The organism is Haladaptatus litoreus, assembly GCF_900156425.1.
In the GTDB taxonomy this organism is placed as follows: domain Archaea; phylum Halobacteriota; class Halobacteria; order Halobacteriales; family Haladaptataceae; genus Haladaptatus; species Haladaptatus litoreus.
In genome coordinates, this window is record NZ_FTNO01000004.1 from 57,672 (window position 1) to 173,014 (window position 115,343).

The following is a 115,343-nucleotide window of genomic DNA, read 5'->3' on the forward strand; positions in this document are numbered from 1 at the left end:
TTCAAGTTGATACTCAAAGCTCTCATCTGTGACTTCACGAACCCGCATATGACATGGTTGGCCGCCATTTGTTGATGGTGGTCCCATGAGTGCAACTGGGTTTGTGAATGAGCCCTCCGATGTAATTGATTCCCATGTGGTGCGATTAGGTTGATTTGTTGAGACACTGCCGCGCTGTCCGACTGCGATGGCTGCTTCGGCATCGACGAGCCCGTATCCCTGTTGATTTGTGGTGAGACCAATATCCTCAGCTGTTGCACGAAGTTTGCCGCGGACACCACCTGGGTTGTTGTAGCTCTCTTGCGTGAGCGATCCGCTGGCGTCGTATGCGGTGTTGGTTGCGTTGAGGTATCCATTCGCCATGAGCAAAGCTGCTGTGGCACTGACATGTGGTGCAGCTGCTGAGGTTCCTGTTACAACAGCAGGGTATCTAGATGAAACCGATCGAATATATCTACCTGGAGCAGTCAGTTCAACTTCAGGGCCCGTTGATGAGATATCTGCAAGTGTATCGGTACTGGTGCTTGCTGTAACCGCAATTACTTCTGGATATGCTGCAGGATAGCTCACACAGCCTTCACATCCCCGATTCCCAGTGGCACCAACGAGGAGAACGCCTTTTTCATAGGCATACTTACATGCATCACGCATCACGTATGCCTCCGCTCCAGCGAGGCTCATATTCGCAATGTCCCATCCTTGATCTGCGGTATATTTGATTCCCTCAGCAATCCCTAGATAATCGCCGATTCCTCGGCAATCGAGAACTTTGAGCGCGTGTAGTGTCGCCTCTGGGGCGACTCCAACAACATCAATATCATTATTTATTGCGCCAGCTATCGCAGCAACGATTGTTCCATGGTCATCATCATCATCCCAGGGATGATGGCATGTGTTATCGTTTGTTTCCGTTTCCGAACACGGTCTCCCATCAAAGAGCGTGTTACATGAATAATAGAATGCCTTCCCATCGCCAAGATTTGCTTGGAGGTCGGGATGGTCGCTATCAATGCCTGTATCAAGAATTGCGATATGTGCACCTTTTCCAGTGTATCCCTTATGATTTGCCTGTTCAGAGTTGATCCGATCCGCCCCCCACGAGAGTACCTGACGACCAGTTGTCCCGTGATTCACTGCTCTCACTAGCCCATTTTTCTCGACATATCGAACATCGTTGCGCCGGCGAAGTGCGTCCCGCGCTGGCGCTGGAAAGCGCCCTGCAACTGCCTGCCCAATGTTTCCAAAGTCTAATACACGTTTGACTGCTGTTGCGTGTGATTGAGCTGCATTGACTGCGGCTGGCGATGTAGTACCAACGATATACTCTGTCGTTGGTTGAACAGTACTTTGCCCCCGGCTCGTCATCGTCAGTGCTCCAAGGCTTCCAACGGTACTACTCAGAATTTGTCGTCGAGTCAGACTTTGCTGCACAGTGTATGTACATTGTTTGTAGCAATATATATTATCTAGCTTGGTAGAAACAAATTAAGATTAAAATAAGATTTAGAGTTCAAGAAGCTGCGACCGTTATGTTTTAGGCAACACGTCCTGCCCAAGTGTGAACGTTACCGTGCGATCCTTATTCAGGTTAACTTGTTGGTGCTGGTTCTGGACATAGACATCGTATTTGCCCTGTGAAAGCTGAACATCGATCTGACCAGCACTATCGGTGTATCCAGTAAAGACTGTCTCTCCGAGGCTGTTTTTGACTGTGACGGTTTCATTATCCAATGGATCGCCAGCATCGTTCTGCACAACGGCAGTCAACGTGTGTATACCCACACAACGGTCAGCAGGGTTGAACTCGGTTATATTGGAGAGAGCTATGCGCGTGTCTACGTCAGCGCGAAGAGCACCAATATTCGGTGCTGTATCAGTATCATGGGGAGCAATATCGATCGCGGTTGCTCCACTGACGCCTATTGTAGCGAGAATCACGCTCACTAAGACGATGGATAGTATTCGTCCTACTTTTCTACTTAACTTCATCTATATAGTTTTACTTGCCCCATCATATTTATAAGTTCGTTATCACTGTATATATTTAAAATTAAATAAGTAATTAATGGGTTCTTACTATAATTATTTACTATTTAAGACGCCATATTTACCTAGTAATAATATGCGAATCAAAACCAAATATCACGTTCAGCACAATATACTCACACCAGTCTAGCGATGGTATGGTTCCTTTGGTTCGTCTTTATTGCCTTCGTCAACCACTCCCTGAGTAAGGTCCTTAAAATGAGAATCACTCCCCTCGCTCCATTTTCTCTCGCAAATGTACAATCCGAGTGATTGCACTTTCTGCGTCGTTCCCAAAGCCAAATTCGACTTCATGATACTGCTCACAAGCGCGAAGGACTTTGCGAACAGTATGCCGTGAGAGGCGAGTCTGTTGACAAACATCATAGAGGGTTGTTGCATCTTTTGCAATGCTGATGAGTTCTTCAACTGTAATATCACATGCTGGCGGAAGATACTCGTGTGGAGATTTGGGCACGTTCTGCCTTGATCGGCTCATAGGCTGTTCTCCCATTCCAATTATTAAAATATTTCTCGCCTAACTAGATCATTTCAGAGAAAAACAAAAGACTAAAGCATTCAGTCATCACAATCTTTTTTGAGCAGTCTTCCTATTTTTCCATGGAAGGTGATACTGTCGCATGCCCAATATGCGACCATCTTACCAGCGATTGGGGCCTAACAATCTATTTCGAGAATGTTGTCGGTGTCCTATTCAATTCCAAGCAGGGATACACAGTGAAATTGTCACTGGGACATAAATTGAGTAATTTTTTGAGTACGAGTTTAGCTAATTTCGAAGGTAGGTACTGTATCTCCCGCATTCTTAAACACGCCTATTTACTCAATTTATACAAATATAATTAAATATACAATTCAAGGATAAAACCACCGTGATCAAAATACGCGCGGCTATTGGAAGGGCACTATTTATGAACACGAATCAGAGCCGTCACAGCCAGAAGCATGTATTGATAGCATAGCACAACAGGATTTGTCTGAGCTTCCTGCCGAGGAGACTATTTGGCTTAATGGCTACTGTTCAACGGGCCGTGAGTTGCAATATGAGTGGGACACAGATGGCGATGGACAATATGATGCATCTGGTCCCACAGTGGCAGTTTCTACACCCACTTGTGGATCAATAACAGTCCGTCTTAGGGTGACAAACGTGCACGGAAATACCGATAGCACAACAGTCACACTTTCTGTAACCTAAACCCAAGTTCTATACCGTAGTCAGTTCTGTTTATTGTGAGGAAAATTTCACGACTATCTTCTCCATTGGCATTTGATTTCGATAAATGGTTCTGGGGTACTTAATTTGTCACATCATCGGCAACATCTCCTCCGAAGAGCGTCGCTAATACCAGTAGAAAGGTAACGCCGATGCTCGTCATTTTTATCATAGAAACTATTTTTTGAGAAATACTCTGAACTATGGAGCCCTGCTGTTGCCGCCCTTTCTTTTCCCCTAGTCTTATTGACAAGCGGTTACTGACACTCATGTTTATTCTCCATTCATTGTTCTTTCCGCAAAACCTGCAGCTAACTTGCTGGTCTTTCCAAGGTGCTGTGCGATAACTGTCTTCTTTTCTTTCTCGGAAATGCTGTTCAACAGCGTCTCCGATGACTGAACGCTTCGTTGAGGTTTTTGATTGCTCTTGTTCTGCCCTATTTGCCGAACAACTTTGCGTGCAACCATAGACATGGCAGCGCGTTCAACGATTGCTGCAACATCAGGTGCGAAAACGGGTATTTGCCGTTGTGTTTTTGTATTTATCATTGGGGACTCACTCATTTCGTACACTTTGTATCGAGTTTCCCTGCCTCGATTTGAAGCTAACTAAGCTAACATGGGGTTAATATAAAGGTATGATCTCATTAATACCAAACATAGATAGAAATGTCCCATTAATTTAAAAATAAGCTTATACCCATTGAATTCAATGATTCATGGTTTTCATGGAAAACCACTACGAGACTGACATTCGTCTTCTAAGTCACCTATCGACATCTATTTGTTTTAAGCTAACAGTTAGATAGAAGTACTAGGGGCGTAGCACTCCTTTCGGCACATCGGGTTCGCAAACGTAAGTTCCAAACTAGTGTAATCGGACGTGGGAAACCCCGTGCTTTAGGGCGGGGTGGATGTCTCCCCGTGTTGAAGTATATTGAAGGGTATCTCACGCTTGTTAGGGGAGCTACAGACGGTAAGTTGAGTCTGGCGGTGTAGCGCATGAGTCGAGGACAAAGAAGTTTGAATAGTAAATATATCGATACGCAAGTACCGACCCGGATGGATACGTAGCAGTGTACAGCTTTCCGTCTGCCACGATAGGAGTTCCAGCAGCAGGTGGATTTTCGGGCGACGTTTCGAGATCACTACTATCAAGCAAGTACGCCCATTTTTGCTCGCCCGTTAGCAGGTCGACCGCATAAATAACGGCGCGACCATCCCAGCGGTTCGAATCTGGCACCGATCGACCACCAATATAGACTGTCTCATTTGCTATTGTTGGATCGCTGAAGTAAGTTCCATTTACCTGTGTTGTCCATACCTGCGCACCTGTCTGTGCATTGAGTGCCTTTATGATTGCTTCCTCGTCATTTGAACTGAGTAACAATACACGCCCATTTGCAATTGCGAGTCGGCCATCCCATTCATTACTAGTGTTGGACTCATAACTCCACTGAGTCGTCCCATCCTCTACTGACCGGGCTTTCACATATACACGGTCATCGTCCCCAACAATGCGTTCAGTTCGGATGTAGTAGACTATGCCATCATCGACCACATGATTTCCAAGTGTCACTTGGCCAGTAGCTACACGCCACTTTATCGACCCATCTTCGGCATTCAGCGCTGTTCCGTCGCTGAAAAAGATAGTATCTGTATTGTAGCTCAAGGCACCACCAACGCCATCTACAATCCCACCGACATCGTCTGCTTTCCAAATGGTTTCTCCTGTTGTGCGGTCAAGTGCATATGCACCGGTTTCATTCGAGCTGTACACTCGATGTTGTGTAACGATCGGAGTGGCCCATTCCTGAATAGCGGTTCGAGTCCATTCTGTTTTGCCAGTTTTGATGTCCAAGGCATACAAACCACCTACGTCAGTATCTGGTGTCGATGGGACTTTCGTGGCAAAATAGATCATTTCGCCATTGACGACAGGTGTCCGCGGTGCAGGAAGGTCGGTTCGTTTCCATTGTTGATCACCGGTTTCGATATCGTATGCCCCGACAAAGCCACTGCTTTTAGAAGGATCGTTGGCTGTTGAGACGGCAAGAAAGACTGTTTGACCAACGACGATTGGTTCCGTTTTGTACATGCTGCCGCCCAAATCCATCTTCCAATCTGTTGTAGCATACGGAGTTGGGCCATCACTGTTGATTGCGGCTGTTCGGCCGGGAGTTGCTCGAAAACCTGCCCAATTGCAGGTTGGTTCCCAGTCATGATTGCTTGTCTGGGCTTGGTGAGCACTACTAGCATTGTCAAAGCTTGCCACAGTCATTCCCATGCCGATAGTTTTCAGAAATGTTCGACGGGTATTTCGAATACTCGGTCTGCGTGATTTCTCACTCATTTCTCATGCTTAAAATCACTTCTAGTAACCATAGTTATTCTCTCGTTACGAATAAAATACTAACTTCAGGAACTGTATAACAATGTTTATTCAGTAGTTACCATATGGTATGGATCAAAGAGAAACAACTGAAATCGCGGCGAAGACTGCTGACACAGTAGCAATTTCACAGAATATCCGTCGTTTGGTTCGCCATAACGGAAGATCACTATCGAACCTCTCTCGAAACACGGTTAATCAAAAAGCGGTGGTCACAGATATTGGTAGAGGGAAAATAAATATAATAAATTTACTAAACGGAGGGGTTTGAATGCCGACATTCAATATCGTTGATCAAGGGGCGAGCAACACTGGAGGCTCTGCCATTGATCCTATTCTTACTCCTCTCATTGGAGCCGAGACGACGATCGTGTTTCCACCGGGTACATACAAACTGAACGAACTTGTCGTTCCATCGGGAGTTGGTGATTTTGAACTCATAGCACCAGATGGTGCACGTCTTGTTCCTGGGCAATCTGGAGACAATGTTCGGTGGATCGACGTATATTCGAACGGATTCACGTTAGACGGATTCGAACTCGATATGCGAGGAATAACGCTTCCGCCATTCATACGAATGAATAGCGATGCTGGAAATTGGGAACTTCGACGTCTCATTACTCGTGGGAGAGTTCGGGCAGCAACAGACACTAATGTCGGATCGAATAACTCGGGTGAGGCACGAACCTACTTCCGGTTGTCAGCAGCCGCAGGCACACGAGGTCTCCTCCAAGACTGCTACTTTCATGCAGGTTCCTGTGCGCCAACTGAAGCAAGCAATCGCCGAGCGATACTAATTGAATCGGCGAAGGGTGCACTCACATTCAATCGGTGTTGGTTCCATCAGTGGGGTGAAAACACGATTTACGCAAAGAAGCCGGAAGGGAAATTCAAAATATTGAATTGTTACTTCCGTAACTCGCAAAACGGTCTGCGACTTGGTGGCAACACAGAAGTTCGTAACTGCGTCTCAATTAAAGATAACCAACATCCAGTGTCGGCGTGGTCAGGTGGCTCACTCCAACGGGGAGTAAGCGTTGAAGCTGTCAATCCATCGAATTCATCAGCGGGTATTAACAGCTATGATGGAACACTCACCATTGCTGATTGTGACTTCTACCATCGCTATTTAGATAGCAGCTGTGGCGGAGCCATTACAGCATCCGTCCCATGCCAGCGCATCGAAGTTCAACGAGTCCGGATCAGTTACGAATCTAGAAAGAATCACGATGCAATCTATACGTATGATGGATGGATGGGCGACGGTACGCCGGCTAATCTTGAGTATCTCCAGCTTGAGGATGTTCACGTCACCAACGATCATAATTCGGAGTATGCGATTTTCATTGGTCAGGAGCCGGACACTTGGGGAAGTGTTTCTGGTGTCTTAGGTGGCAGTGGTGCGCAAACCAATTCATCCTACATTAGCGAACGAATGACTCTTAACGGTAGTCCAAAATCACCGAGAAGAGCTCCACCACTTCGAAGTCCTCCACCAGTCGGTGAAATCCCGATGCAACCGTCACAACTTGTCCGTATCGATAACACGGGCTATAGCTCACCCACGTCATATCAGATTACAGCTGGTGAGGCTGTTCTTCCTGCAGGGAATGATGGCGCATCGATAACGATGGACTGGGGGCCAAACGGACAGCCAAGCCGGCTATCGGATTCAACACAAGCCACTGGAACTGTGCCTGCTGGGAAAGTATATGCATTCTATGTCACTGGTGGTATTGAAGCGACTGAAGCAGACGGGCCAGCAACCTGGATCGTCGATGGAGACGTTTACGACCCGGACGCTAGCAGTATTTTCTCGACGAATACTATCTCGACCAATCAGGCAACCCGTGGGCAGTGGCAACAAGCTGAATCAGATGACCAAACGGGCGTTACCATTGCAAAACCACTTTCGCATAATGGTGGCCAGCCTGTGCACGTTCGTTTACGAAACGATGCCAACGCTGGCTTTGAATATATGCTTGAAGAATGGGCGTATCTTGACGGCTCTCATACTACAGAGACGTTCCACATTCTTCATTCACTCAGTATGGAGCCAAGTGAGCGTGAATTCAATCTTAGTGATGGAACACGCTATCGGGTAAAAGCTGGTGAAGCATCTGTAACTGATGAATTCAGTACTGTTTCAATGGGGAACTTTTTCGAGACAGAAAGACCGGTGATCCTAGCGCAATCTCAGACGTACAACGGACCTGATCCAATCGTTACCCGAGTAACGAACGTCTCAAATACTTCATTCCGAGTGCGAGTTCAAGAAGAGGAAGCAAATGGTTCACACACTACCGAGACCGTTGGCTATATCGGACTCCAACAAGCGACAGGGCAGATCAATACCCAATCATTCGAGGTACGGCGAACCGATCAAACAGTGACCGATCAGTGGACTCAAATTGATTTCCAGCAAGAATACGAAACACCTCGCTTTGTAGCTGGTTTACAAACCTTCAACGGCCTTGATCCGGCAAACTTGCGCTACCGAAATCTGTCTGGAACCGGTGTTGAAGTTAGAGTTGAAGAAGAACAAAGTGCTGACACTGAAACAGCACATACTACAGAAGCGGTTGGCTATGTTGTTTTCGAGGGAGCAACAACTTGACATCCTCCCCGCGCTGAAGCGCGAGGATTCCTCACGTTGGGGGTTCGGCTACCGACCCACGGAGGCAACTTTCGGGTTTGTGCGCACTTCTTTGGGACTTTCGTGAGGGTGTGGTTTCCCCGACCAGTCGTGATCGTCCCACTCGAATCGCACGGGCCGTGCCATCGGCCTGATTTCGCAATCGCTGTTTTCTTGAAGGAACGTCTCTGACGCCGTGAGGTCGGCGTGCCCCTCGAAACCGCACGGACACGTCAGCGTATCCTCATGGCGAACCGTCGCGTCGTGGTCGCCACACTCGGGACACGTTGGACCTATGAGTGCAACTGAGTTTGTGAATGATCCTTCGGTCGTAGCGCTCCACCGGTTACAGACTTACAAGGAAACACCGACCGGACAACTGTTACGCTCTCGGTGGTCTAACCGTTAGTTTCTCACGTATTCAACGATTCGATAATACTGAGGTCATCTGATATATTTTGGCCACTGTAATTTTATATATTGAAACTATTTAGTACAGTATGGCATTGCTAGAATTGGCAGTTGCGTTCTTCGTCCTTGCAATCATCGCCGGATTATTCGGCCAACGGGGAGTCGCTGGATTGTCAATGCGTGCAGCGAAATGGCTGGTGATTGCATTCCTTGTGCTCGCGGTTCTTTCGCTAGTACTGTGAACTACCCCACCCTACGCGCTTCGCGCGTTGAGGATGGGGCTTCCTGCTTCAATGACGTAAAAGAGTTCACTATCTAACTGAACTATCCTCTCTGTTGTCAGCGACGCACTTGATGAGTCGGGTACAGCAAAGTAGTCGCATTTGAATACTCCACATTGTTGTGTGTTGAATACTCTTATGACTACGCGTGTGTGAGGGTTAGTGAACAGAAGCTGACCACCCAAGGGAACAAATACAACATCCTCTTCATGGGTCTTCTATACTGGAAGCCACGGATTGTGTCATTAGGGAGCGCTACTCTTGGTGAAAAAGGTCGTGTAATCCAAGCTATTACCGATGATCCAATTTATTTGTCACCTGAATTTCAGGCACTAATGCCCCGTCCTCAAGGAGCAACACAGGTCGGAGGCCGAGTAGCGCAGTAGGGTGGGGTAGTTCACTGATACTGTTTGCAAACGGATTTCAATCCTTCACGGAGTGCTATTTTCGGCTCCCAACCAGTCTCTGCATGTATTTTGGAGTAATTCGCCATCGTATCATGGACATACACCGAATCCGGAATTGGGTTTTCGATGTATTCGGGCTCGATACTAAATATTGAAATTATATGATTTCTTGATATTTCCTTATGTGTGTGTTAGCTACCGTTGGAATATCAAATTCTGAAACACGTGCCTCAGCATTTTTAGCATATTTTTCTCTTGTATCAATATTACTAATTTGATTGATAGCCGAACTCAATTCTTGAGAAGATCGAGGGTCGTCAATTAGAATACCGCTATCCCCAATGGCTTCTGGTATTCCTCCATTATTTGATCCAATAACAGGAGTGCCACTTGCTTGAGCTTCGATATAGACAATACCAAATCCTTCAACATCATATCCATTTTTCAGAGGAGTAAGGATAAAAACGTCAGATTCACTTAGACTTCTTTTTTTCTCCTCTTCACTGACCCACCCTAAAACGTCAATATATGGGAGGTCTTTGGTCATCTTCTCTATTGTTGTGCGATTAGGGCCGTCTCCAATAATCGTTAATGTACAATCCAATCCTCGTTCGCGCTCAGTTTGTACCGACCTCACTACTGTTTCCAAGTTTTTACGGTCGACCATACGAGCAATTGAGATTAACGATAGTGAGTCGTCAGGTGTTGATTCGATTTTGTTCGCATAAGAACTAACATCGATAGAGGGTGGTGCTTTATATACATCTTGTTGAGAGGAGAGCTCTGAAAGATCTATGGTGAACTCACTTACAGAATGCACTAAAGAAGTATATTCATAGGCTTTGTTTGCAAGTGGCCTATTTTCCAATTCTAATGCGTGGATCGATGTTACCGTCGGTATATCCAATTCTGCTGCAGCAACTAATGTTGGGAGATTTTTTATATGAAGGCAATGAACGATATCTGGTTCAAACTCCTCTATTTTTATCATACTTCTTTTATATTCCTTTGTGAAAAATAAACTATCTCGACTGAGCAAGCTATAGATCAATTCGGGTTTTGGGATCCGTACATCTGCCCAACTCCGATTACTCGGATCCAATTGTAGTATATCAACTTCATGGCCTTGCTCTCGAAGGCCTGTTTCAATATTAGTTACGACTGTTTGGATGCCACCCGGTGGTGGTGGATAATCCGGTGTTGCTAATAAGATGCGCATAAAAGATATGCGAATCTCATCTCTAAAGTAGATTGTGGATTGAAGAGATGACCCAATGTATTGAACACTTGACCAATTATGATCTTCATATTCTGACCACTATGCATTTTGGGTCTACAAATTTCTTACATGGCAGTACCAAGCGGCTATCTTTATTATGAAGACAATCCTGGCATAAAGCGTCATTAATTCATGGACAAGCTTAAAAATAAGCCGTGACTATTCCAAGTTAGGAGTTTAGATATTGGATGTATACTATCAGTCAGATACTCTCCGGAATAGAAAGCCCTAAGAAAATCGCTAAAGAGCTTAGGAAGCAATCCGGCACGTTACAGAATAGGGTCCTTGGATGTGAGGTAATGTCTGAAGACTGGGACAATTTGATAATTCTAGATGCTTGTCGGTACGATCTCTTTAAAAGCGTTTCAAATTTAGAAGGAGATCTACAATCAAAACGCTCGAAAGGATCTGCTACACAGGAATTCGTTCGTAACAATTTCACAGGGAATGAGTTCTATGATACCTGTTATATAAATTCAAATCCCTATGTCAGCATTCATGCCTCGAAATCATTTTACAAGTTAGTTAATGTGTGGAAGAATGGATGGAATGATGATATTGGTACAGTTCTTCCTCAAACAATGGTTGACTTTGCCCTTGAAGAATACCAGAAAAATAAGGATAAAAGACTAGTAGTTCACTTTATGCAACCTCATCATCCATTTTTAGGCCCGACCGCAGAGGACAAATTCTCTGCGTTTAATGGGAATGTGGGATCCAGAAAGAGTGCGCTGGGTGAATCAGCCAACTCAACTGAATCTCTGCACGTTTGGGAAGCTCTTCAAAACAATAGTATTTCTATTGAAACAGTTTCTAAAGCATATAGAGAAAGCTTAGAAGAGGTATTACCACACGTAAGGAAATTAGCAGACGAAATTGAGGGGAAAACGGTAGTCACCTCAGATCATGGAAACCTATTAGGAGAAAAACCTCACCGGATAAATTTCCCAGAAAAGCCACGATACGGACATCCAGACTTTTCAACTGCTCAGCCATTGGTAAAGGTTCCCTGGTTAGAAATGCCATTTAAGACAAGAAGAAAAATCAAAAGGGATCGACCAGAACACGCCTCTGTCTCAAATCAGGGTGGATCGGATGATAATAATAGTGTTAACCAAAGGCTTGAAGCATTAGGATATAAAGAGTGATGTACTGATGAAAAATCTTTAGATATTATGCATTATGTTTTTAGAATCTTGTTCTCTTTAATTCTAAAATCCCCAAAGCGGTTGTTGTTACTAGAAACTCTATTCCAGCAGCAATTTTTCCAGTAGTTTCGATGTCTTGGTGTTTAATGTCGACAAGTGATTGTTGTACTCCCTCTTGGAAAAGTTTCACAGACATCTTTACATATTCTTGTAATACTTGCTCATTTTCAATTATATTATCGTAGGCAATTGATAAATCATCGTAGTTTAGCCCAGCATCAGTGGTGAGATACATATTGTGTTTATAACCAAGACGCTTCAATACAGATTCCACCTTTGGTTTATACGATATCCCAAGAACGGATTTATTCGCAGTAGCTGCCATAATCACACTATGCAAGCGCATTCCAATTACAAAATCCATACTATCGATCATACCCATGATTACCTTCGGATCATGTATTTTATCTATTGTGTGTGCATCAGATTCCATCATTGAATTGACTTGTTCCGATACTTCACGATCTGTTACTTCCTCACTACCACCTTCCCCAAACGGAATAAAAATGATCTCATAATCGGATGAGAGAGCGTCTAAAAATGAAGCAAGTTCTTCTTTGTCACCATCTTCTAATTCGTAATCTCGCAATGAGACTCCAAGACGCTTAGTCTGATTAGAATCAACTAAATCATCTATGATTTGATGGCCTCTCTTGTCTTTCGATAAGGAAAATACTGGATCTGCAGAGATCTTAATGGTAGATTCAATACCTGCATCTTGTAAAACTTCTTTTGAATACTCATCCCTGGTAGTTATATTATTAGAACGCCCCACTACCGATTTAATTTGTCTTTTCACTACGCGGCTTTTAATAGGGCCCGCGCCGATCGAAAATATTACCGTTGGAGTATTCAACATCTGAGCCAAAAAAGCAGTTTGTAGATATCGAGGGACGGTCAAAAAGGAGTGGTTATCTTGGAACAACCCTCCTCCTCCAATAATGACAGCATCTGCCTCTTTAACCGCGAATATCATTGATTTCCAGTTGATATTGAAAATTTCTCTTCCAATATTTGGCCGCCAGATCGTAGTCACACCATATTTTTCAGCGGTTTCTTCAGGACTATATGTGAGAGTAGTAATCTCACAATCATCGTAGTTCTTTTTTAAAATATTAATTATAGATTGAAGAATTGCTTCGTCTCCTGTGTTTCCAGCTCCATAGAACCCAGTTATTACAAATTTTTTGCCCATTCGTATGTGCTATGAAAACGCAGAAGTTAATAAGACTCCCGGTAGATGAGTGATTAGATGACTAAGTCTAAGCGAAACACTCTTATTGAGTCTGCTGGTTTCGTAATTATCTCAAAGCTTGTATTGTTGGGATCTGGTTTTATTGTTACTCCACTACTTACCCGAACCTTGGGTCAGTCTGCTTTTGGCGTCTTCACTTTTGTTGTCGCAGTATTTGGGATAATTCGTTTAATGAGCATGGTGGGTTTTTTTGATTCATTGCGAAAGCATATAGCAGAAACCGATGATATAGACACAATAAGTGACTATTTCTCAATCGGCCTTATTTTCACAACAATTAGCGGCGTAGTTGTGTCAGCAATTGGAATAATTGTTATGTTGTACACAGGCGCGGATATTGGGGCACCTGCTACCAGTATAGCGTTTATTATCATATTTGGTGTCATATCCGGGAATGCATATCAAATATCGAGATCACTATTTCATGGGATTCAGCAAGAACAGATATCGACTAAAATTGAGATCGTGCGGAATACATTGTATCTTATTTTTACGGTCATAGGAGCTATTGTTGGGGGCAGTACAGGGGCATTAGTGGGATTTACTTTTTCATTCTTTATTGCTTCTTTGTATGGAATGTCACTTTCTCATAAACGCGGGGGGATCTCTTCGGTTAACATTAAATTCAACAAACAGCACATTGACAAGCTTTTAAGATATGGTTCTCTCCAAGCTGTGGGTGGTATCGCAGCTATGCTTCTATACAAAACTGACATTATATTAATGGGTACTTTTACAAATTCCGAGTCAGTTGCTATTTATAAATCTGCCCTTCTTTCTGCCGAGTTAGTATGGGTAATCCCGTCTGCAATACAAATGGTTTTGTTACAAAATGTTTCATTTAACTATTCGTCTAATAATATAAGAAAAATAAATAATTCTTTAACAAAATCTATTAGATATGTTTCAATTTTTGTCTTCCTTACTGGAATGGGGATATTTTATCTTAGTAGTGATTTCCTACACCTCTATTTTGGTCCAAACTACGTGTCTGCTTCAATGCCAATGAGAATACTATTATTGGGAACAATTTTGTTGGGAATAACAAGAGTAATCTCACCTGCACTCCAGGCTACAGGATGGATTAAACACTCTCAGATTGGTTCCGTGCTTGCACTGACTGTTAATATAGTCCTTAATGTTCTTCTGATACCAGAGTATGGTGCAACAGGAGCTGCAATCGGGACTTCAATCTCTTACTTAGTTATATTCGCATCGAATACAACAATATTTTACTTTACAGACATGAAGCTCACTGATCGTAAATTAGTACCCAAACTTATTATAGCATTCTCATTGTTCTCGCTGTTACTTGGTGGGCTCAACTCGGTTATTCAGCTTTCCCCTTTCTACAAGATATTAGTTATTTCATCAAGCGGATTTCTTCTGTTCATATCGATTTTAATACCATTAGGGTTAATAGAGCAATCCGAACTTGAATCCGCATATAATACTGCTACGACATATATAACTAATGCCGTTGAGTCATCTGATCTTGTTACTAGATAATAGGAACTATCTTTTGTAAACTCTTAGAAAGCTAAGTGAATCGATGTTACGTAGAATATTTCTGCAAGACGAATAATACACTCTAGATCAGAGAGTAGTCAGAAACTTCGATACTGGATGTAGCATGTTAGGCTACTCAACCAAACTATCGGACAAAGTGCAGCAGACTGATCAAAGATAAAGTAAAAAAATTAATGGTTGTATCAACTGGTCTGTTTTGAAAGTCGATAAACTGTAGAATCCATGAGTACTTCAGTAATGTTAAAGCATCGTGAATAGCTATGCTCTGTTCAAATTTCCCTAAATCACGTATAGCCAAGTGCTTCTAATTGGTCTTTTACCATCTCACTCGCATTTGTACCTTTTTTTGAATCCCATGAATCGGGAATGCTTTTTTCTAATTCCCTTATCTCCTCTGGATTTATTGGCACAAAGGTATCTCCTGGTAAATCGGGGTCAATAGTTGCGGTTAGAGTTGTATCATTTTCAGCAGATCGGATCAATTTTTGCCTGTCCGAATAAACAGCTTTTCTTTCAGCCCCATAACGTACTCCTTCGCAAAGAACAGCCCTATTTTGTGGGATTTTTTCACTCCAATTTCGCCCCGGTATGTCCTTTGGATACGACGACAAAACATCTGCTAAAATAGTATGTGGGATATCCCGAAGACTTGGCCATCCACCATGTGGAAGCAATCGAGAGGTATTCGTTCCAAGTGGAACTCGTGCAACCATATCAAATGGTGTTCCACCATGTCCAACTCCATAATTCGGTTGTGAACCCGCAAAATCAAGATCAATTTCACAGTGTTCCCAAAATGCTTCTCCATGGTCACCGGTGAGAACAACAGTGGTATTCGGGAACGTAGAGAGAATTTCTCGAATTTGATCACTCACGTAATCGAGTGCGGCTTGTGAGAGACGAAGTCTCTGAGTACGGAATTCCTGGAAGTCTTCCTCACGTTCACCTGTACCATCATACCCCCCAAAGCCTTGGATATCCTCTATATCCATGTTTATGTCCCTCTCATCAATATATCTCGTCGGTGGTTGGACAGGAATATGAAGATCACCCAGATGTAAATATGAAAATGTTTCCCTTCGCCCTGTTCTCCATTTCTTGTAATCCGATAGTACTTGTTCTGCACTGGCATCCCCATAGACTCGATGAGATTGATACCATCCTTGTAGTGCAAGGAATGGCATCATGAAGGCACATCCAGCATATGTTTCATAACCTGCAGCTTCTAAATATTGAGGGAGAATAGGTGTAGTTTCAGTTTGTTCTGGAACTGCTAAGTGCCTTTTCTCTTCATTCATAGTGTGAGCTACTGATCCATGTTCATGTGGATAGAGACCCGTTTGCAAGCTTGTTACAGAAGGGAAGGTCCATGTAGCCGGAGAAATAGCGCTGGTAAATTCAAGAGGGAGGTCAGGGATATGATCTGGTCGCAGTGCGTCAATAACAATACACAGAATATGATCTGGAGCGGTAGAAGAGCGTCCGAATGTTTTGTCTGGATGCTGATGAGATTTGGTGGCTTGATAGCCTTGATATCGATAATAAAAGGGTTCAGCGAGACTCCGTAGTCGAGATGAACGCTTAAGCCTTTGTTTTACTGCCCCACGACCCGAATCAATTTGGTTTCTAAGCATTGTATAATCGTTCTGTGTAACCCAGGAATATAATTGTTTAGCGATGAATATCCAATATTCAAGTAATATTATAGATATTGTACATGGTTCTTCATATCAGTCGTTATTAAAATCTTTTATTATTGCATTCAATTAAGAATTTTATTAAAAGTATATATATACTTCAAGATTGGTTATATTATGATCGGGCTCAATCAGGAAGATAATAAGGAATAAGTTTCTACCCTCTGTATGGATCTGCTCGTAATAACACGTGAATTCCCTCCACACGTATTAGGTGGTATATCATATCATCTTTCATACCTTTATGAAGAAGTGAATGAATTGGGCCACGACATTACGGTGATCACCGGGAAATGTCCAGAGAGTGAGAAAGTCTCCTTTGATTTGGTTCCAGATAATACTAATATTCACACGGTGCCTTTCGGAAGCCGCCAAGGATATCATATTCGGTTCTCAGTGGCTCTATGGCGTTTTTTAACTGAATTTGACACCTCTGCTTACGACGCCGCTTTGCTACATACTCCAATCCCATTCTCGCTACAAATACCGACCATTACTAAATACCACGATAGTGAACGCGAGGAAAGGAAATATCGTCCTCCTCGAGATCTTAGCAATAAGATACTTGATGAATTAGTTGATCCAACTCGGCGATGGAATGATCAACGATCACTTACTGTATCAGATCAAGCAATTTTCGTAAGTCATCTTTGCCGTAGATCGTGGGAGAATCACTACAATGTACCTTGTGAAACTAATGTTATACATAACGGAGTAGATCTAAGTATTTTCTATCCACGAGAAGAGAGAAATCACCAGCATGAATATATCCTCTTTGTCGGAAGTGAAGAACGAAAAGGTATCTCGAGAGTACTTGAATATGCTAAAAATGCCCCACATGAAGTTTGGATTGTTGGGCCATCGCAAATCAACCAACCAAATGTAAAGGCATTGGGACGAGTCTCCCCGGAGGAGTTAGCGCAATTGTATAATGACGCAGTCATTACTATCCATCCTGCTCATTTTGAGGCATTTGGAAATATAATTCTAGAATCACTAGCATGTGGAACCCCAGTCGTAGCTACTGATGACTGTGGTGCATCCGAGATTATTGATCAAAACTGTGGTGTCGTAACCGACAACCTTCATCAGGGAGTGTGTGAAGCAGAAAATTTAGATTCTAAAGCGTGTCTCGAAACAGCAAGAAAATATACGTGGGAAAATGTGGCTAAAAGAACTACGGAAGTCATTTCACAAGTAGTAGAATAAGTAATAAACGTGATGCAGACTGGATTTCTGGCTGTTTAATACGTTATCGATAACCGAGATCTTCGAGGAGTTCCTCAGTATCTGCACTTAATTCTCCATTCAATTGGGGTAATTCCTTTTGGAGATTTATTTGTTCAATAGCCTCCGCAAGCTGTGGTGATGGTTCCTCCTCAAGTGGATGTTGCTCTCGCCGGTCGAATTCCGGAGCATACACCCTTGCCGCATCAATATTGATAGCTCCGTTTTCTATTCGATGTGTTATTATCTTTTGTTCGTTATTTCGGACTGCGATTGTTTGACTTTCTCCAGAGATCACGTCTGACCGTATGATTTCTCCTGATTCTTCATTGAAATGAGACTCTCGATCTGACGATAGCGGCATCTCTACCTGTTCTATACCAAGTAATTCTGCAATCAGCTCATGAAGCCAACCAAGTGAGAACAGATGGTTCAGACGCTGTGGATCATCTTGTGGTGACTTTGCTAGAAGTGGAACATGTAATAGTTCGTCATACATATAATGGCGATCACTCTCAAATTCGAACTTGTCTCTTCCTGCGGCATGCCCGTAAATACCGCGGTCATAGAGAGCTTCGCCGTGATCACTTGTCAAAATAATAACTGTATTCTCCCACTTGTTGTTCGCTTTCAAAAATTCAATTAGTTGACCAATTTGGTGGTCGATATATCTTAAAGTGCTATCATACATATCCCGATAGTGAGGTTCATACTCATTTACGAGTCGATTCGCATCCCATACAAATTGGCGGATTGTGGAATCTGAAGAGAGGAGACCCCCCTCGCGAGCTCGCTCAGGATGAATAGGGGCATGAAGGTCCATTAAGTGAGTCCAAGCAAAAAAAGGTTGATCTGTTGAGTCTATGGTAGCTATGAGTTCTCCAATAACATCTTCTGCTGCAATAGTTGGCCACTGTCCCGAAAGTTGATTTAATCGATACGCTACGACGGGTGCAGTATGAGATAAGGGGATATCATAGTCTTTGAGACGACGCATTGTTGATCTAATCGATGAGATAATCTTGGCTTTCGAACTGGGTGAATCTCCTGCTGCTCTATCAGCGGTAAATTTTTCGCCTAATCTGTTAATACGAAGATTTTCGAATGAATTGAATCCGCGATCAAAATTTCGATACTGTGATAGATGGGGATTGGATATTCGAGCCAGTGTATCGTATTCGTGAGATTGGAGCCATGTCGCGAGCGTAGGTGCGTCGTTCGGAATGGCTTTCCATGAGGTCTGTTCGTAGTAGGCAGTGTCTCTCGATAGTCGACCAGATAGGATTCCGGGGAACGATTCAGCTGTCCATGGACCCGTGGCATAGGCATTATCGAAGATTGTCGCGGTATTCGCAAGCCGGTCAATATTTGGTGTTGTTGGCCGGTCGTATCCATTAAATCCGCAACTGTCGTAACGTAGACAATCTATAGTGAGTAAGAGCAGGTTTGGTCGTTTCATTGTTAGCAGTGGCTTTCAAGCCTACTAAAAATTATCTATGGCATTTCGAAAGTACATTACTGCTGGAATGAATTTGGAAGTTGTCTATTAGTGATTAATTTCTCATTATTTTATACATTTTACAACTTTGGGTTAAATAAGAATGTTAGGAAAAATTGGAATATTAAAACTTGTGCGTTGTATGTTCTCTAAAACACACTTTCCACCTAAATATTATTTATACTGATCGCAAACTAATTTAAGGCCATCGGATAATTCTGTATTTGGTTCCCAACCGGTTTCTGCGTGTATTTGTGAATAGTCTGCCATCGTATCGTGGACATATACCGAATCCGGAATCGGATTCTCAATATATTCCGGTTCGATGTCGGTCCCGAGCTCATCGTTTAGCAGTTCGACGAGTTCGTTGAAAGATATCTGCTCCCCGGTACCGAGGTTATAGACGCCTGTTAACTGGTTTTCTGCTGCGAGGACGAGCCCGCGAACGATGTCGTCAACGTGGGTGAAATCACGTGTTTGTGTGCCGTCTCCGAACAGAACGGGTGCTTCACCCTTCGCCATATCATCGGCAAATTGGGCGATGACATTAGCGTACTCTTTTTTGTGTTCTTCTGCCCCACCATAGCCTTGATAGACCGAGAAGAACCGCATCCCAGCCATGCTCATATCATAGTGGTTGGCGAAATACTCTGCGTACTTTTCTCGCGCGAGTTTCGACGCTTCATACCCCGTGTTAACCGTCACGTCCATCGAAACTGGAGATGGCTCCGTTCGGTCCCCATAGATGGAGGAAGTGGATGCGTACACGACTGTATCACAACCATCGTTGCGTGCCTGTTCAACGGCATTAACGAAGCCTTCGACGTTTACTCGGGCACCTTTCGTCGGATTCTCCTCGTGCATTTTGTATGATGAGAGTGCAGCGAGGTGGAAGACGACATCAACGTCGGTTGGAAGATCCTTATCGAGCACGCTTTTTTTGTGGAATTCGACGGCATTGTCAAGATTCTCGGGCGTGCCGAGATACCCATCATCGACGACAATGACGTCATTTTCCGCAGCAAGGTGGTTTGCAAGATTTGAACCAATGAAACCTGCGCCGCCGGTTACGAGGATTCGTTTGTTGGTTAGCTGCATTTGGATTACTCTATTTTCACCTACTGCTAGAGGAGGTTTATATTCATCGCTTGAAATCCGAATTATCGTTGGTTGTCACCAATAATTAAAACGTCTGCGGGATATATAATATAATAGATAATCGAGCGTTCGGGATCCGTGATTCAAATATATTAAAATATGTATTCAGATAGCTCTCAAATAGTGTGATGTAGCGATAGGACAATGAGAACGTTGGAACAAGGATTTCGATGAAATTATTAGGCTGATTCAGCGAGTGATTGAGGATGGAAGAGAATGAACTCACAGTAGATATACGCTCAGGGATTCAACATAACGAGTGGATCGTTGGGACAAACCTTTGTAAACATTTTATCAATCACATATAAACGTATAACCACAAACAACAAAACCAATGACCAAGATCGGAATCAATGCGAGAGTGTTGACAAAACCAAATCCAACTGGCGTTAGTCGTTATACACAGAAACTACTTGAAGCTCTTGCTGAGCGAGAGGATGATTTCGAGTACATTCTTTTTGGCACTCAATCTGTTCCTGAGCCATTTAAAGGATTTCAGACAATTACTAATGCAGGTGTTGTAAGTCCCGTTCACAGCGGTTATCGTGCCCATATTTGGGAACAAACGACACTTCCGCGAGCTATCAACCGCTACGATCTTGACGTGTTCCATACACCGGCGGGCCAGCCACCAATAGCTGCACGAACATCACTCGTCACGACGATTCACGACATCTCACCAGTTAGCCATCCGGAATGGTTTTCACGAGGATACGCTGCCCTCTACCGGTTTCTTACACCGCTTGCCGTGCGAGTGTCGGAGCGGCTACTCACCGTTTCTGAATTCGCCCGTGATGAGATCGTTGAGTGTTTTCCCCATGCTGCAGGCAAGACGCTCGTGACATACAACGGTGTCACGCCTCCAATTAAGCCAGGAGAAACAATAGATGGCCTTACAGAGGATCAATTTGTCCTCTCTGTCGGGGCGACGAATCCTCGCAAAAACTTGAAGACGCTGATACAAGCTTATCAATGCTATCGAGAGAATGTAAGCAACCCCGCCGACCTCGTCCTTGCCGGACCAGATCGGGATGTGTTTGCATCGAATGACCTTCCCGACATTTCTGGCGTCCGCGCGCTTGGGTTCGTCTCAGACGAGAAATTGGCGTGGCTATATCGCAATGCTGCAGCGTTAGCATATCCATCGCTTTACGAGGGATTCGGGTTGCCGATTATCGAAGCAATGCACGTTGAAACACCAGTCATTACGTCGAATCAGGGCGCGATGGCGGAAGTGGCCGGGAACGCTGCACTGTTAACTGATCCGAATGATCCTGATAGGATTGCAGAGTGCATTGAGCGAGCCATCAATGACGAATCGGTCTCCCAAAAACTCGCTCGACAAGGGAGTTCTCGGGCCGCCGAATTCACATGGGACCGCACAGCACGTGAGACGGTTGAAGCATATCGGGAGGTGATCGATAATGTCTGACGGTTCACCGAAGGTGTTACAGGTAAGCAAATTTTACTATCCGGACGTTGGTGGTGTTGAACGCGTCGTCCAGCAACTTGCAGAAGGATTAAACTCATTGTACGACATGCGCGTACTGGCATCGGCAACGGAGGGAATCGGAGAACAGACAATAGTCAATGGTGTTCCTGTAAGCCGAACTAGCAGCTTTGGAACAGTGTTATCCGTGTCGGCGTCGCCGACGTTCCCCGCTCAGCTCGCTTGGCTGCAGAGGGATGCTGATATTATACACTATCATCTGCCAAATCCCCTCTGTGTAGGATCACATTTTATCACTCCGAAAACGGACGCAAAAATAGTCGTAACGTATCACAGTGACATCATTCGTCAGAAGTCTGCGTTAAAGTTCTATCGTCCGTTCTTACGTCGATTCCTCGATAAGGCGGATCGAATCATGGTAACCTCACCGAACCTCCTCCAGTCTTCCGAACATCTCGCGCCGTACGAACATAAATGCACCGTGGTACCGCTATCGATTAATCTCGATGACTATTCAGACCCAACTGGAGAGCCGCCCGAATTGCCAGTTGATCCGGATCGTCCTACTCTGTTGTTCGTTGGACGTCTGATCTACTACAAAGGAGTTGAATATTTAGTCGATGCGATGACCCAGATCGACGCCACCCTCCTGATCGCTGGAGATGGTGAACTACGAGAATCGCTTCAAGAGAGAGCTGCTGCGTGTGGCGTCGATAATAAGGTTCACTTCCTGGGATACGTTCCGGACAAACATCTCCCACATTGTTATGAAGCAGCAGATCTGTTTGTTCTTCCGTCTGTAGAGCCAAGCGAAGCATTCGGCATCGTCCAGTTGGAGGCGATGGCGTATGGCACTCCCATTATAAATACGAACCTCAGGACGGGGGTTCCCTGGGTAAGCAAAGACAGGGAGACAGGACGAACAACGGTACCACGTGATTCGGACGCACTGGCTAATGAAATCAACGAAGTATTAGATAATAAGGAACTGTTACATGAATACGGCGAGAATGCGTATCAGCGTGTTCAACAACGATTCAACGAAGAGACGATGCTCGATCAGGTGAATCAACTTTATCGAGAGGTTTTAGCCGAACGGTAGCACCAGCGACTATCGGTTTTGACAATCATTGGGCTGATAAAATAGTTGATTATTCGAGGACATAGATGCTTTGCCGCTCAGTGTTGGATTAGAAGCTTGGAACTCGATGAGAATACTGATGGATTTGTTATACAGTTTTTTTGCCGCGCTTATGCAGTCGAGTCTACTACTTCTTTTTCTTCTTGAAGTCTCTGTTCAGCTTCGTCACGATCTTCTGGATACCCAACGTCAACGCGCCACCCATCCATCCGAATTGCGTCAATAGTACGACCGCTTCGAATGAGCAGGTCGATAGCTTCACTAATTTCGTACTCACCACGGTTCGACGGCTGGACAAGATGACAGGCGTGGAATATCGCCGGAGTGAATGTATAAAATCCGGTCATGACGAGGTTCGATGGCGGATCTTCGGGTTTCTCCACGACGTCGGTAATCTCGCCGTAGCTGTTGGTATCACAGACTCCAAATCGGCTGGCATCTTCGTATGGTACTTCTTCGGTGAGGAAGGCAGCGTCCGCGCGATCCTCTTGCTGACGACGAACTACGTCCTCGAGATTCGCTCGGAATATGTTATCCCCTAATATCAGCATGAAGTCGTCGTCGATGTGTTCTTCGACAGTTAGAAGGGCGTGTGCAAGTCCCTTCTGTTCACGCTGGTGAGCGTAGGTAATGGGTATCCCATTGAATTCGTCGTCATAGTATCTGATAATGTCTTCTTTGCGATAACCAACAACTATGATAAATTCTTCTGCACCGAGTTTCGCGAGTTGTTCTAAGCAATGCGTGATAATGGGTTTATCATTTATTTCGACCAATCCTTTTGGTTTGTCTTTAGTCAGCGGTCGCAGACGGGTACCCTTTCCAGCTGCTAGGACTACAGCTTTCATACTTTTCCCACATGAAGGCCTGTCCTAAATACTTTTAGTCCTCGCTACATCCGAACGCTCAAGGAATATGCCCCAAGTTAATCGGATAATGGAACTTAGCATCATTGGAAGTGGATACGTCGGAACAACTGTCGCCGCTTGCTTCGCTAAACTGGGTCACTCGGTCACCAATATCGATATTGACGAAGAAGTCGTCGAACGAATCAACAGCGGTGACTCACCTATCCACGAACCCGGACTGGGCGATCTCGTCGCGGAGTACGGCGGAAACCGACTTCGGGCGACGACTGATTACAGTGCCATCCGTGACACCGATGCGACGTTCCTCGCATTGCCGACTCCGTCTCATGAGGATGGAAGTATCGATACGTCGATCATCAAGGCAGGTGCTCGCTCACTCGGTGAAACATTGGGAACGAAAGACGACTACCATCTCGTCATCGTCAAAAGTACGGTTGTCCCTGGAACGACCGAGGATATGTTAGGGTCTATCATCGAAGAGACATCTGGACAAACTAGAGGGGAGCAATTCGACGTGGCGATGAATCCTGAATTCCTGCGTGAAGGAAGTGCGGTCGAAGATTTCCTGAATCCAGATAAAATCGTCTTCGGTACCGAAAACAAGCGTGCAAACGAACGACTCGCCAACATATTCGAACCACTCATTATAAAATCCAATCCAGAAGTCGTAGAAACCGGTATTCGAGAAGCAGAGATGATTAAGTACGCGAACAACGCCTTCCTCGCTACGAAAGTAAGCCTCGTCAACGAACTTGGAAACATTTGTAAAGAGTACGAAGTGGACGCCTACGAAGTCACGGACGCTATCGGTCTTGACGAGCGTATCGGCGAGCGATTCCTCCGTAGCGGTGTCGGCTGGGGCGGCAGTTGTTTCCCTAAGGACACTGCCGCACTGGTTGCTGCCGCGCGTGACAGAGGATACGAACCGTCAATTGTCGAAGCTGCTATCGAAGTGAACAACAAACAACCTAAGCGCCTGCTTAATCTGCTCGAAAATCACACTGATCTTCCAGGCAAGCGAATTGCGGTACTCGGTCTCGCGTTCAAACCTGGTACTGATGATGTTCGAAACTCACGTTCGATTCCAATTATTGAAGAACTACAAAATATCGGTGCAGAAGTCGTCGCCTATGATCCCGTTGCAGTCGAGAACATGCGCGAGCATTTCCCTAATATCGAGTATGTTGATTCGGTGTCGTTGGCTCTTAAGGGTGCGGATGGAGCCCTCGTCGTTACTGACTGGGACGAATTCAGTGTGCTTAACGATGAATTCGAACAGATGAAAAATCCCATTGTCGTAGACGGCCGTCGTATTGTAAACAACCAAGATAACATCACTTATGAAGGTTTGACTTGGTAATTAAAATAGGTGCCTGCTGGTTGCAGCTGAGAATACGATTAACATACTAGTAAATAATTTATATACAATTAACTACATAATAAAATAATCCAAAAATAAAACCATCGATCTCGTACTCTACGATCGGTTCCTCTCCGGTTTGATCGGCACCCTCTTCGATGATGTTTATTCTTTCCATTGTTGTAACTATGTTCCGAAATAATCGTCGCGAGATACCACTCGCCCCACGCGCAATGCTGGGGGCACTGTTGGCTTGATTTTGTGACTACACGAGAAAACTCATGTACAGATAGTGCCGACGGTGCCAGCATGGCGCAAGAGAACCGAATGCGGCCATCTGTATCGGCAGAAGTGTACCGCTGACTCGATATCTACCGGGCAAAAAACGAGCTTAGTAGCATTAGTGACGCAATTGACCAGCTCCTCAATGAGGTCGCCGACTAATTCAATACGCCACGGTTCGACGACCCATCTGTTTTGAGTCGGTAATACTCACCAGCGAGTGCCGCGAGTACCGCCCAAAATGGGAATACTCGCGGCACTTTATCGAGGAACGGTCCCCACGCTGCAGCACCCAGGACGCCGACGAGACTACAACAGACTGCGATTATTAATACACGGTCTGCTTTTTGAGAGAACAGCAACTTTCCGCCAGAGAACAATGCGACGAGAACCGCACCGAGATACAAGGCAAATCCGATGATCCCGGTCTCGGTGAGAAGGGCAACATACAGCGAGTGCATTCGGAATGGTTTCGAGAGGCCGTAGGCTTCGGCGTGATACCGAAAGTTGCCGCCACCGATACCGAAGATCGGGTTTTTAGCAAATAAATCCATCCCTGCCGCATACTGCCGAATACGAACACCAAGCGTTTTTAGGCTAAAGAACGGCACAGACATGTCGTTAACCAACGATTCCGCACTCGGCGGGCCCTGACTTCCGTTCGCTGTCGTGGTCGTCTCCGTGGTTGTCGTTGGTGTCTCTGTGGTCGTCGTGACGTTCTGTGTCGTTGTCTCTGTTGTTGTGGTCACTGCATCCATCGCGGTCGTGGTCTCTGGTGTGGTTGCGGTCGTGGTCTCCGTCGTGGTCGCGGTTGTGGTCTCCGTTGTGGTCGCGGTCGTTGTAGGGTCACTAGTTGTTGTCAACGTTGTCGAATTCGGAGCTGGCTTCGAACCTGCGCTAACGTCACCACCAAACGGCGTTTGTCCTAACGTTGACGAACTTTGCTTGCCAGACCCGTAGTCCGGATAGAGTAGAATCGTAAGGCCGACAATCACCCCGCCGACGACAGGAATGTTTTGAAGTGTCGCTAACTTCGGTAGCGAGCCACGCTTATACCACAACATAGAGAGCCCCAGAAGTATGCCCACAACGAAGATTGCACCACGACCACTGTCGCTTGCCGTCCCGCGTTGCACTAATAGCATCGCAAAGACAATCACGAATCCGAATAGTCGTGCGCGGCTCTCGCTTCGCCACGCAAAGACAAGCATAGCAGGGAATGTGAGTAAGATCAGACTGTTGAGGCCGCCACCAGTGAATCCAGTCACCCACGCACCTGTCCAAATGACGTATGGGCCAAACCCAAGTTTACCGATGAATTTGCTCGTCTCACCAAGCACCGAGAGGCCGAGTGGCCCCTCATTCATGAACTGGACGAGCGCGATCATCACGTGGCCAATTGCAGTGACGCAAAACACACCGATGACGTCACGGAGCGGGAGTATGTTTTGCCGCACAGACCGAAAAACGAGGCCGAACACAATGGCCACTTGCAGGAAAAACAACGTGAAAAAGATCGCGACGTCAGGACGGAGGACATTCGAGAAGACAGCACTAATGCCCGACCAAACGACGAATCCAACCAGCAGTATCTCCGGGAGTGTTGGTTTGAGGCGATGTAATCCTTTGTGGACGCCTAATGCGGTTGCTGCAAGAAGTGGAATCTGATAAATCCAGATGGCAGGAGACAACGCCATTGGGTAATTCCCCATATCCGCAAGTGGGACATTTGCGCCATATGTGACGAGCATCAATAGGGCAACAAGCGACCCGATAAACCAATACCCAGATGCCGCAGTGAGTACGCCGTACACTCCCAGTGTGATCGCGAGAGCGGCGAGTGGCCCAAAGAAACCCGGGACACCGAGTGCCCGAAGACCAAGGCCAACGACTGGAGTGAAGACAAAAAGTCCGAGAGCAAGAATCGCCGCGAATGTGATCGGCACAGAGTTTGGTTTCGATCGTCTAGAGTGGTCTAACGTAATGTCGTTAAGCACATTTGGGAACACCAGTAGCAGCAGTAATAATATTTGCGTCTCATAGAAGATCTGCACCTTTTTCGGTTGAATTGTTTATAGTATGGCCACAAATGACCAATATTTTAATGATAGTATATCCAGCTATAGCTATGAATAGCTTTCTATCAAATGAAAAGCACACGCTCCTCGCGTGCTTTCAATACTCCCCACTCTGGGCACTTGCCGCATTCAGTGCGTTGCACTTCTTGATGATATCAGAAACAACTCAATTCATGACCGCAGTGAATATTTAGCTCGTGTAGGTTTTCGTCACGTCGACGATGGCTTCGGAATTCTAACCCAGTGGTCAACGTAGTATACTGTGTTATATGTCTATTTTTTTAACCGCTAGAGAATGAGACCAACGACTGCAGTCCTGGCCTTATCGATATCGAGGGCAATACCTGGGTGCTTCCGTCCACATCAAGCAAGTAGAGAAAAGCACACCAACTCGAATAACGAAGTCCTGTATGACGTTGGCCTCGAGCGGATGTAGCTCGAATCTGTCTAAATTCGCCGAAGTACAAATTTCCCAGTAAAACTGCTATATAATATTACTTTCTGACAGAATCAAATCTAGCAAGATCGAATCAGTGCGTATTATTATTTGTTACGGCAAGGCAATATCACTATTAATCTCTACTAGTTTGGGTAGTAGAGCGAAAACACGACTTACACGAAGAATCTTTTTGTCTGGGTGAATATTTATAATTCGGATCGATCAAATACCCAAAATGAGGAATAATAGCCTAGTGTCTGAAATTACTCTTTGATCTGTTAGTTGTCAATCTTTTTTCTCAACGAACATGTATATGGTATCCTTGATTACATTCCAAATCTGTCGAATAACGATCTTCACGTCGAACCAGAACGACTGTCTTCTAATATACTCTAAATCGAATCGAAGTTTCGTTTTCGGATCTGTGCTATTGACCTCGTGAACCTGAGCTAATCCCGTCAACCCCGGTTTGACGAACCATCGTTTGCGCCAAGTATCAACCTCTGCTTCCAGTTGTTGTTCTTCTTCTGTCCATGTTGCACGTGGACCAACAACGCTCATTCCACCAGTAAGAATCGTCCAGAGTTGGGGGATTTCATCCAAATGTGTTTTTCGAAGCACTCGGCCAACACGTGTTATCCGATTGTTTGTTTCGTCTTCTTCTGGCTCTGCCGACTCGCTGTCTGGTAGCATCGTTCGGAATTTGTACACCTGAAACGTTCCCCCAAGTTCTGCAGTTCGAACTTGATTGTAGAATACTGGCCCAGGGCTATCGAGCTTTATCGCTAATGTGATGATACCAAGGAGGGGTGCAAGTACCAAGAGGCTAGCAGAGGCGAACAGAATGTCAAATATTCGTTTAATTAGATAGTCCTGCCAATCCCATGGTTCAAGGGCTATTTCGACAAGTTCGTCGTCTTCTGTCGCTTCTGCCTTGGTGAGGACACTATCAATATGACGGTTTGGAGCTTTTGCAGTTATTCCATGTTTATAACACGTATCTAATGCACCAAAGAACTCCGCTCGGTCTGTGGTTGAAAAGGCCAAGATAGCGACATCAACGCTATTTTGGAGTAATATATTTTCCAGCCGGGAGAGTCCGCCAAGACGCTTGATACCCGACAACGGTTGTTCAGTGCCACCGTCGGTGACGACCTGTTCTCGTTCCCAGTTTCTAATTTCGTTTCCACTTGGGGGTGAGATATATCCCAATACGGGAGTATTGATCACTTCAAGAACGTCTGTTATGTGTCGGATATCATCTCCGACAATGATTGCTCGTTCATTCTTCGTAGTTGGTCGTCTACGAATAGCGACGAATAGTACTGGCAGAGAAACTCCAAGTAGTACTGTGATAATGATGAGTGTTGAGCGAGGGTGCCGATACGAATAATCGAAATACCCTATCGTCGCAAGTCCAAGGATTGCGACAAGAAGCCGTTTCTCGGTGATGAACAGTATGTCTAGTATCCGCCGTGGACGAGGTTTGAACATCGGAATGAGACTCCCCGTCACGAAAAGTACGGTGATAACTCCAGTTACGGCGATTTTCTCTGGGGAAAGAACCGTGTTATAAAGCTGATTGATTACTGGAATTTCGGTCGTGACGAACGTCTGCACAGTAGCGGAGTTCGCGATCACAACTGCAAGTATAACAAGGAATATCGTTCCAGCAATACTTGCAAAGCGATACCGGAATTCAGCAGACATTGATTATTTTAAAATCAGTATAGGGCTATAAAGGCTACGTCTTATTAAGAAATCTTGATCAGAAGGAATATAATAACATAAATTAGTTAGAAACAAAATAATTGATTATTTTTAAGAATATGGGGTGAATTTCGTTGAGTATAGAGTGTATAATACTGGCGTAATAAATTAATTGGCTACTGGTAGACTTTGGTTACTAACTTATAGACACATCATTACAAAACTGATAGAGAAGTACGGTTTAGTATGGTGGCGGAACCGATAATTTCAGCACTATCTATGTTTCCAAGTAGGTTACTCAGCAGATGAGCACAGATTTCTCGGAATATTCAACAAATACGAGATCATTTTGGAAGGGGTATATAGTCGGTAGTCTTCTTTCTGCTCTCCTGTGGGCTATAACCGTATCTCTACTATTATTTCTTTAAATTCATTCTGCTCCGAGAATCAGAGATTTCGAAAGGAAAGCAACAAATTAGGACAGCTAATATAATGTCAGACTACCAACTATTTTTATTTAATGAACCATTGATAAAGCATACTGAAAGTAGAAGACATATAATATATAATAAATAATACGATGATCGTAACTGGTATCCTCCTTGCAAGGCCTAACATCGGGTATGGTTTCATCGATTTCTGAGCCCTATCAGGCTTGAGCGTACCTACATCTTATTCTACCTAATGAAAATATCACATCATATTCTCAACTTAGTTCTAAATTATAAGGATAAAAATTCCACCAAGGAGCGCCATTATACCGATACCGATACACACTGCCCAAAAGGATACACGTTCGACAATGCGTAACAATATGTCGATAGTGAGATACCCAACAATAGCACTAGTTGCGAGTGCGACGACTGCAGACGTTGGTTCAACAGTGGGAAGACCACCGGTATCGAGGAAGACTAGTACTCCTGCACCTGCTGCTGCAGGGATACTAAGTAAGAACGAGAGACGAAACGCGTTCGCACCGCTGTAGCCTCGAAACAAAAGTGTCCCTGCAGTGGTTCCTGATCGCGAAATGCCGGGAAGAATAGCCAAACCTTGCATTACGCCAACAAGGAGTGCATCAAACAATGTGGGCGTTTCACGATTCCCTAGTTCAAATCGGTTTGCGGTTCGAAGAAGGACTCCTGTTCCAATCAACAGCACGCCAATAAGTGCAACGAATCCACCTCCTGCTAATTCGGAAACGACGGCATCAAGAGTCTTGTACGCGAGAAGTCCAACAACTCCAGATGCAACAGTGGCGACGGCTAAAAATGATAGTTCGGCCTGTCGGCTTTGAAACGCTGAATTGGGACGCCACTCCGGTAGCGATTCAAGAACGCGCTTAAGTTCATCTCGATAATAAACTCCGGCGGCGATGGCTGTTCCAGTATGTAAAAAGAGAGAAAACTGGAGTGCCGCTTCTGGATGACTCCCCATCGCACGAAGAAAGAGCGTGATATTGCCTTCACTGGAGATTGGTAGCCATTCGAAAATTCCCTGTAAAATTCCAGCGATAATCGCAATGAGAAGGGACTTATCAACCATGATAAAAGCGTGCTTCCCAAGGAAGAAAGGTAATTCGATTTCTGATTCACATAGCTCAGATATATAATCTTATATCTCAGGGTCAAATTTAATATATATATATGAGTATATTTAAGACAAAAAGGTAAAATAACGTCTTCGTTTCTATTTTCGATATCCGCAGATAAGGTAGCCGAAAACCAGCGCAGAGAGTATTGATGCGACTGCGGTATTGAAGAGTGTGTAAACTGCAAACATTTGGTGCACTGCAAACGCAAGAGCAAATCCGAGCATCGGAACATCGACAGTGTTCTTCCGAACGATCCCTTCGAAGATACTTCCAAGCACTATCATTATGTACGCCAATCCGCCAACGATACCGGTATTGAGGAATATCTGGACATATGAGTTATGAGGAGAAAACCCACGAAAGTTGGGGTCTGGTACGTACGGGGCAATCGCTTCATGTGTATTGATCATTCCATAGCCAAGAGGAGATGGGGCGTCTAAAAACGCGCGGAGTCCCCCTGTCCAAAGAGCAAACCGACCGTGTGTGTTAATCGGAATCACCGACAAAAACATCCCCATAAAGAACAGGAGCGTTAATATCCCGAGAGAAATAACGATATATGGAACGCTCTTACGACCTATGACGATATATCCAAGGTACACGGTAGAAGCTAAACAGAATGCAAGCCAGGATGCTCGTGCGTACGTTAAGTACATGCCAAGGCCGTTCACTAGTAGGAGGGTCGCCGCAATTGGTATTGGCAGAAATTGTCTCCGCTGAGCACTTTCTACTGCTATTACAAGCGCGCCAAAGGCGCCTGAGAAGGCAAGAGCTCCAAGAATATTTGGATTTGAGAGAATCGATTGCAGGAATTGCACTTCGGTTCCAATCAACGGCAGTTGGAATCGAGCATTAAAAAGCTGGATTTGCAGCCAGGAAAGTTCATAGTTTCCAATTACGTAGGCCGGAAGCCCAATCAGGACAGTAAACGCCGACATAATGGAAACACCTAGAAGAAAAATATTACGAGAGACGTATCTCGGGATGAAAAAGAGATTTAGTCCAAAAATTAATGCCACATATACGACAAACGATGCCCTCGTTGATCCAGCGCTCATTTCGTTGACATGGTAGAAGTACACTCCAAGTAATGTCACATAGGAACCAATGTATACTGCTCTGCTGCGGAGAAACTGCAAAAAGTCGTGACTAATGAATGGGTACAGAGCATATAAGAGGAAAATAAGGGTAACATGTACAAACCGTCCTTCATCTGGGACTGGAATATATTTGTTACGCTGTCGAAATAGTATAAATGTTAATAATATCAAAACAGAAATTTGTGCGACATGAAGCCACAGATCCCGGTTATCATCGTAATAACTGCGCATGAGGAGTAATAGCGGGGCAAAGTAGAGGTAGAGTAAAGCGAGGTGAAATGACCCATACTGTTCAGGTGAGTTAGTTGAACGGATGAGGAGATCTACAAAGAGAAGGGGTATTAGAAGAATCTGAATGAGGGCAATCGGGTGAAATTGTCCCGCAAAGGGGTTCAGTGAGAGCGAAGTAGATGTTTTTTGTTGATCTTGTAAACTCATTCTTGTTCCTCGGTAACTAGAATGGACATTGCACCAGGGGATAAAAAGAGTATTTCTTTCTAGCGTCAATAATATAACAATCTTTCCTAATGATAGAGGGAACGTCTGTATAGGCCCATGGTTATTTGAATATAATATATAGAAATTGATATAAATAAATGGCCTCTTTATCAATGAAAAGAACTATGTCCTTATGTCATTATGGTGAGTACGATGAAAGCGGTCATTCTCGCTGCTGGTGAGGGATCCAGACTTAGACCCCTCACTAATCGTCGTCCAAAACCGATGCTTCCGGTCGGCAATAAACCACTGCTCGAATCGGTCGTCGAAGCAGTTTCCGCAGCCGGTGTTACTGAGATCGTCCTCGTTGTCGGCTATCAGCGCGAACGAATTCAAAGCTATTTCGGTGATGGCGACCATTGGAACGTAGACATTACATACGCAGTCCAGGAAAAACAATTGGGAACTGGACACGCACTCCTCCAAGCTGAGCCGTACATCGATTCAGATTTCATCACGCTAAACGGGGATCGCTATATCGAATCACGGATCGTTGAGGATGTAATCGACGAACATCTCGAAACCGGTGAATCATGTCTTGGGGTGACACGCGTTGAGGCACCAAATCGATTTGGTGTTGTCGAACTCGATGGCCAGATCATCACCGAGCTCATTGAGAAGCCAATGCCGAAGACGACTCCTTCGAAGCAGATTAACGCTGGCGTATATGCATTCACTCCGGAGATATTTTCGGCAGTTCGACAGACTGAGAGCTACGGCGAGCAGGAACTAACAACAACACTTCAGACGCAATCTACGATTCGGCCCCTGCGGGCAGTCCAGTGCAATTGCTTCTGGGGTGATGTCTCCTATCCGTGGGATCTTCTCTGGCTCAATAACTATGTGTTAGATCAACAAATTGCCCACGACCCAGAGATTCCCCGGTCAGTCGACATTGCATCGAATACTGTTGTCCATGACAATGTTGTGGTAGATGAGGATGTAACAATTCAACCGGGTGCGACTGTAAGTCGGGGTACATCACTCGGTGAAAACGTTTCTGTCGGTTCGAATGCCGTCGTCGAGGATGCTGTGGTCTTCCCGGATGCCACTATCGACCCTGGTGCTGTCATCCGAAATTGTATCGTTGGGGCAAATGCCACCATCGGCGTAAATACTACTATCGAAGGCGGTAGCGCCGATATCGTACTTGACGACGAAGTTCATACCAATGTAATGTTCGGTGGCCTTATCGGGGATAACGCCCATCTTGGAGGGAATGTTACGGTCAAACCTGGTACCATTCTCGGCGAGAGTGTGAGTGTAGATAGTGGCACAGTTGTCAGTGGACAGGTTGCAGATGGCACGGTTATACAACGAGGTTAATTCATGTGTGGAATAACAGGCTATATCGGAGACGGTGATTGTTCGGCGATTGTTGCACAGAGTCTGAAGAATCTAGAGTATCGTGGCTATGACTCAGCTGGCGTTGCACTCCTCGATGATTCTCTTCATATTCATAAACAAAGCGGGCAGATTGATGATCTGACGGTTCCATCAATGCCGAATGCGACCTGTGGGATCGGCCATACACGCTGGAGTACACACGGTGCCCCAACGGACGCGAACGCTCACCCGCACTCTGACTGTACTGGCCAAGTCGCAGTCGTCCATAACGGCATCATCGATAACTACGAAACCTTCAAACGGGAACTCATTGATGACCACAGGTTTACGAGCGAGACCGATACTGAGGTGATTGCACATCTTATTGAGGACGCTCTTGGTGAGGGACTTACCCTCCGCCAAGCCGTTGAGAACGTTGTTTCGACGCTTGAGGGAAGTTTTGCAATTGCCGTGACCGCTGTAGGCTTTGATGGTATTGTCGCCGCCCGTCAAGATAGCCCACTTGTTATCGGCCATGGTGAGAATGAAACCTTTTTGGGAAGCGATGTCACGGCGTTCGTAGAACACACCCAAACAGTCACATTCCTTGAAGATGGTGATCTCGCGCATATCACGGCAGACGGTGTGATAATCAAAAATGGCGATATGGCGGTTGACCGCGAGCGTCAAACCGTTGAGTGGGATGCAGATGCGGCTGAAAAGGGTGGTTATGAACACTATATGCGCAAAGAAATTCACGAACAACCACACGCGGTTCGGCAGGCACTCTCTGGCCGTGTTGACGAATTCGCTGGGACGGTCGACCTCGATTTATCGATATCAAAAGAGTATTATCACTCTCTTGACGAAATTCAAATCATCGCGTGCGGGACGTCATACTATGCTGGTCTATATGCTGCTGAACTGCTCGAGCAGTACGCAGACGTCCGTGTCTCGGTTCATATTGCAAGTGAATATGAATTCCGTGCAAACCGTGACCCATGGCGAACACTTGTCGTTGCTGTTACCCAGAGCGGTGAGACAGCCGATACATTACGTGCACTCAGGAAAGCTGACGGTGCGGGTGCCCGAACACTTGCGGTGACGAATACAGTCGGATCAACAATGGCTCGTGAAGCCGATGATACGGTTTATATCCGATCTGGCCCAGAAATCGGCGTTGCTGCAACCAAAACGTTTGCTTCGCAAGTGACGACACTGACCCTCTTAACCGTCTACTTTGGCCGACAGCGAAATACCCTTTCTTCGAATGAGGCCTCAACGATCCTGAAAGAATTGTCCGATCTTCCCGGAGCTATCCAACAAGTGTTGGACGCTGAATCCATCGTCCGTGAAACAGCCGAAGAGTTCGCTGACAGCGATGCCTTCTTCTTTATTGGTCGTCGCTTCGGGTATCCAGTCGCGCTTGAAGGCGCATTGAAACTCAAAGAAATCTCCTACGACCACGCAGAGGGATTTGCTAGTGGAGAACTCAAGCACGGACCACTTGCACTTGTTACGGAGAATACACCTGTACTTGCCATCTTGACCGAGGGAACAAGTGCTCATGAAACGCTGCACAACGTAAAGGAAGTCGAATCACGTGGGGCACCAGCTATCGGTGTCTCCTCAGAAACTGATCTGAACCCTGTGTTCGATACTGTCTTGGAGGTTCCAAACGTGGGTCTGATGGAACCAGTCGTCGCGAACGTCTATCTTCAATTGTTCGCATATCACGTTGCAAGCCAAAAAGACCGATCCATCGACAAACCTCGGAATCTCGCGAAAAGTGTTACCGTCGAATAAGTTGGAGTAGCGGTGTCTCTAGGATAAAATAGATTAATTGGGGGCATGTGGATAGTAGTAATACCACTACGAGTATCGGAAGAAAGCAATATTTGGAACTTCAGTGCCTTGGATCTATTATTATCAAATCAATTCCTCATCAAAAACAATAATATGAAAACCACCGTCTTAAAGTGGTTCACGCCAATCAGATATAAGCCAGTTCTTTGCGTCTGCAAAACGACCTTTGGAGATAAGGTAGATAGTAACTAACACGATAATTAAAAGGGTTATCGTGAACGAAACTGCCTTTAGAATTATCATTTCAAATAAACTATGGTAGTTAGACATATTCTCCATATGTATTTAACATACAACTCGACAGTTGACACACCTAAGCAAATATTTTCCGCTTTGCACCGAGAGTTATGACATGAGGTAACATTATAATAAAATATTATATTCGGTATATTTACCGGCCATTATTTATTTAGACTGAATTATATATGACTAATAGTCTGAAAAGCCGAGTTCGGTCAGTCGTGATTTGACCCGCTCGACACCAATTTGAGTCTCACTTTCCGTTTTGGCACCAGTGATAATCAGCTTACCATTATTAAATACTAGAATCACAATTGATATCCCATCAGGTCGGTAGACAAGTCCCGGGAATTGCTCTGGTTCGTATTCAATCTCCTCAATACCTAGTCCGATGGCAAGCGCATTAAGGTCAAGCGATATTCTAAGATCTGCACTCGACACAAGATTCTGAATTGTGATCGATGGTTGTGCTGTTACTGCGATTCCAAGTGTACGGAGGTGACTGAACAAAATACGATATCCTTCTTCAACATCCTCAATACAGTTTGCACCGGTGCTGATGATTTTCCCCGAGCGATACAGTAACATCGTAGCTTGTGTAGTCGGTGACCGAAAGATCACACCAGGAAATTGTTCGTGATCATATATTCCTCCCTCTAGATCCGCACCTAACTGTTTGACATCAAGTTCTTGCTTGATTTGAGTGGAAGCAACTATATTCTCAATTGTAGTCGATGTTGATGCAGATTGCGCCGTCATTAAATAGCAATTATATTTATGGGCAAAAGTTCAATCGGTACCTGCCATTTAGAGATTCATTACTGCTTAAGATTACAATTAATGTTGTTATATAATTTGTTATTAAATTCACAGAATATTCACTGCTGCGAATAAATATAACGTCTCCAGAAATGCAGTATGATATATAATTTATTGTTGAATTATGGCCGATAAAGTATAATAGCTCCCATGGCTATGTGATAGCAGATGGCTATGGCACAGAACAAAAATCGATTAGTTGATCGGACAGTGCTTCCTAGCGCACAGAGCCATCTTGCTGAAGAAGAATCTAAACTCCAGCTCGAAATCAGTGCCCTCGAGGACTTTCTCAATCGACTCAACGAGATACCAGAGCAGCCATATAGAGCTGACGGTGGAACACTAACCGATACATTCCGAACCCAGGAATCACCCACCCATTCCCCACATGAAGCCGTCAAAACTGCGTATCAAGAAACGGTTTTGGCTGTTGATCATTGGGAAGACGCGTACAATGAGGAAACTGCCCTCGAAAGTATAGAGAATGAGTTTGGCCCCGACGTAGCAACCGGACTCGAGGGAGGTCCAACAACGTGGTCGCCACTACTTTGGAACCAGCTTCATACTGCGAGTGAAGAGGCCATAGAAACCCGCCAACAAACACTCGAAGTGCTTATGGCAGAACAACAACAATTCAAGGAGTTACAGTGTTCACTCGACGAGATCGGCGACGAGCTAGCTTTGATTGAACGAGGTCACTATACATTTGATGACCGGAGTAATCGACTTCAGATAATTCGGGACCAACTTGAGCAGGTGACTCTTAACCAGCAGTCGTATTTGCGACAGCGTGAGACGATGGATGGAAGAAAATTTTTGTCTATGATCTATGCGAAGCTTGAAACAGACTATCCCGGTTTGTTAGCCCTCACAACAGCACGTCAGATATTCGATCGTATCGAACTCCGCCATTGGGCTGGACTGAATTGATAGTTTATCGAGAGTTACTACTTATATCTACCAGCGGAGCAGGCCAAGTGCATCGGGGTATAACCTCGAAGGGTTGACGCCAATTCTTAATTAGTTGAATAGTTAAATTCAGATAAATCATTTTCTTATAATAAGGCGGTTCAAGTTTTGCGATCACACGATATAGAACAGCTTTTCGCTCATGATTTATTTGGGACTTGTTGCTTCACGATTATCTGTATGAGGTAAACGACGAATTGCGTATCACAGAATAACTTATCTACTATACAAATTCAGTTTACTATAATTAATTTAGGTTTATTAGCAATTCTAACCTATACTGGACAGTAGTTGACCGTCGTAACTCCCTGCATTAAGATAGCAAGCAAAACAAGTGATCAATAAACTTATCCCTACTACAATTCAATCAGAACCTAATTATAAATTCTATCTTCAACCATCGAAAATAGTATATTTTCGCAGGTTGTCCTATTTTCTCCGATGCTGGACAACAGAACTAAAGATAGTAGAGATAATATTAAAAACGAATCAACTAGCTCTCGCCGGCAATTCCTATCAAAGTCAGTAGGAGCACTCACAACCCTCTCAGCAGTTAAAACTGGGATCGGAGTGACCGCTGCGGAGTCACGTTGGACATATCCTATTCGCGAGGGAACCAAAGACGAAACTGACGTGCATGTAATCGAATCAGGAAAAACAGGACCGACTGCATACGTCACTGGCGGGTTCCATGGAAATGAGGTGAGCGGCTATTATGCAGCGGATAGTATCACAAACTGGTCAATAGACCAAGGAAAACTCGTTGTATTGCCGCGAGCAAATCCGGTAGCCATTGAGCGTAAAACATATGTGAATAACAACGGGAACCTCAATCGGCAATTCCCATCTGGCAAAAAACCGACAACTCCGCTCGCACGCGCGATCTGGAACAGTATTGATCGCCACAATCCGGATACGGTGTTAGCGCTTCATGCGTCTAAGGGTATCTTGTGGGAAAATGAAGGACCAAAGGGCGTTGGACAGGCTATCTATCCAACTCTTTCAGAAGGATCGAGTGAGGATGCTGCCCAAACTGCAGCCTATCTTAATCACTACCACATGCCAGATTCATTTCCTGATTATTATGAGTTCAAACGAGGTAACATCCTTGATGGTAGCCGACCACTTCTTCTCCACAAAGTATCGGCAGATCTGCGAATTCCAGGATCACTCATCGAGCCCACAAAGTATGGCACTGACGTAAAACAGCGCGTCAACTGGCACCTAAACATTGTACGACATCTACTTCGTCGGCAAGGTATTGATCGAACATATAGCTGAATTATCAATTCTGCGGGCTGCTTTCATTCGCAAATTTCAAATTGAAATGCAAAGCGGATACAAAAATATTCGAGAAAACGGGGACCAATGATGGTAGGACTAGTTTTTCGTCTCTGTGAGACGACCCACGGTCGTCTCGTCGTATTGTTTGCATCAACTAACTTTATTGTCTTGATTTATCTATCACTAATTATTAATTGAGAATATTTGGTACTCTTCATTCTGTATGATTTATACTCATGAACAAGGGTAACAAATCAGAGTCTAAACAAGACATCAGTGGCGTATTCCAACATCCAATGCGAGGTAAGCAGTGAAAAGGAGTTATTTCAAGAACATTCGGCAGAACTCACCGATAGAGATCGATTGACTCCCTGAGTTATCAGCCGACTGTTCAGAGTCGCTGTCTGTCTCGCTATTGGACGAAGTGTTATCGGAAGCACTCGTGTCTTCAGATGGCGAAGAACTTGATGACTGATCTTCACTACTCCTGTCGTCGCTGCTGGACGACGAGCCACTACTGGAATTCGAGTCAGCGGACTCCGACCCTTCCGAAGACGAAGAATCCGAAGACGAAGAATCCGAAGACGAAGAATCCGAAGATGAAGAATCTGATGACGAGGCATCTTCGCTCGCATCACTGTCGGACGAGTCCACCGAGCTGTTATCGTTATTGGATTCGTCGCTGGATGAGTCGTTATTGTTCTCATCACTAGACGACTCACTATTGCTTTCGTCATCAGATGAGTCGGTGTCTTCCTCGGTATCAGACGAGGTAGACGAACTCGAGATTCGACTACCGATCCACTCGAGGAGTTCGTTAGTATCGTGATGTGGCGGGATTGTTTCGCCGTCGAGAACGAGTGTTGGAGTGAAGGTAACACCATAGTCGCCCGCCGAATAGCGGTTTTGCTCAACCTCGTTATCGTATGTACCAGACGAAGCGCGGTCGATGATCGTACTGCGATCAGACACACTCGTCGACTGCATTCTGCTTTCCATCTCACTGAACGAGACGTTCCCAGAGATGAGATCTGAGAACATGTAATTGAAGAACTGCCAGTAATCGCCTGGCGAAACGTCCCAGACACCCATGGCAGCTTCCGAAATCAGGGGGTCACTGTCGGAAATGTAGTGGGTCGAGGTTCCATGGGAGGATGTTCCTGGTGGCTGGTATGCAAGCGCCCGGAACTGAATGTTGAGATCACCAGAGGCGACATACTCGTTCAATACCGCTTCGAGATTGCCCCCGCGAACAAATTCCTGTGTATAGGGGCATTTGAAGTTGCCGTAAAGTTTTGCGGTCGGATTATCCTTGTCCGTCCCCATTGTCGCATACGTGAGTGCGTCTGTATCGTCTGGAACTGGCGCATTAGAGATCTCTGCCGCACTAGCGGGAATCGTACTGCCAAGGCCGACTGCTGCTACAACACCGGTTGTTTTCAAAAACGTTCTCCGCGAAGTGTTTCGCTCTGACATCGCTATTAGCCTATTCACCCCGCAATATAGACCCGGTTAATCGTTTGCTGAATTGCGGGATTTTGAACCTTTGCACAACAGTTTTGCTTTTCTCAACTATAAGCGAGGCAGATCAGTTGAGATTAATTGGTAGTTAAGATTGGGTGACATGGCAAAAATGAAGTTATATACTAGAACTTCTACTAATTTTCTACTCCACACTAATAGCATAACCTATTGAATGTATTTGCATTATATGCAGAACTTCGGTCAACAGTCATAAATAGTCCGACTGTGAAAATAAGAAAGGTAGAAAACATGAATCGACGAACCCTCCTCACAAAAACCGTCCCGATAGGTCTCTTACTCGCTGGCTGTACTTCGCAATCGGATGAGTCTAACAATACGAGCACCACACGCAACTCGTCGACAACGACAGCACAAATAACAACATCAGATAGAACATCAGTAACAGAGACGACACGCACACAGACAACAAACTCTGAAACGGAAGAACCTACATCGACGCCAGAAACTACTACACCAACCCAATCCACGACAACCGAGACTACAACTCCACGCTCCACTCCCGATCATCCCTCTACAAGTGGTATTTTTGATGAACCAACGCGTGGACCAACTCCGTTCAGTGCAGACGCAACGTTGATCATCTTTGACGATCCTTCCTGTCCAAATTGTTTGCATTTTGAGCAAAAGACGTATCCAAAACTTAAGCGCAATTACGTTGACGCCGGAAAACTCTCACTTGTGTATCGATCGTACCCAGTCCTCGAAGAATGGGGAGTACGAGCAACCTATGCCCTTGAAGCCACATATGGCCGGGACGAGAAGTCATTCTGGGATTTAAAAGAATTTTATTTCGATAACCAAGACTCATTCACTACCAACAATGTGTTTTCAAAAACAGAACAATATATTAATAAAAATACATCAATAAGTGGACAAGCGGTTGTTCGTGATGCACAATCAAAAGCACAAAAAGCACAAATTCAAGAAGATTTGAGTATTGGAGGGAAGGCAGATGTGCGTGGAACCCCGACATTTTTTGCATTCCGCTCGGATGAATATGTTACAGATATTGTAGGGAGACAGAGCTATAGTATATTCAAGAACGTACTCGGGTTGTGAACTACTCCCATCTATGCGCGTTGCACATTGAGGACAAAGATTCCTGTTTTGATGATACACCTCGTAAAGACGATCGTGTGCTCAGAGAGCACAGTCTCCACAGATATTGGCTTGAGATAGTTTGTCTCACGTGACCTACCCCGCCCTACGCGCTTCGCGCGGTGAGGACGGGGCTTCCTGCTTCCAAGACGCGCTTTGCAGGAACCGAAGTGGTTCCCGTAGGAAGTGCAGTCTCCACAGGCGTTGATTCGGAGCATCCCGCTCCTATATCCGTTTTCTTCAACCCGCGAACGAGAATATTATACGCCGCGTTCCAGTCCCTATCCGCCGTGAATCCACACGACGGGCATGAGTGTTCGCGCACCCATAGCGGTTTGTCAGACGACACACCACACGCCGCGCATTCTTTCGTGGTTCCTCGTGGGTTGACCGGAATGTAGTGCGTTCCTTCGCGTTCACATTTGTATTCGAGCATCCGGAGAAACGTTCGCCATGCAGCGGACGCTCGGTTGCGTGAATTTGAATCGAACTGCATCATTCCCGCGACGTTCAGGTCTTCAACAGCTACGAAGTCGTACTCTTTCGCGTAGTAGTTCGAGAGCTTGTGCAAGAAGTCACGGCGCTTCCGGCGGAGGTCGGCGTGACACTCTGCGACTCGCCGTCGTTGCTTCTCGTAGTTGTTCGAGCCGTGTTGTTTCCGCGAGAGTTTTCGTTGCTCGCGTTCCAACCGCTCTCGTTCGTCCGAGAGGTCGAGTGATTCGACGGCAGTTCCGTCGGTGTCGTGAGCGTACTTGAGAATTCCGACATCAATGCCGACAACGGTCTCGAGCGTCTCGGGTTTCTTTGGGAGCTCTCGATCTACGTTAACACTGAAACTGGCGAACCACTCGCCGGTTGGCTCTTTCTTCAAATGAACCTGTTTTATCGTTGCTTCGTCGGGGATCTCTCGGTGCATCTGGATGGGCACATCGCCGATTTTCGAAAGGTGGAGCACAGTCTGACCGCTCTTCTTGTCGAGCTTGAAGCCAGACTGTGTGTAAGTGAATGATCGAAAATCGCGTGGGCGCTTCCAATTCAGCGAACCGACTTTGAATCCCTCTTCTTTGAGCCGTCCGAGTGCTTTAATGCTGTCTGTGATCCGCATGACGGCTGTCTGAAGCACCGTCGAATAGACGTCGGTGAGTGCGGTCCACCACTTCTTGAGATCTGGAATCTCGTCACGAACCGATCGTACACGTTGCTTGAGAGTCCCACTTGATTCGGGGATTTGTTCAAAGCGATAGAGTCCGTGGTTGTACAGTTGCCTACAGATATCGCGGTGAGAATCCATGACCGAACGCTGTTTGTCGGTTGGGCTGAGTGGATATCTGTAGGTGGTGCGCATTGACTATTCGCGCTCCTCAATGAGTTCGTCGATCTTCTCGCGAATGAACGATGAGAGGTTGAGGTGTTGCTCCTCAATCCACTCGTCTTGGTCTTCCCGGATGGTGATAGTCTTCCGCTTCACTTTATGCACACATTGCACTCTATGCACTATAAACACACCGATTGCACGGGCCTGTGGGCCTGCAATAGAACAGTAAACGAACAGATGATAACGGCGCTGTATCCCCTCCCTGCTCGCGCCTTGGGCGCTCGCTGAGGAAGGGGGCTTAGCGCCTGCATTTAGCTAAGGTCTCTTCCTCACCGAGGCCGTTGGGCCGAGCAGGCGAGGTAGTTCACTATCCAAGCGGGGTAGAAAGTCGTCGCGTTTCAGCGTGAGGAGGAAATCACCGCTTGGTGTCCATTCCGTTCTGTTTGAGAAGATTAGCTACGATCGCTTTCTCCCATCGGACTCGCGTTTCAAGTTCCGTTCCGTATCGAGTTGTTTCAATAAGGAATCCAGGAATCTGAAGATCAGCCGCGACTTTGTGAGACAGAAGCGGGCGGACTCCATACAGTGTGTTTCCAACCTTAAAGTCATACAATGATCGATATTCATCGAATCGCTGATTCATGTTTTTAACCGTGCGACGAGCATCCTCTCGTGCTCCATCAACATACGTTGGATAAATTGCTTGTCCAAAACCTGATGGACCTTCACGTTCCCATAGAATCCCTTGAGAACTGTGAAGACTGATGAAGACATCTGGATCAATATCCTCGATAGTTTGCCACAATGCTCGTGCGAGTTTTGTTGTTGGTGTTTTCCCAGGTGGGAACTGGTCATTTAGATCGCCATTTTCATTCACATATGTGTTATTTCGAATCGCAACCGGGTTTACTTCTGGAAGTACAACCAATTTCCCAGAATCAATTGACCAGTCATGAACTGCGTTTGCCGTTTTCCAGGTCGCTGGTTCGATTCCCTGGATTCCACCAACTACAACAGCAGTCGGTCCCGGAATACGAGACTCTGTTGTATGTACTTTGACTTCTTCTTTTGTTCCTTTAAGAATTGTATCCTTTGAATGAGACTGTCTTATTGGGCAAAACTCACCGTCATCTCCCAATACTTTGCCAACTTGTGAAACACCAAGGGTAGAGAATGCAGCAATGCCAGCGGACTTTGTCAAAAAGGATCGACGGGATTGATCCGAAATAGAGCCCGTCTGGCTATCGTTTTCTGTACTGTACGATTCCCTAGAGCTACTCTTGTCTGATTTCATGACTTTAATATTAATACGAAATTATCCATCCCGTATTATGTAGTGGAATAAAGGGTATCTTTATTAAGTTTACGATTGGAAGAGGTAAGAATGAAGATGATAGTGACAAATTGGCAGATTTTTGGCTTAATATTCCAATGCAACCTATATTTATAGATACTATTATATAATGAATATTTTTATCAGATGTCTACTGGACAACCATTGATTGTGCTGTTACGCATTCCATCTGCCAGCCAATAGATGGAGAAGAAGAAAACAACAAGGGCAAGTGCGGAAAACGAGAGTCCATCAAACGGAAGAACGGTAAGTAGGCTTGTTGCGCCAACAAAAGAAAGGAGCCCAGTAAGAACGACAGATCCACAAGCTGCACATCCAGCACCAAGAGTTCCAAAAATCACGCCAATCGCACTACCGGTTCCGCCCTGAATGTTCACCTGATTTTCGCGGAAGTGATACACAACCATCGCAAAGTTAACACCAAATAGACCAGAGCTTGCGATGAGAAAAGCCTCCTTTACTGGGGAAAAGGCCGTGCCAATAATCGGATACAAGTGAATTAGCACTGAAAATTGTTGCTCTAACGTCATATAGCCGCCAAAGACAGTAGTCTGAACGAGTTCAATATTTTGTGAGAGGACAAAAACCGACAGTCCAACGAAAAATGAAGCTAAGAAAAGAACGGCATATTGAGGAATCGAAAGAACAAGTCTAATTGTCCGTCCGGTTGCTCTGACATCACTTATATTCGTTGGGAAACGACCTTGAATGCGTGAAAATGGCATGATTATCTCTCCAATGACTGTGTTACCGTAGTTGTGACTGAACTATTAACCATCCTTGTCACGGATACTCGGAGTGGGAAATAAAGACTTTTTTGGTTTGTTCAAGACAATGAACCTCAGCAAACAGATTCAGATTGGATTGGTGTTTGGAGTAAGGTTCGCATTGAATCCCAAGAATAACTCATAGGATTAAAATTTTCTGTTAGATATTCATCCGATCTATTAGATTTTGAGAGACCGTATTCAACATATAGAACTCAGTATCATATGTATGTAGTTAAACTAAGTAGGCGTATTTCCGGTTTTCCTAAAGTATGTTATAGCATCATTTCCATCGTTCACAATTTCCACATGGCTGGAGACCCCGTCCTTTTGCTTCGCCTCGAGATATTGTCGAGACTGTGCGATTTGTCTCGCTACTATGACAGATGATTGCCCCATCAATAATTTCATGATATGCATACGAATCATTACTTCGGAGAACTGCAACTAACTCATCATCACAGCGGTCGTCCTCGGCTGCACGTTGTTTGCGTTCTTCTCTGGAGGGATACGTATTCTTTGCCGTATTGACATCTCGGCATCTATGTCCACCAAGGTTTACGACGAATTTTCCACACTTTTCACATTCATTAAAAGGAGTCGATGTTTTCGATTCAGAGGGCATTATATCGATCAATGGTTTATCGTTATTTAACGACACTGATTCAGTGTCTGGCTATCGTACTTGACCTCCTCCCGCGCCTCAAGTCGCGGGAATCCCACCATGGGATTTCAGGCCGTCGGGATATGCCTATCGCTCGACCTCCGCCTGAAGACGGAGGTATGCGTTATCGGTCTCTATCATGGTAAATCAGGCTTCGGTGTGTTAACAACCTTACTGAACATCCGGTTCGATTCTAGAATTTTCTTCAAAATGAAAGTATAAAACCAATTTTAAGGTACGCAATTACATTGCTGGAAGCAGAAGTCATATAAGCAGGCAGCATCACGTAATTAACGCCGAGCCGTCAAATAGTCATGTATGCTCGGTCATGTGGGGATTAGTTAGTGGACAGCTACTGTCCCCATGTGTATGCTCCGTGATCTACAATTAATACAGCAAGAGTGCCTCGAGGCTTGACTTCGGAGAGCGAATCGCATATGCTTTCTCGTTCAACTGGTTATTTCTTTGAGTATGATGAGCCGCGTGCCCCAATTGGACGCAAGTATGAATGTTACACAAACACCCATCGAACCAGATCGGTAGGGAATGGGCCGAATCGTCCCAGCGCGGGAGAACGCCTATAGAGTTTGGAACCCTCCTGTCTTTTGAGATGGAAGTTCTGACGCCGAAGCAGGAAGCTTCGGGGCTTGCCCCCAAGGTTTCACATACGCTCGCTCCTAAGCAGCTAACTATTAGTGTGAATAGTGTCTCCGAACTTTTGTCATTTATATCGCAGAATTACAAATTGTAATGTTTCCAATTTATATTCTCCGTTTAGGTTTTTCGTCACAAAGCTTATTAATACATGATATAGACAATAAGTATGAATAAAACAAATCGTCGAGGATTTTTAAAGTCAACTGGAATTCTTGGTGCGACTCTTGCGGTAGGAACTCAATTTGCACCCTCTGTGAACGGTGCGAATGGAACTAGCAACTCATGGACGACCTCTCGTGGGAATGCTGGTCGAACTGGGGCGACCACCGATAATGGTCCGAGTTCGAATGTGACTACAGAATGGTCATTCGACATGGACGGTGGAATGCACACTACTGAACCGATTATCGACAATGGGATTGTATACCTGGCTGTGTCGACGGTTCAGTCTCCCTCTTCTAGCAATGGCTATGTTGCTGCCTATGACATCAAAAAGAAGGCTACAGTGTGGAAACACGATAATATCTCCCGTCCAGGGACGCCAACGCTCGGCAATGACACGATTTACTTCGGTACCTATGGTTCTGAGGACGCTAACTCAACTGGATTCTTTGCCCTCGATAGTACGAGCGGGGAAGTAAAATGGCGCAAATCGACACCGGCTAATATCTCTGATCCATTGTTTGCAGACGGTCAACTGTTTGTTAGTACCTCCGGCGGCGTCTCACAACTTAACCCTAATACGGGCGAAGTTATTTGGACGACCAATGGGATCAACAGCAGTGCGTGTTACGCCGATGGAAAACTCTTCTGTGGGGAAGGTGTTGCGTTGAACGCTAACGATGGGTCTGTCTTATGGGACGTCTCTGGAGCCAAAGACAAACTTCAAACGATAATGAACGGCACCGTATATAGTGTTCACAATGGAAATGGTGGCAAACCTGCTATTAAGGCACGGGCAGTGACTGATGGAAGCGTTCAGTGGTCGTACTCACCGAATTTACAAAATTCATGGTGGAATGCGACACTCGCAGTTGCCAACGAACATGTCTTTTTCTGCGCTGGAAATTCAGTCCAGGCGCTCGACGCACAAACAGGGAAACAAGCATGGAAGCATGAGATTGACGCGGAACTCACCAATGCTCCTTCAGTTGGTAATAACACTCTCTATGTTGCTGGAAGGACGACGCTCGCTCAAGATGATGGGGATGCACTTGTTGTTGCCATAGATACAGCATCCGGCGAACAAAAGTGGAAATACTCATTCGGCAGTTGGGACTTTGATGAGTATGGTCCCGCCGCCAAATCACCGGTCATTGCGGACGGACGGGTGTACGCAACCACATACCCAATGGGGTCAACTCTCGATTGGATGTATACTGAATACGCTGATTTCCATATCCTTGGCTCCAACAATCAAACGACCACAACAGATAGCCAACCCGGTGAATCCACTACGAAAACCACGTCTGCAGAAACTACTACAACAGACAGCAAACCGAGTAAAACCACTGCAAAAACAACAACTTCGACATCTGCCCCCAATCAATCGACGACGCAGACCACGTCAACGACTACGGGAATGAATGAAACAACTACGAAAATAAATGAAACAACTACGGAAATGAGTAAGACGACCACGACAGAGTCAATCATCGGAACGACAGAAACAACAACTACCACGACTTCGGATGGCCAACCTGGCTTTGGAGTGCTTACTACAATTGGTGGTCTCGCTGGTCTTGGCGCCTATCTGCGCTCTCAACTCAAAAAGGAATAACACGCGTCGAATAGGAAGCGGTCTTTGAAAATACGTTATCCAGTCGGTAACACCGACTTATTTCCATATATTAAATATAGAAATTAGATAAATCTAGTATGGATACCTTGCGTAGTCGTCTAGCAGCATCGTATGAACAAATCCTCGTGCTTGAGCGCAAGGAGGCTGTCAAAGCAGTTTGACGCTCGGCAGTGGACACATATCGTCGTTCCACTCCACGAGTCAGTTAATGGCAATATGCTTAAATTAATTGAAATAGAGTTCTGACCAATTCATTGGCCTTCTAGACAAAAATGTCAGTCATTACTTCAACACGTTTGGGAAAGGACGTGGCGGGGTAATTCAGATTGTCAGAGCGACCTCACCACATGCCACAGTTTAGCATACAACATTAAATGTCTTGTGGTAGGTGTTGGAAGCTAATGACAATAATTGATTAATTAGTCTACCGTTCTATGAGTTCATGTCCGAAACAGTGATTGTTTGATCAGGATGAATCGTGATATGGTACCCGATATATTCAAACCTCACTGTTGGTGAGCCATGCTGATACAGGCTTTCGAGTGCATCAGGATCGATCGCTTCGTAGAGAGGAGTTGCGGGCGCAGAGCCATGAACTTCAGTAATTGCCCGAATTATAGTGCTGACAATGACATCGGAACCGACAGGTGCAGTGCGTAGAGACGGTTCCGGTGGTGAATCAACGGTGGTTCGCATATTCTCTCTAAAGGAATGCGTTAGGGATAACCCTTGGGCGGTATATGATATCTCATATCATTTATCTTCTTAAATGATGAATGGGCGATAGCAGCGGTCTTAGTTACTAGCACAGGCCACTACGAAAGAATAGTAGTCAAGAATATTAAATTTGATTCTCTATATAAGACTTCAAAAATAACCTTGAAAGTAATCGCTTCGCGTCGAGTTTGCCCCTCGCGGAGGGTACCCTTCGATATATTGACAACAGGAGGTCTAGTCGTTAGAGAGAACTGGTTTTCGTCCGTTGAATTCGACTCAATCAGTCATCATTCTCGATCATTGCATCCAGCTCGTTATTATTGAATAGTTCATAGTCATCTCGAAGAATATCCAAACTGGATTCTGCGGCGACGAATAGTCCGAGTTGATACCCATCTACGAACTTTTTCGAGGGTTCAGTAGTTGGGTCTGCTCCTGGTGGGTATGCTGTGTCGGACTTATGCGAGAGGCTATTGAGTTTCTTCGCAATTGCTCGAAGTGCTTCTCCGCGTTTTTCACTCTCTGCTGAATGTGAACTACCCTACCCTACTCGCTCACGGCTGACGCCGTTCGCTCCTTGAGGGTACGGCTTCCTGCTTCCACGACGCGCTTTGCAGATACAGGTGTACCCACAGGGAGCGCGGTCTCCACAGGCGTTGATTCGGAGTATCCCACTCCTACATCTTCGAGCGCACGAGAAAGAATGTTCCACGCCGCGTTCGCGTCCCTGTCCGCCTCAAATCCGCAGGCAGGACAGGAATGTTCACGGACCCACAACGGCTTCTCCGTCGAAACGCCGCACGCCGCACACTCCTTGGTCGTCCCTTTCGGGTTGACTGCCACGAAGTGTGTCCCCTCCCGCTCGCACTTGTATTCGAGCAACGAAAGGAATGTTCGCCACGCGGCAGACGCCGTATTGCGGCTGTTCGACGGTGACTCCATCATCCCCTTCACGTTTAGGTCTTCGACCGCCACGAGGTCGTACTCCCGAGCGTAGTAGTTCGAGAGCTTGTGCAAGAAGTCGCGGCGCTTCCGGCGGAGGTCGACATGACACTCCGCAACGCGCCGTCGTTGCTTCTCGTAGTTGTTCGACCCGTGCTGTTTCCGCGAGAGCTTCCGTTGCTCACGCTCCAGTCGCTCCCGTTCGTCGGAGAGGTCGAGTGATTCGACAGCAGTTCCGTCGGTATCATGAGCGTACGTGAGAATTCCCACGTCGATACCGACGCACTCCTCGGGATTCTCGGGCGGTTCGGGTGGTTCATGGTTCATTTGGACGCCGAACGTGGCGAACCACTCGCCTGTCGGTTCCTTCTTAACCGTGACTTGCTTGAGTTTGGCGTCGTCGGGGATGGGTCGGTGGAGCCGTATCGGGATGTCCGCGAGTTTCGAGAGTGACAGGACAGTCTGACCGCTCTTCTTGTCGAGCTTGAAGCCAGATTGACTGTACGTGAAACTGCGGAATTCCCGTGGCGGCTTCCACGTGAGTTGCCCGACGCCGTAGCCGTTTTGCTTGAGTTTGGAGAGTCCTTTGAGGTTGTCGAACAGGCGTTCTATGACGGTTTGGAGAACCTTCGAGTACACGTCCGCGAGGCCGTCCCACCACTGCTTGAGGTTGGGGAGTTCCGACCGTAGCGTGGTCATGGACGGCAATTCACCGTGTTCGTCTTGGTACTCGTTGAGGCGGTAGAGCGTGTGGTTGTATAGTTGCCGACAAATATCGCGGTGGCGGTCCAACTCCTCTCGGTGGGCGTCGGACGGCTTGAGGCGGTACTTGTAGGCGTAGTACATGGCGCTACTCGCGTTGGTTCTCGACGTACTGCTTCAACACATCCAGCGACACCTGCCCCGTTGAAATGAGGCAGTACGAGTCGTTCCAGAACGAGTCGCCCCACAGTTCGATCTTCAGTTCGTCCGCATACTCGTTGCGGATACGGCGGGCAGTCGCGCCCTTGACCGTGTTGATGAACTTCACGAGGTCTGTGGTTGGTTTCGTTCGGAACAGGATGTGTACGTGGTCGTCCTCGCCGTCGAGGTTCGTCAGTTCGACACCGTAGTTGTCCGCGAACCCGCTGATGGCCTCGTGAATGAATTGGGTTCGCTCCTCGGTTAACACTCCGCGCCGATACTTTGTAGTGAGTATCAGGTGATAGTGGAGCGAATACGTCGAGTGCGAACCTGAATCGAGGTCGTATTCTATTGGGTTTACTCAATAATACGACATCCTAACGCAAAAACGTTGCGAGTGCGTGGGCCTGTGAGTCTACAACAGAACTGTGTGCGAACAGATGATGACGGCACTGTATCCCCGCCCTACTGCGCTACTCGGGCTTTGCCCTGCGTTGTTCCTTGAGGGCGGGGGCTTAGCGCCTGCATTCAGCTAAATTGAGGCACTATCCCTTTCTCGTTCGCGCTGTTGGCGCTCGCTAAAAAACCAAATATAACATCTTCTTTATAATTCTGATGCTTTATATTTATGAATGATGATTTGCGAACACAAAATCAACTGTGGGAAATGCTACTTATGAAGTCGACCTCTCCATCTAATCGGCTATATCCTGAATAAAGCGAGCGTACTCATTGACAGTCCATTTTTCCTGTCCCGTCAGGGCATACTCTTCCCGTCGCTTATCACTCGGCTTTGCCCGTTTTGTGATTAGTCCTTTCTCAACGAGTCGGTCTAGCCCTGGATATAATTGACCGTTATCAATCCGCTCCGGATACATATATTCTAAGGGGCGCTGTCTAGATAAGGACGAGCAGGTCGAAGAGCTAGTTGTTCATGCTACTCTCAAACCTGCTCAAAGAGAGTTTAGAGACGGCTACGCTCGAATAGTGGGAGCGTGAGCGGTCGGCGACGCCCGCTAGGGCGTTCGCCGTCCGGCTCCACGCGACCGGCTGTTCACTCAGAGAAACAAAAGCGATTCTCGCGCTCCTCGGCGTGAAACGGTCACATCAAGCGATCTTTCAATGGGTTCATCGAGTATCTAACAGCGTTTCGGACCCGTTGTCGACATCGCCAACCCGGGTCGCGCAACGTCGTTACTCTGATAGTCGTATTTCGTCTTCGGATCGTTGGTGGGGTTTTTTGTTCACCGTGTGTTTGTTATCGATTGTCGTGAAACGTATAGTGAATATTATTTGGATAACTAGTCTACGCTTCCGTCGACGTTCTTCGTGATTCTCGAACCGGTACCCCGGCGTCTTCAGAAGACGCCCGGGAAAATCACGTAGACGAACAACATCGTCAGTAGTCCAGTCATACTCGCATAGTACGCCAGTGGAATGAGTTCGAGTCGAATGACTCGCCCTTCCTGACCGACGAGGCCGACGACGGCGAGCGCCGCGACGACATTGTGAACTGCAATGAGATTGCCAATTGCGCCGCCGACAGCCTGTGCACCGACGAGGATTGTTCGCGATACGCCGAGGTTCTCTGCGACGTTGTACTGGAACGTACCGAACAGAATATCACTCACCGTGTTCGATCCGGCGAGGAACGCGCCAAACGCACCTACAAGTGCCGCGAAGAACGGATAGACGCCACCAGCGACGTTTGCCGTCGCATCCGAAAGGATGACCAGCATACTGTCGATGCCAGCCGCTTCTCCGGACTGGATCATGATTTGCACCGTTGCGACCGCAAACAGCAACGCGATGACTGCTGGAGTGACTTTTTCCGCCGTTTCGATCCATGAGTCCTTTATTTCCCGTCCGTTCATACCGTGCAACGGAATTGTTGCTAAATGGACAAAAACAAACACCGCACCGGGGAGGTACAGCAGCGCGAAGTCGCCGTCGAGACCGGTGCCAAGAATGTTTGTCCACTCAAGGACGAGTGTGCTGGTCAAGAACTCCGTCAGGGGGGTCCAAACGCGGGTCAACACGAGCAGTGCCGCTAACAGTGCGTACGGCGTCCATGCTTTCCAAAGGGGCATCTGTTTCATTACGACGCCACCGTCTGCGGCGACCGTACCCTCACGCTGGGACGTTTCGCCGGGTTCGATGTCACCGATCCAGTGATCTGGCCAGTGCTCCTGGGGTGCGAACTCCCATTCGTCGTCGGGATGAAAAAAGCCGGCTTTCAGTGCACCGACAGTGAACACCATGCCGCTCATCGCGCCGATGAGACCGGGGAATGTTGGCCCGAGGAAATAGGCGGTCAGCCAGTACGGAACCGCGAAAGTGAACCATGCGAACAAGGTTAATGGTAGCACTTCGAGTGCGGGCTTGATAGAGCGTTCTTCTCCGAAAAACCGCGTCATCATCGCGACGCCGATAAACGGTAGCACCATTCCAACGACAACGTGGAACGTTGCGGCCCAAACACCGATCTGGGCGACCCATGCAGGCACCGAAGCGCCCGCAGGTGTCGCCACGTCTGCCGTATTGAACACATCTTGCAAACCGATAATGAGTGGAGTGCCGACCGCACCGAAGGTGATAGCCATCAGGTTTCCAGTGAGTGCGATGACGACCGCCGCAAGTGGTGGAAACCCGAGACCAACCAAGAGCGGACCGACAACCGCCGCAGGCGTTCCGAATCCAGCGGCGGCCTCTATGAACGATCCCATCAGGAAAACAAGCAAGACAACCTGGACGCGTCGATCCTCGCTGATGGATGTAAATCCGGCGTTAATGGTGTCGAACGCACCGGTCTGTTTCAGCGTATACAGGAGAAGAATCGCGCCGAAAACGATCCAGAGGATGTTGGCCGCGGTAATGAACCCGTTGATGGTTGCAGCCGCGATCCACTCCGGTGTCATCTGCCAACTGGTAAATCCCACAACAACAGCAGACAACCACGCAAGCGGCATCGCACGCGTTGCTGGCCAATATCGTCCGATCATGAGATAAGCGATGACTGCCAACGGCAGCACCGCGAATATTATTTCGAGAGTACTAGCCATTGTTGATCACCACTCGTCTCCATTGGGGGCGAATGCTGTCATTCGAATCTTTTCGAGTCGCTCTCCTTGTCTGGTTGGTAGCATATCATCTATCTTCAAACGGCGTCGTTTCTCCGCCATTTCGCGATGGTTGGTATTATTTAGCATAAAGCGAGAATATAGGGGATAGTATTTATAATTAATGAAAAAGATAATTATTTTGAATTCTAAAACTGAGCAAATTCGCGACTCAGACCGTTTATGGCGGTTTTGTGAAAAATCGTACTCTGCTTCGAGGCTGTAACTGAGGACTGACGCTTACCCCCTTACAGAGTGCTCTTATCGTAAAACAGCCATCGGTTTTTCATCCGAATTAACGAAGCTAACCCCACTTCGTTCGAACCGTTTATTTGCCGAATTCAGTCGTTTTAAACCGCACATCTTTATTTCTGCATGGCGGTTATTAGGTGGATGCACCACCTGTACAGTTGACTGTATTACCTGTTTAGTTGCGTGTATCAAACTTCAGTTGTGTGTGAAGGCTTATGCAGTTGTGTGAATTGGACTAAGATATGCCGACGGAGGGGCCCCCCAAGCGCCAACGCAATGAGCACGGTCAGTACTCTGACCGACTTCCTGCGAAGACGGCACTTGACGTCTTCGAGTAACGCATCGACCGTGGACGTCCACTAACCGCAAACGATGTGATGGAAGCGCTGGACTGCTCGCGACGAACGGCGTATAACAAATTCAACGAGCTCGTCGAGCGTGAGATGCTCGCAACCCGGAAAGTTGGCGCACGCGGTAGGGTCTGATGGGTGCCGATAGAACAGACCAAACACCAGGTCAACACAGACACCGAATCATTCGTTGATCAAGAAGTCATCGACGAAATTGACCTTCCCGGCACCGGCCCAACTCTCGAGTCGCGTCAAAATGCACTCCAGTGCCGAATATGCTCGAGGTTGCATAGAAGGATCCGAACGAGTGATGACAAATATAGTAGTAATTTAATAAGAGCACGTCTAAGGTGGGCAATTCACAAGTTAGTATAATATGCTAGCTCAAGCATGTTAGCCTGATACAAATCCTCTATAGCCCCTATGCCTCATAGAGAACGCTTAGATGGTTCAACACTCTTGATAGAGTGATTCTGGTGAATTGGTTTGTTAGCCATGAGATTACGTATTTGTAGGAGAACAGCGGTGGGGCACGTCATGCAGATATTTCTGAGCCACTCAGGTCGGATTCACGCTTCTTGTACTTTCCCTCATTTCTGTCGTGGACGTCCGTTCAAAGTGCTACGAAGGTTAGTTAGGCAGTCCACTCGCCCCGATGTCGCCTGTTGCAGTTCGCGGTGGACAATGAGAGTCGGTACATCCGTTTACGCAACCGTGCGCACGCAGGTGCGACATGGATCGTATGTAATTCGCCCAACCATCCTGCTTCAGTAGAGTAGAACAGATAAAAGACGTGTACGCTGATTTACCCGTGTAGGGAAACTCCGGGGCACTCTCACTGTCGTAGGTAATGTCCAATATTTGTTTTGAGGATTGTAGAGGAGTCGAAATCATCAAAATATACTGTCTCGACTATCTAAGACACACACCTCGTACCGAGTGAGAACAGAGTCAGACGGAGTATCTATTTGGCTCGTCAGCCATACGTCAGGCACACCCCATACCGAGTGACAAATGATGGTGTTGAGGTCTAAAAGAGAGAAATATAGCTTATAATAGTTTGGAATGACACTAGTATATTTATACTATAAATAGTTTAATATATTATTATCAGTAACCTGCTGTCTTCATGCTATTTTACAAAGTTCAAAAAAGAATAAAAACCTATTTATAAGTAATTTTGTTTGGTATATTATTCTAATTAGTCATTCGAGTATGCTCACTCGGTATGAGGTGTGTCCGAGTATCTTGAGAGAATGCTTTTTGTTCTAATATCTGTCCTCACTCGATGCGATGAACCACCAGCTTGAGGAGTACTCGCTCACCGAGAGTATGGCTGATTTCGACGAGCCGTTTGCCAATCTTGACCTAGAGACACTCATACAGAAGGGGTTCCTCGAGAAGCATCGCGCCTTCCGGCAGACGTACTACACCGTGTTGCCAGCCGGGCGAACCTTCCTCGACCGATCACTGGTTGTGAACCCGGGAATTGGTGATCTTGGCGAGAAAACCCCGCACAAAGCCGGTGTTGTGTTTCTTGAACAGTGGCTTGTCCAGTACCACGATGTCGACCGGACCGACCGCTACTATCAGCACGACTCGGGGACTGTTTTCGATGTTGCAGGATTTGACGCTTCAGGCGACCTCTGTTGGGTCGGCGAAGTTGAAACGACGAGTCATAACACGGACGCCGTGGTCGCGGATTACGAAAAGCTCGCGAAGGCCGATGCAAACGCTGCGTGGGCTTTCGAAGATCGAGCGTGTGCGATCGATGTAATCGACACGCTCATCGAGACCGGTCCGCTCGATCTTTCGCTGACCGCTACCCAGAAACAGACGGTCAGTGCGCTTCGCGCCGCTCTCAGCCAAACGGCAATCCCCGGCATGACCGCGGTGAACACGTTCCGGAGTCTCAAAACGGAAGTTGACACGGAGCGATGACGTCGACATGGCGCGAAGCTACTCGTGACGAGCTTCAGACCTACTACACGGAGTCATTTCCAGGCCAGATAGATGCGCTGCCGTCGTTCATTACTGTCGAAGGGCCGAAGGAATACGCTCTCGCATTCCGCGAGCCATACCCCGTTCGAAAGCAGAATACACCCGATCGAACGTTCATCCGTCGGGAGACGTGGCAGACAAGCGACTCAGGAGATCGAATTGCACAACACTTCGGCTCACTAGACGAACTGGTCGAGTTCATCCAGTATCCAGCTCGGCACGATCCGTTCCACGGAAGTGATTACGCGCTCGCCGATCCAGATCTCCTCGAACGGCCCGAGCCACGACCCAAAGCCGTGTATTATGCACTTGACCACTGGGAGCGGCCGTGGGTCCTTGCCGTCGATATCGACGCAAAAGACATTGCAGCACAACGAGCGACTTCCCAGACAGAAACGACCGCCGAGCCTACGGAACCAGTCGGATCTGACCAGCTTCGCGATGCCGGCATTCTCGACAGCGCACCTGAGGGCTACCCCTATGCATTTGCGGATATCGAGCAGGCTCTTGAATACGGATTTACTGTCAAGGAGATCTTCGAGGATGACTTTGCAGCTACGGAAACGATGGTCGTGTACTCGGGACAGGGATGTCACGTCTACCTGCTCGATACTGACCACAAGCATCGCTACGACGAGCAGAGTCGGGAAGTGATCAACGACCTGCTGCTAGAAGAATACGAGATCCCTATTGATCCGGTAGTCACGGCTGACCGCCGCCGCGTACTGCGACTGCCATACTCGCTGCACGCCGATGTCTCGCGGGTCGTTCAACCGGTCGAGAGCCCGGATTTCGACTTCCAAACTGAAGCCGTCCCCAGTTTTCTCGAAGCATGAGCCGAACAACACCACTAAACGACGAGTATATTGCGTATCGAGTGGCAGCACTACCGCGCGATGAAGGTCAGTTCCAGCTAACACAGTTATTCGAGCGTGGATATCAGCGCTGGATGGTTGATGATACGCAAGAAACCGAGAAACTACTCGCGGATATTGAGCGGTTCACGTGTGATGCATTTGCGCCAAGCACACGTCGGAAGGCCGCAGAGCGGCCGTATGTTGATGACCCGGGGATGCTTGCAGTCTTTACCACTCTCGGTGCGGTCTGTATCATGGATCACCCGAAACTCGAAGAGACACCACCACGTCATCTCGCACTCCTTGGTGATCTACGCGAACTCTATGTGAACAATATCGGCTCGCTCATTCGCGAGTATGATGATTTCACCCTTCACCAGGAGATCGCAGAAATTCTCTATGCGAAAGAGCCTGGTGAAGACGGCCCTCACTCTGGGCGCGTCTGTACAGACATCACGACACGCCCTGAGTTTGGCGAGGGGTATTACCTTGAAATCCCACTCGTCGCTGCCTCACGGAAATGCTTGGCACGGACAGATCGCGACGACGACCAACAAGGCGAGATTAGGGCCAACGTCGCAGACAACCACCTGTATGTCCCGGTCTCTGATTTCATGCGGAAGTATCGGTCGTATGCTGAGGATGCATTTGGACGACTACTTACTGCCCAGGAAGAAGCGCTCACACCCGAGCAACGCAGTTGGCTGACGGCAAATGAATCGGCGATCACCGAGCGGATCGATCGATTTTTCGCCGGCGGGCAAACTCATCGCCTCTGGGAGAACTGGAGTCGGCAAAAACAGCAACTCCGGACGATTATCAACGCTGTTCAGGCGGCAGACAACGATATCGCCCGCATCGGCCAGACACATACCGCACGCGAACTCTACGAAGCTCTTGAGGCGTACGACTCTGAACGATCGTGGGAACAACAGGTCTGTGACTCCATATCGACCCCTCGTAGTCTCGGAACAATTCTCTCTACGAACCGAGATCATCCAAGCGTCACCGTCGAAAACGATCGGTTGAATCGGTATACACTCACCCGGTATAGTGATGGCGCACAACCGATTCATGTCGACGACCTTGAGGATCTCTTCGAACTGCCTTGTCTGGCGGCGATGGACGAGCGGCTCCAAGAAAAGAAACCCGTCCGCAAAGACCTCTATAATCTCGTACGAATGGCGTGGTGGCTGCCCCAGTACCAAGACGCAAGCACGGACGAATTTATCACCGATATGAAAGAGGTGTTCGCCCGGTGGCCGTGGTACGATGACGATGTGACCGAGTACCAGATCCGGTACGAACTCAACAATGATATCGGCGGTGAGATCCCCCTCCCAATGAACTGTTTAAATGATGATATGCAGCGGTACTGTATTGGGTGCGATCAGTGTCCCTATTCAATCTATGGCAGTCTCCCGTTCCCTGAGGAACTGTATGACCAGCTCGATAATCCGGCTGGTGTGACGACCGATTGACTGCCAGAGTAGGATTTGTTTAACCAAGTAGACAGTTACCCCAGTACTACAGTGACCCGTCAAATTGTCTCAATCCTAAGGCTGGATTTAGGCGTTCTCTCTCATGATTTCTACCGTTTCAGCGGTTTTTGCCCCCAAATCCTAAGGTTGGAATAGTAACAAGAAATATCAGGCCTAAGGTTGGATCGCTAACATAATTGTCTCCCACATAATAAAGTGCCATTTTCACCAGTTTGAAAGCCTGTAAGGCTGCATTTATTATTTTAGAGTGTTGCGATCAATCCTAAGGCTGGATTTTACGGCCGGAAACCAGCCCTAAGCGATTATATGCAAATCTGTGCCCGTCATATTGCTTTGCGTACCTCCAAAATCTTCCAAAGTAATAGGGGGGTACGAAGAACGAACGGGACTAGCGCGACCAGGGGAAAACAAGCGAAACAAGAAATCAGAGTAAATCGCCGAATTATCAGCAATCTAGAAGAGGTGTGCCGAGCAACCTGGACGCTGAAAACAGAGTGGCGTTCAATAGTGCAGAAGAACAATGAGCAGTCAAACGGCGGCTGGTACTGGCATGATAGTGATCAGTGGGTTCTCTCAGATGAGTTTTCAGAATACAGATAACTTGCGAAGAGGGCGTGTAGTTTACTGGTGGTCGATCAACGGATGCTACGATGGAGTGAATCGAGTGGACCTCGTCTCCTGAGTAGCATGAAATCTTGATCGCGTATTACCTTCTATCAGAATATGTACCGTTAGTAGAATGCAAATAGTACGTCCCGAGAGGGGAATCGACTGAGGCGTGAATAAGGATTGAGTGCAATGCAAAATGACCAATCTATCACTACTGAGAGTTACTGTTCGGAGTGGCGCTCTGGCATACCCGTGAAGAATTGCCCTCTCCATCAGAAGGGAAATAGTTCCTTGAAGTAAGAACTATATCCTGCTAGCTCGAACACCCAATATGGCTAATTCACCCACCGACGGGCCACCCCCCTTCGAGGACGCATTCAGCGGCGACGATGTCGAACAACAAATCTATGGAACTATCCTCCAGACACGCGAGCCAGTAACGGCGAGTGCAATTGCAGACCGAACCGACTGTGACCCAAAGACTGCCCGGAAATATCTCAGTTGGTTCGTGGATCTCGGAATCGTCACCCAACACGACGGGCATCCAGTCACCTACGAACGCAATGACGCGTATTTCGAGTGGCGACGCATCAATCAGCTCGCGGCACGCCATTCGCTTGAGGAACTCCAGCAGCACGTGCGTACATTAACGACAACGATCAAAAGTTACGAAGACGAGTATGACGCCGCGACCCCGGCAGACGTTGATGCACTAGCCGTTGTCGAGACAACCGTTGATCGATCGATCGATGACGTGTACAGTGATCTCGCCGACTGGATGACTGCTCGCGAAGAGAGAACACGCTATGAACGAGCACGCCAGCAACGTGCGGGTACCGCCGACCACGAACAAGTGTCTGGATAGCAATGGTACCGCCAACTGGCGATGGGGGCAGTCCTGCGCCCATCGACCGACCAATCCTTGAGTTTCTACAGACCAGGCTCATCGCCACACAGCAAGTCGAACAGGCAGTCATCACTGACGTGAACGGCCATCTCGAACTTCGCGTTACATTCGCCCAGCCGTATTATCCAGTGTTGGTGGATAAGGCGACGCTCGCTGTCCGGTGGTACACGAACGACGACTTCAAAATTCACTATCGAGAAGTGCACGCCGATAGCGCCTGGGAGTGTCGCTGGGATCGCCATCGGAATCCGCACAATACGCGAGATCATTTCCATCCACCACCCACTGCGCCGACGCTTGGCGAGGATGCGTCGTAGCCAACCGATCATCGAGATGTCTTGACGCTCGTCCTTGACGAGATCGAACAGCGGATTACGACTCTGTGGGGCGAATAGGTAGTGGGATCGTCGTCGACGAGTGAATTATTCGAGTATGGCACGCTTGGCACTGGATGATACGGATACGCCTGAAAGCAAAGCCCCAGACCGTGATTTCCATCGCAGGTTCAGACACAATCGATGACACCGCAGACAAACCGATGAGTGAGATTCACAGAAAGCCCTCGGCCGTTCGGCATCCCGCGACCACGCGAGATGCAGTCTCGCTGGCCCACGTTCGCTCCGGAAGACGAACAAAGTGAGTCTTCCGTGCTCCCACTCGTTTCACTCGCGTTTTGTATTATTCGCGGGTGCCAATTGCATAGAGCCGACCATCAGCGACCCCAACGTAACACATCCCGTGTGCCAACGCGACTTCTGTGTCCATGACGTAGCCCGCCATCCCGATGTCGGGGACTGTGATTTTAATCGTCCACGCCTGAGTGTCACTTGTCTCGTAGGCAACAACCGAGTCATTCTGTGGGACGACCACACCACCGTCACCGACAGCGGGGGGTTGATTGTCCCCCTCCTCGGCTGATCGCCAGCGAATCGACCCGTCTGCAATATCGATTGCAACGAGCCCCCCATGATACGTCTGTACGTACGCAGTGTCTGCCGTGACTGCTGGTGAGGGAATCGCGTTGCCGTCGTCTTCGTCGCCGATGGTCGTCCGCCACAGAACGGTTCCATTGGCGGTATCAGCTGCGACGAGTTCCCCAGCGAGGCCCGGGACGTATAGACGCCCGTCGGCTACCGTGGGGGTGCCTTGAATGTCCGGACAACACTCAACTGGTGTGGCGATCTGTTTGCTCCACTGTTGCTCACCAGTGGTCGCATCAAGCGCCGCGATACCCCCGTCGGTTAATCCGACATAGACACCGTCGCGATCCGCACAGGTCGCCGTGTAGCACTCCCCATCGATAGATGTTCGCCACTGTTGGGTTCCATCGAGCGAATAGGCATACACCGCGTTCTCCTCGTCTCGCGTTGCTAGGTAACACGTTCCGTTGATAACTGCTGGCGAGCCAGTCACGTCCGGTAGCGTGTCGGTCCACTGGATCGCACCATTCTGTGTGAGAGCCGTCAGAGTTGCCTGGTCGTAGTTGGGGCTTCGGGTTACGGCAAGCAGTCTGTCACCAGCCAGTGCGAGCCCCACAGTTCGACCCGTGTCGAGATGTTTCTCGAGTTGCTGGTCGCCAGTGTTCGCATTGAACCCAGCAAGATAGGCATCAGGATTGTCAGCGTCTGTTGCTGATTCAGTATAGCCGATATAGACACGATTCGGACCGACAATTGGTGGCGTCGTTCCATGAGGGTCCGTGCCTGGACGGCGCAGCCACGCGACGCCAACATCGCCGTGTGGGAGTGTCGACCCAGTATATTTGGTTCGTCCCCCGTCATGGCCTTCAACTGCCCAGCGACCGTCTGGGACGTAGCTCGCTTTGTATGCGTCGTGTGTGAACGGCTTGGGAATTCCCTTCCCGTTCGAAAGTCCTGGGATAGTCGGAGCGATGCATCCGCTCACACTTACTATCCCCCCTCCAATCGCCATCTGTTGGAGGAGAGAGCGACGCGTCAGTGGAGCCATGTTAGGTGTCGACACAGCCATGGCATATGTTTTCTGGTGGGCCAACAGCTGCTAGTCGGTTCAGTTATCACCTCGAAAGCCCCCGCACGCTCGTTGAGCGCCCGGCCCCTTTCAATCCCGCCCGGATGGTTTGTCGAGAGTTATTGTACTTGTTGGGCTGGTGTGTTGATTCTATACGCCCGCTCGCCGTCCGTTTCGGTCGAGGCCGTCGTTCGCTTCTTTCCGGACCGCCAGCGGGGTAGTCGGGGAGTCAAAGCTAGTTATGGGAATATTGGGGGAAGATGATAACCGATGGAAAGCATGTTAATTCTAATCTCTCAGTGTATACTGACAGAACCAATTCGATAGTTCAAGCGCGCCAGTATCACGACAATGTATCAAGCTTCGCGATGATTTGAGCATACAAATTCGGTGCACAGTACCATCCAGAATCTAGCATGGCATCGATCGTTCTGCGTGCTTCATCTGTGGTGAGAGTGCCCTCTTTGACGAGCGACAACAGGAGGTATGCTGTCCCCCGGGTTGGTATTTCTTCCGTTGCTGCTACATCACGGCCATACTGTTCGTCCATCACTGCGATGGAATCGCGCTCTACTGCGAGAACGAGCACATCAACATCTGCGTCGCTCAGGTTTGGATTTCGTCGAAGCCTGTCAGAGAGAGGTGTCTCTTCTACCGAGACTACTTTAAATGTGTTCGCATCAACCGCTCGTTCAATTCGCCGGGCATCAGGATAGTCGTGGTCAAGCCCCTTTGTGACCACTTCCTCATAGATGGCTTCAGGGATATACCGAGGTATAGCCAGTGATCTCAGGTAGGAAAGTGCATCTGCTTTCGCAAGATAAATGAGCGGCGTTGCATCAAAAACCCACATCAGAGATCCTCAAGGTCGGCTTTGAGGTGGCCTCCTCCGACCCATGTCACGTCCCGATCTTTACAGAGTTGTGCGAAGTCCCAGACATTCATCTGGGCGCGATCGGCAGCTTTTGTGAACGTTACCTCGCCAGCTTTGAGTTGCTGGAGTGCTCGCTCTCGTCGCCAGTCTTCGAGTCCTTCCGTGAGTAATTTTCGGACGCCAGTGCTTCGATCGAGTTTCTCATCTTCAAGATATGCCTCGAGTTCTGCTTCAAGATCATCTGGCACGCGTGCTGAAATCGTCCCCATGGTGTTTACTATGCATTCAATGTATACAACCGTTTGGGTGCGATAGAGAGACTGCAGTTATCTCCCCCCTCGAGATGTGAGCCAGACAACCGGACTTGTTCAACTGGTGTTCGTTGGCGGTACGCCCGCTCGCCGTCCGCTTCGACCGGTCCATCGTTCGTTCTCTCGGACCACCAGCGGGTTAGCCAGACGGTTCCTGCGCGCCATGGGTGATCGGAACTGCCCTTACTGCCTCGCGGCGCTGCCGTTCGGCTAGCTCGTGGTCGACAAACGACCGCGGATTATTCGGCGGCAGACTAACTCTGCTGGCCACTTGGTCCGGCCGGGACGGCGCGTGTTTGTTGTGTATCTTTCTTTGGCGCGCTCGCTTCGCGCCCAAGGACGCTGGCGAAGGAGACGCACCCATAGGCGCGCACTTGAAGACCGGGATGATGAACGCGAACGGCGTCAGAGCCGTACCACCGTTGGTTAGAGTGGGAGTCCATGGTGAATGCCACGGTCGTTAGGTCGTGGTAGCTTACAGACAGGCCTGGAATATCCTCTTTGAGGAATCCTCGCCGTTTACCGCGGGAAGGATGTCAATACGGCTATATTGCAAACTCATGAGTTTATACTCTTATTTATAAATCATTGATTTAATATAAACATTTATGTTATTCTGGTCCTTGACTTAATTGATGTCACAATATAGCAAACGTGTTGTAAATCGAATGTCGCGACGAAATGTGCTTCGAACCACTGGATTGACACTTGGTATCTCGTCAGTGAGTGGTATAGGGTCTGCACACAAAGAGCAAAACGATACTAAAAAAGCACAACATTACCCACATATCGCGGCACATCGCGGATTTAGAGACGTATTTCCACAAAATACGATTGCCGCTGTCAAGGGTGCATCGCGCTTCAAAGCAGACCGGATCGAAATTGATGTTGTAGCGACAAGTGATGGAGAACTAGTTGTTTTCCATGATGCACGTCTCGATGATCTCACAGATAAAGAGGGCCTCATAGCGGAAACTCCCTCAGAAATCGTATTGCAAGCAGAAATCCTTGATTCCGGTGAAACAATTCCAACACTTGCTGAAACCCTTGCTGCAACGAGACCAAGTGTCATGATGAATCTTGAATTTAAAGCATCGGATCCGCTCTCTTGGAAAGCGTTTACCGAGCGGGCACTACCGATTGCATCACGATACCCAGGTGAATACTATGTCTCTTCATTTGATCCGGACGCACTTAGAGCAGTAAAGGATGTAGACCCCAGCGTCGATGTGGCACCGATTTTCGGAAGTGATAAAGAGGAAAATCTGGAGATTGCTCGCGAGCTCGATGCTAAAGCAGTCAATCCATCTACTGGTGTTCTTGACCGCGATCTTGTAGCAACCGCTCATGAAGAAGGTCGGGAAGTGAACGTTTGGACGATCGACAGTTGGAGAGAGGCACAAGAACCACTTGAGCTGGGTGTAGATGGGCTGATCGCAGACTATCCGCATATGGCTACCTTCGCCACAGACAACTCACATCGCAATCCACTGAACTAGTGAAAATCTGATTCTCAGAGTAAGCTGATTTTATTTTGGTGTCAATAATATACTTAGTCTAAGGAACAAATTTGGTGGGCGGTTTTCCCCCTCGATTGAATTGACGTTCTCCCTGCGCTACTGTGCGAGGATTCCCTAAGTTGGATAGAGACAAATGCAGTGAGTGACTTTTCGGCTGTCGTAGCCTCGAACGCCCCTGTACGCTCAACGGCTGTGCCTCGCTGCTTCTCACTGCGTTGCGGTGCTTTCGTCGCCTCGCTCGTCGAGCGCCCGGCCCCTTTCAATCCCGCCCGGAGTGGAGAGTTGAGATTTGGTGCTCACTGATTAACTGGTGGTTCTCTCCGGCCCGCCCCGCTCGCCGCATGCCGCTCGCCGTGTCGCTTACGACTGTCATCTGAGTAGACCACAACACACTTTACTGATTCTCTGTAAACTGTAATTATCCTCTCACTTATGTCACGCACCTCAAACCGAGCCAACGGCGATGTTATCCGCGATTTCCTTTCGGTCGCAGATCTCCTCGAAGAGCCACCCCTCGCCCAGCTGTACGCCTATCTTGCGCGCGAGGGGGAAGCCACCGTCCAAGAATTGATGGACGCCCTTGACCTTGCCCAGGGGACAGCCTACACCTACGTCAATCGACTTGTCGATGCCGGCGCCATCGAAGCCACCACCGATGACCTGCCTCGGAGGTACGTCGCCCGGAAGATCGATCTCACAGTGACTGCCGCTGACGGTACTCGCGAGTACACGATCACGCCAACGCTTATCGACGCAGTCGCCCGCCGGGGTACTGACGGCGACATCGACACGTACATCGACCGGCACGGGATCGCCGGGCTTGCAACGGCGCTCACGTATGCTGTTGATCGCGAACGTGGCACCGTCACCCACCGCTTGATGGCGCGTGATCTCGACATTTCGCCACTCGCCGCCGAGATTATCCTCTAAGCGCTCCAGCCCGTTGTCCATGAACACTTCGACATCGAGGAGTCGGGCGCGTCAGTCGCGGATATCGAAGGCGTTGACGAGGACATCGACGATGGATGACTGCGATTCATATCACTGATACCGGCCTGTTCATGTTTTGACTATTCCCACTCCCGTTAGGAAGGACGGAAACAATACGTCTGACCGCGTTTATCACCGTCGTTTCACGCGAGCACGGATATCCTCGGCCGGGCGAAGTGTCGTCGCCATCTCCAAATCAGGATTCGGGTCGGACAGCAATTCGAATTCGACTGATTGGGCGATTGTGGGCAGCATCGTCTTCAGTTCGAGCATGGCAAAGCGCATCCCGATACAGTGGCGCGGCCCACCCCCGAACGGGAAATAGGCGTAATCCGGACGCGAGTCCTCGAATTCCTCCGTCCAGCGGTCGGGGTCGAACGTTCCGGGATCGTCGTACCAGCGTTCGTCCGTGTGCACGAAAAACTGCGGGAGCGTGATTCTGGTCCCCTCCGGAATGCGATAGCCTCCAAGTGCGACGTCCTCAGTAGTCTTGCGGAACATGATGAACGCGGGTGGGTACAGCCGAAGCGATTCGCGGATGACTTTCTCCGTGTACGTGAGTTCGGTGAGATCGCCAAGCGTGGGCGTCTGCCCTCCGAGAATTGCGTCGTGTTCTGCATCCAGTTTGTCGCGTACAGACCGGTTTTTCGCGAGTTCAAGGAACGTGTAGGTCAGCGCCAGCGACGTCGTCTCGTGACCGGCGAACAGGAACGTCATCATCTGGTCGCGAATCTCGGTTTCCGACATCGTGTTGCCGTCTGCGTCCTCGACGGTGAGCAACAGCGACAACAGGTCGTCGTACTCGTCTTCCCGCCCGCGACGGTCGTCGATGAGTCCCTCGATGAACGACCGAAATTCGGAGAGCACGCGGTTGTAGCGGCGGTTCTCCGGCGTCGGAATCCACATCGGCACGAACGTAGAAAGGCCGTCTAAACTGCCTCGGTCGTTGAGGGTCTTTGCAAATTCGGTCACGATACTCCCGCTCTCGTCGAGTTTCAAATCGAACAGCGACCGGGTCAACAGGTCGAGGGTGAGGGTCGAGAACGCGCGATTGAGCGCAATCTCCTCGCCATCGTCCCAGTCGGCAACCAACTCCTCTGCGGACCGGGCCATCGTCTCGCCGTAACTCCGGATGCGTTCGACTGTGAAGGCGTCCTGAAGCATCGTGCGCTGGCGTCGCCACTGGTCGCCGTCAGTCATGAGCACGCCATTGGGGGCGAACTCGCCACCGAAGTCTTCGAGCCCCCACTTTTCGTACTGTGCGTAATCGACCAGCAGAATCTGCTCAATGAGGTCGGGATGCAACACCGTACAGAAGTCCATCCGCGGAAGACGATAGCTGACGACGTCGCCGTAGGTACTCATCTCGTCAAAGAACGCCCGCGTATCGCCGATGAGTGAGCGGGCGTTCCCGAGTATCGGGAGGCCAGCTGGCCCGGGCGGCGTCTCGGTGGGGAGGGCGGTACCGCGACGGTTGGATGAATGCTCGGACGACGCACCGAATTCACTGTGCTGCGAGCACATAGGTGAAAAATCGGCCACGACCGGAACGAACGTTGTCCCGAGATATCTCGCCCATTTATGTGGCTCGAGTGAGACGTTTCGACAACCGCTGATGCGCTACCTCCACGCTCGCCTCGACGTTCCCGCGGCGATGCGCCACCCGCTGCAATCGTTCGTCGCAGACTCAGAAGCGATGAATCGCGCAGAACTCCACGCGTGGAATCAGTCGTTCGAAACCGTCCAGTTCGCGTTGCTCTACATCGACGGCGACATCGACGCCTATCGCGACCGCATCGAAACCGTCGAACCCATTCGATGGTTCGAACTTGCTCCCCTCGACGAGACCGGGTTCTATTCGTACGTCTGCCAGGAGTACACCGAGTCGGAACGAGGATTGACTCGGGCGTTCACCGACCTGCAACTCGTCGTCGTCCCACCGATCGTGTACGGCACAGACGGCTGGGTCGATGTGACCGTCGTGGGGAGTAGTGGCTCATTGTCGGATCTGGTGGACGCGCTCGAAGCTCGGTCGGATATCGGCGTCGACGTCAGAGAGATTGGCCGGCTCAACCGTCGACTAGGGTCGGTGACTGGCTGTTTGACCAGTCGCCAGGCAGAAGCGGTCGAGACGGCAACCGAAATGGGCTATTATGCTGTCCCGCGGCAGGCGTCTCTTGATGCTGTCGCGAGTGAACTGGAGGTTGCGAATTCGACTGCCTCTGAACTTCTACGGCGTGCAGAGTCTCGCCTGATGCCACGGCTCGTCGGCATTTCAGGTTCTTCGCGGTCCACTGAGTGACATGACGACGCGTTCAAGCAGTGAGTGGCCCGCCTGCCCCGACGATACTCGCTTCGTCGAGAGTGCCCTCCGCATGAACCGAGTCGTCGAAGTGTACGTCCTGCCGGATACGATCGACTCCAGTACTCTTGTTGACCGGGAGTGACGGGCCATCGTATCTTTGGGACAGTATTCGTGCGGTCGACACTTCAGTTCCCGATAGTCAGCTCGTCGAGTTCGGAGGGCTAGGACACAACGGTTCTGTGAGCGACCCGGAACGTGTCTCGACGGATTTTCAGGATCCTTCAAGAGTGAGAACTGTTGGATAATGCAGATCGGTCGTTTTTAGAGTGACTTTGGCATGTGCACGTGCTCGGTACACTGCACTGTGTTGTTGGCAGTCTCCAGTCTTGCAAGCCCTCGCTCGCTCGACAGCCCGCGATCCACGCTGCGCTCCTCGTTCTTGCGGTGCTTACGGAGTCAGGGACTGGCCGAGCGACCTTGCCCTTGCAGTCCACCAGGGGCGGTTCATTCGTTCAGCATTGCAATCGGATGATCGGGTGCTTCGTTACGGCCCGTCCCGCTCGCCGCGTTCCGCCTTCCGGTGAGCACAGCTCACCGACGTCTCGTTTGCTTTGCTCACGAGACCGCCGCGTCGCTCGCGACCGACCAGTCCGGGCATGCGACCTCCGGCCGTTCCGGGCATCTGGTTTCGACGCCAGCACCAAGCACGCTGTCGGTTGCGTCTCCCGGTGGTCGACGGACACGAAACCGGCTTGTGTGCTGGTCGCTCGCGTCGGGCGGGTCGCCGCGCGGTGCTGGTTAGGTCTTCGTCGAAAACGCGCGCTCGCTTCCCGCCCAGAGGACGCTCGCGAAGGCGCAAGCGAGCGCGCAGGAGATGGATGAGTTGTACGGTGCAGAATTGTGACTCATGTAGAGGTGAGTGTCGGAAAAGACGCGGTAGAGGACGCGCCTTCAGCTGAAATCACAATGTAAGTGATTCCAATGAGTAGCAAACACACGATCGGTCAACGAGTTTCGGTTGATGAACAGGCGATTGAATGTGACAAAGAGCAGTTCAAGGTCGTTGAGGAAACTCCTAAGCTGCGGGCCTCGGTTGAGCAGACGATCCAAGGGAAGGTGGATACGAATCATCCAGATGGGGTTGGGCGTGGGCTGACGTTAGCGGCAGAAGAGCGGATGATGGCACGAGAAAAGGAGATTACACGGACCCGTAAGCGGCGGGATCGATCACAGGATTCGGAGCGGGAGGCACAATGTCGACGAAGAGCAGTCGAGGTGAGTCGAGACCGGCGTTGTGCGTTCCAGGAGCGAGCTGCGAGTGTGGATCCGTGGTGTGATCCAACAAAAGCAGATCCTCGTGAGGAGTTGTTGCAAGAGCAGTTGGCAGCGGTGAACAAGCAAGCAATGCGGTTAGCGGAGAAGTTGGATGGATGGTCACGAGCGGCGATCAGTCGGCGATTGGCTGAACGGGTTGTAGATGGAACAAGCGTGATGAGTGCAGTCGTCGGGGTGTACGAGGAATTGCGGACGGCCCCTGGACAAGTTATTCCGATCGCGGATGTGCAAAATGTGAATCGCAAGGAAGTGAGCATCGAGGGGCAAATTACTCAACTGTGGACTCCTGGAAGTTCGAAAATCCAACAGGCTGGACTGCTCGAAGACGACAGTGGTCGCATTAAATTCACCATGTGGCGAGCATCGCAAAAGACGATAGTCGAGGAGGGCGAGACTGTGCAGTTGCGGTCAGTCGCGACAAACTGGTACGAGGGGCGTGTTTCGGTAGCCGTCACTGGCTGGTCGACCCTGCATTTCCCTGAGCGCGGTCGGTGGTGGGACGTATAGCCAGCTAATGCGGCCTTTTTTGCTACGTGCCGAACCAACCCAGCCCCACCGCCCCACCCTCCGCTCCGTGCTCGCTACGCTGTGCGCGCAGCCACGACCCTGAGGATGAGGCTGTCCTCGAGTTTCTGTGAGTTTATCTGCGCACCAAGGGGTGCGAGCGCATTTATTTCGCGTTTGCTAAATCAATATGTTCAACAATACAGGTAGCTACGTATGTGAGTACTGTGGCAACGAATTCGAATCTGGTCCAAAGAAAGCAGGTCACATTTTGCAGAATCGAAGATATTCAATCTCGGTAGGGAGAGCCATTTGAGATAGCTGACTGAACAGTGCTGGGGGATTCTTCATCCAAGTAGTGAGAACAGAGAGCGCATGAACGAGTGATCCGCCGTTCCACAGGAGGTAGCTCATCGAACGTTCATTGTCCCACCAGAAACGACAGGACTACACGACCTGAACTATTTAGGTCTAAGGAGATGGTTCGGGGATTCCTTCGTAATCTCCAGAGCGGTCCGATTACACCCCAGTTGCGACGGTTCGTTTTCGTCGGGAGTGTCGCTGCAGGCGTCCAGATCGTCCTACTATGGATGTTTGTCGACAAAGCAGGACTTAATTACTTATTCGGCGCAGTGATCGCAATCGAGCTTACGATTCTGTTGCAATATTTCCTCAACAATGCCTGGACGTTCCAAACGAGCCAGAATACGGGTCCCAACGAGTACCTCATCGGATTGCTCAAAACAAACATCGTCCGTGGGACAGCAATCCCGATTCAACTCGGTATTCTCTTTCTCCTCGTGAACTGGGGTGATGTGCTATATTTATTAGCGAATGCTGTTGCAATTGCGATCAGCGGGGTGTACCGGTACACGCTTGATGCACGATGGACGTGGGGGTAACATCCTCGCCCGAAACAGTTGTTTGCCGAATCAGATCGGTATCGGGGGACAACAGTGTACTGAGTAATAGTATCCTTATTACATGAGAAGGGCGACTTATCCATTCTCCTACTTTTTAGTGTGGATCGACCGCAAAGAGTTTTCTCGCCCCTAAAAGGTGCGGAGCGTTTCAGACTTAGCGTCTCGATACGGAGTGATTTTGATGATCCCCAGCAATAGCTATGCAACTGGTTTCGACGAAGACGTTCCGAGCGAACCAGCTTCCCAGTGCCCCAAATGTGACGGTCTAGTCATCTCAATGTGATTGAAACGTTCTGTGAGGACTGTGGCTTTGCTATCGATAACCAACGAACTACTTACAGGCCAGTGTTTGCATGAAAGACCTCCTAACTCAGCTCACTGGTCGATCGCGCAGCACCGTCATTGCTGAGTGCCGACAGTGTGGAACGACAGTCGAGGTCGAAACGAGCGAGTGTCCGGAATGCGACCACAACGGGATCGCGATTTATCGATTTGATTGACCAACTTGCTCTCCTATCAACCGTTGCTACGAGAGATCCCGTTCTGCACACATCGGGGGTGTTTTTATCGGCTTTGAGGTGTAGTTAGCAATATTCATCCATACCGACCGGTATCGGCACGTGAAATTTGCACCATTTGGTTCGGTGAGCGTTGATCTCACAGCGATTTCAATAGAACGATCTCGTTGTAAGGTTTCGATATAGCTCGATTTATCCTCATCCTATATGAAGAGCTATCCCGTAAGCACAGACATGGACGAGAATTCAGAGGAACCAGAAACAGGTTTTATGGAGCGTCAGACGACGGGTGAAGACCGTGTCCGGATGGTGGCTCGCCAAGTGTCTGAACCCCGTACCGTGAATTGGATTGCCTCGGAGGCAGAGTGGTCACATGAACCAACCAAACGCGTCCTTGAGCGACTCGTGGATGATGGCGTGCTCCGCCGTGATGAGAGTGGTGCTCACACGACCTACTCCCCAGACTATCGTCGACAGGCAATGCAAGAGGCCGTCCGGCTTCGCGATAGCCACCGGACAGTCGAGGAATTGACCGATCGGCTTTCCGAGATGAAAACCCAGATCCGGGACTGGGAAGAGGCATTTGTAGTCGAGTCGCCGAATCAACTGCGAGCAACGATTGCAGACGAGACCCTCAGCTCGGCTGAAGAAGATCAACGACGGGCAATCGCTCGAGAATGGGAGTACCTCCAACAACGAATCCAGATTGTTGGATTTGCGATTCGTGAGTGGGACTTCTTGGCTCCAAGCGCAGACCGTCCCGAGGCTAGTAACTGACAGATGTCCGCCCCACACCCAGGTGGTAATCCAAATGCACAGTTATACGAGCAGTTGAAACGCGATGTCCTCGAACGCGTTCCGCATATTATAACGATCGAATACATTCCAGACGACGTTGCAGCCAAACAATTGCAGGCAACCTTCGATCCGAGCCGCATTGATCCACCCACCGGACCAGAGGCACCCGAACTCATCATCGAGTGGTATCGCCAATCACCGCACGATTGGTTTCGTATCAACTATAGCGACCCGAACACAGGCTTCCATGCTGGGTGGCACCAGGACGAGGATCACGAAGATCTTGGACGAGCACATTTTCAGTACTCGATTGACGAGGAAACGACGCATCAACCAGTGACGTTTCAACACGAGACCCCATCGCTCATCCTCTGGGAAATTATTGAGAATCTTCTGGAGGAAATACTTCCGACCTACCACCGCTAGTTACGCACACACTCATATTCACTACCGTCTCTACTATTCCCTCCGACTGCTCACGTATGAGAGCGAGGTAATCTGTGAACTGTCTCAGGGTCAAGTCCGGAGGCACTCGCCTTATGTTTCTTCAGGAGATTCTGTCTAAAGATCTCTGGACCGCGAGTTGAGAATCACCGCCGTGAGGGTGTTTGTGGCCCCCGAGAGGCATGAGCGATGAGATGTGGTCCCGACAGCACTAGCTACATAGATTGAAACTCAATATCAGTATCTATGAGGTATACATGCTTATATATGGATTGCACAGAGAGACCGAATTAAGGGTTGAAAATATACAATCTGGGGTCGATTTTCACACAAGAGTTTCCTAGCGAGCTATTCGTATGCCGAGTATAAAAACAGATATACCAATAGAAACACAGAGAGAAAGTTTCACGAATTACAGAGACACTCGTGCTTCTTCGAAGAGAGATTGACGACGAAGAGATGCGTCTCCTGTGGTTGCCGATGTTGGTTTGGACCGTAATCAGATGATAATACAGGGGTATGCGAAACAGGTATACGCATTACAAACAAATATTTTGTAAGGAGAACAGACGATGTCGTACGAAGCAACAATCACCAGCAAGGGACAAATCACCATTCCAAAGAAAGTTCGAGAGCGACTCCAGCTCACAGAAGGGCAGAAGGTCCTCTTTCGGTTCGATGAGGATGGGGGAGTTCGAATGATCGGCGTTCCAAATGACCCGATGGATCGTCTCAAAGCTGCCCGGAAGCGTGCCGCTCCGCTTGAACTCGACGCAGCGGAGTTATTAGAGCGTGAACGTCGCGAGTGGAGTAGACACGCGTGATCTATCTCGACTCGTGGGTCTGGCTCGAATACGGTCTCAATGGGACACTGTCGAACATTGCCAAAGAGACGATTCACGATGCTCGGGACACTGGTGGCATCGTTTCAACGATTGCTTTGACAGAGGTCGATTATATCCTTAATCGTGAGGTTGGCAGTGAAACGGCAGACCTCGTGACGAGTGCGATCGAGGATTTCGAGCAGATACATGTCGTTCCTGTTACGAGTGAAATCGCATTATACGCATCACGGCTCCGCACGAAATACTACCAGCGCCGGGAGCGCGAGCTGTCCTATGCAGATGCAATTCACCTCGCAACGGCTGTTCTCACCGACTGTGAAACCCTCCAGACAGGAGATAGTGATTTCAAAGGTCTAGATGAACTCGAAACGGTTGTTCATCAGCCATCTGACTAGCTGGTATTCGCTGCAAACGAGTAGCTAATTGTACGTATTGGACGATCAGCAATCCTATTTTTTATGCCCCCGAGGGGTGCGGGGCGAATCAGATCTGCCTCGTGGAGATCGTATGTCTAGTGAAAACCACGTTCTGTCCCACCTAACGTTCACGAGCCGAGTTGCAAAGCGCGCCCAGTATGAAGCCCTCGAATTTTCACTCATAACAAGGGGTGTTCGTGTTCGAAATACCAGTCATGCGAATCCAGCCGACCACGAGTATCTTGTCACCATTCGTGATGGGATACCCATTGCCTGTGAGTGTCCTGCGGATGATCGCTACGAGGGAGCGTGTAAGCACCGCGTTGGGGTTGCGATTCGAACGCCACTCTTGCAAGCAGCAACAGACTACTCCCTTGTCGCAGACGGTGGAGTACAGATCGAGAACAACCCTGAAAACCATGCAGACGACAGCGACACAGATCAGTCAGCGGACTGTGACTGTAGTGGGCTTGGTGGCTTTCCGTGTTGGCCCTGTGTACGGTCCGGTCGGCGCAGTCTTTCGGAAAAGTAGCATGAATCCAATGTGAATCTGCGCTTCTTGTAGGAGGATTTTATTGGCGCCGGTGATGGGTATCGCCACATCACACGATGACACAACATTTCCAGTATTCCCACAGTGACATTCTGGTTGGGGTGAGGGAGTCTGTCCGTTATTGAGGGGGAGTTATACCAGTGTTGTTAGCTTCCGTCCGCGCCTTCAGGCGTAATTGCTGCCTTGCAATCATTCTCAAGTACGCAAGGCAATGCGATGGTTCATGGCCAGCAAAACGGATAATACGCTTTCGTCGGGAATGCGACATCTCAGCTGCGGAAATGGAGTAGAAGCCAAGTGAGTAACGTTTCAAGGAGAGGGAGAAATTCTGAAAGGCTGTTTGAGGGGCGAATTTTTAACTCACGGAGACTCTAAATTGGTGCTGTCTACAATGTCTCCCCGGAACTCTAACTCCACGTCACTTTCACCGATGGCAGAGGAGGCACTCACCCATCTCCGTGACCGCTTTGACTCGGATGAATCATTTTACCTATGAGCAAGCAACGCAGGTGCTACAATCGCACGATATGGAATACGGGCTAGCCGATGATCTACTTGAAACTCTGTTGCTCCGAGGCTATCTCTACGAAGTCGGTGACAAGTTGCGTATCACTGACTAACGTACCACGACAGGAGGTATTGGAGGATCTAAAATCAAATTCGATGAGCCGAGGCACGGACGTGCTGAAAACGCGACCATGAAATCAGTAATATCCATGAGCCCGAAGTGGGTTTTTGCCCACTGAAGGGTGTGGGGCGTTGAAAAGTGAGCGTCTCGACAAACAGTGATTCTTATGGTCTGAATATGAACCAAAAGACGACTGTACTCGCAGTAATGATACTCCAAAGTACAATACTTCAAAGTACGATCATGCGAAGTACTATATTGGGCTGGATGCTAGGACGAATATGGCCGCCTTCGTCAACCGAACCGAGGAACTTTCTCGGCTTCACAGCCTCTATGAGGCAGATGAGGCAACGCTTGCAGTCATCTTTGGGCGACGACGACTCGGCAAAACCGAACTCGTCAAGCACTCGCTCCAAGACGACAATGACGCAGTCGTCTACCAAGCGAAGCAAAAAACATCTGACCTCCAACTCCAGCAGTTCATCGAAACCGCATCAGAAACGTATCCCGGGCTCTCACGGATTCGTGAAGACTGGGATGCAATTCTCGGCTACCTCACTGAACAGGATGCGACCATCGTCCTCGACGAATTTCCATACCTCGTCGAGCAGGATCAGAGTCTTCCCTCCGTTCTGCAGGCGATGTTCGACCACGAACTCGACGACTCGGCTGCGACCATCGTTCTCGTCGGGTCCTCAATCAGCATGATGGAGGAAGCAGCCCTCCTCGGGAACAGCCCACTCTATGGCCGTTCGTCACTGAAGTTGGATATCAGGGAACTCCCGTTCGACGCTGCCATGGAATTTTTCCCCGAGAACTACACGTCCGACCAACAGGTTCTCATGTGGGGTATCTTCGGTGGCGTCCCGTACTATCTCGAAGAAGTCGCTCCCGACGTAAGCCTCGGAGAGAACATTCACCACACGATCCTCTCACGTCACGGTTCACTCCACAACGAACCCGACTATGTCCTCCGGATGGAACTCACCGAACCGACCCGGTACTTTTCGATATTAGAAGCTATCGCCGGCGGGAACACGAGCCGTAACGAGATTGCTGGTACGACCGGCATCGACTACAATCAATTGTCGAAATACCTCCATCGACTGTCACGGCTCCGATTGGTCGACCAGCACGTCCCGGTGACCGAACAGAAAGAACGAAGCAAGCGAAGTCGCTATCGCATCCGCGACTACTTTTTCCGCTTCTGGTTCCACTTCGTCTACGGCACCGGTGACCGATACGACGAACTCGGAGACGACGCCTACGAGGCTGTAATCGAACCAGAGCTTCCGGACTTCGTCAGTCAGGTCTTCGAAGATCTCTGCTGTTCAGCCATTCGTACACTCTATCCGGAGTACACAATCTCAGAGAGGGGACAGTGGTGGTATGGTGAACACGAAATCGACGTTGTGGGGGTCACAAACGAAGAGACACTCATCGCAGGCGAGTGCAAGTTCCAGCAATCGCCTCTTGGATACGACGCGTTCTCAAATCTTCTAAATCACGTCGAAGAACTGCGCTGGACACCAGCCAACGGAGGAGAGCGAACGCATGAGTACGCGCTGTTTTCACGGAGCGGGTTCAAGCCATCCGTGGAAGAAGCGGCCGCAGAGCGCGATAATCTCCGACTGTTCACGGTCGGTGACGTCGTCACGGCACTCAAACGGTAGCACTACGTCCGACACCGCTCGTCGTTGTTTTTTTGAGCCACTAGTGGGCAGAAGCTCGATGAGCTACAGATAGGGCTGAGTTGCGGTGTGAAGTACCACGGGTCGGGTGACCCGCGGCTTCACCATCTTGGGTGACAGTCCAAAATGGACTCGACTACCGAAGGCGAATTTAATTCCCTTCGCGCTCCCTTTCGGTCGCGTGGAAGCGACAACACCCGATTCGGTGTGTTCGGTCGTATCGGCACTTCCGTCCGACAGCGACCTCACCGAACCGTGAAGGTCGGCGGCTTCACTCACCGTCCGACACCACCTGTCTCACCGAGTTTGTTGCAGTCGGATTTTGAGAGGTTGTTAACGGTGGCCTCGAATTGGAATACCGTGCGAAGACGCCCTAACTCTTCCGGTTGTGGCGATTGCGTACGCGATTCACCCCACGAGTCACCTGACCCGTGGAACTCTCGCTGTATTTTCTTTAGAAATGTACCATCTCCGCTTGATGCTTCACATATGTGCATCCTCACAACCCACTCGTATACACAGTATAAAAACGACTATACCAATAGTGATCGAGAATGTTACTACAGGAATATTATTCATTATTTCTTCGAGACGGTACATCTCTAGTATATATTATCTAGGAGGGGAGAGTCGATGTTGACCTCGTTCGCCTGCAATTGCACTTCCTCATTAACGGCACCAATTGCGACGAGTAGGTCAATCGCTCTGTTCATCCGCTGCTTGATTTTCTGGCCACTCCGACTCCAGTCGAATTTTCTCGCTGTTTATAGCACGAGTCCTCTCGAGGCATCATAAGCCCGTTTTCGAGAATAATATAGGCAGCTTTAGCGAGTTCTTCTGTGGGTATCCGATCGATAAATCGGGATTCTTCGGTCGTGTTCACACGAACAGCCATCGATTCGAGGTTCGATGGCCACAGGAATCCCCGTGTCGCGCTAATTTCGACCCATCAGGATGGGCCGTCATTGACGACAAACTCCGCCGAATTTTCTTTCCACCCCGTGAAATCTGCCATCGACGGACGATGAGTGTGTAGGCTTCGCTCTGCTCGATCGGCCATACTCATACTTGTTAGTACGGTAGTTGTATTGGCGGCCATCGACTCAAAACCAGTGGAAGGGGGAGAAGTGGCACCGGCCACGAGTTTGTGGTTAGAAGAAACAACATTACCAATTCGATTGATCGGCCTGATTTCCTTTCGACCCTTGCTACGAGCGTCTTGTGCTGCAACGTCGAAAACGTGTTTTTGTTGCCCCCGAGGGGTGCGGGGCACATCAGCTGTGCCTCGTGGAGCGAGTATGTCCAATAGAAACGTCCTATCCCACCTAACGTTCACGAAACGAGTTGCAAAGCGCGCCCAGTACGAAGCCCTTGAATGTTCACTCACAACGAGGGGTGTCCTCGTTCGAAATACGAGTCACGCAAAACCAGCTGATCATGAATATCTCGTCACCGTTCGCAATGGGATACCCATTTCCTGTGAGTGCCCGGTGGACGACCGCTACGATGGGGCATGCAAACATCGGGTTGGCGTTGCGATCCGAACACCACTCCTGCAAGCGGCGACAGACCACTCCCTCGTTGCAGACGGCGGGACACAAATCGAGAACAACCCTGAAACCCATACAGACAACAGCGACAGTGACCAACCAGCGGACTGTGACTGTGATGGACTGGGTGGCTTTCCATGTTGGCCCTGTGTGCGATCCGGGCGTCGCGATCTCCTGGAAGAGTAGTGTGAATCACGTGTGAATCTGCTTGTCTCTAAAGCTCGATTCCTGAATGAAGAGCCATAGCCTTAGTACGATTGACAGGAGTCACGTTAGAGATCACCTCTAGACACCAGAATTCTGTTCGAGAATGATAGCGATGGCCTATTTAGCAGCTCAGACTACTTCACCAGCCCAACGTCTCATCAGAGTGTGTCAGATGCTTTGGGTTCGTCAAACTCGAGGGCTTCCGTAACGGCCTCTGGAAGAGCTGGTCGCGGTGCGCCTTCATGACGTGTTATCCGCTCAGATTTTCGCGTTTCCTCGTACACAGCACGTGCAACCGGGACACCTCGGAGGAAGTTGTGTTCGTAGAGGATCTCGACGCCATGTTCAGTCGGCCCCCAGAACTTCGAGGGTAAATTCCGTGTCGACACATTCGGTTCGTGGACGTAGACATCGAGGATACCTGCTTCTCGTAACGTCTCGAGTTGGTCGAGAATCGCTGCCTCGTTCTTCGGAATCATATAGTCAAGCTCAGCCAGCGACACGAGGTGAGCCTGGTGACCAAGGATCAGTTGGATGATGAGGTGACGAGTCTCCTGCGAGAGCAACTCACGCATTCTTCGCTGCTCTGCGAACGGATCCTCGAATCCTTCAGGGGCCGTATCGCTCATACTTCACAGTAGCGTTCTCGGGCGTATAATGGTTTGGATCAAATAAGTCAATAGAATCCGGATATGACTGACTCAATCAGAAACGTCTTTTACTCAGTTAGTCGCACACAGATGTATGAGTACTCCATCCGTTCCACCGAATGCTGGGAAGATTATGGCAGCCGTACAGCGAGCGTTACGAGGACTGGATGTTGGGTCCACGGAAGCGGTCCAGATCCTCTCCTGGGCAAACAATGAGACACCCGCGATCTACGATCGGGATCAAACCGCATATCTCGTTCTCGGAAGTTATCGTGACCCGTATCTCCGCCGGGTACGGACAGTCAGTGATCGATTGAACCGTCGATACGGTACATACGCGTTTCTTATCGGCGATCTCACAGACATCGACATCCCACGACTCCCCGAGTTTCGCGTGAAATTCCATATCACGGCAACGCTTAGTGATTACGTCGCCGCCGTGTTCGAACAGGATGCAGGCGGTGAAGTCAACGAACTGGGTAAAATCGGTGAAACCGAGTACTTTGAGAAAGCGTACGCGTTCCCACGCGCCTACCACTGGGAAACTGAAGCACATCTCACAGATGAACGCGATGTACTCGCTGCGGCTGCACAACTCATGGCAGCCACAGACATCGGCGAGGAGACGAAAACTGCAGAACTTGAGGCACTCGTCGAACGCGCCAAGCGAGTTGATATCGACATCACGGTTGACACCCTTGTTGATGAACTCCAAGAGCAAGAGATCGAGGCTCCTTCCTACAGCTGGGTACATCTGAACGACTTCCGTCTCTTCGAACTACACGGTCGGTGTTACCCCTGGACGACTGAGAATGAGTTACTTGATGCAACAGACGAGCTTCCGGGGGTACCAAGACCAGGATGGGAGCAACAGTGAACGTACCCTGCGGTCAAGCCGCGGGGCTTCCTGCTTCGACGACGTGCTTTGCATCCATCCGTCCCGAGTGATGAGCGAACGCAGGGAGTACAGTCTGCACAGGCGTTGATTCGGACCGTCCCGGCCCTACCTGAAGAGATAGTTTGTTGAGTCCCCTGTCGAGGATGTTCTTTGCCGCATTCAAGTCCCGGTCTTCGGTGTGGCCGCACGCCGGACACGAGTGTTCCCGAACCCACAGCGGCTTTGATGTTTCCACACCGCATTGGTTGCATTCCTTTGTGGTTCCGCGAGCATCGACGCGAACCACGTGCGTTCCGTGCAACTCTCCCTTGTATTCGAGCATGTCGAGGAACCGAGACCATGCGGCGTCCTGTTTGTTCTTGGCGGATTGGCTGGTTTCGAGCATCGACTTCACATCTAAGTCTTCGACTGCCACCACGTCGTACGCTTTGACCAGCCACGTCGAAAGTTTGTGCTGAAAGTCGAGCACCTTCCACCGAATTTGTCGTTTCGCACGGGCGACGTTCTGGCGTTGGTTCTCCCAGTTTTCCGACCCGTGTTCCGTTCGGTCGAGCGCCCGCTGTTCGCGGACGTACTGGTCGTACTCCGATTCGAGGTGCAAACACTCTACTGAAAGGTCCTCGGACGTGTGGATGTACGACAGAACCCCGAGGTCCACACCGATACAGTCGGCACTGTCGATGTCTTCCGAATCTGGTTTCGCGGGCGATTCGACTTCGACAACGAAACAGGCAAACCATGCGCCGGTCCGTTCTTTCTTGAGAATGGCGCGTTTGATGTTCTCCGTGTTCGGCAAGTCGCGGTGTGCTCGTATCGGTATCTCTCCGATCTTTGAGAGGGTAAGCGTCCCGAAGTCGTGGCCCGTCGTGTGATTGACGTTGAAGCCTTCGGACTGGTACGCTACCGACCGGAACTCGCCCGCACCTTGCCACTTAAGCCGTCCTGTCTTGCGACCGTTCTTTCGGTGCTCTTTGAGCACCTTCTGGTCCTTTTGGATTTGACTCACGGTTTGTTGGGCCGCATGAGCCGACACTTCCGCAAAGATCGCCCATCGACGTTTCCACTCGGTGAGTTTCCGGTGTTGGTCGTAGGCGGTCGGACGGTCGTTCCGCGGTGCTTGGTAGTAATCGCGGACGGCGTGATTGCGAATCTGTCGGTGAATCTCGATATGTCGCTACGCTTCGCTAGCGGTTTCCTCGTCTGGATACGCGCGAAATCGAAGCGTGGGGTCCATTGACTATTCGGCCTCTTTTTCTTGCTGGTCGCGGATAGCTTTTTGAAGCAATCCGCTTGGGGAGAGATGTGGTTGGTCGTCCAGCCACTCGCCGAGATCGTCTGGAAAGGAGATGGACGCCGCAACCCAAAGCATCGAACTTCGCCATTGGGCACGTGCGAACTGATGGTTTGTCGAGATTGATCGAGAATCATGCGAGCGTCGATCCCACATCGAAAGGATCACGAAACGTCGAATTCTACGGCTTCAGCCGATCCACAGGTCGGGCACGGCTGTTCGGTGGTGTCAAGTGACGTCCCGCAGTGGCGACACTCCCGAATAACGTTCTCATCCAGCGAGAGCCACTGTCGCACTATACTGGAAAGCGCCATCTCATCTGTCCTCTCTGACTCAACGCAATAAAAAATCCGGCCTCTTCTTAATCTTACATTAAATCACACCGTGTGACAGATTCGACGGTAGTACCCCCAAAGAGACACAGATACCCGAAATCGAACAACTCCACCAAGGATTTTTTTGGCCCCCAAGGGGTGCGGGGCGCTCGATAGAAGCGTCCGTGTACGAAAACCATGGCTTCGAGTACTACCACTGCAGTGTCGTTCGATGACTCCGACACCCGCCGCGACGAGATGCACAACACGATCAAACAATGGATTGACGACCTCACTGTCTTGACTGACGAGGCAAAAGCGAGTCAACAATTCCAGAAGTGGTTAACTATTCAGTCCAAATTCCATGACTACTCCCATCGGAACACGCTCTTGATTACCCTTCAATGTCCGAACGCGACAAAGGTTGCCGGGTACAACACCTGGCGGACCGAGTTCGACCGCCATGTACAGGAAGGCGAGCACGGAATCTGGATTTGGGCGCCGATCATCACAAAGCAGTGTCCCGACTGTGAGAACTCGCCCAGTTACCACGAGCAAAGTGAGTGTGAATACGACGAGACACCATCGGAAGCGTGGTCGAAGGGGCTCGTCGGATTCAGACCCACGGCTGTTTTTGATGTGTCTCAGACGGAGGGTGAACCACTTCCCGAATTGGAAACCGAAGCAACCGGAGATACCGAGGATCTCGTTCCTACCCTTCAGAAGGCAGCCGATGAGCTCGGTGTGACGGTTCACATCGTTGACGCCGACGCTTGGGAACACGGAAAGGCGAAGGGTGTCTGCAAACAGCGGAGTTTGTACGATCTCCAGCCAATCGTGGAGGTGAAAGATCAGGTAAATCAGGCAGATCTCGCTGTGACGTTGATCCACGAATACGCTCACGCACTGCTGCATTTCGACGTCAACGATGACACTGAACGAGCGAAACGTGAAGTCGAGGCGGAAGCTGTCGCGTACATCGTCGGTCGATATGTCGGGTTGGATACGAGTGGGTCAGCATTCTACCTTGCAGCATGGCAGAATGATGATGTGAATATGATTCAAAATCGGCTCGGGCGAATTCGCACGACTGCAGCAAAGATTATCGAGGTAGTCGAAACGAAACGTGAGTAAATGACGATCGCCGATTCGAAATTTGAAATTTGAAAACACAGTTGCTAGAGTTGTGATCAGTATCGAATGGATGACAGGAGGTGGGGACGGGTGCAACAATCGCGGTATCCCTCCAACCTCTCTGACAATGTGGTAAACAATGGCATAGCTATTAATAACTATTGCCACTAAATATGCACTCTTCGTCAATCCGATCTTGGTTGTCGCTAGTACGCAATCACGGCCTAATGGCGGTGGTATCTATGACCGAGATCAATACTTTGGCTTCAAGCGATTTTGAGTCATACGACTACTTTTGACGGCTATCGATGACATCATCACGGTGACGATGACACGCTGCCTGATGGGGCGATTTTCCATTCTCTGTTGAGACTTCGTATGCAGGAATTTCCCGCGCACAAATGCTCTGTTCAGCAAACGATGTGACCAACAGTTCCGACGCTTGTGTCCACTCGTCGTTCGCGACATGAGCGATTGCATCGTCGACAATACGGCCTGCTTCGCCACTTGGTTTCGCAGCATCGAAGAATTGGGCTTCGAGGGAAGACTTGTTCATCGGTTCGATCGCTCGTCGTTCGACAGCGCGGAGGAATTGACGCGTATTCACCCATTCATCTGATGAAAATTCATACCCGGCAGGCGCGATAAGTTTCGGGCATCGCGTTCGGAATCGACAGCCGCTTGGTGGATCGATGGGGCTCGGAACGTCTCCTTCGAGGACACCGCGGGTTCCTGCCTTGCGTGGGTCAGGAACTGGGATGGAGTCCAATAGTGCCTGCGTATAGGGGTGTTGTGGGTTCTCAAAGAGCTCTTCTTTGTCTGCCAATTCGACCAATTGGCCGAGATACATTACCGCAACGCGGTCGCTTATATGACGTATCACTGAGAGGTCGTGTGCGATAAACAGATACGTGAGCCCAAATTCCTCCTGCAGGTTTTTCATCGTATTAAGCACCTGCGCCTGAATAGAGACGTCCAATGCAGTCACCGGTTCGTCACAAACAATGAAATCCGGATTCACGCTCAGAGCACGAGCAAGATTTACGCGCTGGCGCTGACCACCAGAGAACGCGTGTGGATGACGGTTGTAGTGTTGTGGGTCTAGCCCGACTTTTTCAAGCAGTTCGCGTGCTCGTGTTTCTCGTTCATTGGCATCATACATCCCGTGGGCCTTCATCGGCTCTTCGACGATCGGACCGACTTTCATTCGTGGATCAAGGGACGACTGCGGATCCTGGAAGATCATTTGCATGTCTTTCCGTTGAGCACGCAACTTTTCCCCACTCAATGCGGTCATATTCTCTCCTTTAAAATAGACTGTACCATCGGTTGGCTCGACAAGACGAAGTATTGACCGGGCGAGCGTACTTTTTCCACACCCAGATTCACCAACTAGTCCCAGCGTTTCCCCTTTGCGGATTGAGAACGAAACATCTTCAACGGCACGCACTCTCTGCTCTTCGCCAAACAGTCCCGATAGAAATCCACCACCATCCGAGAAGTGTTTTGTGAGTCCCTCAACTTTGAGCAGTGGCTTACTAGTCGCTCCTTTGTCCTCTGTTTGGTTGTTGGTCGTCAATGAGTTACTCATATCAGTTGCCTCCTCTTGTTGATTCGGTCACGAGATCGCTGGTAATTCCTGTCTTTGCGCGAATATCGATGGGGTCACTGATTTCGTACCCAACGTCGAACTCATCATGTTTCACACAGGCTGCCTTGTGAGAATGTTCACCCGTTTCTGTAAGCTCACGGCAATCAGGATGCACCTCCATACACACTTTTCGGGCGTCGGGACAGCGCGTGTGGAAGCGACATCCATGTGGCGGATTGATTGCTTCCGGCATCACACCGCGGATGGGGTTTAGCTCCTCAACGGTCTGGTCAGGCCGCGGCATCGAATCCAAGAGTGCCTGTGTATAGGGATGTTTCGTGTCGTAGAACAGGTCGTCAACCGTGGCCTGTTCTACGATTTCGCCGAGATACATCACGTTCACGCGGTCACACAGTTCGGCGACGACGCCCATGTCGTGCGTGACCCAGACAAAACTCGTATCGTATTTGTCCTGCAACTCGTCCACCAGCGTCAGGATTTGGCCCTCGACAGTCACGTCTAATGCTGTGGTCGGTTCGTCCGCAATGATGAGGCTCGGTTCGCAGGCCAACGCCATGGCGATGAGGACGCGCTGGCGCATTCCTCCCGAAAACTGGTGGGGATAGTTGTCATACCGCGTTTCGGGTTCCGGAATCCCAACTTCGCGAAGCATATGAATCGCTTCTTCCTTTGCTTCTGCTTTCGAAAGATTCCGGTTGATTTCGATGAACTCCCGAAGCTGGTTACCCACCGTGAACACCGGATTCAGACTCTCCATCGGGTCTTGGAAGATAATGGCGATTTCTGTGCCGCGAATCCGGCGTCGCATCTCCTCGTTTGAGAGCATCGCATCGCGGGGTTTAAGATCGCCGTTTGGCCCTTCTTCGAGGCCGAACAACACGTCGTCCTTGAACCGGACTTCGCCGCCGACGATTTCGCCGGGGTGATCGATAAGTCGAAGAATGCTTTGGGCGGCGACGCTCTTTCCGGCCCCGCTTTCGCCCACGAGGCCGACGATTTCACCTTTTTTAACATCGAAAGAGATGCCGTCGACCGCACGGACAACGCCTTCTTCGGTGAAGAACTGTGTCTTGAGATTCTCGACTTGAAGCAATTTTTCTGTCATTTGTGTGAGTGATATTTCAGTTGTTTATCCGTGGGTCAAGTGCGTCGCGGAGACCATCGCCGAGCAGGTTGAACCCTATCACGGTAATGAGGATGGCGATGCCTGGCCACAGGCTGAACCACGGATCAGGGAGCATGTAGCCGCGTGATTGGCTCAACATCTGTCCCCACGATGGTGTCGGCGGTTGGGCACCGAAGCCAAGGAACGAGAGTCCCGCGACGATGAGGATGCTGATGCCGACTTGTAGGGTCGCCTGCACGAGGACGGGCGCGAAACTGTTCGGGATGACGTGCCGGAGGATGATGTTTCGGTCACGGACTCCGGCGGCACGCGCCGCCTCGATGTATTCTTCTTCGCGCACACTGACCACGCGCGACCGAATCAGGCGGGCGAACACCGGAATCGTCGTGATGCCGACGCCGATCATGGCGAAGGTTAAATCCCGTCCGAATGCGGCCATGAACGCGATAACCAGCACGAGGAACGGAATCGCGTATAGCGTCTCAACGATGCGCATCAACGCGTCATCAATCCAGCCACCGTGGTAGCCCGCGACGGCCCCGACGAGAGTACCGCAAATGAGACCGAAGCCAGTCGAAACGATGCCGACCTGTATAGCAATACGCGATCCATATACGAGCCGGACGAGGACGTCGCGTCCGCGGTGGTCGGTGCCGAGCGGATACTGCCACGTTCCACTTCCGAACGTATTTTCTATTCCGACTGGTGGGAGAAGGATTTGCGCGTTCGCGGGGTCGTTTACCGGGTTATACCAAAATCGACTAGCGATAGCGTAGTCGAGCAGTTTCGCGTCGATCCATGCGAAGACGGCGACCGCTGTAATAAAGCCAATAATATAGAGTCCGATTCTTGCAGTCGTGTCGCGGCGAATTTGTTCGAGTGTATATCGCCACCCCACGCGGGCTTCTATTTTCTCTTCGTTCTCTTGGTGATCGCTCTGATTTTGTTTGCGGACTGTTTCTGTAGTCGCTTCACTTGTTCCCATTATTAGTTCACCTCATCGTAGGTTACGCGGGGGTCGATATACGCATACGAAAGGTCAGTGAGGACGACGCCGATGACGAACGTCAAACCAAAGAAAATCGTCGTTCCCATGACCAACGGATAATCTTGATTGTTGATTGCGGTAATGATGAGTCGTCCCATCCCGTTGATATTGAATACTGTCTCGGTTAGCACTGCTCCACCAAGCGCGGAGGTAAGTTGAAGACCGACAACAGTGATAACGGGTAGTTGTGCGTTGCGGAAGGCGTGTTTTCGGACGATCTTTTGCTCGGCGACGCCGTAGGCTCGCGCCAACTTCACATACTCCTGTTGCAAGACTTCCAGCATCGACGACCGTTCGATTCGCGTGATCGCCGCCATCTGAAGGGTTCCGAGCGAAAGAGTTGGCAAGAGGAGATGGGTGAACGATTCCCAGAGAACGTCGATTTGGGAGGACGCCCCGTCGACCGAACTTGGGTCGGCCCATGGAAGGACGATTCCTGTTGCTGGAAGGACGTTCAGATGGTACCCAAAGATGATAATAAGCATCAATCCAATCCAGAACGACGGCGTACTAACTCCCAAGAGCGCGACGATACGCGAAACGTGATCAGTTGGTTTGTTCCGTCGTTTAGCGGAGATAATCCCCAGCGGAATGGCAGTCGCCAGTGCGAATCCAAAGCTGGATGCCATGAGGAGGAGCGTCACTGGCAGTCGCTCCATGACTTTCGTCACCACGGGCACCCCGTAGTAGATACTCTGTCCGAAATCGCCCTGTGCAACGGCCGTGAGATAGTTTACGTATCGTACTGGTAGTGGTTCGTCTAACCCATATTGTGCGCGGATTTCCTCGACCATCTCGGCGCTTGGTGAGGGGCCAAGCATGATTTGGACGGGGTCGCCCGGAATCGCATTGGTCAGCAAGAACGTTATTGTTATGATACCGATCAATACCGGGACTGCCTGTAGTAAACGTCTAAGTGTGTATCGGAGGATTCCCATGACTGTATTTTGTATTGAAACGAAAGGACGAGACTACTGCGATCCAACAGACGCGTTCGCGTAGTCCGTCGCGAGAGCAAAGCTCATGACTGGATGTGCTTTGAATCCTTGAACGTTACTTTTCATCCCATAGCTATTCTTCAAGTTATATGCTGGAAGATGTGCCCGATCCTCGAGGAGTTTGGTGATCGCCTCGGTGTACAGCTTCTTCCGCTCTTGCTTGCTTGCCGTCTTTCGGGCGTTCACAATCTGGTCATTAACACCGCTGTAGAAGGTGCCGTCTGTCGACCCATGCGCGTCTTCCGTGAAGAAGTAATACGTAAAGGCATCGGGATCAGGCGTTCCTGACCAGCCAAGCGTGTACATATTGTAATCGTTGGGGTCACCCGAGGAGTATTTATCGAGGAACGCACCCCAATCAAGTCGCTGGACGTTCGCGTTGTACCCGGCCTCCTTCAGGCCGTTCGCCACCGTGACGCCCAACTGTTCGCGTTTGTCGTCTGGCGGCACGATGATATTCGCGTTCCAATTGTTCGGAACGTCATCGGACTCATCAAGCATCGTTTTTGCTTTGTCAATATCCTTCCCATGGGCGATACTCTTCCACTTGTCCAGTGGGAAATTCCATTTCTTGGCAATTTGCTCCGGCAGGGGACTGTACTGGCGAACGCCGGTTGGTTCTACAAAGTTCGACACGGCTTGGTCCATGTCGAAACAGTAGTCGATTGCTTCCCGAACCTTGGGGTTGGCTGTTGGACCGTTCTTACAGTTGAACGCAAGATAGAAGTAGCCCATCCCGACGACGGATTCGATACTCGCGTCGCCCATATTCTGCACTTGTTTCCAGAGTTTTGGTGGGATTTCTTCGATGACGTCGCTTTCACCGGTCTGCAAACTTGTCAGTCGCGTAGTCGGCTCTTCGACGGGCTTGTATTCCACTGTGGCAAGATTTGGTTTCGGTTCGCCCCAGTAGTCCTCCCAGCGCGTGATTTTGGCCATCTTCCCTTCTTGCCAGCTATCAAATTTAAAGGGGCCTGAACCGACCGGCTTCTTTTTGTTGAACTTCTTTTTGTCCTTTTCACGAACCTTCTTAGGAACAATCGACCACGTCAGTGTGTTCAGGAAAGGACCATATGGGTATTTGAGGTCGAACTGAACCGTTCGATCGCCTTTCGACGAAATAGAGTCGATCATGTTCAACTCTGCAGCGTTCTCAGTTTCTTCTTTGATTGGCGCTTCGAACGAGTATTTCACGTCCTCGGGTGTTACCGGATCACCGTTTTGGAACGTGACCCCTTCCTGCATTTCGACGACATACGTCTTTCCGTTGTTCTTAACTTCTGGCTCGCCGGTTGCTATGTTCGGGACAACGTTGATACCAGCATCGTACGTGTACAGCCCTTCGAAGACGCGGTCTGCTACCTGCGTTGATGGAACGTCATTCAGAACAATCGGGTCGAATTCCAGTGGGCTTTTTACTTGGGCGAGAGTCAGCGTGCTACCGCCGTTTGACTGCTGACCTCCTGAATCCGAAGGATTCTCGTTTGAACTTCCACTACAGCCAGCAAGAGAAGCAATTCCAAGTGCTCCGACTCCCTGAAGGAGACGACGCCGTTTTATCTTATCAGGTATATTTTCCTTTGTCATCTTATGAGTCACCAACGCCAACGTTTGACATTCTCATAGGCCGAAGGGGCACTATATAAGCATTTATAATTTAATATCGGACAGTTTGATTTCAGAAATTCCATTTATATTATATAAATGTAAGTAAAATTTGATCTATAGATAATAAATTATATTTATAATATTTGTAAATATTGAACCAAGCACTACTCAGTCGCCCGATCATAGCCATTTCAATAGTAATTTGAAAATAATCCTATATAACCTGGCGTCACATTGAATCAACTGAGATTGTAGATAATATATACTAGTCATATACATAGAGTAGAAAATGAATACTATGAATCCGCAAGCGAGATATTATAGAAGGGATCAATTTTATCTCAATCGGCTTTTATTTTAGTTTGTACACATCGTAGTACTGTGAAATCTTTAAATTATGTGTCCAAACAATATCTACCGCACTACCGTCTGCAAGCACCAGCTGCCGTCAGAAACGCAACTGACGACGGGACGTTTGTGGCTCCTATGAGAGAGCCATGATTTCGATACCCGCGTCATTCTCGATGTGATCTCTCTATTAGGATAGTTCAAAAGTGACCACTCCGGAAGAAGTTCGAGGAGGAAAAACGATGCATCGGACAGGGTTGATCCTTGGATCCACACAACACATGAAGATGAGAGGACGATGGTGGTGAAAGTGCCGCGAGAAACGCTCTCTCGCCAGAAATTCACCCGTTGAAGCAGTCGGCTAACCACTTTCACCACGGTGTTGGCGCATGGTTATGGTAGCTTCTGTCGAATGGTTAGTATGGCCCATACATCAGAGATAGGGATAGGAGACTTTCCCCTCCTCGGGGTTGCATTCGCCACTGCAACCGGTGACAGGACACACAGTTCCTCTAAAAGAGGAGCGGATACGGTATCGGATGAGTGTGACTGTGCTGAGCTCGGGGAGCTCCCGTGTTGGGAGTGTGTGCGAACGGGACAGAAAGACCTGCCAAGCGATTCCGAGTGAGGCGGATGACGGCGCTGTATCTCCCTCTAGAATTGACAGTATTTCAACTCTTCTCATCCATATAATTTCGGTACACTCTTGTGGTGTCACTGCCTTCAAATGTGACGCATGGCACGCATCGTAGCATTATCACATTTGACTTGGATATGCCATCCTCATAGCACCTCCCAGCACCGATCCACTAGAAGTGATTGCTGATGGTTCTTGCATCACTTCTCCAGTGGATTGTTAATCAATTCCCGGGCTCAGAGGGTCAGTTTTTTCTCTCTCTCATTGTTGGTATTGGCCTTATCCTTTCTGAGTGGACACTTTGGAAACTGTCGCGGGTTGCAAAGCGCGACTATCCATCTCGCGTGGTAAATGTTGGGCTACTCGTTGCCAGCTTGCTCCTCATTGGGTCGGGTGGGAGTCTCTTGGTCGTCATCTGGGGGCAGACAAACCAAGCAGTAGAGAGTGTAAAAGCACTTAGTGCAGTCAGAAGGGCCAGTTTCCAATTCATACTGACACTTGGGGTGTGTGCAGCAGCGTATGTGAGTGCTGGAATGGCCGATCGGGTCATTGACCGGCTTTTACAACAGACCACTGAGATCACACGCCACCAAGGAAAGGTCGTCTCACGATTGTGTATCATCGGGGTCTATGTTATTGGTTTTTTCGCCATACTGAGTGTCTGGAAAGTAAATCTCCAGGGATTATTTGTAGGTGCTGGACTGCTTGGCGCCGTGATTGGGTTGGCAGCGAATGAAACACTTAGTTCACTTCTTGCTGGCTTTCAACTCATGTTTTCCCGACCGTTCGAAATTGGAGATTGGGTACAAATCGATGAGCATGAAGGAATCGTAACTGACATCACGATTTTCACGACTCGTATTGAGACGTTTGAAGGAAAATACATCATGCTCCCAAATGACGTTGTAAGTAGTAGCACAATTATCAATATTGGGCGGAAGGGACGACTTCGACTCGGTGTTGAAATAGGGGTGGATTATGAAGCCGATCCCGATCATGCGATGGCTGTTGCAAAAGAAGCCATGAAAGATATTGACAAAATTTTGACAGTTCCGAGTCCCGACGTTGTTTTAAAGCAATTAGGAGATTCTGCAGTACTCCTTGAGCTTCGGTTCTGGATCGAGAAACCAAGCAGCCGACGGAAGTGGCGTGCAGTGACAGCTGTTGTCCGAGCAGTGAAACTCGCCTATGATCGCGAAGAAATCAAAATCCCATACCCACAGCAAGAAGTATCTGCTCGCGAGGAGACTGGTGGATTTCGGGTGGTCGATGGTGAATCAACTGTTACACTTCCTGGCCAAGATTAAAAACAACAATAGGAAACAGAGACCGAGAGCAATTATTTACCAGTTATATACAAATAGAATGATTTGAATGTGAGTTTACATTAGGTGGGAGCAGCAACACGATGGGGGAAGAATAATTCAGATGACTAAATATTGACAGTAAAATATATTAAATAACATTATGAACAACGAATCCACATTCATAGTAAACTATTCTCAAAAGAGTTCGGACGATTCACTCATATATTAATAAGAACGATTGAAACAAGAAATAATGACATCATTTCCAGTTGAACATAAGCGAATAGCATTGTTTCCGCGCATCAAATGGTGAGGGATGTGACTCAGCTAGATTGCGGTCTTTCAGTTGGTTTACGGCAGATCGAACGGTCCGCCCTGGAAGCAAAGTTTTATTTTCGAGTTGTGATTGTGTCAGTCTCGAATTGTCATCGAGAACTTTTGCAACCAATTTCGCACTGGGAGACAGCGTTGAAAGTTCCTCAATAGCAGAATCGGCGTCCAAACTGCGAGTATTGCGTGAGGACGAGATACTATATTGCACTATCTCTTTCTTATTACTGAGAATCAAAATTCCTTTGGCTTGGCCTTGACATCCCCCCGCGCTGAAGCGCGAGGATTCCTCACGTTGAGGGTTCGGCTACCGACCCACGGAGGCAACTTTCGGGTTTGTTCGCACTTCTTTGGGACTTTCGTGAGGGTGTGGTTTCCCCGGCCAGTCATGGTCGTCCCACTCAAATCGCACGGGCCGTGCCATCGGCCTGATTTCGCAATCGCTGTTTTCTTGAAGGAACGTCTCTGACGCCGTGAGGTCGGCGTGTCCCTCGAAACCGCACGGACACGTCAGCGTATCCTCGTGGCGAACCGTCGCGTCGTGGTCGCCACACTCGAGACACGTCTGACTCGTCCACGCTTCCGACTCGGCTTCGAGAAAGATGCCGTACTCTTCACAGACACAGGCGAGACGGTGGATGAAATTCTTGAACGCCCAGAAGTTGTGCGTCTTCTCGTTCACCCTGGCCGACCAGTGCGTTTCCAGCACATCGGTCAAGTCGCCCACGTACACCGTCGCCACACCCTCGTCGTACAGCCGTTCAACGAGGTCGCGAATGAATGCATCTCGTGCATGGTCGCGTCGTCACGTCCGGTGTCGATACAACCGTCGAATCCGTATTAGAGAGGAGAGCCTTTCGCGAAGTTTTGACTTTCATCAACAATTCAATAGAAGTCCTTCAGTAACGGGGCAATCTCGGTTCACACTCCCAGAGTAATACCCATCCGACAAGTCAGTGTACTTTTGTTACCAACGTTACGAAACCGATAAATGATAATTAATATATGTCCGCTCTCGAGTCTTAATTGTAAGGAAGTCGAATGTCCATGCTCAAGAATTTCATCAGGCGGTATCGTTCATCTGAAGTGGAAGATCAACTTTATGAATGTATTTTATGTGGTGAAACTGCCTCCGCAGCAACGACGTACATTATGTGTCCGGAATGTGGGGGAAAGCTCGAACGAATTGACCTTGCGAGCTAATCATAGATCAATCTTAATTCACTGAAATTTTTCAATGACGAATTCAACTTACTTATTTTGCAGCGCATCTACGATCTTTTTGAGTTCTGCCTCTCGGAAGAGTTGTGGAGTTTGTTTAGATTAATGCCGTTAAGTCCGCCAATTTTCACAGGACATTAGACTGCTTATAAAGATGGCAAATTTCAAAAAAAGAGACACGGACATTTTATTTTAAATATAAATAAATATTGCACTTTGTATAATTATTATTTAAATGTATTATATGGAGAGTGTTTTGTCGCCTCTCCTCTGCTCAACCGCTGCCAATACTTCGACTTCAATGAAAGTGACGTCACTCACCTCCTTTTCCGTTTAACTTAGACTCTTATAAAAATTCTAAAGCCCATATTCCTCGAAGTCCTGGTCACCATGGAGTCTTCGTCTGCGATGGTCTCTGCGTCCTCTTGTGCCTGTATCGGATCACCACTGGCAGAAGCAGTGTGGATCTGCTCACCTCGGCCGAGTTCCATACAAACTCTCTATAGGAATATATAAAGTAGACCTATAGAAAATGAGATTATAGAGAATTCTCAACTGACAAATAATGTAAAGTTGGTTAAAAATATCAAAATGAATATCTAATCGGAGTTCGTCTCTGTTCTCATCGGGGTAAGAAATCCTATTGTGGATGTATCCATCACGCTGCCCACTGTACATATACATACGTTGGGTAGCATATATTTAGCGACCCGCAGACGCGACCGCGTTGATCTTTCACGACCTTACTCACTGCCTATAGTCCTTCGACTGCCTCGTCGTCGTTAATTGCGTAGCCGCGTTCTCGCACACGTTCCAGTTCCGTGAAAAGTTCATGCCTTGTTGTAATGGTCTGGTTTGTTTCACCGGGAAGCCTCCATTGGTTGAGAACCTCTTCGATTCGGGTCGTGGAATATTCTGCAAGGATTGCTTTTTTGGGAGCCGTATTGTGCATATGAAAGAGTCAGCCGTCGACGAGAAATGAACGAAACGAGCGTAACGAATTCATTGATACAAATGAATGCGTTTGGTTCAATGAGCATAACGAACAGTGGGTTTTAACATCGCGGTGTTCCATTCATCGAACGAAACACTCGCACCGAACGCACTGATCGTAACGAACGAAACGAAGAAAACGAGTATAATGAATTCCCCGAAAGGAACGAACGATATGAGCGACACGAACACTTCACGAATTACTGTAGCGAATCAAAAAGGAGGCGCTGGAAAAACAACGGACGTCATTCACACTGGCGGTGCACTCTCTGCACGTGGGCACGACGTACTTCTTGTTGACATTGACTATCATGGTGGCCTCACGTGCTCACTGGGCTACAACGATCTGTACTACGACACTGAGCGGACAACGCTATTCGATGTTCTCGATTTTGAACAGATGGACTCGGTGAACGACATCATCGTTGAACACGACGAATTTGATATCCTTCCAGCCAGCGAGAAGCTCGGGAACAATAAGAACATCCAAACTCTGCTTGAAGCCCCCAAGAGTCGAGAACGGCTCGGAATGACCCTCGACAAACTCGATAAGGATTACGACTATGTTATTGTAGACACACCTCCGTCGCTCAATGTGCTCACCGATAATGCGCTCGTCGCGAGCGGAAACGTAGTAATTCCAGTGATCCCTGAGAAACTAAACGCCAATAGTCTCCAAATTTTCGCGAAACAGCTTCGCTCACTTGAACCGGCTTATGGAGATATTACCCGCCTCGCAATCATGTGCAATCGCGTTGAGCAGAACGGTGAACACCGGAGCACTATTAAAGAGATAAAATCGGCGTACTCACTGCCCGTATTCGAGATTCCGAAGCGTACAGATCTCTCACAGTCAATTGGCGAAGGTAGCTCCATCTTCGGTTTCGAAAAGGAGAACAAGCGCGTTGAAGACGCCCGCGAACTGTTCAATGAGATTGCCGACTTGTTTGACGAGACGTTCGAGAAAACCGCATCCCAGGAGGTGAAAGCATGAGTGACGGCTGGGGGGACGCTTCTGGTATCGAAGGGAACTACGATGACACTGACGGGGAAGAAACGAACGAAACGAACAAAACGACTGGAACGAGTTCATCGAAACAAACGAAGGGCACGAATGGAACGAAGGCGAATATCAAGGGTGAATGGAACGGTCGGACGATCTACATCCCGGACGGGATTCTTGACGAACTTGAAGATACATACTTAGAATCCCAATTGAAACTCCGAAAAGCCGGTCAAGACAAGTTCAAAAAGAACCGGCATTTCTACCCTCTTCTTGTACAATTCGGTTTGGAAGCACTTTCAGACGCCGATGCCGACGAAATCCAAACTCGTCTTTCCAGCATCGGAGACGAATAACGCTGTCACACGAGAGTAACAAGTTCCTGAACACTCCTCTGCCCAATTTCACCTCAAAAACAGAGAGGAGGTTAAGATTACGGGAACTATCGCTATAACGTAGCTCGTTAATTTGGGTGATTCCACGCGGATCCATGGTTTTCGTTAGAGAATTAGCCATCAGTGGTTACAGGCCGTTTTGTGCTTCACCGAGGGCACTGTGATGGCTCATTCTACTTCTCCATTTTATATCAGTGGGGTGTAGAAACAGGAAATCGCCGAATTGCCACGACACGATACCGGAAAGAGGGATACACGCAGGGATAAATCAAATAATGATATATCATATCTGAGGCAGCGAATATTCACAGTTTCGGAGGATGGGCTAGTTTTGGGTCGAACTTCCGCCGACTCGTAGTGTTTCTGACTGATCAAATATCGATTTCGAACACTCTCGGTCATAGCTATCGGGTAAGTGTGTGAAATTGCGAAAGTTTTGATGCTGCTAAACAGTGTTGCCACTCCCGAACGGCGGACTCAGCGAGGGCTCAGCCGGTTAGTCAGGCGGGATCAACGCTGAGACACCGATTTTGACACATTCGCCCGCGGTCAACACAGGCGTATATTCCATCTCACTGGCGATAGCTGCCTCTAACAGGAAATCGGTGAGCCGCCGAATATTGTGTAGCAACACCGCGAACACGAAGTAGAACAGTCGAACGCGGTAATCCTTGGAAGACGTCTTCGCCAGGAAATCGTTCTTGATGCTCTTGTACTCGCTTTCGATCTGCTAGCATGAGCTGTATCGACGACAGAACGCTTCGGCTTCCTCGGGATCAACCAAGAGGTTCGTCGCAAAGATCGCTGTCCCCTCGCCCTTCGTCGAGGGAACGTACAGAAACTGTATCGCGTATGAACCCTGGTCGAAGTGGACAGTCGCCGATTCAGCGGCAACTTCCTGGCCACCTTTGTTTATCGTCTCGATAATCTCTCGTTCGGTACGGTGAATTCACTTCGGGATGAGATAGAATACAGCCGTCTGATCGGTGCCATGCTGATCAAACACTTCGATACCGAGTAGCAGCTTTGCTTCGGTGTCTATTGCAGCGTACACCCATAACTACTCGCGGTTAATCTTGACAGCGGTTTCGTCCACCGTGACCCGCGTCGGCGTCGCCGACGGGGGGCGGATCCGAAAATTTATCAGTAATTCTATATCTTCGCCAGGGAAACGCTTGATGAGACCGTTCCACCCCGAAAAGGGCAAGGATTTTTTGTTTCTCTGAGTGAACAACCGGTCGCGTGAAGGGGGACGGTGAACACCCTGATAGGCGTCCCCAGAAATCTCTGGTTTCTGGTGTGCGAACAAAACGCTCTGCGTCTGGTTAACGTCGTCGTCCGCTCACGCTCCCACCATTCAAGGGTAGCCGTGTCTGAACTCTCTTTGAGCAGGTCTGAGAGTAGCATAAATCACTAGCTCTTTAATCTGCTCGTCCTTATCTAGACAGTGCCAATTGGATGATTTTGAGAATCTAGTGATGATTCTTCTGAAATAATACGGTGACTGGTATGCTCTCAATCAGGTTCGTATTTCGTGACCGTCGGATTAGATTGTCTGTCTTCGAACGCTGGTAAATTCAGGGAAATGTGAAATTGGCCTAGTATTAAAGGAAGTGGTCATGAATATATAATTATGAACGCTGAGAACATCCATCAGTTAGTTCGTGAGGATCATCCTCGGTTATTCGTCAATCAAGGCGACTGGCCAGCAGTAGAACGTAATATCGACGAGAAAGAGTGGGATCTATTCAAGAATATCAAGGCCGAGGTTAACGATCTCACTGACGTAGAGGTCAAACCTGATGATTATGGGGTTGACGCAGCCAAAGCGGCACTCGTTTACCGGGTCACCGGAGAGGAAAGATATGCGCAGCTATCTTTTGAGTTGCTTGCAGAGAGCGTAGAGTATTACCACGACTGCTACCAAGCGAACGAGCCCGTTGATTGGCACTCACACTCCCGTATTCATGCGTGGGTTGCATACGACTGGACATACGATACCATCCCCGTAGACGAACGAAAAGAGCTTGCAACATCGTTTCTCAAAGCGGTTGAGCAAGTTCAGCCGACCGAGGAACGGGAGCAGTTTGTGGGTGAGAACTGGAGTAACCATCAGAGCGGCTTCTACGGCACGCGCAGCCTGCTTTGGTATGCCGGCTTAGCCACCTATGGTGATGGCGTCAACGACGACTTAGCGAGGCATTTTCTTACCCGTGGCTATGAGATGTACACCGACCTGCTTGCGTATCGTTCGTCAGCAGCTGGTGACGTCGGTGGTTCTGCTTCGGGAACAGTAGCCTACACGTCCGGTGATTATCCCTGGGCAGAGTTCAACTTTTTTCATACACTACAAGCAGCTACTGGACGCGACATTTCCGAAAAATGGCCCTATGTGTCCCTCTTGCCCGGATATTTGTTCTGGAATTGGCTACCCGGAATGCGCGAATTCGGTGCCGGTGATGCTCATCACAAATCTAATACTATTCGGAACCCCCATCGAATTCACGCACACTGTTCGCATATTGTTCACTTTTACGGTGAAAAATGCCCTCGCGAGGCCGCGTTTGCCAAATGGCTGCGTGAACGACTCCCACGTGAATTCCATCATAACGATCTGCGATGGCCGCTTTCCCGATTCTTCATGACGAATCAATATCCTAATCTCAAACCTGAAGGCCCCCCACCGAAACTTGGGACGGCGCGTCACTTTCCTGGACTGGGTCAGGTATTCTTCCGATCGGGGTACGGGCAAGGAGACACATATGCTTCGTTCACTACCGGAGGGAGTGTTGATTCACACAAGCATTACGACCACGGTCATTTCAACATATTTAAGAAAGGATATCTGGCCCTCGATTCCGGTGCGCGGGCATACCCGACGAATCATCTCACACACTACTATAGCCGGACTGCCGCTCACAACTGCATACTCATCAAGATGCCTGGTGAGGAGATGCCGCAGGACTATTGGGGCGGCCCCGCACCTGCCCCTAAAGAGAAGGCGGTACCCGTTCCGAACGATGGCGGCCAGCGAGAGCAACTCGATTCAAAGACTGTCGCATTCGAATCACGGCCCGAGTATGCATACGCCGCTTGTGATGCCACTGGAGCATATCATCCCGAAAAGTGTGACTTCGTCCTTCGACAGTTCATCTATTTACCACCCGACCACTTTGTCGTGTTCGACCGCGTGCGTGCAAGCGTTCCCGACTACCAGAAAACGTGGCTGTTGCATACCGCGGCCGAGCCACGTCTCGATGGTTCGAATTTCATTGCGGATCACGAAGGCGGTCGATTACTCGGAAAAACTCTGTTTCCTCGAAACGCATCTATGACTGCTGTGGGTGGACCCGGAAATCAATTCATGGCTGGTGGCCGCAACTGGCCACTTGGAGACGATTTTGCTTGGCCCGAAACAAACCCACTGTATGGCCAGTGGCGTGTCGAGGTTCAGCCTGATGAAGCTGCTCGTGATGATCACTTCTTACATGTCCTTCATGCGGCCGATCAATCCACCGAGACGGTTGCAGATATGGAACGTATCGAGGACACCGACCACCTCGGAGTCCGAATCGAAGACGGAACCGATTCTTGTGAGGTGACCTTCGGACTTACAGAACAGGCGTCGGGTCACGTGACTCGAACAAAGAGTGACGAAACGGTGGTCGACCGGTCGCTTATAGAGTCGGTTGCAAACCAGGAAAATCTATTCAACTGATATAGTACGTCTTCGTCGAGCCAAACAGGAGACGTTCAAACAGATGGACGGTCGATCGCTTGTGGAATCAAATGCTTCCCATCACTGTATTCAAATGGATGGTTTGCGAGACGGTTCACGAGGTGTTGACGGGCTGCCAACAGTGGATCCTCGTACGCCGGATTGTCCGATTCGTCCGATAGTTCACCGGGGTCGGTCGATAGGTCGAACAGTAGTTCCCCGCCTGTGACGGAGTTCCAAACGTACTTATACTGGTCACTGACCAGATACTGCATCGCATTCTCGTCGTGGTACACAGGTCCGTGTTCACCATGGTAATACTCTCGCCAGTCGGCATTCCCTTCGATGAGGGAGAGGAGGCTCCGTCCCTCGACAGTTTCGGGAACCGACGCGTCGGCCAATTCGAGGATTGTCGGCATGATGTCTTCTAGTCCGACTGGGTCAGTAACATACCCATTCCCGTCCGTTTCCATGTTTTCGGGGAATCGGATGAGGAGTGGGACCCGAGCAGACCCCTCGTAGGCGTAGGTTTTCCGCCAGAGCAAGTGGTCGCCGAGCATCTCTCCATGGTCGGATGTGAAAACGACGACAGTGTTCTCCAACTCGCCATTCATCCGTAATTTCTGTAGTAGTCGATTGATCTGATGGTCAATATGGGTGATCGAAGCATAGTAGCCGGCACGGGCCCGATGAATCGTCGTCGGTGATAAATCGGCACACCACGCATCGGTCGCCGGATTGTCCGAAATGTGTTGGCGGTACATCTCCTCTGCCCACTCCCCGATGTCTGGGTCGGGCATTTCACAGTCAACGTACATATCCCAGTATGTCTGCGGTGGGTCGAACGGTTGGTGAGGGCGGACGTACGAGACGGTGTGGAAAAACGGTCGAGTTGGATCGCGTTTGTCGAAGAATTCTAGCGCGCGATTCGTCGTCCAGTTCGTTGGGTGCAAATGTTCCGGGAGGTGAGACGGGCGGGGATCCCACGAGTTGCGTCCGACGCCATGAGATATCTCGTCGAATTTTCCGTTGCCTTGTTTCGATAGCCACTCAGAATAGTCATCCTCTAACCCATTGAGACCGGCGTGGAGGACTATCTGGTCGAATCCGAAGTGGTTTCGTGGGGGAAGCGAGTGTGTCTTCCCTGTCAATCGAGTCTGATACCCTGCGTTTGAAAGTTCACTCGGGAGCGTGTGGGGAAACGACCATTCGGCAGTTGTCCAGTTCGTACATCCATTCGTCGCCGGGGTCTGGCCAGTCCAGAGACAGCGCCGTGCAGGAATCGATGAGGGGGCAGGTGTGTACGCGGAAGAAAAATATGTACCCCGTTCGACGAACCGATTCAAGTTCGGCGTGTGGACGAGAGGATAGCCATCCTCGTCCACAGGGCAGTTCGGGTCGGCACCAAGCGCATCTCCTCGATGTTGATCTGTCAAGATGAACAGAATGTTAGGTTTGTCCGGCATATATTGGCAATGATGGAGAAAACAGATATAATTTTCTCCGCTCACGGCGTCGATTACGATCAATAACCCATCAAATACAGCGAAAGATATAGTTACACGACTTGCGAACGATTCAAGTGAGTATGCGAATCGTTTACATAGACGTTGATTCACTCCGTGCCGACTACGTCGGTGCCTACGGACAGGCTGCACCGACGACACCGAACATCGACAGACTCGCTGCCGATGCGGTGCGTTTCGATACTGCCTATGTCGCGAACTCGCCATGCATGCCATCGCGTGCTGCGTTGCTAACTGGGCGGTACGGCATACACAACGGTGTGGTGACCCACGGCGCGAAATCGCAGACGATTCATAATCCGAGACATTCGACCGATTGGGCAGGGAGTTGGGGCGAATCCACCGAGGACCACCGTGATTGGTGGCACCTTCCTGAACTGTTATTTCAGAATCGGATTACCACGGGGGCAGTGTCGTCGTTTCCCAGGCATCCCGCACCGTGGTTCTACCACGTGTGGCACGATTTCCACCATCCCCAGGAGCCAACGGGGAAAGGTGAAACATTCCAAACGCCGCGAGCAGAGACAGTGTCAGAAAAGGCGATTCAGTTCATTGAATCCCACACCTCGGAAGAATTCTTTCTCTACGCACAGTACTGGGATCCACACGGCCCGTACAACCGTCCAGGAGCGGAGGTAGAACGATTTCGGGACAGTCCAGTTCCACCGTATCCCACCGAAGAGCAGATAGCCGAACACCGAACGTGGAACGCATGGCGGTCGGCAACGCACATGGATATCGACGGTCGAGACGATATCGCCGAGATGCTCGCTCATTATCGAGCCGAAATTCGATACGCCGACCGGCACATCGGTCGCGTTATAGAACATCTCGAAGACGAGGGACTATACGATGACACGCTCATCGTAGTGACCGCTGATCACGGGGAGGAGTTTGGCGAACACGGACTGTATCGTGAACACTGGAGTACCCACGACGGCACACAACGCGTTCCCCTGATCATCAAACCACCAGCCTCGTCTCCAGTAGAACGTGGAGTACGGGATCAGCTCGTGACAAACGTCGACATGGCCCCAACGCTGGCGGAATATGCAGAAATCGAACCTCCAGCCCAGTGGCAGGGGCAGTCGCTCGTTCCACTTATACGCAATTCGGACGCCGATTGGCGCTCACACATCGTCTTCGACCACGGCCTGTACACTGCACAGCGAGCGATTCGAACTGAGCGCTGGAAACTTGTTAGAACCTATCATCCAGGAATGTGGGCCGATTCTGTGCCCAATTATCAACTATACGATATGAATGCCGATCCGTGGGAACAGAATGACTGTTCGAGTGATAATTTGGAAGTCGTCTCCGGTCTTGAAAATCAATTACTCTTGTGGGCGGACGAACACGTGGGGATACACGAAGATCCACTTCACGCCGTCGTTCGCGATGGCCCCGCGGGAACCAACGCATATCGCGAATGGGATGACGCGTAATGGATTCGGCGATATCCCAGAGTAAACCGAATTTCGACGTGGTTATCTACTGCCAGCAGATTCCTTATCCTGCCGGGTGGGAAAGATAGTACGATTCGCCCAGCCTCTTTTGAGAGCGTTTGGTGTCCGATAATTGATTAGTAAAAGACGGTAGATATACGATTGGAGATGAGTATCTAACCGGTAGACAAGCGATTTATGATATCGTGATGGTCACCTCGTTGGTAGTCGAACGGCCTGTATTGTCAGTGGCGGTCAGCCCAACCGTGTACTCACCAGTTTCGTCGTAGCGGTGGTCGGTCCACCATCCTGTCGTGGTCGTTCCATCGCCGAGATCCCACTCGAGCGTATCGATCCAGCGTTCCTTGCTAGTCGTGTCCTTCGCATAGAACGAGAGGCGTTCGCCGGGCGATGCCTCGGTGTCGCTTGGTTGGATGGTGGCAAGCGGTTGACTGAGGTCTGCAACCGAGATAGTGACTTCGTCGGTGGTCGAGCGCCCATCGTTGGCGGTGGCAGTCAGACTGACTGTATATCGGCCCGCTTCGTCGAAACGGTGGTCGGTCCACCATCCCGTCGTGGTCGTCCCATCGCCGAGATCCCACTCGAGCGTGTCGATCCAGCGTTCCTTGCTAGTCGTATCCTTTGCTTCGAACTCGAGGCGTTCGCCGACCGTTGCGTCTTTGTCGCTTGGCGCGATGTTGGCGAACAACAGTTCCCACGTGCTACTTAAAGGAGTATAGAACTCGTCGCCCTGGGAGAGGTAGTATTCGTATCCACCATCCTCGAGTTGTTCTGGGTTTTTGAATCGTTTAATCGTCGTTCGCTCGCCAACGTCAATAGTGAAGCTATCACCCCTCGGTCGAGATGTTGCGTTAATCGGATAGACACCGTTGACCAGTCCGTCCGTCTGAACATGAATCTGGCCGTCTACCGCACGGTCAACGTCGATTGCATTCTCGCTGACGACGACATCGAGTTCATTTTGCATCGTCATTTCCCGGGTGAAGTTCTCAACCGTTCCGGTGAACCGACCGTATTGCTCTTCTATGAGTGGCGACTTCGACTCTTGCTTCGACGTGAGCAACTGTCCGTCGTTGAGGTAAGCATGTACTGGTTCCCCATCGTGTTCGCTGTAAACGGCGAAGAAGCCTTTGAATGTGAACGCGTCGCCGACTTCGTACGTTAGATCAGGGTTCCCTCCGTAGGCGATGTAGTCTGTTCGGCCGTTCATCAAGTTGACCTTGACTGCGCGGGACATGGTATCGCTTCCGTCGGTGGTTATCGGAACCGCTTCGATCGATTCGATGAAACGCTCGCCCATATACGGCTCGATGACCGACGTAAACATGCTTTCGATATCCGAACCCGATCGTCGTGCGATGGTATATTTGAGCGTATCCGGTTGATTATCTCTGTCGGGCGGGTGCCCGTCCATGACTGCGATTTCATCGTACTCACCGAGCATCGTCAGCCGCATGTGGATGTCAGCATCGTCGCTCCGGTTACCCCAATAATCCTTGATGTCCCAATCGACGCTGGAATGGGTCGATGGATCGTCATCACGAGCAACGTTGTCGAGATAATTGAAGCCGTTTCCAACCTCCTCGTTGTATTGGGAGTCCGGATTGGCGACGTTTTCAGGTTTCGGGACGTCAGAACCCGCATACGTTCCACCCTCTTGTTGGACGAGGTTGAGCCCCTCGGTAGTGACGTCACCCACCCAACCATGGAAGCTGAAGCGGTGGTCGTCGCCACCGTCGATGTGGAAGAAATCGACGGCGTAGGAGTTCAATTTGTCGACGTGTATCATCGCAGTGGTGCGACGATACTCGTCGGTCTGTGGATATACCTGTGGCGCGGCCACGTCCGACAGCTGTACCATGTCGGTGTCGTCGAAGTGCTTTGGGACACTGACACGTTGGTCCTCTTGCCGACGTTCGTCGACCATAACCGTGTTGTGTGCGATCGTGTTTTTGTGCCAGTACCGGCGTCGCGGCCAACTACCGGTGAGCGTCGGATAGCCGTTATCTGGAGCAAGATTGAGTTCGTACGCCATCACGCCGAGGTTCAGCGTGTCGCGATGGGTGTGGTTGCCGTAATCACCAGTTCGACCGTAGTAGGTCCATACGCCGCGTTTTGCGTTGCCTTTTTCCTGTGCACTTTGTCGCTTTTGCCAGTCGATTTGGTCGTATGTCTCGAACTGGAGGATGCCCATTTTGTAATTGGACGACTCGTCGTTTTTACCGACATTCCGGAAGGTAATCGTGTGCGTCCCAGCGGAGAGGTCGGCGGTTCCATCGAGTGCTTCGAAATCGCTTCGGGGTGCAGAGGTCGAATCATAGAAATCATACGTGTCGATCACTGTTCCATCGATTTCGATCTCATAGATGCCGTACGAGGTTGCTTTGAACGGACGAAGGGTGAAGTGATATGTTCCTGCATCGTCCACCGAGAACTCGAACGTGATGTGCTGACCGGGATCGTTGGCCTCCAATTGTAGCGTGTTTTCCTCAATCGCGCGCCAGACGCCCGTAGACCGGTCTGCAACATTCAGCGAAAGGAAGCTGTAGCCCGTCCCGCCGGTATCTTTCGCCTTGTAGTTTATACCGTCACGCAGCGCCGTGAACCCGTAGGATGGTTGGATGGTGCTTCCCATCTCCAGCGGCCCTTCCGCATTGATGATTGCTTCGATGTCTTCGCGAAGTTGGGTTGGATCCGCTGAAAAGATGTCGCCACGAAGCCCCTCCGTCGAGAAACCGTTATTAAAGTGTAGAATTTGTCCAAAGATGTCCTCGCCGTACACTTCGAAGGCATTACGCTTCGAATCCTCGTTCAGATACAGCCGATTTGGATGGGTGTCTCCGATGATCGGTGTATGTTTATCCAGCATGATGAGCGGAATGTGGGTGTGCATGACGCGATGGAACTTGACGTGTTTATACAGATCTGAGCCATCGAATCCGTCATATCCTCGTAAGAGATCACCGATGTCCAACACTGCCGCTTGCGCGATCGGGTTATACAGTGGAGCAGCCTCATCGAAATAACCGTCTCGCCCTGCGGTATCGACAAGTTTCGCCATAACGTTTCCGCCTGTCGTCGCCCACTCCTCTGGCTCCTGATACCAGACATCACCGGTGAATATTTCCTCGCCGGGCTGGAATATCCACTCCAGTGCCTCCCTCGTGTAGCCGTCCGGCTCGTCAAGAACCCGCGCTGAGATCGTGACCGCAGGCAACTGGCCGCGGGCGGGTGCAAGTTGTGACTTCTTCGCTGCGGGGAGTATCTCTCGCAGAATGCCGTTTTCGATGTTCGATCGAATCGTCCCAATACTGTTCTTCGCATCCAATCCTGGGTACTCTTCGACTTTCCCTTGAAGGAAATCGACCAATTGTTGGTCGCCATCCATTCCGGGGAAAATAGCATCGTACGCCCGTAGAACAGGCCGGATGAGATTTGGCTCCCAATGAGAACCGATAATCTTCCCAGTTTGTCGGCCACCGGTGATGTTGTGGTAGCGGCCACCGGCACGCGGATCGCGGTACTCAGAGACGTCCATTTCTGGATAGACATCCGCGATTCGGTCGAGTAGAACGGCGCAGGCTCGGGAATACTTTTGATCGCCTGTGAGGAGGAATGCGTCGGTAAACGCCTGCATCATACGGACGATTCCACCGGGACGCCAGACCGCCCAGTGGTTGTAGTAGGCGACGAACGTCCACCAAGCACCTTCTCCTTCGCCGAGGTCATTGTCCGTATCTTGCCAACCATAGCCGTCATCGACGCCCCAGCCTTCGCCCATTTCTGGGTGTTCCTCGTTGACGAGATACTGGTCATCGGCTAATTCAGGATCAAACATCCCCCTGTCATCCAGCCCGCTCTGCCGGTAGGATGCAAAGTCGTTCGTCGGAAAGACGTATTCACCGTTGGTCACCTTCCACGGATCGTCGAGGTCGTTCCAGCTACCGTAGAACTCGTTGTCCCAGTGATCGTCAGGGCTAGTAAACGCGGACCGCGCTACTGTTTGTGCCGTAACGAAGTGCCACAGTTCATCGAGAGAGTTGTACGTTTCCAGGTATGCATCGGCTGTTTCAACGGCGTCGTCTCGCTGGGACTTTGCCCAATCGTAGATTTGGATGTTCGTGTCCGCATTCATTCGGTCTTCAACCGTCCAAATAGTCGGTCTAGTCTTCGCGTTCGAAGCGCTAGCTGCGGCCGCCACATCGGGGATCGTCTTTGTTCCGATTGCGGAGAATACGGCGCTCGCACTCGCTGCCTTGAGAAATTCACGCCGCTCCATCTGGAGGGTTGATAATATGCTGTCGTTGATTTCCCCAGACGACCTGCCGCTCCGCTGGTCGACCGAAAATTCATTTTCTTTCGACATTGCGAGCCATTATCAACCATGCCATATAATAAGTATTTTTATTGTTGTAATAGATATTTAATTTTATAAATAGGGCCGGATTGTCTCATCTGTACGTTATAAAGACACTTTTGAATTCCGAGATACGATAATTTGAGCTTTTTCTTGCCGATATCAATTCTGACCTCCCTGTTTTGAAGACTGCAGATCAGCGTGAACGTCTATGATTCAACAGTAATTTTCGAACGAATCAGATTCTGAGTTGATGATGCCAATCAACATCTGTGGTGAATATTGTTCTATTGGAAAATAAAGGGAATGAACGAATGTATTAGAAACGTTTCGTCATTCCAAACAGTTGTCGAATCAAATGAAATAATATTGATTCTAAGTTGGGAATAGAGCACCACCCATTACAATACTATATGTGTAATGGTATAGTACTGCCAATACGAATTGTCGCTCAGCCCTAGCTAATAGCGTTTCGTATCCGTAAACAGCAACCGACGAAACAACTGAAAAACCCCCACATATCAGACTCGGTCAAACATCTATTCACTATAATAAATTGGTATTAGAAAATGAATAGATTATAGACAACGTGATTGAAATCCGAATTCATTAGAAATCACGATGAGTAGACACCGAAATTTATTACTCTTGCCAACAACCGTCATATATATGGTTGTTAGTAAACAGAAATACATTGATGCAATCGAATCCGGCCTGACCGTCTTGCGCCAACCGCATCTGTCTGAATTTTGGGCCGGTGAATATCGGGATGACGAATGGGGTGGTCGCCACCGAATCATACAGGATTTTGCACTCATTTATGCAGTTCTCTATGAACACACTGGCGAGGAAGAATATCGGGAGTTAGCGACAAAACACCTACTCGATTTCGGACAGGGCGACCATTTCGCTTCCATTCTCTGTGGGACTGCTTACGAGCTTCTTGCTGACGATTTGACTCCCACCGAGCGTTCGACGTTCGGTTCCGAATGGGTTTCTGAAGCCGAAAAATCACTTGAAATGTACGTCAGTGACCCGAATGATATTCAAACGTGGGACCAGGTACCCAATCATGCTATCGGCGCCTGCTTTTACGCAGATTATGCGAGTCACCTCTTCCCAGAAGAGAGTCTGAAATATGACTATCAACAGTACACTGATGCAGTCTGGGAAACGTGGTGGAAACGACGGGAGTTTCATGAGCAGGCATCGAACTACGAGGGATTCGCCGAGACATTCCTCTCGAAGTGGGCCAAAATCAGGGGGAAAGCAGATGCGTTCTATCGGACACCAAGCGTGGTCAATATGCTTGAGAGAAATCTAAAAGCGGTTACACCCAGCGGCATCGTGACGCCGTATGGTGATTCCGGATACCACCAACATCAGTGCAAGTGGATCGCTCTCTTCGAGAGAGTTGCATTCGATACCGACGACGGGCGCTTCCAAGACGCTGCAGATGATATCTTCTCGTACTTCCAAGACCACGTTTTCGACCGTTTTCTCGACACGGTTGATAGTTTACCGGAGTCGGAGTCCCTCTATAACGGTCGGCTCATCTTCAAGAATCACTTGCACGAACTTGCATGGCTGGGTCTCGCAGCACTTTGGCACGACCCGACCATCGAATCGAAGAGCCGCCCCGTGCCAGCGGGCCGTCTCCGACGACTTCCATACGGATACCTCTTAGATGAGGCAGATAAGCGGCTACTCCCCAATGAGAAGATGACTGATGGACAAGTTGCGCTCACTGGGGGCAATCCGGAGTCATCTGAACACACGTACCTTCTATTGTCAGTTGGACCGAAGCTCGTCCATGATCACGCTGATGCAAGCGCTATTCAAATGCTCAGCCGAGATGCGACGACTCTTCTCGGCACGAATGGGTATCTCCAGCGCGAATTACTATATCACAACGTCTTTTACGCCCAGCCAAGCGATTGGAGTCAATATCCAGCAGACGACCCCGAGCGGATTATCTCGGGGGAGGAGAACTGTCGTGGCACCATTGAACAGTTTCGCATCGATGAACATTCATCCCAGTGTCGAGTTACGTTCGAAAATTTCCATGGAATGCCGATCAGATTGACCCGCGAGGTACTCATGAACGCTGACGGTACTGTCACACTTCTCGACCGAGTACTGCCACACGAGGACGGCTACTGTGGCGGACCACTCTTCCACGCAGAGAGCATCAAAGAGCGATCGGACGGTGCCTACAAACTCCGAACCGAACATCTTCGCTCTCTCGGTAATATCGTAAGCCGGAACTCCCCTGGAAATCTTGTCGTCGACCCTTCGTATCCAGAGGAGTCGATAGACGTTGTCCAACCAAACTTACCGCCGATATATGAAGAGAGCTACAACGAGTTTCCAACGACCGAATATAAGCAAGTTTGGAAGCGGAGTTACGCAACTCGAAACTGCCTCGCTAGTAAACATGAATTCGAAGCCGGTGAGGAGGTCGTTTTCGAAACTCGGTTGACTCCAGAGCTCTAATCTAGAAGGGAAGGGTTTCGTAATTGGTCGATACGAATATCTGACTTGGGAGTCGTGATCAAAGCAGAACAGTTCGACGTGTACATTTAAGTGACGGCGTAACTTGGAATTAAACATCACTATGACGTCTCCTGATGCACCTGAACGGGAGCGCGCAAATACCCTCTTAGAAATCGCGTCAGACGACCCTGACACCGTATCGACGGCAGAGCTAGTCACCATATTGGTTCATGGAACACCTCCCGCTCGGAGCGTTGCCGTGGAGGCTTATGAAGTCGTAGTTGACGCCCGGCCTAACGCTGCCACGTCCGTTGCAACTGAACTCCACTGCTTACTTGACGACGAAAATGTTCGAGCAAAGGCAGCGGGAGCTATTGCCCACCTGGCCGAACGAGGTGCAGCACCGTTCAAGAAGTCGATTCCATCGCTAATCAGGATGGTCGAACCACCCATTGAGTTTGGACGCGACCATGCAGTACATGCGTTGCTTGTGCTGTCGTCTCAGTTTCCTCGTGATGTAGAATCTGCAGTTTCACCGCTCTTAGACATTCTCGAGAACGAGATGGATGCAAACAGTGGACACAAAAACGGCAGTGAGCTAGCAAATCCCTCGTTTGGACACGAGGAACCCAATCGAGAAACCGGAGTCGTGCGATTTGCTGCTGCACAGACATTACTCCACGTTACCAGAGAGCGACCAGCAGCAGCAGTGAACGTGATCCCCCAAGTTGGGTTGTTGCTTGACGATCCCAAAGCTCGAATCCGCGGTGTTGCAAGTGAGATACTTGGGGCTGTCGCAAAGGAATATCCTGACCACGTCTCCCCCCATTTGGAGAAATTAGCGACACTGCTCACCGATGATCCGGAGCAACCAGTTCCCTGGAAGGCCGCATCTGCCCTTGCCATGCTTGTCGATGAGTATCCAGAAGAGTTTGCGGATACCGTGGCTGACGATGCTGGTGAGTTGACGCTCCTGCTTAACGACACGAACCCTGAAGTCCGTGGCGTTGGCGTTGCACTTCTCACATATGTTGTCGAATACTATCCCAACGCAATTGAGCCAGCAACCGATCGACTCTGTGAACTCCTCACCAGTGAAAACCCGCTCATTCGAGCAAACGCGGCCCGGGCGCTCCGGGACGCCGAATCGGTGGTTGCCCTTGATACGCTTGAAAAGGTAGCCAGAAACGATCCAAACTCGGACGTTCAAGAGATAGCAAACGCGGCGGTACGTCAGATTCGACATCACGAGGAAGATGAACTCCATGGTGAGGAAGATTCAAAAGGATCGGCATTCGAATAGAATGTATGACCCCGTCAGCAGGGGATGATCTCCGAAATGAATTGCTCGGTTACTGGCCTGGAAATTGTTCCCCAGAGGGCTACCTGTGGGATTACTCCCCCGAGTCAAACCATGGCATCGTTGGCTTCGATGCTCGGTGGATATGGTTCACAAATCCCCGTGCAGTGCGTTACGTCGGGCGGAACGATCAGACATACTTCGGTTACCTAGGTGGACCGACTGGTTGTGATATCCAAGCAGGCGCGTACAACCATCGAACGGGCGACCTGACGCGGATAATGTTACACGAATCGTTCTCGGCGGACGACCATACCAACCCCTCATTGCTCATTCGAGAAGATGGCCACGTCCTGGTGTTCTGGACCAAACACAATGGCACGGACATTTATTATGCAACCTCCACGGAACCGGAGGACATCTCTGATTTTGGCCCTCGCCAAACTATTTCACAGCATATCGTTACATACCCGAACCCGGTACAGGTAACGACAGAGGATCAGGCCCCAATTTACCTCTTTTATCGAGACCGCGAGGTTACCACTGACGCCACCAGCGATAGATACGGATATATTGGCGACGGCCATGTCTACTATCGGCGGTCGCTCGATGGTGGTGCCACGTGGTCTGACCAGTTCCAAATGGTTACCGCTCCCGAGGGGCACTATTCCATGTACTTTGTTCATGCACAAGCCAACGATGGAACTGTCCATTTCTTCCTAACAGATGCCGAGCGTGGCGGCGATGCACCGAAATGGAACGTGTTGCATTGTGCGTATCACGACGGTGCATTCTATCGTGCTGATGGAAGTAAAATCGCAGATGAAATGGATCTGCCAATGACTCGATCGGATCTGGAGACAGTCTATGATTCTGCGGCTGCGGACAATGAGTACGCGTGGGTATGGGACGCTGGAGTCGATCCTGATGGTCATCCTGCCGTCGTGTATGCGACGTTCCCTTCGACACTCGCTCACGAATATCGGTACGCCCGATGGGACGGTGATGAGTGGCACGATTACAATGTCATGAGCGCCGGTCGATATGTGGAAGAGGAGGGGGTCGAGTTACACTACTCGGCCGGCATCGCGATGGCTCCATCGAATCCCGATACCCTCTACACTTGTGTCCACAAAGACGGGTATCGCGGCATCAAACGGTTGGAGACCGCTACCAGTGGGCGAACGTGGGCAGTGCAGGATATAACCCAGCAATCAACCGGAAAAACCCTCCGCCCAGTTGTTCCGCTGAACGCATCTGATGAGATTCCTGTTCTTTGGTTGGCTGGGACGTATCGTAATATGCAATCTTCAGGCACCGTCCTCCAAGGTCTTCCCCCGAACAATGCAGACGAAGGCGCTATCATCGGGGACGGTGCGCAAGGCGTTTCACTTGGGACACATCGGGTCCGAAACCAGGTCTTCCGAGACGGTGTGTCAGTGTCAGCGCTGCTGCGACCTGAAAGTTTAGCAGACGAGGGAGTGGTTGCGAACTTCGGAGAACTGGTTCAGATCGGATTTGGTCGGAACACAACCAGCAGCGTTGAATTCACTCTATCAAGAGGAGAAAACGAACAGTTCGTCCACTGGGACTGGAGTGGTGTAGGAAACTGGCATTTCGTTGAAGGGAAATGGGACGGCACCGAGATGCACCTGCTCGTCGACGGCAAGGTCGTCGATGTGCAATCGTTCGAGGATCCGATTGGCCTCGACTCCGAAGCATCTGATTGGACGCTCTTGCAGGATGCTTATCTCATGGGCAATGGATTTCGAGGGGAGATGAAGGAGATCCGTCTCTATAACCGCTCTCTCTCTATGAATGAAAGCCAACAACTTGCGGAAGTAGCGCAGAACCCGCCAAAGATACGGCGATGACGTTGCTATCGTCTCAGTCCAACCTCTCCGATTGCCCACCCGTCAGGTTATCTCCGTTGTGACGAATAGGAAAAAAATCAACGCCAAGCTATCCATTAAGGTTATATCGGATAGATTCATTGTTTGTAACAATCGATGAAGAGATTTCAGCGAAATGTCGATGGGTTCTACGATGTCGAGAATCAGCTTCCACGATATCTCCGTGAAATCGCTGAAGACCAGTTCGAACAGGCTCGCGCCGAGCGCCGAGAAATCGATAGCCAGCAGGCCGCCACCGAACATAGAAAGCGGGTAAAATCGGATTTTATTGATGCTATCGGAGGGCTCCCAGAGGAACGATGTAATTTGAACGCACAACGGACGGGTCGGCTTATCCGAGACGGGTATGAAATCGAAATGGTCCTCTTCGAGAGTCTCCCGGGTTTCCACGTGTCTGCCAACATTTACCTGCCTCAGAGCGATGTTGCGGGTGGTAGCAACAAGTATCCAGGCGTTCTATTTTTCTGCGGCCACTCGGATCTCGGAAAAGGGTCACACCTTTATCAGCAGGTTTGTATCGACTTGGTTCGGAATGGGTTCGTTGTTCTGGCAATCGACCCGCTTGGACAGGGTGAGCGTCATCAGTTCTATGACCCGAAGACTGGAGAAATCCCACGACGAAACACAACTGAACATACCTATTTCAATCAACAGTGTGCCTTCGCCGGAGGGAATGTCGCACGATATATGATCTGGGACGGGATTCGCGCACTCGATTATCTCACGAACAGACCGGAAGTCGACTCAGAACGGGTCGGCGTTACCGGGAATTCGGGCGGTGGCTTACAGACTGCTTATCTCATGCTGGTGGACGACCGTATCGACGCAGCAGTTCCGTGTTGTTTCATCACCTCAAAGGAAGAGTACATGAAAACCGGGCAAGGACAGGATGGTGAGCAAATACTCTATCGAGCCATCGATCGCGGGCCACGCTACGACGACTTCCTATCCGCGTTTGCTCCGAAACCGGTTCTCGTGGGTGCTGCTCAATCAGACTTTCTCTGTGTCGAGGGTGCGCACCGATCATACGAGCGTGCACGCTCCGTCTACGGCCACTATGGTCGTCAAGAAGCAATCGACATCACGATAGCTGACGATACGCATGGTTTCAGCCCGCATTTGCGGGAGGGGGCAGTAAACTGGTTTCGGGAACATCTTCAGGACAGAGCACCTGACTTTCAAACAGGATCGCCCCGGACACAAGACCCGGAAGATCTCTGGTGTACTGCGGCGGGAGAGGTTCGCGCTGAATTTCACGACGAAACGACGGCCACAGATTTGATTCGTTCCTACATCAGCACGAGAACGCCTGACACGGGATCGACATCAGAAATAACCGATATCGACCGATATACGGATGAGATGCGCAAGACGGTTGTGAAGCAATTCGATCTCAACCGCCATCGACCCACCCTCTATCCACGTCATTACGATAAAGAGACAGTAGATGGTGTCACGTGGGAAAAAGTGTTCTTCAGGAGCGAATGTGACCCGACGGTGATCGTGACGGGAATCGAGGCTCGAGTAGAGGATGAGGACGTTGATACCCCCCTTGTTCTGCTGTATGAACACGGCACCGACGAAGTCGAAGCCCGAGAATCGGAAATCAAGGATCTGGTCACAGAGCATGGTTTCGTGCTGGCGTTCGATCCGAGAGGCGTTGGGGCAGTACGAGCACGTGATGTCAACACACCACTGATGAATGGTGGCAACTATGACGACTACCACGGAACAAAGGACAAGTTGACATCTGATGCGATAATGCTGGGGACATCACTTGTAGCGTTGCAAGTGTTCGATCTCACCCGAGCTTGTGACTATCTCCGAGATCGATTCGGTACCGATGCTAACCTGGCTATCGAGGGGCACGGTTCGATGGCTGCACATACTTTACTCACCGCCGTCACGACCCCTTCACTACGGACTGTTTCGCTTGTCAACCCTCTGCCATCATTTCGCGAATTGGCTATAACGCGCGAGATGGATATTGATCACGGGCTGACCATCCACGGTATCATCGGTAGGTTCGATATACCACAGCTTCTCCCTGCACTCCACGACCGAGAGATTCGCTGTACTGGTGCAGGTTCGTCCAACTGACGGTGACAAAATACTCTAGATTGTATTTGGTGTCGACGGATAATCACGGCGAATACCTCGGAACGGGGCCAGCGGTAGTTCACTGAACGGTATTGTACGATTCTAGTTGAGACTTTACATGGGTTGAACTGCAATCACCTCTGGCCTGATGAACTAGAGAAGTCTAATTGAATCAAAACAAAAAACAAACACTGCTCAGTCGAGCTGTGGATCCTCTGAATCACCACCGATCGTTTTTGCATGTCGGGCGCGGATGCGTGGATTGAACACTCGATCCATCCCTTGAGCGAACATTGTGAGGCCGAACGACAGTATGATGATGACTGCCATTGGCCAGAAGAGCCAGTAGAAGTGACTGAGGTTAACGAGCGCGTTACCATCCTTGTACGCGGAGTTCATAACAACCCCCCAGTTGAACGTAGTGAAGGGGAGGATTCCAAGGAAGTAAAGACCTACTGACTCGAAAATAACTCGACGAGCGGCGGACGCCGAATTGATGAGGATATATGGCATGAGTTGTGGAACAATATC

At 49.2% G+C, this 115,343-nt stretch carries 89 protein-coding genes and 8 pseudogenes (2 of these 97 cut by a window edge); 47 read left to right on the forward strand and 50 right to left on the reverse strand.

The window, feature by feature from the left end; all coding sequences use genetic code 11:
* Nucleotides 1-1,365, reverse strand: the 5' portion of a protein-coding gene (locus BW974_RS16645) for a S8 family peptidase (RefSeq protein ID WP_084186345.1). Its footprint begins 609 nt before the window's first position; only the first 1,365 of its 1,974 coding nucleotides appear in the window; it begins with the start codon at nt 1,363-1,365; its stop codon lies beyond the left edge, outside the window.
* Between the two features lie 162 nt (nt 1,366-1,527).
* The gene (locus BW974_RS16650) at nt 1,528-1,989 is read right to left on the reverse strand and encodes a carboxypeptidase regulatory-like domain-containing protein (RefSeq protein ID WP_076431381.1); all 462 of its coding nucleotides are present in this window, start codon (nt 1,987-1,989) and stop codon (nt 1,528-1,530) included.
* 1,030 nt (nt 1,990-3,019) lie between these two features.
* Between BW974_RS16650 and BW974_RS26615 the strand changes: the two genes are divergently transcribed.
* A complete protein-coding gene (locus BW974_RS26615) occupies nt 3,020-3,244 on the forward strand; it encodes a PKD domain-containing protein (protein WP_076431383.1) in 225 nt (74 codons plus the stop codon).
* Between the two features lie 100 nt (nt 3,245-3,344).
* Here the strand turns inward: BW974_RS26615 and BW974_RS16665 are convergent, their stop codons facing one another.
* From BW974_RS16665 to BW974_RS16675, 3 genes are all read right to left on the reverse strand, one after another.
* Nucleotides 3,345-3,533 (reverse strand): hypothetical protein, encoded by a 189-nt coding sequence (locus BW974_RS16665; RefSeq protein ID WP_076431384.1) that lies wholly within the window; start codon nt 3,531-3,533, stop codon nt 3,345-3,347.
* A 2-nt stretch (nt 3,534-3,535) separates the two neighbouring features.
* Nucleotides 3,536-3,811, reverse strand: a complete 276-nt coding sequence (locus tag BW974_RS16670) for a hypothetical protein (RefSeq protein ID WP_139328913.1) — start codon at nt 3,809-3,811, stop codon at nt 3,536-3,538.
* 418 nt (nt 3,812-4,229) lie between these two features.
* On the reverse strand, nt 4,230-5,615 hold the full coding sequence (locus BW974_RS16675; protein WP_084186347.1) for an outer membrane protein assembly factor BamB family protein: 1,386 nt from the start codon (nt 5,613-5,615) through the stop codon (nt 4,230-4,232).
* 310 nt (nt 5,616-5,925) lie between these two features.
* Between BW974_RS16675 and BW974_RS16680 the strand changes: the two genes are divergently transcribed.
* Nucleotides 5,926-8,271 carry a hypothetical protein gene (locus tag BW974_RS16680; protein ID WP_076431387.1) on the forward strand — a complete coding sequence of 782 codons (2,346 nt, stop codon included), beginning with the start codon at nt 5,926-5,928 and terminating at the stop codon, nt 8,269-8,271.
* Nucleotides 8,272-8,319: 48 nt separating this feature from the next.
* Here BW974_RS16680 and BW974_RS16685 read toward each other — a convergent pair.
* Nucleotides 8,320-8,583: pseudogene (locus BW974_RS16685) on the reverse strand (IS200/IS605 family transposon protein TnpB); the annotation flags it as partial.
* Nucleotides 8,584-8,795: 212 nt separating this feature from the next.
* On the opposite strand from BW974_RS16685, the gene BW974_RS16690 reads away from it, so the two are divergent.
* Entirely contained in the window at nt 8,796-8,942 is a 147-nt protein-coding gene (locus BW974_RS16690; RefSeq protein ID WP_076431618.1) for a DUF1328 family protein, read from the forward strand.
* 436 nt (nt 8,943-9,378) lie between these two features.
* Here BW974_RS16690 and BW974_RS27225 read toward each other — a convergent pair.
* Together BW974_RS27225 and BW974_RS16695 are read right to left on the reverse strand one after the other, a co-directional pair.
* A pseudogene (locus tag BW974_RS27225) lies at nt 9,379-9,531 on the reverse strand (NAD-dependent epimerase/dehydratase family protein); the annotation flags it as partial.
* 14 nt (nt 9,532-9,545) lie between these two features.
* Entirely contained in the window at nt 9,546-10,607 is a 1,062-nt protein-coding gene (locus BW974_RS16695; protein WP_076431388.1) for a glycosyltransferase family 4 protein, read from the reverse strand.
* 359 nt (nt 10,608-10,966) lie between these two features.
* Between BW974_RS16695 and BW974_RS24820 the strand changes: the two genes are divergently transcribed.
* A complete protein-coding gene (locus BW974_RS24820; protein ID WP_076431619.1) occupies nt 10,967-11,815 on the forward strand; it encodes a sulfatase-like hydrolase/transferase in 849 nt (282 codons plus the stop codon).
* A gap of 40 nt (nt 11,816-11,855) precedes the next feature.
* On the opposite strand, the gene csaB is transcribed toward BW974_RS24820, so the two are convergent.
* Nucleotides 11,856-13,070, reverse strand: coding sequence for a polysaccharide pyruvyl transferase CsaB (gene csaB / locus BW974_RS16705; protein WP_076431389.1), 1,215 nt, complete (start codon nt 13,068-13,070; stop codon nt 11,856-11,858).
* Nucleotides 13,071-13,127: 57 nt separating this feature from the next.
* Between csaB and BW974_RS16710 the strand changes: the two genes are divergently transcribed.
* Nucleotides 13,128-14,639 carry a flippase gene (locus tag BW974_RS16710; RefSeq protein ID WP_076431390.1) on the forward strand — a complete coding sequence of 504 codons (1,512 nt, stop codon included), beginning with the start codon at nt 13,128-13,130 and terminating at the stop codon, nt 14,637-14,639.
* Nucleotides 14,640-14,944: 305 nt separating this feature from the next.
* On the opposite strand, the gene BW974_RS16715 is transcribed toward BW974_RS16710, so the two are convergent.
* Nucleotides 14,945-16,294, reverse strand: a complete 1,350-nt coding sequence (locus tag BW974_RS16715) for a sulfatase-like hydrolase/transferase (protein WP_076431391.1) — start codon at nt 16,292-16,294, stop codon at nt 14,945-14,947.
* Nucleotides 16,295-16,525: 231 nt separating this feature from the next.
* Between BW974_RS16715 and BW974_RS16720 the strand changes: the two genes are divergently transcribed.
* Nucleotides 16,526-17,566, forward strand: coding sequence for a glycosyltransferase family 4 protein (locus BW974_RS16720; protein WP_076431392.1), 1,041 nt, complete (start codon nt 16,526-16,528; stop codon nt 17,564-17,566).
* A 43-nt stretch (nt 17,567-17,609) separates the two neighbouring features.
* Here the strand turns inward: BW974_RS16720 and BW974_RS16725 are convergent, their stop codons facing one another.
* Nucleotides 17,610-19,043 (reverse strand): sulfatase, encoded by a 1,434-nt coding sequence (locus BW974_RS16725; protein WP_076431393.1) that lies wholly within the window; start codon nt 19,041-19,043, stop codon nt 17,610-17,612.
* A 213-nt stretch (nt 19,044-19,256) separates the two neighbouring features.
* Complete coding sequence (locus tag BW974_RS16730; protein ID WP_076431394.1) at nt 19,257-20,180, reverse strand: NAD-dependent epimerase/dehydratase family protein; 924 nt, start codon at nt 20,178-20,180, stop codon at nt 19,257-19,259.
* 394 nt (nt 20,181-20,574) lie between these two features.
* Here BW974_RS16730 and BW974_RS16735 point away from each other — a divergent pair, with 394 nt between their 5' ends.
* Nucleotides 20,575-21,672 (forward strand): glycosyltransferase family 4 protein, encoded by a 1,098-nt coding sequence (locus tag BW974_RS16735; protein WP_076431395.1) that lies wholly within the window; start codon nt 20,575-20,577, stop codon nt 21,670-21,672.
* A complete protein-coding gene (locus BW974_RS16740) occupies nt 21,665-22,792 on the forward strand; it encodes a glycosyltransferase (protein WP_076431396.1) in 1,128 nt (375 codons plus the stop codon). The genes BW974_RS16735 and BW974_RS16740 overlap by 8 nt, the downstream gene beginning before the upstream one ends.
* A 149-nt stretch (nt 22,793-22,941) precedes the next feature.
* Here BW974_RS16740 and aglF read toward each other — a convergent pair whose 3' ends face one another.
* Nucleotides 22,942-23,679, reverse strand: coding sequence for a UTP--glucose-1-phosphate uridylyltransferase AglF (gene aglF, locus BW974_RS16745; protein WP_076431397.1), 738 nt, complete (start codon nt 23,677-23,679; stop codon nt 22,942-22,944).
* A gap of 88 nt (nt 23,680-23,767) precedes the next feature.
* On the opposite strand from aglF, the gene aglM reads away from it, so the two are divergent.
* Entirely contained in the window at nt 23,768-25,060 is a 1,293-nt protein-coding gene (gene aglM / locus BW974_RS16750; RefSeq protein ID WP_076431398.1) for a UDP-glucose 6-dehydrogenase AglM, read from the forward strand.
* A gap of 440 nt (nt 25,061-25,500) precedes the next feature.
* On the opposite strand, the gene BW974_RS16755 is transcribed toward aglM, so the two are convergent.
* The 4 genes from BW974_RS16755 to BW974_RS16775 form a co-directional block, all read right to left on the reverse strand.
* Nucleotides 25,501-27,396, reverse strand: a complete 1,896-nt coding sequence (locus BW974_RS16755) for an O-antigen ligase family protein (RefSeq protein WP_076431399.1) — start codon at nt 27,394-27,396, stop codon at nt 25,501-25,503.
* A gap of 748 nt (nt 27,397-28,144) precedes the next feature.
* A complete protein-coding gene (locus BW974_RS16765; protein ID WP_076431401.1) occupies nt 28,145-29,569 on the reverse strand; it encodes a sugar transferase in 1,425 nt (474 codons plus the stop codon).
* 717 nt (nt 29,570-30,286) lie between these two features.
* The gene (locus tag BW974_RS16770; protein WP_076431402.1) at nt 30,287-31,111 is read right to left on the reverse strand and encodes an undecaprenyl-diphosphate phosphatase; all 825 of its coding nucleotides are present in this window, start codon (nt 31,109-31,111) and stop codon (nt 30,287-30,289) included.
* Nucleotides 31,112-31,255: 144 nt separating this feature from the next.
* On the reverse strand, nt 31,256-32,698 hold the full coding sequence (locus tag BW974_RS16775; RefSeq protein ID WP_245800165.1) for an O-antigen ligase family protein: 1,443 nt from the start codon (nt 32,696-32,698) through the stop codon (nt 31,256-31,258).
* A 213-nt stretch (nt 32,699-32,911) separates the two neighbouring features.
* Here BW974_RS16775 and BW974_RS16780 point away from each other — a divergent pair, with 213 nt between their 5' ends.
* On the forward strand, nt 32,912-34,084 hold the full coding sequence (locus tag BW974_RS16780; protein WP_076431621.1) for a sugar phosphate nucleotidyltransferase: 1,173 nt from the start codon (nt 32,912-32,914) through the stop codon (nt 34,082-34,084).
* 3 nt (nt 34,085-34,087) lie between these two features.
* Complete coding sequence (glmS, locus tag BW974_RS16785; protein WP_076431403.1) at nt 34,088-35,890, forward strand: glutamine--fructose-6-phosphate transaminase (isomerizing); 1,803 nt, start codon at nt 34,088-34,090, stop codon at nt 35,888-35,890.
* Nucleotides 35,891-36,379: 489 nt separating this feature from the next.
* Here glmS and BW974_RS16790 read toward each other — a convergent pair whose 3' ends face one another.
* The gene (locus BW974_RS16790) at nt 36,380-36,949 is read right to left on the reverse strand and encodes a TATA-box-binding protein (RefSeq protein WP_076431404.1); all 570 of its coding nucleotides are present in this window, start codon (nt 36,947-36,949) and stop codon (nt 36,380-36,382) included.
* Between the two features lie 228 nt (nt 36,950-37,177).
* Between BW974_RS16790 and BW974_RS16795 the strand changes: the two genes are divergently transcribed.
* Nucleotides 37,178-37,939: a DUF7260 family protein gene (locus BW974_RS16795; protein ID WP_076431405.1), complete on the forward strand. Its 762-nt coding sequence runs from the start codon at nt 37,178-37,180 to the stop codon at nt 37,937-37,939.
* A gap of 480 nt (nt 37,940-38,419) precedes the next feature.
* On the forward strand, nt 38,420-39,259 hold the full coding sequence (locus BW974_RS16800; protein ID WP_084186348.1) for a M14 family metallopeptidase: 840 nt from the start codon (nt 38,420-38,422) through the stop codon (nt 39,257-39,259).
* Between the two features lie 324 nt (nt 39,260-39,583).
* Here BW974_RS16800 and BW974_RS24310 read toward each other — a convergent pair whose 3' ends face one another.
* Complete coding sequence (locus BW974_RS24310; RefSeq protein WP_084186349.1) at nt 39,584-40,738, reverse strand: thioredoxin domain-containing protein; 1,155 nt, start codon at nt 40,736-40,738, stop codon at nt 39,584-39,586.
* Nucleotides 40,739-41,035: 297 nt separating this feature from the next.
* On the opposite strand from BW974_RS24310, the gene BW974_RS24315 reads away from it, so the two are divergent.
* Nucleotides 41,036-41,866, forward strand: a complete 831-nt coding sequence (locus BW974_RS24315; protein WP_084186350.1) for a DsbA family protein — start codon at nt 41,036-41,038, stop codon at nt 41,864-41,866.
* Nucleotides 41,867-42,011: 145 nt separating this feature from the next.
* On the opposite strand, the gene BW974_RS16820 is transcribed toward BW974_RS24315, so the two are convergent.
* The 3 genes from BW974_RS16820 to BW974_RS16830 form a co-directional block, all read right to left on the reverse strand.
* Nucleotides 42,012-43,250 (reverse strand): RNA-guided endonuclease InsQ/TnpB family protein, encoded by a 1,239-nt coding sequence (locus BW974_RS16820; RefSeq protein ID WP_076431407.1) that lies wholly within the window; start codon nt 43,248-43,250, stop codon nt 42,012-42,014.
* Nucleotides 43,251-43,635: 385 nt separating this feature from the next.
* Nucleotides 43,636-44,514, reverse strand: coding sequence for a M14 family metallopeptidase (locus BW974_RS16825; protein ID WP_245800166.1), 879 nt, complete (start codon nt 44,512-44,514; stop codon nt 43,636-43,638).
* 182 nt (nt 44,515-44,696) lie between these two features.
* A complete protein-coding gene (locus BW974_RS16830) occupies nt 44,697-45,299 on the reverse strand; it encodes a hypothetical protein (RefSeq protein ID WP_076431408.1) in 603 nt (200 codons plus the stop codon).
* 1,529 nt (nt 45,300-46,828) lie between these two features.
* Here BW974_RS16830 and BW974_RS16845 point away from each other — a divergent pair.
* On the forward strand, nt 46,829-48,442 hold the full coding sequence (locus BW974_RS16845; RefSeq protein WP_084186371.1) for an outer membrane protein assembly factor BamB family protein: 1,614 nt from the start codon (nt 46,829-46,831) through the stop codon (nt 48,440-48,442).
* Nucleotides 48,443-48,895: 453 nt separating this feature from the next.
* On the opposite strand, the gene BW974_RS16850 is transcribed toward BW974_RS16845, so the two are convergent.
* From BW974_RS16850 to BW974_RS27230, 4 genes are all read right to left on the reverse strand, one after another.
* Nucleotides 48,896-49,159, reverse strand: a complete 264-nt coding sequence (locus BW974_RS16850) for a HalOD1 output domain-containing protein (RefSeq protein WP_245800167.1) — start codon at nt 49,157-49,159, stop codon at nt 48,896-48,898.
* Nucleotides 49,160-49,726: 567 nt separating this feature from the next.
* On the reverse strand, nt 49,727-50,968 hold the full coding sequence (locus BW974_RS16855) for an RNA-guided endonuclease InsQ/TnpB family protein (RefSeq protein ID WP_076431411.1): 1,242 nt from the start codon (nt 50,966-50,968) through the stop codon (nt 49,727-49,729).
* A 4-nt stretch (nt 50,969-50,972) separates the two neighbouring features.
* Nucleotides 50,973-51,377, reverse strand: a complete 405-nt coding sequence (gene tnpA / locus BW974_RS16860) for an IS200/IS605 family transposase (RefSeq protein ID WP_076431412.1) — start codon at nt 51,375-51,377, stop codon at nt 50,973-50,975.
* A gap of 343 nt (nt 51,378-51,720) precedes the next feature.
* The gene (locus BW974_RS27230) at nt 51,721-51,903 is read right to left on the reverse strand and encodes a helix-turn-helix transcriptional regulator (protein ID WP_076431413.1); all 183 of its coding nucleotides are present in this window, start codon (nt 51,901-51,903) and stop codon (nt 51,721-51,723) included.
* Between the two features lie 56 nt (nt 51,904-51,959).
* Between BW974_RS27230 and BW974_RS16870 the strand changes: the two are divergent.
* Nucleotides 51,960-52,211: pseudogene (locus BW974_RS16870) on the forward strand (IS6 family transposase); the annotation flags it as partial.
* A gap of 172 nt (nt 52,212-52,383) precedes the next feature.
* On the opposite strand, the gene BW974_RS16875 reads toward BW974_RS16870, so the two are convergent.
* Nucleotides 52,384-54,087 (reverse strand): L-lactate permease, encoded by a 1,704-nt coding sequence (locus BW974_RS16875; RefSeq protein ID WP_076431414.1) that lies wholly within the window; start codon nt 54,085-54,087, stop codon nt 52,384-52,386.
* 1,952 nt (nt 54,088-56,039) lie between these two features.
* Here BW974_RS16875 and BW974_RS16885 point away from each other — a divergent pair.
* The 6 genes and pseudogenes from BW974_RS16885 (at nt 56,040) to BW974_RS24830 (ending at nt 61,262) form a co-directional block, all read left to right on the forward strand.
* Complete coding sequence (locus tag BW974_RS16885; protein WP_076431415.1) at nt 56,040-56,687, forward strand: hypothetical protein; 648 nt, start codon at nt 56,040-56,042, stop codon at nt 56,685-56,687.
* On the forward strand, nt 56,684-57,583 hold the full coding sequence (locus BW974_RS16890) for a bifunctional DNA primase/polymerase (protein ID WP_076431416.1): 900 nt from the start codon (nt 56,684-56,686) through the stop codon (nt 57,581-57,583). Before BW974_RS16885 ends, BW974_RS16890 begins: the two co-directional genes overlap by 4 nt.
* Complete coding sequence (locus BW974_RS16895; RefSeq protein ID WP_076431417.1) at nt 57,580-59,085, forward strand: primase-associated protein; 1,506 nt, start codon at nt 57,580-57,582, stop codon at nt 59,083-59,085. The genes BW974_RS16890 and BW974_RS16895 overlap by 4 nt, the downstream gene beginning before the upstream one ends.
* Nucleotides 59,086-60,046: 961 nt before the next feature.
* Nucleotides 60,047-60,580, forward strand: a complete 534-nt coding sequence (locus tag BW974_RS16900) for a DUF7342 family protein (protein WP_076431418.1) — start codon at nt 60,047-60,049, stop codon at nt 60,578-60,580.
* Nucleotides 60,581-60,582: 2 nt separating this feature from the next.
* Nucleotides 60,583-61,017 (forward strand): annotated as a pseudogene (locus tag BW974_RS16905) (hypothetical protein).
* Between the two features lie 56 nt (nt 61,018-61,073).
* Entirely contained in the window at nt 61,074-61,262 is a 189-nt protein-coding gene (locus BW974_RS24830) for a hypothetical protein (RefSeq protein WP_139328915.1), read from the forward strand.
* 38 nt (nt 61,263-61,300) lie between these two features.
* On the opposite strand, the gene BW974_RS16910 is transcribed toward BW974_RS24830, so the two are convergent.
* The 4 genes from BW974_RS16910 to BW974_RS24835 all read right to left on the reverse strand — a co-directional run bounded on the left by BW974_RS16910 (nt 61,301) and on the right by BW974_RS24835 (nt 64,239).
* Nucleotides 61,301-62,590, reverse strand: coding sequence for an outer membrane protein assembly factor BamB family protein (locus tag BW974_RS16910; protein WP_175609726.1), 1,290 nt, complete (start codon nt 62,588-62,590; stop codon nt 61,301-61,303).
* A 364-nt stretch (nt 62,591-62,954) separates the two neighbouring features.
* Nucleotides 62,955-63,464: a PIN domain-containing protein gene (locus BW974_RS16915; RefSeq protein ID WP_076431420.1), complete on the reverse strand. Its 510-nt coding sequence runs from the start codon at nt 63,462-63,464 to the stop codon at nt 62,955-62,957.
* The gene (locus tag BW974_RS16920) at nt 63,464-63,754 is read right to left on the reverse strand and encodes a UPF0175 family protein (RefSeq protein WP_076431421.1); all 291 of its coding nucleotides are present in this window, start codon (nt 63,752-63,754) and stop codon (nt 63,464-63,466) included. Before BW974_RS16920 ends, BW974_RS16915 begins: the two co-directional genes overlap by 1 nt.
* 296 nt (nt 63,755-64,050) lie before the next feature.
* A complete protein-coding gene (locus tag BW974_RS24835) occupies nt 64,051-64,239 on the reverse strand; it encodes a hypothetical protein (RefSeq protein ID WP_139328916.1) in 189 nt (62 codons plus the stop codon).
* A 192-nt stretch (nt 64,240-64,431) separates the two neighbouring features.
* Here BW974_RS24835 and BW974_RS16925 point away from each other — a divergent pair, with 192 nt between their 5' ends.
* Both BW974_RS16925 and BW974_RS16930 read left to right on the forward strand, forming a co-directional pair.
* A complete protein-coding gene (locus BW974_RS16925; RefSeq protein ID WP_076431422.1) occupies nt 64,432-65,295 on the forward strand; it encodes a glycerophosphodiester phosphodiesterase in 864 nt (287 codons plus the stop codon).
* Between the two features lie 453 nt (nt 65,296-65,748).
* Nucleotides 65,749-66,345 (forward strand): annotated as a pseudogene (locus BW974_RS16930) (DUF7437 domain-containing protein).
* A 93-nt stretch (nt 66,346-66,438) separates the two neighbouring features.
* On the opposite strand, the gene BW974_RS16935 reads toward BW974_RS16930, so the two are convergent.
* Nucleotides 66,439-67,830 carry a cytochrome P450 gene (locus BW974_RS16935; RefSeq protein WP_076431423.1) on the reverse strand — a complete coding sequence of 464 codons (1,392 nt, stop codon included), beginning with the start codon at nt 67,828-67,830 and terminating at the stop codon, nt 66,439-66,441.
* Between the two features lie 91 nt (nt 67,831-67,921).
* On the opposite strand from BW974_RS16935, the gene BW974_RS16940 reads away from it, so the two are divergent.
* Together BW974_RS16940 and BW974_RS25815 are read left to right on the forward strand one after the other, a co-directional pair.
* A complete protein-coding gene (locus BW974_RS16940) occupies nt 67,922-68,608 on the forward strand; it encodes a helix-turn-helix domain-containing protein (protein ID WP_076431424.1) in 687 nt (228 codons plus the stop codon).
* A gap of 1 nt (nt 68,609) precedes the next feature.
* Complete coding sequence (locus BW974_RS25815) at nt 68,610-68,753, forward strand: hypothetical protein (protein WP_175609727.1); 144 nt, start codon at nt 68,610-68,612, stop codon at nt 68,751-68,753.
* 402 nt (nt 68,754-69,155) lie between these two features.
* Here the strand turns inward: BW974_RS25815 and BW974_RS25820 are convergent, their stop codons facing one another.
* Nucleotides 69,156-69,293 carry a hypothetical protein gene (locus BW974_RS25820; RefSeq protein ID WP_175609728.1) on the reverse strand — a complete coding sequence of 46 codons (138 nt, stop codon included), beginning with the start codon at nt 69,291-69,293 and terminating at the stop codon, nt 69,156-69,158.
* A 299-nt stretch (nt 69,294-69,592) separates the two neighbouring features.
* Here BW974_RS25820 and BW974_RS16945 point away from each other — a divergent pair, with 299 nt between their 5' ends.
* The 9 genes from BW974_RS16945 to BW974_RS16985 all read left to right on the forward strand — a co-directional run bounded on the left by BW974_RS16945 (nt 69,593) and on the right by BW974_RS16985 (nt 79,002).
* Entirely contained in the window at nt 69,593-70,453 is an 861-nt protein-coding gene (locus BW974_RS16945; RefSeq protein WP_076431425.1) for a DNA-binding protein, read from the forward strand.
* A gap of 476 nt (nt 70,454-70,929) precedes the next feature.
* Nucleotides 70,930-71,352: a GtrA family protein gene (locus BW974_RS16950; protein ID WP_076431426.1), complete on the forward strand. Its 423-nt coding sequence runs from the start codon at nt 70,930-70,932 to the stop codon at nt 71,350-71,352.
* 773 nt (nt 71,353-72,125) lie between these two features.
* The gene (locus BW974_RS16955; RefSeq protein WP_139328917.1) at nt 72,126-72,668 is read left to right on the forward strand and encodes a DUF7342 family protein; all 543 of its coding nucleotides are present in this window, start codon (nt 72,126-72,128) and stop codon (nt 72,666-72,668) included.
* Between the two features lie 3 nt (nt 72,669-72,671).
* Complete coding sequence (locus BW974_RS16960; RefSeq protein ID WP_076431428.1) at nt 72,672-73,115, forward strand: hypothetical protein; 444 nt, start codon at nt 72,672-72,674, stop codon at nt 73,113-73,115.
* 590 nt (nt 73,116-73,705) lie between these two features.
* The gene (locus BW974_RS16965) at nt 73,706-73,957 is read left to right on the forward strand and encodes an AbrB/MazE/SpoVT family DNA-binding domain-containing protein (RefSeq protein WP_076431429.1); all 252 of its coding nucleotides are present in this window, start codon (nt 73,706-73,708) and stop codon (nt 73,955-73,957) included.
* A complete protein-coding gene (locus BW974_RS16970) occupies nt 73,954-74,373 on the forward strand; it encodes a PIN domain-containing protein (RefSeq protein WP_076431430.1) in 420 nt (139 codons plus the stop codon). Before BW974_RS16965 ends, BW974_RS16970 begins: the two co-directional genes overlap by 4 nt.
* 112 nt (nt 74,374-74,485) lie before the next feature.
* Complete coding sequence (locus BW974_RS16975; protein WP_076431431.1) at nt 74,486-74,926, forward strand: SWIM zinc finger family protein; 441 nt, start codon at nt 74,486-74,488, stop codon at nt 74,924-74,926.
* 930 nt (nt 74,927-75,856) lie between these two features.
* Nucleotides 75,857-77,248 carry an ATP-binding protein gene (locus BW974_RS16980; protein ID WP_076431432.1) on the forward strand — a complete coding sequence of 464 codons (1,392 nt, stop codon included), beginning with the start codon at nt 75,857-75,859 and terminating at the stop codon, nt 77,246-77,248.
* A 1,316-nt stretch (nt 77,249-78,564) separates the two neighbouring features.
* A complete protein-coding gene (locus tag BW974_RS16985; RefSeq protein WP_076431433.1) occupies nt 78,565-79,002 on the forward strand; it encodes an SWIM zinc finger family protein in 438 nt (145 codons plus the stop codon).
* A gap of 179 nt (nt 79,003-79,181) precedes the next feature.
* On the opposite strand, the gene BW974_RS16990 is transcribed toward BW974_RS16985, so the two are convergent.
* Nucleotides 79,182-79,652, reverse strand: a complete 471-nt coding sequence (locus BW974_RS16990) for a hypothetical protein (RefSeq protein ID WP_076431434.1) — start codon at nt 79,650-79,652, stop codon at nt 79,182-79,184.
* 115 nt (nt 79,653-79,767) lie between these two features.
* On the opposite strand from BW974_RS16990, the gene BW974_RS16995 reads away from it, so the two are divergent.
* The gene (locus BW974_RS16995) at nt 79,768-80,550 is read left to right on the forward strand and encodes a DUF8170 family protein (RefSeq protein ID WP_076431435.1); all 783 of its coding nucleotides are present in this window, start codon (nt 79,768-79,770) and stop codon (nt 80,548-80,550) included.
* A 13-nt stretch (nt 80,551-80,563) separates the two neighbouring features.
* Here BW974_RS16995 and BW974_RS17000 read toward each other — a convergent pair whose 3' ends face one another.
* Entirely contained in the window at nt 80,564-81,739 is a 1,176-nt protein-coding gene (locus BW974_RS17000) for an RNA-guided endonuclease InsQ/TnpB family protein (RefSeq protein WP_368275058.1), read from the reverse strand.
* A 69-nt stretch (nt 81,740-81,808) separates the two neighbouring features.
* Nucleotides 81,809-81,940, reverse strand: coding sequence for a hypothetical protein (locus BW974_RS27030; RefSeq protein WP_281247712.1), 132 nt, complete (start codon nt 81,938-81,940; stop codon nt 81,809-81,811).
* A gap of 434 nt (nt 81,941-82,374) precedes the next feature.
* On the opposite strand from BW974_RS27030, the gene BW974_RS17005 reads away from it, so the two are divergent.
* A complete protein-coding gene (locus BW974_RS17005) occupies nt 82,375-83,310 on the forward strand; it encodes an ArdC-like ssDNA-binding domain-containing protein (protein ID WP_076431436.1) in 936 nt (311 codons plus the stop codon).
* A 289-nt stretch (nt 83,311-83,599) separates the two neighbouring features.
* On the opposite strand, the gene BW974_RS17010 is transcribed toward BW974_RS17005, so the two are convergent.
* From BW974_RS17010 to BW974_RS17030, 5 genes are read right to left on the reverse strand one after another with little or no spacing between them, the layout of a single operon-like run.
* Nucleotides 83,600-84,901 carry an ABC transporter ATP-binding protein gene (locus tag BW974_RS17010; protein WP_076431437.1) on the reverse strand — a complete coding sequence of 434 codons (1,302 nt, stop codon included), beginning with the start codon at nt 84,899-84,901 and terminating at the stop codon, nt 83,600-83,602.
* A gap of 1 nt (nt 84,902) precedes the next feature.
* Nucleotides 84,903-86,027, reverse strand: a complete 1,125-nt coding sequence (locus BW974_RS17015; protein ID WP_076431438.1) for an ABC transporter ATP-binding protein — start codon at nt 86,025-86,027, stop codon at nt 84,903-84,905.
* 16 nt (nt 86,028-86,043) lie between these two features.
* Nucleotides 86,044-87,033: an ABC transporter permease gene (locus BW974_RS17020; RefSeq protein ID WP_076431439.1), complete on the reverse strand. Its 990-nt coding sequence runs from the start codon at nt 87,031-87,033 to the stop codon at nt 86,044-86,046.
* A 2-nt stretch (nt 87,034-87,035) separates the two neighbouring features.
* The gene (locus tag BW974_RS17025) at nt 87,036-88,034 is read right to left on the reverse strand and encodes an ABC transporter permease (protein ID WP_076431440.1); all 999 of its coding nucleotides are present in this window, start codon (nt 88,032-88,034) and stop codon (nt 87,036-87,038) included.
* A gap of 33 nt (nt 88,035-88,067) precedes the next feature.
* On the reverse strand, nt 88,068-89,681 hold the full coding sequence (locus BW974_RS17030) for an ABC transporter substrate-binding protein (RefSeq protein ID WP_076431441.1): 1,614 nt from the start codon (nt 89,679-89,681) through the stop codon (nt 88,068-88,070).
* A gap of 1,194 nt (nt 89,682-90,875) precedes the next feature.
* Here BW974_RS17030 and BW974_RS17040 point away from each other — a divergent pair.
* A complete protein-coding gene (locus BW974_RS17040) occupies nt 90,876-91,994 on the forward strand; it encodes a mechanosensitive ion channel family protein (protein ID WP_076431443.1) in 1,119 nt (372 codons plus the stop codon).
* A 259-nt stretch (nt 91,995-92,253) separates the two neighbouring features.
* On the opposite strand, the gene BW974_RS27465 is transcribed toward BW974_RS17040, so the two are convergent.
* On the reverse strand, nt 92,254-92,535 hold the full coding sequence (locus BW974_RS27465) for a MarR family transcriptional regulator (RefSeq protein WP_394329572.1): 282 nt from the start codon (nt 92,533-92,535) through the stop codon (nt 92,254-92,256).
* Nucleotides 92,536-92,631: 96 nt separating this feature from the next.
* Nucleotides 92,632-93,171: pseudogene (locus BW974_RS17050) on the reverse strand (zinc ribbon domain-containing protein); the annotation flags it as partial.
* Between the two features lie 200 nt (nt 93,172-93,371).
* Between BW974_RS17050 and BW974_RS27535 the strand changes: the two are divergent.
* Entirely contained in the window at nt 93,372-93,527 is a 156-nt protein-coding gene (locus BW974_RS27535) for a DUF7129 domain-containing putative zinc-binding protein (RefSeq protein WP_449267258.1), read from the forward strand.
* Nucleotides 93,528-94,299: 772 nt separating this feature from the next.
* On the opposite strand, the gene BW974_RS27235 is transcribed toward BW974_RS27535, so the two are convergent.
* On the reverse strand, nt 94,300-94,497 hold the full coding sequence (locus BW974_RS27235; RefSeq protein WP_076431446.1) for an IclR family transcriptional regulator domain-containing protein: 198 nt from the start codon (nt 94,495-94,497) through the stop codon (nt 94,300-94,302).
* A gap of 216 nt (nt 94,498-94,713) precedes the next feature.
* Between BW974_RS27235 and BW974_RS17060 the strand changes: the two genes are divergently transcribed.
* Nucleotides 94,714-95,532: a ParA family protein gene (locus BW974_RS17060; RefSeq protein ID WP_076431625.1), complete on the forward strand. Its 819-nt coding sequence runs from the start codon at nt 94,714-94,716 to the stop codon at nt 95,530-95,532.
* A complete protein-coding gene (locus tag BW974_RS17065) occupies nt 95,529-95,897 on the forward strand; it encodes a DUF8160 family protein (protein ID WP_076431447.1) in 369 nt (122 codons plus the stop codon). Before BW974_RS17060 ends, BW974_RS17065 begins: the two co-directional genes overlap by 4 nt.
* A gap of 535 nt (nt 95,898-96,432) precedes the next feature.
* On the opposite strand, the pseudogene BW974_RS27240 reads toward BW974_RS17065, so the two are convergent.
* Nucleotides 96,433-96,909, reverse strand: a pseudogene (locus BW974_RS27240) (transposase); the annotation flags it as partial.
* Nucleotides 96,904-97,343 (reverse strand): annotated as a pseudogene (locus BW974_RS26620) (hypothetical protein); the annotation flags it as partial. The pseudogenes BW974_RS26620 and BW974_RS27240, both read right to left, overlap by 6 nt.
* A gap of 226 nt (nt 97,344-97,569) precedes the next feature.
* On the opposite strand from BW974_RS26620, the gene BW974_RS17075 reads away from it, so the two are divergent.
* Complete coding sequence (locus tag BW974_RS17075; protein WP_076431448.1) at nt 97,570-99,654, forward strand: heparinase II/III domain-containing protein; 2,085 nt, start codon at nt 97,570-97,572, stop codon at nt 99,652-99,654.
* Nucleotides 99,655-99,689: 35 nt separating this feature from the next.
* On the opposite strand, the gene BW974_RS17080 is transcribed toward BW974_RS17075, so the two are convergent.
* The gene (locus BW974_RS17080; protein ID WP_076431449.1) at nt 99,690-101,120 is read right to left on the reverse strand and encodes an arylsulfatase; all 1,431 of its coding nucleotides are present in this window, start codon (nt 101,118-101,120) and stop codon (nt 99,690-99,692) included.
* A 122-nt stretch (nt 101,121-101,242) separates the two neighbouring features.
* Here BW974_RS17080 and BW974_RS17085 point away from each other — a divergent pair, with 122 nt between their 5' ends.
* A complete protein-coding gene (locus BW974_RS17085; RefSeq protein ID WP_076431450.1) occupies nt 101,243-102,625 on the forward strand; it encodes a sulfatase family protein in 1,383 nt (460 codons plus the stop codon).
* Nucleotides 102,626-102,821: 196 nt separating this feature from the next.
* On the opposite strand, the gene BW974_RS17090 is transcribed toward BW974_RS17085, so the two are convergent.
* Complete coding sequence (locus BW974_RS17090; protein WP_076431451.1) at nt 102,822-107,012, reverse strand: PKD domain-containing protein; 4,191 nt, start codon at nt 107,010-107,012, stop codon at nt 102,822-102,824.
* 660 nt (nt 107,013-107,672) lie between these two features.
* Here BW974_RS17090 and BW974_RS17095 point away from each other — a divergent pair.
* The 3 genes from BW974_RS17095 (at nt 107,673) to BW974_RS17105 (ending at nt 112,673) form a co-directional block, all read left to right on the forward strand.
* Nucleotides 107,673-109,499: a hypothetical protein gene (locus tag BW974_RS17095; RefSeq protein WP_076431452.1), complete on the forward strand. Its 1,827-nt coding sequence runs from the start codon at nt 107,673-107,675 to the stop codon at nt 109,497-109,499.
* Between the two features lie 121 nt (nt 109,500-109,620).
* A complete protein-coding gene (locus BW974_RS17100) occupies nt 109,621-110,802 on the forward strand; it encodes a HEAT repeat domain-containing protein (protein WP_076431453.1) in 1,182 nt (393 codons plus the stop codon).
* A 5-nt stretch (nt 110,803-110,807) separates the two neighbouring features.
* The gene (locus tag BW974_RS17105; RefSeq protein ID WP_076431454.1) at nt 110,808-112,673 is read left to right on the forward strand and encodes a BNR-4 repeat-containing protein; all 1,866 of its coding nucleotides are present in this window, start codon (nt 110,808-110,810) and stop codon (nt 112,671-112,673) included.
* A gap of 42 nt (nt 112,674-112,715) precedes the next feature.
* On the opposite strand, the gene BW974_RS26625 is transcribed toward BW974_RS17105, so the two are convergent.
* Nucleotides 112,716-113,102 carry a hypothetical protein gene (locus BW974_RS26625; RefSeq protein ID WP_245800184.1) on the reverse strand — a complete coding sequence of 129 codons (387 nt, stop codon included), beginning with the start codon at nt 113,100-113,102 and terminating at the stop codon, nt 112,716-112,718.
* On the opposite strand from BW974_RS26625, the gene BW974_RS17110 reads away from it, so the two are divergent.
* A complete protein-coding gene (locus BW974_RS17110) occupies nt 113,070-114,812 on the forward strand; it encodes an alpha/beta hydrolase family protein (RefSeq protein ID WP_245800181.1) in 1,743 nt (580 codons plus the stop codon). The genes BW974_RS26625 and BW974_RS17110 overlap by 33 nt on opposite strands.
* A 195-nt stretch (nt 114,813-115,007) precedes the next feature.
* Here BW974_RS17110 and BW974_RS17115 read toward each other — a convergent pair whose 3' ends face one another.
* Nucleotides 115,008-115,343, reverse strand: the 3' end of a protein-coding gene (locus tag BW974_RS17115) for an ABC transporter permease (protein ID WP_076431456.1). The gene runs 753 nt beyond the window's last position; only the last 336 of its 1,089 coding nucleotides appear in the window; its start codon lies off the right edge, out of view — the gene reads right to left on this strand; its stop codon occupies nt 115,008-115,010.

Excerpts from the sequence above, each read along its gene's own strand:
- BW974_RS16940 (WP_076431424.1), top strand. The coding sequence starts at position 67,922 with ATGCGCTACCTCCACGCTCGCCTCGACGTTCCCGCGGCGATGCGCCAC.
- BW974_RS16995 (WP_076431435.1), top strand. The coding sequence starts at position 79,768 with ATGAGTACTCCATCCGTTCCACCGAATGCTGGGAAGATTATGGCAGCC.
- BW974_RS16825 (WP_245800166.1), bottom strand. The coding sequence starts at position 44,514 with ATGAAATCAGACAAGAGTAGCTCTAGGGAATCGTACAGTACAGAAAAC.
- BW974_RS17075 (WP_076431448.1), top strand. The coding sequence starts at position 97,570 with ATGAACGCTGAGAACATCCATCAGTTAGTTCGTGAGGATCATCCTCGG.
- BW974_RS16715 (WP_076431391.1), bottom strand. The coding sequence starts at position 16,294 with ATGCTTAGAAACCAAATTGATTCGGGTCGTGGGGCAGTAAAACAAAGG.
- BW974_RS27235 (WP_076431446.1), bottom strand. The coding sequence starts at position 94,497 with ATGCACAATACGGCTCCCAAAAAAGCAATCCTTGCAGAATATTCCACG.
- BW974_RS16695 (WP_076431388.1), bottom strand. The coding sequence starts at position 10,607 with ATGCGCATCTTATTAGCAACACCGGATTATCCACCACCACCGGGTGGC.
- BW974_RS16960 (WP_076431428.1), top strand. The coding sequence starts at position 72,672 with ATGTCCGCCCCACACCCAGGTGGTAATCCAAATGCACAGTTATACGAG.
- BW974_RS17100 (WP_076431453.1), top strand. The coding sequence starts at position 109,621 with ATGACGTCTCCTGATGCACCTGAACGGGAGCGCGCAAATACCCTCTTA.
- BW974_RS16670 (WP_139328913.1), bottom strand. The coding sequence starts at position 3,811 with ATGATAAATACAAAAACACAACGGCAAATACCCGTTTTCGCACCTGAT.
- BW974_RS16795 (WP_076431405.1), top strand. The coding sequence starts at position 37,178 with ATGGCTATGGCACAGAACAAAAATCGATTAGTTGATCGGACAGTGCTT.
- BW974_RS16740 (WP_076431396.1), top strand. The coding sequence starts at position 21,665 with ATGTCTGACGGTTCACCGAAGGTGTTACAGGTAAGCAAATTTTACTAT.
- BW974_RS16650 (WP_076431381.1), bottom strand. The coding sequence starts at position 1,989 with ATGAAGTTAAGTAGAAAAGTAGGACGAATACTATCCATCGTCTTAGTG.
- BW974_RS16765 (WP_076431401.1), bottom strand. The coding sequence starts at position 29,569 with ATGTCTGCTGAATTCCGGTATCGCTTTGCAAGTATTGCTGGAACGATA.
- BW974_RS16900 (WP_076431418.1), top strand. The coding sequence starts at position 60,047 with ATGGCTAATTCACCCACCGACGGGCCACCCCCCTTCGAGGACGCATTC.
- BW974_RS16710 (WP_076431390.1), top strand. The coding sequence starts at position 13,128 with ATGACTAAGTCTAAGCGAAACACTCTTATTGAGTCTGCTGGTTTCGTA.
- BW974_RS16985 (WP_076431433.1), top strand. The coding sequence starts at position 78,565 with ATGTCCAATAGAAACGTCCTATCCCACCTAACGTTCACGAAACGAGTT.
- BW974_RS16790 (WP_076431404.1), bottom strand. The coding sequence starts at position 36,949 with ATGACGGCGCAATCTGCATCAACATCGACTACAATTGAGAATATAGTT.
- csaB (WP_076431389.1), bottom strand. The coding sequence starts at position 13,070 with ATGGGCAAAAAATTTGTAATAACTGGGTTCTATGGAGCTGGAAACACA.
- BW974_RS16965 (WP_076431429.1), top strand. The coding sequence starts at position 73,706 with ATGTCGTACGAAGCAACAATCACCAGCAAGGGACAAATCACCATTCCA.
- BW974_RS17060 (WP_076431625.1), top strand. The coding sequence starts at position 94,714 with ATGAGCGACACGAACACTTCACGAATTACTGTAGCGAATCAAAAAGGA.
- BW974_RS16735 (WP_076431395.1), top strand. The coding sequence starts at position 20,575 with ATGACCAAGATCGGAATCAATGCGAGAGTGTTGACAAAACCAAATCCA.
- BW974_RS27030 (WP_281247712.1), bottom strand. The coding sequence starts at position 81,940 with ATGCTTTGGGTTGCGGCGTCCATCTCCTTTCCAGACGATCTCGGCGAG.
- BW974_RS17095 (WP_076431452.1), top strand. The coding sequence starts at position 107,673 with ATGGTTGTTAGTAAACAGAAATACATTGATGCAATCGAATCCGGCCTG.
- BW974_RS16820 (WP_076431407.1), bottom strand. The coding sequence starts at position 43,250 with ATGCGCACCACCTACAGATATCCACTCAGCCCAACCGACAAACAGCGT.
- BW974_RS16920 (WP_076431421.1), bottom strand. The coding sequence starts at position 63,754 with ATGGGGACGATTTCAGCACGCGTGCCAGATGATCTTGAAGCAGAACTC.
- BW974_RS16915 (WP_076431420.1), bottom strand. The coding sequence starts at position 63,464 with ATGTGGGTTTTTGATGCAACGCCGCTCATTTATCTTGCGAAAGCAGAT.
- BW974_RS16725 (WP_076431393.1), bottom strand. The coding sequence starts at position 19,043 with ATGAAACGACCAAACCTGCTCTTACTCACTATAGATTGTCTACGTTAC.
- BW974_RS16980 (WP_076431432.1), top strand. The coding sequence starts at position 75,857 with ATGGCCGCCTTCGTCAACCGAACCGAGGAACTTTCTCGGCTTCACAGC.
- glmS (WP_076431403.1), top strand. The coding sequence starts at position 34,088 with ATGTGTGGAATAACAGGCTATATCGGAGACGGTGATTGTTCGGCGATT.
- BW974_RS16885 (WP_076431415.1), top strand. The coding sequence starts at position 56,040 with ATGAACCACCAGCTTGAGGAGTACTCGCTCACCGAGAGTATGGCTGAT.
- BW974_RS24835 (WP_139328916.1), bottom strand. The coding sequence starts at position 64,239 with ATGGACTCCCACTCTAACCAACGGTGGTACGGCTCTGACGCCGTTCGC.
- BW974_RS16775 (WP_245800165.1), bottom strand. The coding sequence starts at position 32,698 with ATGAGTTTACAAGATCAACAAAAAACATCTACTTCGCTCTCACTGAAC.
- BW974_RS16770 (WP_076431402.1), bottom strand. The coding sequence starts at position 31,111 with ATGGTTGATAAGTCCCTTCTCATTGCGATTATCGCTGGAATTTTACAG.
- BW974_RS17005 (WP_076431436.1), top strand. The coding sequence starts at position 82,375 with ATGGCTTCGAGTACTACCACTGCAGTGTCGTTCGATGACTCCGACACC.
- BW974_RS27535 (WP_449267258.1), top strand. The coding sequence starts at position 93,372 with ATGCTCAAGAATTTCATCAGGCGGTATCGTTCATCTGAAGTGGAAGAT.
- BW974_RS17040 (WP_076431443.1), top strand. The coding sequence starts at position 90,876 with ATGGTTCTTGCATCACTTCTCCAGTGGATTGTTAATCAATTCCCGGGC.
- BW974_RS16950 (WP_076431426.1), top strand. The coding sequence starts at position 70,930 with ATGGTTCGGGGATTCCTTCGTAATCTCCAGAGCGGTCCGATTACACCC.
- BW974_RS16955 (WP_139328917.1), top strand. The coding sequence starts at position 72,126 with ATGGACGAGAATTCAGAGGAACCAGAAACAGGTTTTATGGAGCGTCAG.
- BW974_RS24820 (WP_076431619.1), top strand. The coding sequence starts at position 10,967 with ATGTCTGAAGACTGGGACAATTTGATAATTCTAGATGCTTGTCGGTAC.
- BW974_RS16845 (WP_084186371.1), top strand. The coding sequence starts at position 46,829 with ATGAATAAAACAAATCGTCGAGGATTTTTAAAGTCAACTGGAATTCTT.
- BW974_RS25815 (WP_175609727.1), top strand. The coding sequence starts at position 68,610 with ATGACGACGCGTTCAAGCAGTGAGTGGCCCGCCTGCCCCGACGATACT.
- BW974_RS16720 (WP_076431392.1), top strand. The coding sequence starts at position 16,526 with ATGGATCTGCTCGTAATAACACGTGAATTCCCTCCACACGTATTAGGT.
- BW974_RS16925 (WP_076431422.1), top strand. The coding sequence starts at position 64,432 with ATGTCACAATATAGCAAACGTGTTGTAAATCGAATGTCGCGACGAAAT.
- BW974_RS17010 (WP_076431437.1), bottom strand. The coding sequence starts at position 84,901 with ATGAGTAACTCATTGACGACCAACAACCAAACAGAGGACAAAGGAGCG.
- BW974_RS16675 (WP_084186347.1), bottom strand. The coding sequence starts at position 5,615 with ATGAGTGAGAAATCACGCAGACCGAGTATTCGAAATACCCGTCGAACA.
- BW974_RS17030 (WP_076431441.1), bottom strand. The coding sequence starts at position 89,681 with ATGACAAAGGAAAATATACCTGATAAGATAAAACGGCGTCGTCTCCTT.
- BW974_RS17085 (WP_076431450.1), top strand. The coding sequence starts at position 101,243 with ATGCGAATCGTTTACATAGACGTTGATTCACTCCGTGCCGACTACGTC.
- BW974_RS17080 (WP_076431449.1), bottom strand. The coding sequence starts at position 101,120 with ATGCCGGACAAACCTAACATTCTGTTCATCTTGACAGATCAACATCGA.
- BW974_RS16665 (WP_076431384.1), bottom strand. The coding sequence starts at position 3,533 with ATGAGTGTCAGTAACCGCTTGTCAATAAGACTAGGGGAAAAGAAAGGG.
- BW974_RS16850 (WP_245800167.1), bottom strand. The coding sequence starts at position 49,159 with ATGCGAACCACCGTTGATTCACCACCGGAACCGTCTCTACGCACTGCA.
- BW974_RS16935 (WP_076431423.1), bottom strand. The coding sequence starts at position 67,830 with ATGTGCTCGCAGCACAGTGAATTCGGTGCGTCGTCCGAGCATTCATCC.
- BW974_RS16975 (WP_076431431.1), top strand. The coding sequence starts at position 74,486 with ATGTCTAGTGAAAACCACGTTCTGTCCCACCTAACGTTCACGAGCCGA.
- BW974_RS17065 (WP_076431447.1), top strand. The coding sequence starts at position 95,529 with ATGAGTGACGGCTGGGGGGACGCTTCTGGTATCGAAGGGAACTACGAT.
- BW974_RS16780 (WP_076431621.1), top strand. The coding sequence starts at position 32,912 with ATGAAAGCGGTCATTCTCGCTGCTGGTGAGGGATCCAGACTTAGACCC.
- BW974_RS17090 (WP_076431451.1), bottom strand. The coding sequence starts at position 107,012 with ATGTCGAAAGAAAATGAATTTTCGGTCGACCAGCGGAGCGGCAGGTCG.
- BW974_RS17020 (WP_076431439.1), bottom strand. The coding sequence starts at position 87,033 with ATGGGAACAAGTGAAGCGACTACAGAAACAGTCCGCAAACAAAATCAG.
- BW974_RS16875 (WP_076431414.1), bottom strand. The coding sequence starts at position 54,087 with ATGGCTAGTACTCTCGAAATAATATTCGCGGTGCTGCCGTTGGCAGTC.
- aglM (WP_076431398.1), top strand. The coding sequence starts at position 23,768 with ATGGAACTTAGCATCATTGGAAGTGGATACGTCGGAACAACTGTCGCC.
- BW974_RS27230 (WP_076431413.1), bottom strand. The coding sequence starts at position 51,903 with ATGTATCCGGAGCGGATTGATAACGGTCAATTATATCCAGGGCTAGAC.
- BW974_RS17015 (WP_076431438.1), bottom strand. The coding sequence starts at position 86,027 with ATGACAGAAAAATTGCTTCAAGTCGAGAATCTCAAGACACAGTTCTTC.
- BW974_RS17105 (WP_076431454.1), top strand. The coding sequence starts at position 110,808 with ATGACCCCGTCAGCAGGGGATGATCTCCGAAATGAATTGCTCGGTTAC.
- BW974_RS16800 (WP_084186348.1), top strand. The coding sequence starts at position 38,420 with ATGCTGGACAACAGAACTAAAGATAGTAGAGATAATATTAAAAACGAA.
- BW974_RS16945 (WP_076431425.1), top strand. The coding sequence starts at position 69,593 with ATGAGTAGCAAACACACGATCGGTCAACGAGTTTCGGTTGATGAACAG.
- BW974_RS16830 (WP_076431408.1), bottom strand. The coding sequence starts at position 45,299 with ATGCCATTTTCACGCATTCAAGGTCGTTTCCCAACGAATATAAGTGAT.
- BW974_RS24315 (WP_084186350.1), top strand. The coding sequence starts at position 41,036 with ATGAATCGACGAACCCTCCTCACAAAAACCGTCCCGATAGGTCTCTTA.
- BW974_RS16895 (WP_076431417.1), top strand. The coding sequence starts at position 57,580 with ATGAGCCGAACAACACCACTAAACGACGAGTATATTGCGTATCGAGTG.
- BW974_RS17110 (WP_245800181.1), top strand. The coding sequence starts at position 113,070 with ATGGTCCTCTTCGAGAGTCTCCCGGGTTTCCACGTGTCTGCCAACATT.
- BW974_RS25820 (WP_175609728.1), bottom strand. The coding sequence starts at position 69,293 with ATGCCCGGAACGGCCGGAGGTCGCATGCCCGGACTGGTCGGTCGCGAG.
- BW974_RS16890 (WP_076431416.1), top strand. The coding sequence starts at position 56,684 with ATGACGTCGACATGGCGCGAAGCTACTCGTGACGAGCTTCAGACCTAC.
- BW974_RS16855 (WP_076431411.1), bottom strand. The coding sequence starts at position 50,968 with ATGTACTACGCCTACAAGTACCGCCTCAAGCCGTCCGACGCCCACCGA.
- BW974_RS16730 (WP_076431394.1), bottom strand. The coding sequence starts at position 20,180 with ATGCAGCTAACCAACAAACGAATCCTCGTAACCGGCGGCGCAGGTTTC.
- BW974_RS24830 (WP_139328915.1), top strand. The coding sequence starts at position 61,074 with ATGATACGGATACGCCTGAAAGCAAAGCCCCAGACCGTGATTTCCATC.
- BW974_RS17025 (WP_076431440.1), bottom strand. The coding sequence starts at position 88,034 with ATGGGAATCCTCCGATACACACTTAGACGTTTACTACAGGCAGTCCCG.
- BW974_RS16680 (WP_076431387.1), top strand. The coding sequence starts at position 5,926 with ATGCCGACATTCAATATCGTTGATCAAGGGGCGAGCAACACTGGAGGC.
- aglF (WP_076431397.1), bottom strand. The coding sequence starts at position 23,679 with ATGAAAGCTGTAGTCCTAGCAGCTGGAAAGGGTACCCGTCTGCGACCG.
- BW974_RS16990 (WP_076431434.1), bottom strand. The coding sequence starts at position 79,652 with ATGAGCGATACGGCCCCTGAAGGATTCGAGGATCCGTTCGCAGAGCAG.
- BW974_RS24310 (WP_084186349.1), bottom strand. The coding sequence starts at position 40,738 with ATGTCAGAGCGAAACACTTCGCGGAGAACGTTTTTGAAAACAACCGGT.
- BW974_RS16910 (WP_175609726.1), bottom strand. The coding sequence starts at position 62,590 with ATGGCTCCACTGACGCGTCGCTCTCTCCTCCAACAGATGGCGATTGGA.